The sequence below is a fragment of the Rahnella sp. JUb53 genome (assembly GCF_004346065.1).
GTDB lineage: Bacteria > Pseudomonadota > Gammaproteobacteria > Enterobacterales > Enterobacteriaceae > Rahnella > Rahnella variigena.
In genome coordinates this window covers 57,672-173,014 of record NZ_SLYT01000005.1, presented here as the reverse complement: position 1 = coordinate 173,014, position 115,343 = coordinate 57,672, and the positions used below count along the sequence as shown (strand labels likewise).

The window sequence follows — 115,343 nt, the reverse complement described above, 5'->3', positions numbered from 1 at the left end:
CCTTCGACGGAAAAAGCCGGTCTGCGCGTGGTGACACAAAACCGTGCGGCGCTGGGACAACTCTCGGCGAAATTACCCGACGGCGAAACGCTGCGCATGAGTTCATTGCGCCAGTTCTCCGGCACCCAGCCGCTGTACAAACTGGGCGACGATGAAAAGCAGCTGACTAACGTTGAAACCGGCACAATCTACCGCCCGAACACAAAAACCGGCTTCTATCAGGCAGTAAACGCTCAGGGCGAATGGCAGGCCGAACAACTCAGCCCGGGCTTTACCGTCGGCATCGGCTGGGGCAACTTCCTGCGCGTATTGCATGATGAAGGGATCCAGAAACCCTTCCTGTCGATTTTCGTCTGGACCGTTGTTTTTGCCCTGCTGACCGTGATCCTGACCGTCGCCGTCGGCATGGTGCTGGCCTGCGTCGTACAGTGGGAGGAACTGAAAGGCAAAGCTGCTTACCGCATCCTGCTGATCCTGCCTTATGCGGTGCCGGCCTTTATTTCGATTCTGATTTTCAAAGGGTTATTCAACCAGAGTTTCGGTGAAATCAACCTGATGCTCAGCGCGTTGTTCGGCATTAAACCGGCATGGTTCAGCGATCCGTGGACCGCCAAAAGCATGATCATTATCGTCAACACCTGGCTCGGTTATCCGTACATGATGATCTTGTGTATGGGCCTGCTGAAAGCCATTCCTGACGATCTTTATGAAGCTTCGGCAATGGACGGCGCCACGCCGATGCAGAACTTCTTCCGAATCACGCTGCCTTTGCTAATTAAACCGCTGACGCCGCTGATGATCGCCAGCTTTGCCTTTAACTTTAATAACTTCGTGCTGATCCAGTTACTGACCAACGGCGGGCCGGACATGCTCGGCACTACGACACCTGCCGGTCATACCGATTTGCTGGTCAGCTACACCTATCGCATCGCCTTCGAAGGCGGCGGCGGGCAGGACTTCGGGCTGGCGGCGGCGATTGCCACGCTGATCTTCCTGCTGGTCGGTGCGCTGGCTGTCGTGAACCTGAAAGCCTCACGCATGAAATTCGACTAAGGAGAAACAGACAATGCCCATGGTTAAACCTAAGTCGCAGAAAGTCAGATTGCTGGTCACGCACCTTTTACTGCTGTGTTTTCTGGCGCTGATCCTGTTCCCGCTGCTGATGGTATTCGCCATCTCGCTGCGTCCGGGTAACTTTGCTACCGGCAGCCTGATCCCGGATCAGGTCTCGTGGGATCACTGGAAACTGGCGCTCGGCATCGCGGTTACCAACAGCGACGGCAGCATCACACCGCCGCCATTCCCGGTGATGTTGTGGTTATGGAACTCGATCAAGATCGCCGGGATCACCGCGGTCGGCATCGTCGCCCTTTCCACCACCTGCGCCTACGCGTTTGCCCGCATGAAATTCCGCGGTAAAAGTTCGCTGCTCAAAGGGATGCTGATCTTCCAGATGTTTCCGGCGGTGCTGTCACTGGTGGCGTTATACGCCCTGTTCGACCGCCTCGGCATGTATGTGCCGTTCCTCGGCCTGAACACTCACGGCGGCGTGATCTTCGCCTATATGGGCGGCATCGCCCTGCACGTCTGGACCATCAAAGGCTATTTCGAAACCATCGACGGCTCGCTGGAAGAAGCCGCCGCACTGGATGGCGCCACCCCGTGGCAGGCTTTCCGTCTGGTGCTGCTGCCGCTGTCGGTACCGATTCTGGCCGTCGTGTTCATTCTGTCATTCATCGCAGCCATCACCGAAGTGCCGGTGGCATCTTTACTGCTGCGTGACGTGAACAGCTACACCCTGGCGGTCGGCATGCAGCAATATCTGAACCCGCAAAACTACCTGTGGGGCGATTTCGCGGCGGCGGCCATATTGTCCGCCATCCCGATTACGGCAGTATTCCTGATCGCCCAACGCTGGCTGGTCGGCGGCTTAACGGCAGGCGGTGTGAAAGGTTAAATGTAAGGCTAATGCGCTTTGTAGTACTTGATCAATTACCTGTGTCTTGGGCGGCTGAATAAGCCGCCTTTTTTTGTGTCTGTGCTTATGCAAACCGCTTTCCATTGCATTCTACTTTTCGAGACATATTCCAGGAATGATAAATAAGTATCAGGATCGGCTCTCTGGGATGGTATTGCCCAGTATTCCTCTTAACATGCCTGCGGGACAGACGGTTAAAAGGAGGTCCCCGTGAATACTTCAGGATGGGTTTATGACATTGCCGAATTGGCATTTAACGAATTACAAAACAGGCTCAACGATCACCAGATAAATGTTCAGGTAAATTTTCTGGATAAGCGTTCTGCTATTGATCTTGAACTCATGCGGACAATGCTAGACTGGCGATTATGGTTTAAAGAAGAACACTTCATTCTTGAAAACCGCTTCAGCCTGGCAATACATTCTAAAGGCAGGCCGCCCATAGTGATTGGCGCAGCGGTATATTCTTACGATGTTAAAGCTAACCAGGTTTCTATTCACATGCTGGAACATTTTAAAAATACCGTTTTAAAGTCAGCATTAGAAAAACGCATGGCTTTTTGTGCATTCTTTGCCGCGTATTTATTTGCAGATATTGCTGGTGTAATAGTTCTGAAAATAAACAGACCTGTTTCAGGGCTGGCCTCTTTTTACCAGTACTGGGGATTTATTTATGACGAGCATGGCGATATGAAAGTTAACAAATCAAATCTGTTAAATAAATTACGCCATTTGGGACAACGAGGGGGAGTACACGATTTTGAATGGCCTGAAGAAGGGCTTAACTGAACCGGTATAGGAAATGAATTATTAAAACGGTAGAGTGTTCTAATTCACACTAAAGGAATAGTTATGAGAACCATTGAAGAGATTTTAAGAACGTTACCTCCAGAAATAGTGGCTAATTATCATCGGACTAAAGATCAGCGCCGCATCGTTGGCGACATGATGTTTGCTATCCTCGATCCCGGCGAAATTCTGGTAGGTATTCTTGCTAATAACGCAGAAGCAGAAACGCATACTTCTTTTTAAGTCATTCACAAAAAAGCCCCTTACGGGGCTTAGTTTGTCTTTCTCTAAACCTCAGCTTACCGAGACTTTCCGGCGGCGTTTATCGAGGTCTTTAATCAGCTTATTCACCTGCTCGTCGGCGAACATCTCTTCGAGGGAGGTGGACAGTTTACGGCGCCAGTTCGGGTATTCGTCGCTGGTGCCGGGCACGTTGACCGGCGCGTCCATGTCGAGCCAGTCTTCCGGTTGCAGGCCGAGCAAAGCACAGGCGCTGTCAGCGACGTAGCGTTGCAGGCCACGGTTGAGCACCGGCGTCATCTCCATCAATGCCGCTTTACGTCCGGTTTTTTTAGGGATGCAGTCGTAATGGTGTAAGCCGTCAAGCAGCCCCTGACGCGCACGGGCGCGGTCGGCGTACAGCTCCTGCAACACATCTTCATCGCGGTACAGTCCCAGCGATTTACCCAGCGCCAGATCGTCACTTTGCCAGTATCCGCGCAGCGTCGGCAGGTCGTGCGTGGTGATGGTCGCCATCGCCTGAACCGGATACGACTGCGGCGCACGGAAGTTGTTTTCCTCATCACGCTCGAAATACAGCACTTTGTAGGAATACACCCCGCCTTCGCGCAGTTTACTGACGATCTCCACCGGAACCGTGCCCAGATCCTCACCAATCACCATGCAGCGGTGACGCTGACTTTCCAGCGCCAGAATAGCCAGCAGATCGTCTACCGGATATTGCACATACGCGCCTTTATCCGCCGTTTCACCGGCCGGGATCCACCATAAACGCAATAACGTCATCACGTGATCAATACGCAACGCGCCACAGCTGGTCATGTTTGAACGCAGCAGATCGATAAACGGCTGATAGCCGCGTTTCACCATCACATGCGGATCCATCGGGCGCAGATCCCAGTTCTGACCCAGCGGCCCGAGGATATCCGGCGGTGCGCCGACCGAGGCTTTCAGGCAGTACAGCTCGCCATCGCCCCAGGTTTCCGAGCCACCTTCCACCACGCCGACGGCCAGATCACGGTATAAACCGATCGGCATGTCGCCCTGCTGGCTGACCTCGTAGCATTGGGAAAATTGCGTTTCTGCCAGCCATTGCAGCCAGAGGTAAAACTCCACATCCTGCGCTTGTTGTTCGCAGAAAGCGCGTACGGCCGGTCCGCGCGCATCATGATATTGCTCCGGCCAGCGGTTCCAGCCGAGCGCAACATCCGTCTCTTTCGCCAGATGTTCGTATAACGCGTCAAATGCCGCCTGCAGATACAGACTTTCCCCGCCCTGCTTCACAAAAGCGGCCAGCGATTTCACCTGCGGATCCTGCGCTTTACGCTTCAGGAATTGCGCGTAGGCCAGGCGTAAACCTTCGAGTTTCAGCGGCATCACTTCGCCATAATCCACCCAGTCGCTGGCGCGTACGGCCTGTAACCGTTGCTGCGTCAGCGGCAGATTCCACCACTGTTGCGCGGCTTCGCTCAGCCTGAAATCGTCGACGGCACTGACGTCGATATAAATCACGTTCAGCCAGCGGCGCGACGACGGACTGTAAGGGCTGGCCGCCACCGGATTGGCCGGATACAGCGCATGAATAGGATTCAGCCCGACAAACGCACCGCCACGCTCAGCGACCTTTTTCAGCAACAACCAGAGATCGCCGAAATCGCCAATCCCCCAGTTATTTTCCGAACGCAGCGTATAAAGTTGTACGCACGCGCCCCACAGCTTTTTACCCGCCAGCAACGCATCAGGTTCATAGCAACGTTTCGGGGCGACAATCACCCGGCAATCCCACTGCTGCGCATCTTGTGTCAGCGTCAGCTGGTGATAACCGGCAGGGATTTTGCCCGGCAGCGCCAGGGTCATTTTGCCGCTGATTCGCCCTTGCTGGATTGCGCCGCTTTCCAGTTTGAGTGTCCAGGCATATTCACCTTCCCCCCCGACTGGCAATGCCAGACGGCTGCCGGAAACGAACACTTTCACCGCAGGAACCGGCGTCACTACCAGATGGCTTTCCGCCACCCAACCCATTGCGGCTAACAGTTCACGCTTAGTTTCGGGCGCAATCGCCTGCTGCTTACCGTGCGCGTTGATAAAACCAGAGGAAATACCCGCCTCCCTGGCGGCCTGCTCCAGTGCTTTGTTCTCCATGCGGGCTCCTTAACGTTTCGCCTGCCAGATCCGCTGCTGATAATCGCGGATCGAGCGGTCGGAACTGAACATCCCAACACGTGCCGTGTTGAGAATGGTTTTGCGCGTCCAGTCTTCCTGGTCGCGATACAGCACATCAACTTTTTGCTGCGCGGCGCAATAATCGGCAAAGTCAGCCAGCACCAGATAAGGATCGCCGCCACCCAGCAAACTGTCGAGCATCAGGCTGAAAGCCTGTTTGTCGCCATCGCTGAAGAAGCCGTTTTCCAGCTCTTTGAGGATCTTATCCAGGTGCTTGTCTTTTTTGCGGATCTTGAGCGGATCGTAGCCTTTCGCCTGCAACGCTTTGACCTGATCAACCGTGTTGCCAAAGATGAAGATATTGTCTTCCCCGACCTCTTCAGCAATCTCGACATTCGCGCCGTCGAGCGTGCCGACGGTCAGCGCGCCGTTCAGCGCCAGCTTCATGTTGCCGGTGCCTGAGGCTTCTTTCCCGGCGGTCGAAATCTGCTCGGAAACGTCTGCGGCCGGGATCATCAGTTCAGCGACAGAAACGCGGTAATCCGGAATAAACACCACTTTGATGCGGTCGCGCACCAGCGGATCGTTATTCACTTTTTCCGCCACTTTGTTAATAGCGTAGATGATGTTTTTCGCCAGGTAATAACCCGGTGCCGCTTTCGCGCCGAACAGGAAGACGCGTGGCACCATGTCCATTTCCGGGTTATCACGCAGCTGACGGTAAAGGGACAGAATGTGCAGCAGGTTAAGATGCTGACGTTTATATTCGTGCAGGCGTTTGATCTGCACATCGAAAATCGCGTCAGGGTTAAGCGTCAGCCCCATCACCTGTTTCACGTAGTGCGCCAGTTTTATTTTATTCTCGCGCTTAATCGTCTGATAACGCTGACGGAATTTTTTATCGTCGGCGAAACTTTCCAGCCCTTTCAGGGCATCAAGATCGTTCACCCATTCGGTTTTCAGCGTGTCGTCAATCAGCGCAGACAGTGCCGGATTACACTGTTTCAGCCAGCGACGCGGCGTAATGCCGTTGGTGACGTTATGGAATTTGTTCGGCCACAGCTGGTGATATTCCGGGAACAGATCTTTCACCACCAGTTCGGAGTGCAGCGCCGCCACGCCGTTCACCGCAAAGCCGCTGACCACGCACAGGTTCGCCATACGGACTTGTTTGTTCTGGTGAACAGACAGTTTTTCCCACACCGCTTTATCGCCCGGCCACTGCTTTTCGACCACTTTTTTGAAGCGGGCATTAATGGCTTTGATCAGCGAGAAGTGGCGCGGCAACAGGCTGCGTACCAGTTTTTCGTCCCAGCATTCCAGCGCTTCAGGCATCAGCGTGTGGTTGGTATACGCAAAGGTCTGGCTGGTGATTGCCCAGGCAGCGTCCCAGTCCAGCTGATGCTCGTCGAGCAAAATACGCAGCAGTTCAGGAATGGCAATGGTCGGGTGCGTGTCGTTGAGCTGGATAACTTCGAATTTCGGTAAATCCTCAATTTTGCGACCGAGGAAATGATGACGATGCAGGATATCGCCTACCGAACAGGCGCACTGGAAATACTGCTGCATCAGGCGCAGGCGTTTACCGGCGTCGTGGTTGTCATTCGGATACAACACTTTGGTGAGCTTCGCCGCATCAATGCCTTTTTGCTCAGCTTTGAGGAATTCACCGTCGTTGAACAAGGTCAGATCAAACGGATGCACATCAGTCGCCTGCCACAAACGCAGTGGCTGGGTGACGCCATTTTTATAGCCGACCACCGGCAAATCCCAGGCTTCACCGCGCAGGGTGAACGCCGGATGCCATTGTTCTTCACCATTCTCGTTCCTGGTCAGTTTGCCGCCAAACGCCACGTCAACAGACAGCGAGCTGTTGTGGCTGAACCACGGATAGCTTTCGCGATGCCAGTTATCCGGCGCTTCCTGCTGTTTGCCTTCGCTGAACGACTGACGGAACAGACCGTATTGATAATTCAGGCCGTAGCCGGTCGCCGGTTGTCCGACGGTCGCCATCGAATCAAGGAAACAGGCCGCCAGACGCCCTAATCCGCCATTACCCAGCGCCGGATCGGTTTCCTGCTCCAGCACATCGGCCAGCTCAACGCCCTGCTCTTTCAGCGCCTGGTTAACGGTCTCATACCAGCCGAGGTTGATCAGGTTATTCGCGGTCAGGCGCCCAATCAGAAATTCCATCGAAATATAGTTTACGTGCCGTTGCGGCTGTTTTGTCGCTTCAGGCGCAGGCTGCGCACTCAGCGGTTCGGACAGCGCGGCACTGGTGGCCTGCCACCACTGATGCGGTGTCATATCCTGTGCCTGTTGCAAACCGAATCCCTGCCACTGGCGTTTTAGCGCGGCTAAAAACTGCGTCTTATCCAAAGTCACCTGCATTACATGCCTCTTTATCCGGGAATTTGTAGGGAAGTCTGATGTTGATTATCACTATGCTGACGCTTGTGCCTGTGAGCAGCATCATCCTGCCAAAGATTAGGCAGGGAGGAGAAACGGGGCGTAGCCGGAGGAGACGGGGGATCAGGGGGAAGCTCTGAAAATTTGTATTTAGAAGTGTGATGCAGAGCAACTTAACGGCATGTAAAAACGTAACATTCTTGCAATCAATGTTTCAAAGGAGGACTTTAGAAAAAGTGATTAATTACACGCTGCGAAATAATTATTACGCCTCCTGACTACCGTCAAAAGAATCGAAAAAAATGCTGATCCCGTCGAAATTGAGCCGCCCGGTGCGGCAGCAAAATACAGTGGTTCGCGATCGTCTGCTGACGAAGCTCTCGACTGCGCCAAATTACCGTCTGACCCTGGTCGCCAGTCCGGCGGGCTATGGGAAAACGACGCTGGTCGCACATTGGGCGGCGGGCAAAAGCGATCTCGGCTGGTATTCGCTGGATGAAAGTGACAATCAGCCGGAGCGTTTTGCCAGCTATCTGATTGCGGCGGTACAACAGGCTTGCGGCGGTCATTGCGTCAAAAGTGAAGCGCTGAGTCAGAAACACCAGTACGCCAGTTTATCGGCGCTGTTTGCTCAGCTGTTTGTTGAGCTTTCCGACTGGCACCGTCCGCTGCTGCTGGTTATCGACGATTATCACCTGATTTCTAACGACGCCATCCATGAAGGGATGCGTTTTTTCCTGCGTCATCAGCCGGAAAATCTGTCGCTGGTGGTCCTTTCGCGCACCCTGCCACCGCTGGGTATCGCCAATATGCGTGTCCGCGATCAGTTGCTGGAACTTAACGCCACGCATCTGGCCTTTACGCACCCGGAAACCCAGCAATTTTTCGACAACCGGTTGAAAGACCCCATCGATCAGGCCGACAGTGGCCGTCTGTGCGACGAAGTGGCCGGCTGGGCAACGGCACTCCAGTTGATCGCGTTATCCGCACGTCAGTCCACCACGTCGTCGCAACAGTCTACGCAGCAGTCCGCCCGCAAACTGGCCGGGCTGAATGCCAGCCATCTTTCAGAATATCTGGTGGATGAAGTGCTGGATCGCGTGGATACGCCGACACGAGACTTTTTACTGCGCTGCTCGCTGCTGCGGTCAATGAACGATGCGCTGATTGTGCGCCTGACCGGCAGCGAAAACGGCCAGCAGCGCCTCGAGGAACTGGAACGTCAGGGGCTTTTCATTCACCGCATGGATGACACCGGCGAATGGTTTAACTTCCATCCCCTGTTTGCCACTTTCCTGCGCCAGCGCTGCCAGTGGGAACTGTCGACAGAACTGCCGGCCATTCACCGTGCCGCTGCTGAAGGCTGGCTGGCGCAAGGTTTTCCAGCCGAAGCTATTCATCATGCGCTGGGGGCGGAAGACATCAATATGCTGCGCGATATTCTGCTGCAACACGCCTGGGCACTGTTCAATCAGAGCGAACTCGCGTTGCTGGAAGAATGTCTGGCCGCGCTGCCGTACGACCGCCTGATCCAGAATCCTAAACTGGTGCTGTTGCAGGCGTGGCTGGCACAAAGTCAGCACCGTTATGCCGAAGTGGAAACGTTGCTGGTGCGCGCCGAAAGTGAAATGCAGCAGCGCAATATCGTCATGGAACAGGAACTCGCGGCGGAATTTGATGCCCTGCGGGCGCAGGTGGCGATTAACGATGGCCGTCAGGATGAGGCGGAAAAACTTGCCGCGGACGCCCTGAAATATCTGCCGTATGAAAGCTATTACAGCCGGATTGTGGCGACCTCGGTCACCGGCGAAATCCAGCACTGCAAAGGCGATCTGACCCGCGCCTTGCCGCTGATGCAGCAAACCGAACAGATTGCCCGCCGCTATGAAGCTTATCACTATGCGTTATGGGCATTGCTGCAACAGAGTGAAATCCTGATTGCGCAGGGCTTTTTGCAGGCTGCGTTTGAGATGCAGGATCGCGCATTTGAACTGGTGCGTGAACAGCATCTGGAACAGTTGCCGATGCACGAATTTTTACTGCGCCTGCGCTCGCAATTACTGTGGTCATGGTCGCGGCTCGATGATGCCGAAGACGCCGCCCGTCAGGGGCTTGATGTGCTGACCAACTTCCAGCCACAGCAGCAGTTGCAGTGTCTGGCAATGCTGGCGAAATGCTCCCTCGCCCGCGGTCAGCTCGATAACGCACATCACCATCTGCAACGCTGTGAAAGCCTGCTCAAAACCGGTCAGTATCACATCGACTGGCTGACCAATACCGATAAACCAAGGGTGATTTACTGGCAGATGATCGGCGACAAAGCCGCTGCCCGCCAGTGGCTGCAACAGGCGCGTAAACCCGACATGGCCGACAACCATTTCCAGCAAGGCCAGTGGCGGAATATCGCCCGTGTGCAGATTTTGCTGGAACAGTTTGATGAAGCCGAGGTGGTACTCGATGAGCTGAATCAGAATGCGCGTCAGTTGCGCCTGACCAGCGATCTCAACCGCAATCTGCTGCTCAGCAATCTGCTTTACTGGCATACCGGCCGTAAAAATGATGCGCAGCGGGTGTTGATCGAAGCGCTGGGGCTGGCGAACCGTACGGGTTTTGTCAGCCATTTCGTCATCGAAGGGGAAATGATGGCGCAGCAGTTGCGACAGTTGCTGCAACTCAATCTGCTGCCGGAACTGGAACAGCGCCGTGCGCAGCAAATTCTGCGTGAAATTAACCAGCACCATCGTCATAAGTTCGCGCACTTCGACGAAGGGTTCGTCAACAAACTGCTGACCCATCCGCAGGTGCCGGAACTGATCCGCACCAGTCCGCTGACCCAGCGCGAATGGCAGGTTCTCGGGCTGATTTACTCCGGTTACAGCAACGATCAGATCGCCGGTGAACTCGATGTCGCCTCCACCACCATCAAAACGCATATCCGCAATTTGTACCAGAAACTGGGCGTCGCACACCGTCAGGAAGCGGTGCAGCAGGCGCAGCATCTGTTACAGGTCATGGGGTACGGCGCCTGATTCACCGGGTAACTCTCAACGCCCTACCGTTATCGCACCCCACTCTTTTCATAACACATCATCAAAATAAGTTGATGTGTTATGCCTATTTCTCATTAGCGAACATATTTTGCTCAAAAATAAAATCTGGTGATATAATGTGACCGTCGTCACACTATTGTAATTCACCATTTCTTCAGAAAAGCCCGCTGCCAACCTGTTGTAACAGCCATCCGGCTGATTTTGGCTTTGTGTAAACGGCTGTAGTGAGTAAGGATTTTATCGATGGGTACTTTAACTGCCGGGATTGTCATGATGCGCTGGGAATTGCTGAGCGCCTTTTTGATGTTCTGCACCAGCCAGCTTAATATTGTTTGCCGCCAGTCCAGCCGCAACACCATGGCCTTTGTTTGCAGCGGTCTCGGCCTGACCGTAACCTGTTTCTTCGTGATGAGCCTGATGGGCATGAATTATGATGCCGCCGCCGTCGCGCAGTTCTGGGCAAACACGAAAGACGTTTTCTTTGATGTGATGAGCAAAACCCCGACCGATATGTCTTATTACTATTAATCCGATTCGCTCACAGCGTGTCGTTGAGAACAGATGAAAGAAAGGCAGAACATGATGTTCTGCCTTTTTTATTACCCTGATAATGAACATTCAGACCAGCTTGCTGATTATTTGTTCACCTGCATATCATTTAATCCTAAATTTAGAAAAATGCGTGGCGTATCTGAGGTCTTTTTGTACGTGAGTTTCTGATTACCTGTAAATTGCAGTCTGCTCCGCAATGTAAAACGATATTGTGCGCAGGGCATAAACTATTCATTGCTAATAGTTGAAGGGTCGTATTAGATTCTCACCCATACTTTTCTTAGAATGATCATTGCTTTGTTTGCTTCAGGCTGCTGAATTTTCACCGGTTTGGCACCCCTGCTTATGGCTGAAGGAATTCCGATGAATACGCATCACGTGCTTGGCGCGTTAGTGTTACTGGTAAGTTCTGCTTCTTCGCTCGCCGTTGAAACGACGGGCATTCCCCAGGATCAGGTAAAAGAGCGCAATGCATTTATTGCGGACCTGATGAAAAAAATGACCATTGATGAAAAAATCGGTCAGCTGAATCTGGTCACTGTGGGGCCGGACTACCAGAAAGAAGCCATTATGGCTGACATCCGCGCCGGTAAAGTCGGTGGCGTGTTTAATACCGTCACTAAACCTGATATTCGCCGCATGCAGGATCAGGTGAAAGAAAGCCGCCTGAAGATCCCTCCGTTTTATGCCTATGACGTGGTGCATGGTCAGCGCACTATTTTCCCTATCAGCCTTGGCCTTGCCGCCAGCTGGGATATGCAGGCCGTCAACACCAGCGCACGTATTTCCGCACTGGAAACCGCAGCAGATGGTCTGAATATGACCTTCTCGCCAATGGTCGATATTACCCGTGATCCGCGCTGGGGCCGTGTCTCCGAAGGTTTTGGCGAAGACACCTACCTGACGTCCCGCCTGGCACATGAAATGGTGACGGGTTATCAGGGTAAAGATCCTTCCGCACCCGACGCCGTGATGGCTAACGTCAAACACTACGCGCTGTACGGCGCGGTGGAAGGCGGTCGCGAATACAACACCGTGGACATGAGCCTGACCCGCATGTTTAACGATTACATGCCACCGTATAAAGCGGCGGTAGATGCCGGTGCTGGTGGCGTGATGGTTGCCCTCAACAGTGTTAACGGCGTTCCCGCGACGTCAAATACCTGGTTGCTGAAAGATATTCTGCGCGATGACTGGCAGTTCAAAGGTCTGACAGTGAGTGACCACGGCGCTATTGGCGGTCTGGTCAAACACGGCGTGGCCGAAGATGATCGTCAGGCGGCTGCGATGGCGCTGAAAGCCGGTGTCGATATGGACATGGCCGACAATATGTACGGTAAGTATCTGAAAGGATTGCTCGCCGACGGTCTGGTGAGTCAGCAGGATATTGACCGTGCCGTACGTGACGTTCTGGCCGCGAAATGGGACATGGGGTTGTTTGTCGATGAATACCGTCATTTAGGCCCGCAGTCGAGCGACCCGGCGGACACCAATGCCGAAAGCCGTCTGCACCGCACCGAAGCCCGCGAAGTCGCACGTACGTCCCTCGTGTTGCTGAAAAACACCAACGAGACGCTGCCGTTACAGAAAAAAGGCACCATTGCCGTGATTGGCCCGCTGGCTGACAGCAAACGCGATGTGATGGGCAGCTGGTCTGCCGCCGGTAAAGCCGCTCAGGCTGTGACTGTCTTGCAGGGGATGAAAGATGTCCTCGGAGACAAAGGCACTTTGTTATATGCACGCGGTGCTAACATCACCGACGATCAGGGGATGGTCGATTTCCTTAATTCCTACGACAAGCAGGTGATCAACGACCCGCGTAAACCACAGGACATGATTGACGAAGCGGTGAAAACAGCTGAGAAATCAGATGTCGTGGTGGCGGTGGTGGGTGAAGCGCAGGGTATGGCGCATGAAGCCTCCAGCCGTTCAGATATCAGCATTCCGCAAAGCCAGCGTGACCTGCTCAAGGCGCTGAAAGCCACCGGTAAACCGCTGGTGATTGTGCTGATGAATGGTCGTCCTCTGACACTGACGTGGGAAAATGACATCTCTGATGCCATGCTGGAAACCTGGTTCGCCGGCACCGAAGGCGGTCACGCGATTGCCGACGTTCTGTTTGGCGATTACAACCCGTCAGGCAAACTGCCGATGACTTTCCCGCGTTCGGTCGGGCAAATTCCTTTGTATAACAGCGTGCTGAATACCGGTCGTCCGTTCAATCCACAGCATCCGGATAAATACACGACCCGTTATTTCGATATCACCAACGGGCCGCTGTTCCCGTTCGGTTATGGCCTGAGCTACACCCGTTTCAGCGTGTCTGACGTGAACCTTTCATCCACAACCATGGATGCGAAACATCCGCTGACAGCCAGTGTCACGGTGAAAAACACCGGCAAAGTCAGTGGCGCGACGATCGTCCAGCTGTATCTGCAGGATGTCACCGCGTCGATCAGTCGTCCGGTTAAAGAGCTGAAGAACTTTGAGAAGATCACCCTGCAGCCGGGTGAAGAGAAAACCGTGACATTTGCTATCAATGAAAGAGACTTACGTTTCTACAATGACAAGCTGAAATGGGCCTCTGAACCCGGTAAGTTCAACGTATTCGTCGGGTTAGATTCTCAGGATGTGAAGAAAACCAGCTTCCTGTTGAAATAACATATCGGGTCTGAAACCAGGCCCGATATGCAGTCAGCACGTTCTCTCTCAGGCGGGATCCCGGCAACGGAACCCGCCTGTTCTGAGCAGTAATTTCTGTCCGGTGACTGGATATATAACCGACAGTTGCTAACCTTAAATTCAATGTGTTACGCCTTCCGGCTCTGTATCCGATAGTTGCGGAGCGGTGCGGGTGTGCTGAGCAGAGTAAACTCCGTCTGTGCTGACTATCGCCATGTCGCCACACTGGCGGCGTATAGCGTTCTTTTCGGAGAAACATTCATGGTCGATTCTCAAGATGCGTCCATCCTGTACCTGCATTTTGGTACGCCCCGCCCATACTGGCGAGTGGGTTCTGACAGCAATGCACTGGAGCTGTCCGCAGAGAAAGGCGTTGTTAATGTTGCTATCTCCCTGACCCAATGGCAGGCGGGAAAAATCAGGCAACTGACCGGGATCACCTCAAGTTTCACGCTGGACATCACCCTGTTCGGTTCCCCTGTACGCCTTTATCTTGTCGGCCGGAAAATTGACAGCAAAGCCTGGGCTGGCACGGCATCAGCGTATCAGGACACTGAATCCGTCGCGCACGATCTTGAAGTCGGTCTGACTTTTGCTGAACAGGTGGTTTCCGAAGCCAACTCCGTGATTGTGATCATCGATCAGGAAGGCAAAATCCATCGTTTTAACCGGCTGAGCGAAGAATATACCGGCCTGCGCGAAGAAGATGTCATTGGCCGCAGCGCCTACGATTTATTCATGACGATGGAAGAAGGTCTGGCGTCGCGCCAGAACATCAACGGTTTTTTTCAGCATCAGCAATCCTACGAAGTCGAACGCTGGATCAATACGGTTAAAGGTCAGCGGCTGTTTCTGTTTCGCAATAAATTCGTCCACAGCGGCAGCGGTAAACAGCAAAAATACCTGATCTGCTCGGGTTCTGACATTACGGACGAGCGCAAAGCGCAGGAGCGTCTGCGCGTGCTGGCCAACACCGATCTGGTCACCGGTTTCGCCAACCGCAACGCGTTACAGGAATCTCTGGCCAGAGCCCTTCTCGAGCGCGGCGAAAACAAAGTCGGGCTGATTTATCTGGATCTGGATAACTTCAAAAAGGTGAACGACGCCTACGGTCATATGTTTGGCGATCACCTGTTGCGGGCGGTATCCGACGCTATTCAGGATTGTCTTTCGCCTAACGATAAGCTCGCGCGCCTCGGCGGCGATGAATTCATCATCCTCAGTATCCATGCAGAACTGAGCGCACTGGAGGCACTGAGCCAGCGCGTGTTGCGCCGCCTGAGCCTGCCATTTCGTATCGGTCTCATTGAAGTCTATACCGGCTGTTCCGGCGGCATTGCTATCTGTCCGGAACACGGCACTGACGGCGATACGCTGCTGCAAAACGCCGATACCGCCATGTATGTGGCGAAGGAAAAAGGCAAAAATGCGCACTGCGTTTTCTCGCCGGGCATGAATGAAAAAGCCTCAGAATACATGTGGCTGGATACGCATTTACGCAAAGCGCTGGCGGAAAAAGACCAGCTGGTTTTGCACTATCAGCCGAAAGTGTCACTTTATGGCACCGTGCAAAGTGTCGAAGCGCTGCTGCGCTGGAATTCGCCGGAACGCGGTCTTATCCAGCCGCAAAGTTTTATCCCTTATGCCGAAGAATCTGGCCTGATTACACCCATCGGCAAATGGGTGATCGAAACCGCCACCCGTCAGGCGACTGAATGGCAAAAAAAGGGGCTGAATCTGCGCGTGGCCGTGAATCTTTCCGGACGCCAGCTGAATAATGGCTCGTTTATCACGACGCTGTCTGATGCCATGAAAAAAGCCGGCATGAAAGGGTGTCTGCTCGATTTTGAACTGACCGAAAGCTGTCTGGTGGAAGACGAAGGCGCAGCTGTCGCCATGATTAACCAGCTGCATAAACTCGGCGCGCAGGTGCATCTGGATGATTTCGGTACCGGTTATTCTTCCCTGTCCCAGCTGGCACGCATTCCGCTCGACTGCATTAAGCTCGACCAGAGTTTTGTCCGTGGGATCAATGACAATCCGGTTTCCCAGGCGCTGGTGCGGGCGATTGTGGCGGTGGCGAAAACCCTGCAACTGACCGTGGTGGCGGAAGGGGTGGAAACGGCTGAAGAAGAGAAGTTAATTGACGAGATTGGTGTGGACAGCAAACAGGGCTTTCTTTACGCCAGGCCAATGCCCGCAACGGAACTCGAGCACTGGCTTGAAGAAAAAATGATTGCTTCACCCAATATTTTTAAACCTAAAGCAAAACAGAAATAGCGCCAGTAACGGGCCCTTTCTGCCCGCTGCTAGCCGGTTTTACGCAGTGATGCCGTATGCCGGTTTTGCAGCATGACCAGACGCTCCATATAACTCAGGTCTTTCTCCTCCAGCGTAAACGCGGCATCCACCCAATCCTCCGTAATATCCATCAGCTCGGAACGTGAAAGTTGCAGTACGCGCTGGCGTGCGCGGATCATGGCGCGGATCCCGTTAAGTTTTGGCCGCAGCACATCCATAAACGTACGCGTGGCGTTGAACGCCTCACCCGGCTGGAATAACACATCCACCAGCCCGCGGCTTTCAAACCATTCCGCCGTATGAGACTCACCGGTGGAAATCAGTTCCTCCGCCAGCTTCATGCCCGCTTTACGCGAGACCAGCGAATAACCGCCCATTCCCGGAAAGAGGTTAAAGGCGATTTCCGGAAACCCCATCCGGGCCGTGTTTTGCGCCAGCACATAATGGTGCGCCAGCGCCGCTTCGAATCCGCCGCCGAGCGCCGTACCTTCAATCATCGACAAGCTGATCGCGCCCACATCAAACCCGCGCGCTGCAGCATGAACACAGTCCACACAGGCTCTGGCGTAGGCGCGCAAAGCCTCGCGCTTGTTATTGACGATAGAGTCGACAAAGAAACTAAGATCACCTCCCACATTGTACATATTGGGCACCAAAGAACCGGTGACCCAAAAATCAAAACGCAGCCCCGACGCCTTTGCTGCATAGGTCAGCGTCATGATGTCCTCAATAAGCTCCTGATTAAAACAGGGACGTGGATAAGACCTGAGCATCATCCACATGACATTACGGCCTTCTTCATAATAGGCTGCAATCTGGGACAAATGCCCGGCTTCGGTAAACGGGCGGCAGGCTGTATGGTCAATAAGATTCATAGTATATATCCAGGTTAGAAATGAATTTTTTAGGGTGAAGCAGCTCCAGCCTAGTCCAGCTCTAACCTGAACTGAATCGATTCGAGATTGTTTTATAAAAATAATCCTAAGCGCATAAACGTAATAAAAAAATGTTTAAAATAAACAACCTGCAACCAATCAATATTGTGTAAAAACAAAGAAATAATGTTTTTATCCGCGACTTCAGACGACCAGACTTCCGCAAAAATAATCCGCCATAATTAATGTTTGGCGATTAATAATATGCGTAATAGTTAATTAACTCTCAGGGATTTCCCCAAAGTGACGCATATCACAGTCATTGCACGCTGACTTTCCAATTGCTCTGCCACCCGCTAAATTGAATTCATCTCCTCCGACCACTTAAGAGAATTCCATGACTGAACGCGCTTCGCTGTTTTATCCGCACCTGCTGGCGCCGCTGGATTTAGGTTTTACACAACTGAAAAATCGCGTGCTGATGGGTTCGATGCACACCGGACTGGAAGAACTGGAGGACGGGCCTGAACGTCTGGCGGCCTTTTATGCCGAACGCGCCGCCGCAGGTGTCGGGCTGATTGTCACAGGCGGCATTTCCCCCAACGCGCAGGGCGTGGTGTATCAGGGTGGTTCAATCCTCGCAGAACAGGAGCACATCACGCATCACCGCGTGGTAACGGAGGCCGTTCATGCCGCCGGGGGGAAAATTGCGCTGCAAATTCTTCATGCAGGGCGTTACAGTTATCAGCCCCACCCCGTCGCGCCTTCAGCACTTCAGGCACCGATTAACCGCTTTACACCTCATGCTCTGAGCGAAGAAGAAATCGAATCAACGCTGGCGGATTTTGCCCGCTGTGCGCAACTCGCGAAGGCGTCCGGCTATGACGGTGTGGAAATCATGGGCTCCGAAGGTTATCTGATAAACCAGTTCCTCACCGCGCGCACCAATCAGCGCACGGACAGCTGGGGCGGTTCCGCCGATAACCGTATGCGGTTTGCGACAGAAGCCGTGCGCCGCGTGCGCGAAACCTGTGGCAGGGAGTTCATCATTATTTATCGCTTATCCATGCTGGATCTGGTTGAGGAAGGCTCGGACTGGCAGGAAGTCGAAACTCTGGCGCAACGCATCGAGCAGGCCGGCGCGAGCATTATTAACACCGGCATCGGCTGGCACGAAGCGCGCATTCCGACCATCGCCACTATGGTTCCCCGCGCGGCGTTCAGCTGGGTGACGCAAAAACTGATGGGCAAAGTCGGTATTCCGCTGATCACCACCAACCGCATTAACGATCCCGACGTGGCGGAGAAAATTCTCGCCGAAGGTTGCGCGGATATGGTGTCGATGGCGCGCCCGTTCCTCGCCGATCCGGCGTTTGTCGAAAAAGCCGCACAAGGGCGTGCTGATGAAATCAATACCTGCATCGGCTGTAATCAGGCCTGTCTGGATCAGATATTCGCCGGAGAAGTCACGTCCTGCCTGGTGAATCCCCGCGCCTGCCGTGAAACGCAGTTACCCATAACCCGTGCGGAAATCACCAAACGCCTGGCCGTGGTCGGCTCCGGGCCAGCCGGACTGGCATTTGCCACCACCGCCGCCAGCCGCGGGCATCACGTCACCTTATTTGATGCACACAATGAAATCGGCGGGCAGTTTAATGTCGCCAAACAGATCCCCGGCAAAGAAGAGTTTTATCAGACGCTGCGTTATTACTCGCGTCAGCTGACATTACTGGGCGTCACGCTGCGTCTGGGTGAAACCGTCACCGCCAGCCAGTTAACGGGTTATGACGAAGTGATCCTCGCCTGCGGTATTTCACCACGCCTGCCCGATATTACTGGCATTGATCACCCGAGCGTACTGACGTATCTCGACGTGCTGCGAGATAAAAAACCGGTCGGTCAGCGCGTCGCCATTATTGGCGCGGGCGGTATCGGTTTTGATACCGCCGAATATCTGGTGCATAAAGGCGTGTCATCAAGCCTGAGTACTCAGGCCTTCAGTCACGAATGGGGGATCGACCAGAGCCTGAGGCATCGCGGCGGTCTGGCACCGCAGGGACCGCAGCCCGAACCGGCGGCGCGGGAGATCGTTCTGCTGCAACGCAAAACCACCAAAGTCGGCGCAGGACTGGGGAAAACCACCGGCTGGATCCACCGCGCCAGCCTGCTGCACCGTGGCGTGAAGATGCAAAGCGGCGTCAGCTACGAACGCATCGACGACGCGGGTTTGCATCTGATCATGAACGGCGAGCCGCTGTGTCTGGAAGTAGATAACGTAATTATCTGCGCCGGACAGGAACCGCAGCGCGCCCTGTATCAGCCGTTGCAGGATGCCGGAAAAACCGTGCATCTGATCGGCGGTGCAGACGTGGCCGTCGAACTTGATGCCCGTCGGGCTATCGATCAGGGCACGCAGCTGGCGCTGAAGATATAAACATTGGATTAGAAAACTGCAGACGAAAAAAAAGCCGCGATGAGCGGCTTTTTCATGTCAGCAATTCAGCGATCAGTGATGCGAGGCCGTTTTCACCGCACGCAGGATCACAAACTTCTGGTTGGTGGCGATCGTCGTGCAGTTGCCGAACAGGCGGCGCAGTTTCTGGTAGTAATCCAGATGGCGGTTGCCGACGATGCGCAGTTCGCCGCCGGTTTGCAGGCACCGTTTGGCGTCGCAGAACATGCGCCACGCGGTGTCATCACTGACCACGGTGCCCTGGTGGAACGGCGGGTTACACAACACGGCGTGCAGGGTTTCGCGCTCGACACCAGCCAGCATATTGTTCACTTCGAAATGACAGCGGCTGACATCTTGCGGCAAATTGTTTTCGACATTAATGCGGCTCGATTCTACCGCCATATAAGATTCATCGACGAACAGCATTTCTGCATCCGGATTCAGCGCCAGAGCGGTCATGCCGATCACGCCGTTACCGCAACCCAGATCCGCCATGCGCCCTTCGATACCTTCCGGCAGATGCTGCATGAAGAAGCGTGCGCCGATATCCAGACCGCCGCGAGAGAACACGTTCGCATGGTTGGAAATACGGAATTCGCTGTCATCCAGCGCCCATTCGGAAATCACCGGCTCAGCGGTTTGCGCTGGCAGAGTCGCTTCACAATGGATCAGACGGGCTTTTTTCCATGCCAGGCTGGTTTTGGTTGGCCCGAGGATTTTCTCGAACAACTGCAACGTAGAGGTGTGGATATCACGGGCTTTCGCGCCGGCGATAATCTGCGTGTCCGGGGTCACCACTTCACGCAGCGCCAGCAGTTGTTGTTCCAGCAGCGCCAGCGTTTTTGGCACTTTGATGATGACCAGACCCGGATTGATAGGCAACGGCACCAGGCTGCTTTGCGCCGCCACGCTGTCTTCGTCAAATCCGTTAAGACGCAGGTTATGGCGCATCGCCAGCTGACTCATGAAAGAGTCATTGATGCTGGTCGGGTTGTGCAGCTGCAAAGCGCAGGCCAGCGTGCCAAAAGCATCGTTGAAAATCAGCAGCGGACGGCCGTTGAGCGCGTCGGTGTTCAGGTTTTGCAGCAGATACTCATCCGCCGCTTCCCATGCCTGTAACTGCGTTGCCGCTTCTTCCAGCGGATAACGTTCCAGACGCAGTTGCAATAACTGACCACCTGTTTCGGTTTCGAATTGGCTCATTGGCCCTCCTCTATATTCAATTTGCGCTGTTTATCCCTTAATTTGGTCTATCAGTAAAACGTTTTTTCAGTTAAAAAGGGGTTTATCTGCCGGACTGGCGCGATCGTGACGAAAACACCGCTTACCGGTATGGCATCTTTTCCCCGTCAATAAAGAGACAAAGCAAACAGTTATGCCTGAATTGACCTATCTGCAAGGCTATCCCGAGAATCTTCAGGCTCAGGTTCGCCAGTTAATTGAACAGGAACGTTTAGGTAAAGTGTTGCTGACGCGATACCCCGAGCCGCACGAGCTGACCACTGACAAATCGCTCTATCAGTATACGCTGGACCTGAAAAACCAGTTTTTACGCAGTTCATCGCCGTTAAGCAAAGTCGCTTATGACAATAAAATCCACGTGATGAAGCACGCGCTGGGGCTGCATACCGCCATATCGCGCATTCAGGGCGGCAAGCTGAAAGCCAAAGCGGAAATCCGCGTCGCGACGGTATTTAAAAGCGCACCGGAAGCGTTTCTGAAAATGATTGTGGTGCATGAACTCGCGCACCTGAAAGAAAAAGAACACAACAAAGCCTTCTACAGCCTGTGCTGTCATATGACGCCCGACTATCATCAGTTAGAATTCGACACGCGCATGTACCTGACGCATCTGGAAATATTCGGCAAGTTATACCAATAATTCTTTGTCCATTTATCTATAGGGAACACATATGATTCGCTTTGCAGTCGTCGGCACCAACTGGATCACCCAGCGTTTTATTGATGCCGCACACGAGAGCGGTAAGATGAAGTTAACCGCGATTTACTCCCGCACGCTGGAAGGCGCTAAAAAGCTCGGTGAGGATTATCCGGTTGAACATTATTTTGATTCCCTTGAAGCAATGGCCGCGTCTGACCTGATTGATGCCGTCTATATTGCCAGCCCGAATTCATTACACGCCCCACAATCGCTGTTGTTTCTCAGCCATAAAAAGCACGTGATTTGCGAAAAGCCGTTGGCGTCTAATTTGCAAGAAGCCGAAAGCCTGATTGCCTGCGCGAAAGAGAACAACGTGGTGCTGTTCGAAGCGTTTAAAACCGCCTATCTGCCGAATTTCCTGCATATGAAAGGCGCGCTGAACCGCATTGGTAAACTGCGTAAAGCCATTCTGAATTACTGCCAGTATTCATCACGTTATCCGCGCTATCTGGCGGGTGAAAACCCGAATACCTTTAACCCGGCGTTTTCCAACGGCTCAATCATGGATATTGGCTATTACTGTCTGGCCAGCGCCATTTCGCTGTTTGGTGAACCGGAATCAGTAACAGCCACGGCGACATTACTGGACAGCGGCGTCGACGGTCAGGGCACGGTGATTTTGTCTTATGCGGATAACTTCGAAGTGGTGATCAACCATTCCAAAATCAGCGACTCCCTGCTGCCAAGCGAAATTCAGGGCGAAGACGGCACCCTGCAGATGGAAAAACTGTCTGAATGCCAGACGCTCAGCCTGACGCCACGCGGCAGCCAGAAACTGGATCTGACACAACCGCAGCACATCAACACCATGCTGTATGAAGCAGAAACTTTTGCGATTCTGGTCGACAGCCAGTTTGTCGCGCACCCGGGGCTGGAAGTCTCGCGCATCACCGCCAAAGTGCTGACGGAAATCCGTCGTCAGACCGGCGTGGTGTTTCCGGCCGATAATCAGCCTTAATGTTCCGTAAGTATCGGGAGTAACAGATGATTGCACCCAGTCAGAAACCGCTGTTGATTTTACAGACCGGTCACGCGCCGGAGCCTATCCGCCGCGCACACGATAACTTCCCGCAGATGTTTATCCGCCAGGGGGATATCGACCCGCAGCAGGTCGTGATTGTCGATTTGCAGGCGGGTGAACGCCCGCTGCCGCCGGAACACTATTGCGGGGCGATCATTACCGGGTCGCGCAGCATGGTCACAGAACATCTGGCGTGGAGTGAAGACGCGGCGGACTGGGTACGTCTGGGCATGTTGCAGGAGTTACCGATGTTCGGCGCCTGCTACGGTCATCAGCTGATGGCGTATGCGCTGGGCGGCGAGGTAGATTATCACCCGCAAGGGATTGAAGTGGGCACCCATGAAGTCACGCTGACGCCTGCCGGGCATCTTGACCCGCTGGTATCTCAGCTTCCGGCGCAGTTCGCGGCGAATCTGATCCATCTGCAAACCGTTATCACGCCGCCTGCGACGGCGACGGTGCTGGCGAAAACGCTGCACGACCCGCATCAGATCCTGCGTTATGGCCCGAATGCTGTCAGCACCCAGTTCCATCCGGAATTCAGTCTGGCGGTGATGAAAACGTATCTGTCATGGCTGGGATCCCTGGCCGAAGACGATTCGGTGGACTTTACTCATCAGGCTCAGCAACTTAGCGAAACACCGCTCAGCCAGGGGCTGCTGCTGGCCTTTGTCGGCGCACTCGGTAAACGTCAGGCACTGGCGGGTTAATGCTCTATAATGTTTCTGAATGTTTGACACCGGACACATTTTGCATTAATTTGCGAACTGCAAAGGGGAGTAACTTCTTCGCCGGATAATCGTCATTACGGTGTCTGGACCCGCGCTCACGCAGCGCCGTCTCAGCCACCCGGTTACCGGGACAACCCACTAATTAATGTTTACCCGAATAATTCGGGTTGCAGGTAGGCGGCAAGCGAACGAATCCCGATGAGCTGACACAGGTCAGTGATTCGGGTGAGCGAACGCAGCCAACAACCCTGCGGCTCGAAGGATGAAGGGGAAACGGGTTGTAAGTGAGACCTTGCCGGACGGCGAGGTTTGCTCACAGCTCAAAAAATGAGCGGCTAACGTCTTCCGACGCTGGCCGTTTTTTTTTGATGTTTTTTCGAGGATACCGCAATGATGAACTCCGTAGGCAACCCGATTTTATGGGGCTCTTTTGCAGTGGTAGTGATAATTATGCTCGCGTTCGACCTGCTGTTGCAGGGTCGCAAAGGCGCGCAAACCATGAGTATGAAAAGTGCCGCGATGTGGTCGCTGGTGTGGATTGGCCTGTCGCTGCTGTTCAACTTCGGCTTCTGGTGGTATCTCAACGGCGAGTTTGGACGTGAAGTCGCCGACGCCAAAGCCACCATGTTCCTGACCGGCTATCTGCTGGAAAAAGCGCTGGCGGTCGATAACGTTTTCGTCTGGCTGATTCTGTTCAGCTACTTCTCCATTCCGGCTAACCTGCAACGCCGCGTGCTGGTCTACGGCGTGCTTGGCGCCATCGTTCTGCGTACCGGTATGATTTTCGCGGGTAGCTGGCTGGTGGGGCAATTCAGCTGGATCTTGTACGTGTTCGGCGCGTTCCTGCTGTTCACCGGTATCAAGATGGCACTGGCGAAAGATGACGACGGAGAAGTGGGCGAGAAACCGATGATCCGCTGGCTGCGCAGTAAAATGCGTATGACCGACGATTTACAGGGCGAGAAATTCTTCGTACGCCGCAACGGTATTCTGTTCGCCACGCCGCTGTTGCTGGTGCTGATTATGGTCGAGCTGAGCGACGTGATTTTCGCGGTCGACAGTATCCCGGCTATCTTTGCGGTAACCACCGACCCGTTCATTGTGCTGACGTCTAACCTGTTTGCGATCCTCGGCCTGCGTGCGATGTACTTCCTGCTGGCGGGTGTGGCAGAGCGTTTCTCGATGCTGAAATACGGTCTGGCGGTGATCCTGATTTTCATCGGTATCAAGATGCTGTTGCTCGATGTGTTCCACATTCCGGTGGGAATATCGCTGGGCGTGATCGCGTCGATTCTGATCATCACCCTGCTGATTAACACCTGGGTGAATCGTCGTAACGATCTAAACAATACGCGAAAGTCATAGCATTAATCAGGAATAATGAATGGGCGGATATCACGTCCATTCATTATTTTACCTGTTTATTTTCAATGAAGATTATCAAAGCTTATTTCCATCGGCATACCTCCACTCCGATTACGAGCCCGTCCAACTGACCGAAGATGAGCTTTGACAGGCAATGCTACCCTGTGGCCCTCTCATTCCATTTATCTTTGTGTATGATATTACCGTCGCAGTGCTTCCAGGTAATCGCCTCATAACGTAGCTGAATGTTTTCCAGATGCGTTCCCGTTGTGCCGCCAGGATGGAGCGTTGGAGTGATCGCAGTGATCTTCACGTTCTCTAACAGAATATTGAAATACTCATGTTCCATGCCTGAATCCATTATTTGATACATCTTTATTGTTGCAGATTTCAATACCAGGTTATTTGTGAGAGCGCGGTATAGCAACGGGGTGACTTTATCGAACTCTTTTTGAATGTTGATGGGCTCATGTAAGCGTGTACCCGTCAGTCTCCCGTGTGCCCGCAGCAGGGTATAGAAAGGTGGTGAGCAAACGATTTCAACTCAATGGCACCCACGCGGCCAGAAACCAACGAGCCGCCAATAATCGGAGAATTATTTTCATCTGTTAGAAATAAATAAGCTGGAATTGACATGTTATATCCTTATAAAGTTAATTATTACGTTTGTCTCTGCCTGTGATTTTATCAATCACTTTGTACAAGATGTATAGAAATATTAGCCAGGCTCCTATACCTACAAACTTCATCGGCCACGGCTCGATGTATATAATGCAAAGTATTGGCCCAAATATCATCAATGGTGCAAATGCGAACTCAAATAAATAATAAATTATAAAAGCAACTATTTTTTCGGTTGCAGTAAGAATCATCTTGATGACTTTAAAAAACACCCCGCCTTTAGGCATTTATTTTCTTCCTCACCAACTCAATTATTTTTCTGAATGTAGGTTCGCCTTGCGTTATTCTGATATGCATCGCATCTACAAAAGGTTGAACGGATGGCTCAAATAAGAAGTAAAGGAGGTCATAGTCTTTCGCACTCAATAAATTATATATTTCTGGGTTCTCAGCCTCCAACCGTTCAGAGGTTCGTATTGAGCGCTCAGTCATACCACCAATTAACAACGTTCCAGTTAATACAGCTATGGGTTTTGATTTAAATGTAGCTGAGATAAAAGAAACTCTTTCTAATACTGCAGCCGTTATCATAGCCATGATTGTATTAGCCCCCATCCTTCCCACAAATGATGTAATTACGCCTCTATAAATATTATCCTGCTCTGTTTCGGTAACGTAGATGTTAAACTTATTAAAAATTATCTTAATCGCATCTATGATATGGTCGTAATTCAAGATATCGTTTCTTATAGCGCCAGCCATTCTAATTCTAGCTGTTTCACGCCTGAACCGTGAGCCTGTATCAAACACATCATATACCATATAGCCCATATCAAGCGGCACGGTGAACGCACCGTTTATGAGGCCATTTACTGATTCGGGGGAAAGAATAATCCCAGCAATGCGCGTGGATATATCATCAATGTCAGCCATATTAGTCCCTTAGTTATGATTCATTCCCATCCTAATGGTATTGCATTATACACGTACGCACTAGATTTTTTACTTACAATGGAGTTCTGGCAAAAAAGCCCAGTTTAGTCGGGCACTAATTAATACTGAATCACTCGTTTTGATATATTAATTCATACGGCGTATACATCTACCAACGTTTTACAAAAATGCTTATGAGTGATGGCGTAGCCAAGGAACGGAAATTCATTACGCGGACTTCGGTCTGTACGCCTTACTATACTATTGCCTTCCCTCAACCCTTTTTCACCAACAAGCATTCAATCACATTACTCACTCTTTACTGACTAACCTGACATTACTTGTTCTTGATTTTTGTTATTTGAAAGTTCACTTATTGTGTAAAATACACACTTATTAGAATTTCTTTAAACGAAACATATAAAATAAATCACTTGCATTAGAGTTTGATATCCGGCCATGGCATCAGCGGTAAATCCCCGGCTGGCGCGGCAAAAGCGGAAAAGGTGAGAAACAGGGATGAAGCCAGAAGGGTACGACGGAAAGGCAATAACATCGGTGAAATTCCTCAGAGTAAAAAGCGCACCATCTTAGCCCGTTGAAGCTAAAGGAATTACTATAGTCGCTGGATAAAATAAAGGCGGTGACTGAGTTAACAATCACCGCCTGTATGATTAATACTTAACGCGAAACGATTACTGCCAGCCGTAACGGCGCACGAACCAGCCTTTCACGCACTGCGTCAGCACCATGTAGCCCGCCAGAATCGCGATCAGCCACGGGAAATAGCTCAGCGGCAGCGCCTGCAATTGCAGGAATCCGGCAACGGGCGAGTAGATCAACGCGATACCGGTGACTACCACCATCAGCGTCATGATGCACAGCGGCCAGGAGGCGCGGCTCTGAATAAACGGCACTTTGCGGGTGCGGATCATATGCACAATCAGCGTCTGCGACAGCAGCCCTTCAATGAACCAGCCGGACTGGAACAACGTCTGCGCCTCCACCGTATTGGCCTGGAACACCCACCACATCAGGCTGAAGGTCAGAATGTCGAACACGGAACTGATTGGCCCGAAGAACACCATAAAACGGCCAATGTCACCCGCATTCCAGCGCTGCGGTTTTGCCAGTTGCTCCTCATCAACGTTATCAAACGGGATCGCTACCTGTGACACATCGTAGATAAGATTCTGGATCAGCAGATGCAGCGGCAACATCGGCAGGAACGGCAGGAAGGCGCTGGCCACCAGCACGCTGAACACGTTACCGAAGTTAGAACTGGCGGTCATCTTGATGTATTTCAGCATGTTGGCGAAGGTTCTGCGCCCTTCTGTCACGCCCTGCTCCAGCACCATCAGGCTTTTTTCAAGCAGAATGATATCAGCAGCTTCTTTGGCAATATCCACCGCCGAATCCACGGAAATACCAATGTCGGCCGCGCGCAGCGCCGGTGCATCGTTAATGCCGTCGCCCATAAAGCCGACCACATGCCCTTCACCGCGCAGCACGCGCACAATGCGTTCTTTGTGCATCGGCGTCAGTTTGGCAAACACCGTGGTTTCGCGGGCGACGTTCAGCAGTTGCACATCGTCAAGTACATCGATATCGCTGCCGATCAGTACCGTTTCTGCATGTAATCCGACATCTTTGCAGACCTTACGCGCCACCAGCGGGTTATCGCCGGTGAGAATTTTCACGGTGACGCCTTTGCGCTGCAACGCTTCCAGCGCCGGTGCGGTGCTTTCTTTTGGCGGATCGAGGAACGCGATATACCCGGCCAGGATCAGGCTGGATTCATCGGTCACGCCGTACCCCTGCGTGCGTGATGGCATCACTTTATGTGCCACCGCCACCACGCGCAGCCCCTGCTGATTCAGGTCATCAGTAATGCGGCGGATGCGCCCGAGCAACACATCGGTCAGCGGCACAATCTCACCGTTGAGCTGCACCAGCGTACAAATCGACAGCATTTCTTCCAGCGCGCCTTTGCAAATCAGGCGGTGATTCTGATCGTTTTCGGCGACCACCACGGACATGCGGCGGCGGTCGAAATCAAAGGGAATCTCATCGACTTTCAGCGAGTTATGCACCGGACCGGCATCGCCCGCTTCCAGCACCGCGACGTCAAGCAGGTTTTTCAGGCCGGTCTGGTAATGGCTGTTCAGCCACGCCAGATGCAGCACGTCGTCGCTGGTCACACCGAGGACGTCAGTGTGGCGCTCAAGGACAATTTTATCCTGCGTCAGTGTGCCGGTTTTATCGGTGCAGAGGATGTCCATCGCGCCAAAGTTCTGGATAGCGTCCAGACGTTTGACGATCACTTTCTGGCGGGAGAGTTTCACCGCGCCTTTCGCCAGCGTCGAGGTGACAATCATCGGCAGCATTTCAGGCGTCAGCCCGACCGCCACGGAGAGCGCAAACAGCGCCGCTTCCCACCAGTCGCCTTTGGTGTAGCCGTTGATCACCAGCACCACCGGCGTCATCACCATCATAAAGCGGATCAGCAGCCAGCTGACTTTGCTGATACCGGCCTGGAACGCATTTGGCTGGGTATCTTCCTGCACCACGCGTTCGGCCAGCTGACCGAACCAGGTTTTGCCGCCGGTGGCGATCACCATCGCAATCGCCGTACCACTGACCACGTTGGTGCCCATAAAGCACAGCGTGTTCAGTTCGAGCGGATCCGCCGCAACCGGTTTTTTCTCGCAGGCATGTTTTTCCACCGGCAGCGATTCACCGGTCAGCGCCGCCTGGCTGATAAACAAGTCTTTGGCGGAGAGAATACGTAAATCTGCCGGGATCATATCCCCCGCAGAAAGCTTGATCAGGTCACCCGGCACCAGCTGGCTGATGGGGATTTCCACCGTTTCGCTGCGTCCGGTTTGCGTGTCACTGCGCAGCACCGTGGCGGTGTTGCTGACCATGGCTTTTAGCGCATCGGCAGCTTTGTTGGAGCGCGCTTCCTGAATGAAATGCATAAAGGTGGAAATAAACACCATCGCGCCAATCACCAGCGCCGCCGTTAAATCATCGGTGGCGTAAGACACCAGCCCAAGCACAGTCAGCAGCAGGTTGAACGGATTGCGGTAGCAGTGCCACAGGTGGAGCCACCACGGTGCAGGCTGCTGATCGCCGGTCTGATTGAGGCCGAAAACTTCACGGATAGCGTCGGCTTCCTGCGCGGTCAGCCCTTCCGGATGGCTGGCAAATTGCAGGTAAAGCTGGTCTTCGGTGGCGCGGGCACAGGCCTGACAATGTGCGGCCATCGCCGCAGGAACTGCCTGCGCAGTGCGGCCTGGCACGTTTTCGAGCATCGGATCGCGACGGACTAAACGGCGCGGTAAGTTGCGGCTGAGCGCGCTGAGCAGCCGGGAGGTGAAATCTTTGAACATCATTCGCACCTTATTGCGCCCACGGGAAAATGACCGCAGACGGGCAAAAGGGTTATAACAAAACAGGGGCGAACGAACAGACGTGCACCACCGCTTACCTGATAACGTTTAATGTCACGGTAAGCAGCAGCAAAGCGGGTGCTTACCGGATCACAACGGACCTACAGAATTGGGGTCGGGTTCCATGGGTTTTCACCTCCGGTAAGGAACGGTCTGGAAATTCATACGCATCGGGTATAAAAATCCGTTAGGGTAGAGCTGTTAACTACGCCTAAGGCGTATTTTCCGCGGATTATAAACCTGTTTACTGCAACCGAACTTAAACCTGATCTAACTTAACCATACAAAATAACTATGCAAAATCGCCTGACCATAAATGACATTGCGCGCCTGAGCGGCGTCGGTAAATCCACGGTTTCCCGCGTTCTGAATAACGAAGGCAATGTCAGCCCGCAAACCCGCGAACGCGTATTACAGGTGATTGAGCAGGAACATTTCAGCCCGTCGAAATCAGCGCGAGCAATGCGCGGGTTCAGCGATAAAATCGTGGCGATCATTGTTTCCCGCCTCGACTCTCCGTCAGAAAATCAGGCCGTCCGCGCCATGCTGCCACTGTTTTATCAGCAAGGTTACGATCCGATTGTGCTGGAAAGTCAGTTCAGCGCCGAACGTGTTAAAGAGCATTTACAGGTGCTGAAACAGCGCAATATCGACGGCGTGGTGTTGTTTGGTTTTACCGGTTTATCGGCACAAATGCTGACGCCGTGGCAGGACAAAATGGTGATGCTGGCACGTGATATGCCGGGGCTGTCGTCCGTGTGTTACGACGATGCGGGGGCGGTGCAGTTGCTGATGCAAAAGCTGATGGCACATAACCTGCGCAACATTGGCTTTATTGGCGTTTCCCCGCAGGACACCACGACGGGCCAGCGCCGCAGCGAAGCCTACCAGGCATTTTGTCAGGAGAACGGCCTGACACCGCACACTGCGCTGGGTGAACTCACCTATCAGAGCGGTTTTGATCTGATCCCGCAATTGCTGAAAAGCAATGTCCAGGCGGTAATTTGTGCCTCCGATACCATCGCTATCGGCGCACAGAAATACCTGCAACAGCAGCAAATCCGCGATATTCAGGTATGCGGTATCGGTAACAACCCGTTGCTGCATTTCCTCTTCCCGGAATCGTATTCCGTAGAACTCGGTTATGGCGCGGGTGGCGAAGCGGCGGCGAAACAACTGCTGGCACAGCTCAGCGGTTCTGCGGCCGTGCAGCAACTGATCATCCCCGGAAAGCTTGCTTTCTGAATCCCCCGATTTTCTGACCTTAGCCTTTCCCAAAAGCAGAAACTTTGTGATCGTTCCGGCAAAACCGGGAACGTTCCCGGACAAGTTCCCATCACCTTCGCTATGCTTGAACCGTACCCTACACACTTACGCAAAATCACAGGTCATTCCCTATGAGCAAAGTTAAGCAACAGGATGTTGATCAGCTGATCGCCCTCGTTGGCGGCAGCGACAATATCGCGATGGTGACTCACTGCATTACGCGTCTTCGTTTTGTCCTCAATGACCCGTCCAAAGCCGACCCGAAAGGTCTCGAAGCCCTGCCGATGGTCAAAGGCTGCTTTACCAATGCCGGTCAGTTCCAGGTCGTTATCGGGCCGGAAGTGGATGATTACTATAAAGTCCTGATCGCCAGCACCGGTAAAAGTGCAGCCGGAAAAGAACAGGCAAAAGTCGCCGCCCGCCAGAATATGAGCTGGTTTGAGCGCAGCATTTCTCACTTCGCGGAAATTTTCTTCCCGCTGTTACCGGCACTGATCAGCGGCGGTTTGATTCTCGGTTTCCGTAACGTTATCGGTGAAATCCCGATGAGCGACGGTCAGACGCTGGCGCAGATGCACCCGCTGTGGCAGTCAATTTACGATTTCCTGTGGCTGCTCGGCGAAGCCGTGTTTATGTTCCTGCCGGTGGCGGTCTGCTGGTCAACGGTCAGAAAAATGGGCGGTACCGAAATCCTCGGTATCGTGCTCGGTATCACGCTGGTGTCGCCGCAGTTAATGAACTCCTACAACCTCGGGCAGCAAATCCCTGAAGTGTGGAATTTCGGCTGGTTCACCATCGAAAAAGTGGGTTATCAGGCGCAGGTCATTCCTTCCGTTCTGGCGGGTATGGCGCTGGCAGTCATCGAAAATGGCCTGAAACGCATTATCCCTAATTACCTGTATCTGGTGATTGTGCCGGTCAGCTCACTGATTATTGCCGTGTTCCTGGCGCACACGCTGATCGGGCCGTTTGGCCGCATGATTGGCGACGGGGTGGCTTTCGCAGTGAAATTCATCATGACCGGCAGCCTCGCGCCGATCGGTGCCGCGCTGTTTGGTTTCCTCTATGCGCCGCTGGTCATTACCGGCGTGCATCAGACCACACTCGCCATCGATATGCAGATGGTGCAAAGCACTGGCGGAACGCCGGTCTGGCCGCTGATCGCCCTCTCAAACATCGCGCAGGCAGCCGCAGTCGTCGGCGTGATTATCGTCAGCCGTAAACACAACGAACGTGAGATTTCCGTGCCCGCCGCCATCTCAGCCTTCCTCGGCGTAACGGAACCGGCGATGTACGGCATCAACCTGAAATACCGCTTCCCGATGCTGTGCGCGATGATCGGCTCGGCGTTTGCCGGCCTGATTTGCGGCCTGTTCCACGTCACGGCTAACGGCATCGGCGTCGGCGGATTACCGGGCATTCTGTCCATCAAACCGCAGTTCTGGAGCATCTACGCACTGGCCATGCTGGTGGCGATTGTGGTGCCAATTATCCTGACCGTGCTGGTTTATCAGCGCAAAGCCCGCCGTGGCGAACTGGCAGTGGTGTAAGAAATTTAAGAAGGAAAATGGAATGAACAGCGAATTGCCGTGGTGGAAAAACGGCGTGATTTACCAGATTTACCCAAAGAGTTTTCAGGACACTACGGGCAGCGGCACCGGTGATATCAACGGTATCACGCAGCGTCTGGATTACCTGAAAACACTGGGCGTCGATGCCCTGTGGCTGACACCGATGTACCTGTCGCCGCAGATTGATAACGGCTATGACGTGGCGGATTACTGCGAGATTGACCCGGCTTACGGCACGCTGGAAGACTTCGAGCGGCTGACCGCGGAGGCGCATCAGCGCGGGATGCGCATCGTAATGGATATGGTGTTTAACCATACTTCGACGCACCACGAATGGTTCCGCCAGTCGCAGGATGCGGGCAGTCCGTTCCGCCCGTTTTATATCTGGCGTGACAGCGCGACCGAAGGCGGCCCGCCGAATAACTGGCGTTCTAAATTCGGTGGCGGCGCCTGGCAGTGGCATGAAACCAGCGGGCAGTATTATCTGCATCTGTTCGCCACCGAGCAGGCGGATCTCAACTGGGAATACCCGCCGGTGCGCGAGGCGCTGAAAAAAGTCTGCCAGTTCTGGGCGGATAAAGGCGTCGACGGACTGCGTCTGGACGTGATTAATCTGGTATCAAAACAGCAGGATTTTCCCTCTGATGATGCCGGTGATGGCCGCCGTTTTTATACCGACGGCCCGCGCATTCATGAGTTCCTGCAGGAATTCAGCCGCGATGTGTTCAAACCGCTCGGGCTGATGACGGTCGGCGAGATGTCTTCAACGAAGCTTGAGCATTGCCGCCGCTACGCCGCTAACGACGGCAGCGAACTGTCGATGACCTTTAACTTTCATCATCTGAAAGTGGATTATCCGAACGGCGAAAAATGGACAGATGCGCCGCCGGACTTCGTCCAGCTCAAGCAGATTTTCCGCGAATGGCAGCAGGGAATGCACGGGCATGCGTGGAACGCGCTGTTCTGGTGTAACCACGATCAGCCGCGCATTGTGTCGCGCTTTGGTGATGACGGCGCACTGCGCACGACGTCGGCCAAAATGCTGGCGATGGTGCTGCACGGTTTGCAGGGCACGCCGTATATCTATCAGGGCGAAGAAATCGGCATGACCAATCCTGGCTTTAAACATCTCGAACAATATCGCGATGTGGAAAGTCTGAATATGTTTGCCGAACTGAAATCCGACGGGCGCAGCAACGAAGAGCTGTTACGCATTCTGGCGAAGAAATCACGGGATAATTCGCGCACGCCGATGCAATGGAACGCCGGAGAACAGGCCGGATTTACCACCGGCACACCGTGGATTTCCGTCAGCCACAACGCGCAGGACATCAATACCGAACAGGCACTGGCGGATAAAGACTCGGTCTTTTATCTCTATCAGCAACTGATCCGACTGCGAAAAACACTGCCGGTACTGACCGGGGGCGATTATCAGGATTTGCTGCCAGAGCATCCGCAACTCTGGTGCTATACCCGCACGGCAGACGGCAAAACCCTGCGGGTGATGGCAAACCTGAGCGCACAGGATCAGACCTTCACATTGTCGGAATTCCCCGGCAGCACGCTGCTGAGTAATTACGCATCCCCTGCGGTTTCCGGAATGCTTCGTCCGTACGAATGCCTCTGGCAACTCACCGAATAATCTGAAATTTCTGTTCTGCCGGGTCAGTCACACTCGTGTCTGGCCCGTTTGTTTTTTATGCATCTCCTTATAAAACAACACGCAAAATTCAGGCCAGAACTTACAGTTGGTCATCAATTCTTCCGCCAAAAAAATTCTTTGTTTCAGGTCAATAAAAAGAGAATTATCACTCGCGTGAATGCTACATGCAGTGTGTATAGTACACACCCAACCCAATATATAGCGATTTCCGCAAAAGCCACACAACCGGCCTGTAAGCCTTGTGGGGCGCGGGATCCGCCCAATAGGAGTGTCATTGTGAAGGCAGACAGACTGGAAACCGTACCCGCAAAATCCACAACAATGCAGCCCATCGTGATCAAGCGGGATGGTTGTCAGGTCCCTTTCGATGAAGTTCTGATTAAACAAGCCGTGCAACGCGCGGCGGCTGCTGCCGGTATCGACAGCGTGGATTATTGCGCTCAGGTTGCCCGCGTGGTGGCGGAAAGTCTGCAAGACCAGGCTCGTGTAGATATCCACGATATTCAGGATGCGGTCGAAAATCAGCTGATGGCAGGTCCGCATAAAAAGCTGGCACGCGCATATATCGAATACCGCCATGACCGCGATGTGAAACGTGAAATGCGTGGCCGTCTGAATCAGGAAATCCGCGGTCTGGTTGAACAAAGCAATATGGCGCTGCTCAACGAGAATGCCAACAAAGACAGCAAAGTGATCCCGACCCAGCGTGACCTGCTGGCGGGTATTGTCGCCAAGCATTACGCCAAACAGCATATTTTACCGCGTGATGTCGTGCTGGCGCATGAGCGTGGCGAAATCCATTATCATGACCTCGATTATTCCCCGTTCTTCCCGATGTTTAACTGCATGCTGATCGACCTTAAAGGCATGTTGAATCACGGTTTCAAAATGGGTAATGCGGAAATTGACACGCCAAAGTCTATTTCCACCGCAACGGCCGTCACCGCGCAGATTATCGCGCAGGTCGCCAGCCATATTTACGGCGGCACGACCATTAACCGCATCGACGAAGTACTGGCGCCGTTCGTCACCGCCAGCTTCAATAAACATCGTCAGACTGCCGAAGAGTGGCAGATTGCAGATGCGGATGGCTTTGCTCACAGCCGTACCGAAAAAGAGTGTTATGACGCCTTCCAGTCGCTGGAATATGAGGTTAATACGCTGCACACCGCCAACGGCCAGACGCCGTTTGTCACCTTCGGTTTTGGCCTCGGCACATCCTGGGAATCGCGCCTGATCCAGCAATCAATTCTGCGTAACCGCATTGCCGGACTGGGCAAAAATCGCAAAACCGCTGTATTCCCGAAACTGGTGTTTGCCATCCGTGACGGCCTGAATCATAAAGCCGGTGACGCCAACTACGACATCAAGCAACTGGCACTGGAATGCGCCAGCAAGCGTATGTACCCGGACATCCTCAATTATGATCAGGTGGTGAAAGTCACCGGTTCGTTCAAAACGCCGATGGGCTGCCGCAGTTTCCTGGGCGTGTATGAAGAAAATGGCGAGATGATCCACGAGGGCCGCAATAATATCGGCGTGATCAGCCTGAATCTGCCGCGTATTGCGCTGGAAGCGAACCGCGACGAAGCGGCGTTCTGGACACTGCTCGACGAGCGTTTGCTGCTGGCGAAGAAAGCGCTGATGACCCGTATTGCGCGCCTCGAAGGCATCAAAGCCCGCGTTGCGCCGATTCTGTATATGGAAGGGGCGTGCGGTGTGCGCCTGAAAGCTGACGACGATATTTCCGGCATCTTCAAAAATGGTCGTGCCTCGATTTCGCTCGGATACATTGGCGTGCATGAAACCATTAACGCGCTGTTCGGCAACCAGACCCACGTGTTCGACGCCAGCCAGTTACGCGAAAAAGCCGAGGCGATTGTGGCCCGTCTGAAAGCGGCAACCGAAAGCTGGAAAGACGAAACGGGCTACGGTTTCAGCCTGTACAGCACGCCGAGCGAAAACCTGTGCGACCGCTTCTGTCGTCTGGATAAAGCCGAATTCGGGCTGGTGGCCGGTGTGACTGATAAAGGTTACTACACCAACAGCTTCCATCTGGACGTCGAGAAGAAGGTAAATCCGTATGAAAAACTCGACTTCGAAGCGCCGTATCCGCCACTCAGCAACGGCGGTTTCATCTGCTATGGCGAATACCCTAACCTGCAACACAATCTGAAAGCGCTGGAAGACGTGTGGGATTACAGTTATACCCGCGTGCCGTATTACGGCACCAACACGCCAATCGATGAATGCTACGACTGCGGCTATACCGGCGAATTCGAATGCACCAGCAAAGGATTTACCTGTCCGAAATGCGGCAATCACGAACCTTCCCGCGTGTCAGTCACCCGTCGCGTGTGTGGTTATCTCGGCAGCCCGGATGCCCGTCCGTTTAACGCCGGTAAGCAGGAAGAAGTGAAGCGCCGGATTAAACATCTGGGTAACGGTCAGCTGGGTTAATACTTTGAACTTCCACCAGTATTACCCGATTGATGTGGTGAACGGGCCGGGAACACGCTGCGTGCTGTTCGTTTCCGGCTGCGTCCACGAATGCCGCGGGTGCTATAACAAAAGCACCTGGCGGCTGGATTCCGGCAAACCTTTTACGCAGGAAGACGAAGACCGCATTATCGCCGATCTGCAAAACACGGTGATCCCGCGTCAGGGTTTAACGCTGTCCGGCGGTGATCCGCTGCATCCGCAAAATCTTTCTGCGGTGCGCCAGCTGTTATTACGCGTGCAGGCGGAGTGTCCGGGCAAAGATGTGTGGATGTGGACCGGTTATACGCTCGGGGAACTGAACGCTGAACAGCGGGAAGTCGTGGCGTTAATCAACGTGCTGGTCGACGGGAAATTTGTGCAGGAACTGAAAGATCCTGCACTTATCTGGCGCGGCAGCGGTAATCAGGTGATCCATTATTTGCGTTAATGCTTTCAGAGGGGAAATTATTCCCCTCACATCCGGTTCAAATTCCATTCAGTAAAAAATCAAACGCATTTTTCACTTCATAGATTTCCCCGTCGAGCTGCCTGATCTGATCGCCAATTTCTTGTGACTTAACGCCCCCCAGCATATGCGTCATTGCCACATACTGCTCTTGCTCAATCTTAAGCAAAGGACAAAGTTTTTTTGGCGGAAAGTCTATTAATTCGAGCAGTGGCACCAACGGAATCATTACCGTATTACCGAACCCACTCGCAGCCGAATGATGGATATTCAGCAAAAAAGGATACGCTACCTTTCCGTCTCCTTTGTTTTCATAAACAGCATATTGCTCCATCAAAATGCACGCTGATAATCAGAAAACGAACCATGTTCTTCGACGTATTTATTTATCGCCTCAATTCCTTTTTGATTTTCACGCCTCCATTTCTGCGCAGGTGTTTCGGGTATTAACGTAACAGGTAAATCATTGAATTCACGATTGCGTGCTTCTGACATACAAAGTCCTTTTGTAATTAATGTTTAAAAATACATCCGACAACCAGAGTGTAATTTGTACTGTTCATCCCGTAAATCCCCCTCTTTCATTCCTGCGGGACGCATTCCAACTCTTCATTTTCCTGCAATCTGACCTTCACCCAATTGTCATTTAGCACGCCCAAGATGATGCCAACGCCACACTGAGGTTTGCATCATGACCCTTTCAGAACGCTTTCAACTTTTCTCTGCCACTGCCCGTTTGTCCCGTGCGAGGTATTCATTGTGATGAACTTATCTAGACATCCGACCAGTCACACCACGGTGTATCAGCAAATCGCTGCCGAACTGGAACAGGAACTGCGTAACGGTTACCGCTGCGGCGATTATCTGCCGCCGGAACAACAGCTTGCCGAACGTTTTCAGGTGAACCGCCATACGCTGCGCCGTGCGGTGGATGAGCTGGTCGATCGCGGCTGGCTGCAACGCCGTCAGGGTATTGGCACGCTGGTGCTGATGCGTCCTTACGATTATCCGCTACATTCGCAGGCACGTTTCAGTCAGAACCTGCTGGATCAGGGCAGCCATCCGACCAGCGAACGTCTGCTGGCGGTGCTGCGTCCGGCCACCGATCACGTCGCGGCGGCGCTGTCGCGTCAGGAAGGCGACACCGTTATTCATCTGCGTACCCTGCGCCGCGTGAACGGCGTGCCGGTCTGCGTGATTGATCACTATCTGCCCGATCTCGACTGGTGGCCTGCATTGCAAAACTTCCATAACGGCTCGCTGCACGATTTTATCCGCGAAGAGATTAAGCAAAAACTCAGCCGCCGTACCACCCGCATTAATGCCCGCCGCGCGCTGGCAAAAGAGAGCAAATTACTCGAAATCGTCCCGCAGGCACCGCTGCTGTGTGTCCGCACCCTGAACATTTGTGAAGGCAGCGATTCGGTGGCGGAATATTCCGTCAGCCTGACGCGTGCCGACATGATCGAACTGACCATGGAGCACTGAATGGATCACCTGCAAACCCGCCAGCGCTGGATGTCGGTGCTGGCTCACAGCCGTCCCGATGAGCTGCTCGCCCACTGGCAACCGCTGAATTTATCTCCGCAATTTGAACGACTCCGCGCTGCTGAAACCGGTCTGACCCAGCTTCAGGGGCGCATGGGCGGCACAGGCAAACGTTTTGTGATGGGCGATATGACCGTCACCCGCGCCGTCATTCAGTTAGACGGCGGTGTCTACGGCTACAGCTACGTCAGCGGGCGCAATAAGTCCCACGCCGAACTGTGCGCGGTCATTGACGCCTTGCTGCAAATGCAGGGCATGGACGAACTGCTGCACAAACGTGTGATAGCGCCGCTGGCTGCTCTGCAACAGGAACGCCGCCAGCAACGCGCCCGTGAAGTGGCTTCCAGCCGCGTCGATTTCTTTACCCTGGTTCGCGGAGAATAACTCATGTCACTTGTTGCCAGTTTTCAACATCCGGTTGCGGATGCGCAGTACAGTTTTCGTCGTATTCTCAAAGCGTTAAGCGAACCCGGCGTCAGCGTGCAGTTGCCAGCCATGCCCGGCTTCGGGGCGTTAGGTTCTGCCAGCGCCTGCGTGCTGCTGACGCTTATCGATAACGATACGCCGCTGTGGCTGAGCGCCTCGCTCAATGATGAAATTCTGCGTAAAAACCTGCGTTTTCATACCGGTGCGGTGCTCACCGATGACCCTTCTGCCGTCAGTTTTGCGCTTGCCGATCCGGCGCTCGACAGCGCCACGCTGCTGGCTTTCCCGTGCGGTGATGAGATGTCGCCGGAGCTGGCGACCAGCGTAATTGTGCAGCTGGAAAGTCTGACCGGCGGCACGCCGCTGCGTCTGCGCGGGCCGGGCATCGAGAGCAGCCGCATGATTTCCCCGCAGTTGCCTGATTCTGTTCGTGATTATCTGCTTAACCGCCCTCACCGTTTCCCGCTGGGTCTGGACTTTATGTTCACCTGCGGCGAAGAACTGATTGCCGTACCGCGCACCACGCGCGTGGAGGTGTGCTGATGTACGTCGCCGTTAAAGGGGGTGAGAAGGCGATTGCCGCCGCCCATCAGCTGCTGGCGCATGAGCGCCGCGGCAATACTGATGTGAATGAACTTGGCTGCGAACAGATTGAACAACAGCTGGGTTTAGCCGTTGACCGGGTGATGAGCGAAGGCGGAATTTACGACCGTGAGCTGGCCGCACTGGCGATCAAGCAATCCGGTGGCGATCTGGTCGAAGCGATTTTCCTGCTGCGCGCTTACCGCACTACGCTGCCACGTCTGGCGACCAGCGAGCCGCTGAATACCCAGGCGATGCGCCTCGAGCGCCGTATCTCCGCTATTTATAAAGACTTACCTGGCGGGCAGGTGCTCGGCCCGACTTACGATTACACCCACCGCCTACTGGATTTCGCGCTGCTGGCCGAAGGCGAAGCGCCGTTCACCCCGATAGCCGATGAACCACAGCCGGAAGATTGCGGCCATGTGTTTGATTTGCTGACGCAACAACAACTGGCGGTACAGGAAGAAGACGACGGTACCGAGCCGGAAGACATCACCCGAACGCCACCGGTATTTCCAGCGTCCCGTGCAGCACGTCTGCAACAGCTGGTGCGTGGCGACGAAGGTTTTCTGCTGTCACTGAGTTATTCCACCCAGCGCGGCTATGGCCGCACCCATCCGTTTGCCGGTGAAATCCGCACCGGCTGGCTCACCGTCGAGATCGTGCCGGAAGAGCTGGGTTTTGCCATCGATATCGGCGAGATCCTGCTGACTGAATGCGAAATGGTGAACGGTTTTGTTGCCCCTGAAGACAAGCCGCCGCACTTTACCCGTGGCTACGGGCTGGTGTTTGGCCGCGCCGAACGCAAGGCGATGTCGATGTCGCTGGTGGATCGCGCACTGCAAACCCGTGAATACAACGAGCAAATTAGCAGCCCGGCGCAGGACGAAGAATTTGTCTTGTCCCACGCCGATAACGTCGAAGCTGCCGGTTTTGTCTCGCATCTTAAATTGCCGCATTACGTCGATTTCCAGGCGGAGCTGGAGTTGTTAAAACGTCTGCGCGCTGCGAAAGAACAGGACTCAGCCAATGAACAATAATGCCGCCCAAACAATGACCGGCTACAACCACGGTTATCTCGACGAGCAGACTAAACGCATGATCCGCCGAGGGATCCTCAAAGCCGTGGCAATCCCCGGTTATCAGGTGCCGTTCGCCGGTCGCGAAATGCCGATGCCATACGGCTGGGGCACCGGCGGGATCCAGCTGACCGCCAGCGTGATCGGCACAACAGATGTGCTGAAAGTGATCGACCAGGGCGCGGATGACACCACCAATGCCGTGTCGATCCGTAAATTCTTCCAGAGTGTCGCCGGGGTGAAAACCACCGAAAAAACTGTGGAAGCCAGCCTGATCCAGACCCGTCACCGCATTCCGGAAACGCCGTTGCAGGAAGATCAGATCCTGATTTTCCAGGTGCCGATCCCTGAACCGCTGCGCTTTATCGAACCGCGAGAAACCGAAACCCGCAAAATGCACGCGCTGGAAGAATACGGCGTGATGCAGGTAAAGCTGTATGAAGACATCGCGCGCTTCGGCCATATCGCCACCACTTATGCGTACCCGGTGAAAGTGAATGACCGCTACGTGATGGATCCGTCGCCGATCCCGAAATTTGATAACCCGAAAATGAACATGATGCCCGCATTGCAGTTGTTCGGTGCCGGCCGCGAAAAACGCATTTATGCCCTGCCACCATTCACCAAAGTTGAGAGTCTGGATTTCGACGATCATCCGTTCACCGTTCAGCAATGGGATGAGCCGTGTGCGATTTGCGGATCGCACCACAGCTATCTCGATGAAGTGGTGCTCGACGATCAGGGCAACCGCATGTTCGTGTGCTCCGACACCGATTTTTGTGCTCAGCAGGTTGAGCAACAGGCTTCCAACGAGGTTAACCGCTGATGACCACTCCCTTAAATCTTGCCGCCGAACCGCTGCTGTCGGTGAATAACCTGACTCATCTTTATGCGCCGGGCAAAGGCTTTAGCGATGTGTCGTTCAATCTGTATCCGGGAGAAGTGCTGGGTATTGTCGGCGAATCCGGCTCGGGTAAAACCACCCTGTTGCAGTCGATTTCTGCCCGGCTCGCGCCCCAGGCAGGACAGGTCATCTACAACAATGGCCAGGCCGCCGCGCAGTCGCTTTACGACATGGCGGAAAGCGATCGCCGCCGTCTGTTGCGCACCGACTGGGGCGTGGTGCATCAGCATCCGATGGACGGTTTGCGCCGTCAGGTTTCTGCCGGCGGCAACATCGGCGAGCGCCTGATGGCAGTCGGAGAACGTCATTATGGCGATATACGCAAGAAGGCCGGTCAGTGGCTGGAAGATGTCGAAATTCCGGTTTCCCGTATCGATGACCTGCCGACTACATTTTCCGGCGGGATGCAGCAACGTCTGCAAATAGCCCGCAATCTGGTAACGCATCCGCGTCTGGTGTTTATGGATGAACCGACCGGCGGACTCGACGTTTCGGTTCAGGCACGTCTGCTGGATCTGCTGCGCACGCTGGTGGTGGAAATGCAGCTGGCGGTGGTGATTGTCACCCACGATTTGGGCGTCGCCCGCCTGCTGGCGCACCGTCTGCTGGTCATGAAACAGGGTCAGGTAGTGGAAAGTGGCTTAACCGACCGCGTGCTCGACGATCCGCATCATCCGTATACGCAACTGCTCGTTTCTTCCGTGCTTTCCTAACCTAATTTCAGAGAAAGAGTGACCAAAATGACGACGAAGCTCAGGGTCGAAAATCTCAGTAAAACTTTCGTTCTGCATAACCAGAACAGCGCCAGATTGCCGGTTTTCAGCAATGCCAGCCTGACCGTGAATGCCGGGGAATGCGTGGTGCTGCACGGCCATTCCGGCAGCGGAAAATCCACCCTTCTGCGTTCTTTATACGGCAACTATCTGCCGGACAGCGGCAAAATCTGGGTCGAGCATCAGGGCCAGCAGATTGATATGGTCAGCGCCGAAGCACGGGACATTCTGGCCGTTCGCCGCCATACGGTCGGCTGGGTCAGCCAGTTCCTGCGCGTCATTCCACGCATCAGCGCACTGAATCTGGTGATGCAGCCGCTGCTGGAACTGGGTGTGGATAAAGCACAAAGCGAAGCCCGCGCCAGTGCGTTGCTGCGCCATCTGAATGTTCCGGAACGTCTGTGGCATCTCGCGCCCTCGACGTTTTCCGGCGGCGAACAGCAGCGCGTGAATATCGCCCGCGGTTTTGTGGTCGATTATCCGGTGCTGTTGCTTGATGAACCGACCGCCTCGCTGGACGCTACCAACCGTGCCGCCGTCGTGACGCTGATTGAGCAGGCCAAAGCGCGCGGTGCGGCGGTGGTCGGGATTTTCCATGATGAAGATGTGCGCGAACGCGTTGCCGATCGCTTGTATGAAATGAGCCCGGAAACGGCGCCGGAGATGTCCGCATGATCATAAATAACGTCAAACTGGTGCTCGACGATCAGGTGGTTGAAGGTTCGCTTGAGATGCAAAACGGCGTGATCACCGCCTTTGCTGACAGCCGCAGTCAGCTGCCGCAGGCGCTGGATGCTCAGGGCGGCTGGCTGCTGCCGGGCTTTATCGAACTGCACACGGATAATCTGGATAAGTTTTTCACGCCGCGACCAAAAGTAGACTGGCCAGCGCATTCTGCCATGAGCAGCCACGATGCGCTGATGGTCGCCAGCGGGATCACTACCGTGCTGGACGCCGTCGCCGTCGGTGACGTACGCGACGGCGGACATCGTCTGGATAATCTGCAAAAGATGATCGACGCCATCGTCAACAGTCAGAACGCCGGGCTGAACCGCGCCGAGCACCGTCTGCATCTGCGCTGCGAACTGCCGCACGAAACCACGTTGCCGCTGTTTGAGAAGCTGATGGATACCTCGGTGCTGTCACTGGTTTCGCTGATGGACCATTCGCCGGGCCAGCGCCAGTTCGCTACGCCGCAGAAATACCGTGAGTATTATCAGGGCAAATACCACATGAACGACGAGCAAATGGACGATTTTCAGGAAGAGCAAATCGCCCTCTCCCGGCGCTGGGCGCAGCCAAACCGTGAAGCGATTGCTGCCCACTGCCGCGAGCGCCATATTTCGCTGGCCAGCCATGACGATGCCACCGCCGCCCACGTTGAAGAATCACGGGCGCTCGGCAGCGTGATTGCAGAGTTCCCGACCACCGAAGAGGCAGCACGCGCCTCGCACAACAGCGGTTTGCAGGTGCTGATGGGTGCACCGAATATCGTGCGCGGCGGTTCGCATTCCGGCAACGTGGCGGCGCACCATCTGGCTTCACTCGGCCTGCTGGATATTCTCTCTTCCGATTACTATCCCGCCAGCCTGCTCGACGCGGTTTTCCGGATTGCCAACGATGAGAGCAATGCGTTCAGTCTGCCGCAGGCGGTGAAACTGGTGACCCGCAATCCGGCTAACGCGCTGGGTCTGAAAGATCGCGGAGAAATCGCCGAAGGCAAACGCGCGGATCTGGTGCTGGCACGCGCACATAGCGATCACTACTTTGTGCAGAACGTCTGGCGTCAGGGCATTCAGGTGTTCTGAGGGGAGAAAGGATGAGTCGTTTACTCTATCTGATGGGTGCTTCGGGTTCTGGTAAAGACAGTCTGCTGGACGCGCTGCGTCAGCATTTACCCACCGATGTCGCCGTCGCGCATCGTTACATTACGCGCCCGGCGGATGCGGGTTCGGAAAACCATATTGCGCTGAGCGAAGCCGAATTTATTCAGCGTCGCCAGCACGGTTTATTCGCCATGGACTGGCATGCGCATCAGTGCCGGTACGCCGTGGGCATTGAGATAGACACCTGGATGCAGCTCGGTTGTCACGTAGTGGTCAACGGCTCGCGCGCGCATCTGGAAAAAGCCCGCCAGCGTTATGGTCAGCGGCTGGTACCGGTCTGTTTACAGGTTTCTGAAACCGTACTGAATGAACGCCTGACGCGTCGCGGACGTGAAGATACGGCGCAAATCGCCGGTCGTCTTCAACGTGCCAGAGAGTACGAAAACGCCCAGCCCGCCGGCTGCCACCGGCTGAATAATGACGGCGCGTTGCACGAAACTTTACAGCATCTGCTGGCCATTGTTGCCTTGCCGGTCAGCGCGTTTATTTATCCCGTCACTTCATCATGAGCGATTTTATGACAGATACCATTCATCCGTTTTCGCTGGCTGACGAGCAGGATTATTCGCGGCCAAAAATCGGTCAGCAGGTCGAGCTGAACCGTTCAACGCTGGGTCAGTATGTGCATATTGCGGACAACGCGATCATCGAAGAAACGCAGATCGGCGATTACTCGTATACCGCCGGCAACAATCAGATCTTCTGCGCGACGATCGGAAAATTTGTTTCGATCGCCACTTACGTGCGGATCAATCCCGGCAATCATCCGACCTATCAGCGCGTTGCCCAGCATCATTTCACCTATCGCAGTTCTGTTTACGGACTCGGTGAGGACGATCAGGAATTTTTCGACTGGCGGCGCGAGCATCATGTCACCGTGGGTAACGATGTGTGGATCGGCCATAATGCGGTGCTGATGCCCGGCGTTAAAGTCGGCAATGGCGCGGTGATCGGTACTTCTGCGGTGGTGACGAAAGATGTTGAGCCCTATTCGATCGTCGCGGGCGTGGCAGCGAAAAAGATCGGCATGCGCTTTGATGACAAGATGATCGGGCGGATCGAAGCCAGTCGCTGGTGGGACTGGGATCATGAAACGCTGAAAAAAAGGATGCCGGACTTCAGGGATCTGCACGTTTTTGCAGAAAAATATCTGTAGGGATCTGGCGTGATATTGAGTTGAAAGCAGTATGAGGAAAATTCGCGTTTTTTGCCTGATACCATATCACAAGGATCCGGCTCAGCGGATCACGCGAATTAAAGATCTTCGATACTGGCGGCGATCTCATCGGATTCCAGCACGGTGATGCCGCCTAATCCGGCATTAAATGCCTGCTCCTGCAACGCTTTCGCCACCACATCAGAATCAATCGCTTTCCATTTCCCCGGCAGCATTTTAAACAGCGGCGCACTGAGTTGCTCAAGAAGACGCGGCGGATGGCGCTTTCCGACTAATAACGAAGGCCTGACTAATGTCAGCAACGGCCATCCCTGCTGCATCAGCGCCAGCTCCATTTCGCCTTTGGTGCGGTTATAGAGAAAACGCGAACGGGCATCGGCGCCGTTAGCACTCACAGCCAGACAATGGCGTGCGCCCAGTTCGCGTGCCGCTTTGGCGCAATCCACCACCAGATCGTAATCCACCGCCCGGAATGCCTGCGCACTGCCCGCCTGTTTTCGCGTGGTGCCCAGACAGCAGAAAAGTAAATCAATCGGCTCATCGAGTGCGACCACCAGTGACGTGAGATTGTCGCCGAGCGGATTAAACAGCTTATTCCCTGGCAGCAGCGGACGACGGCTGGGTGCCACGATGCGGCTGACTCGTGGATCAAGTTGCAACAGACGTAAGAGCTCACGCCCGATCAGGCCACTTCCGCCCAGCAGAAGAACTTTTGCCATATCACTTCCTTTTAAAAAACGGCTTTCGCGCTGCGATTTTGAAACATGGATTCTGAAACACGGGTTCTGAAACATGAAAGCATGAACAGATATTTGAAGTGTTACCTGAATGTAAATATCACGCTATAAGACAGTTCCTGTTACTTTCGCAGACTCGGACGAATCCAGTTTGATCAGCCCGCCGCTGGCTTGTAGGCTTAGTAGTGTATGACGAAAACACATTCTCAGCAGGAGGAACCATGAGCAAGAAGATAGCGGTACTCATCACTGATGAATTTGAGGATTCAGAATTCACTTCACCCGCCGAGGCCTATAAAAAAGCTGGCCATCAGGTTATTACCATCGAAAACAAAGCGGGCAACGTGATCAAAGGCAAACAGGGCAAGGCGAAAGTCACCATTGATAAATCGATTGATGATGTCAACGTGGCTGACTTCGATGCGCTGTTGCTACCTGGCGGACATTCGCCGGATACCTTGCGCGGTGACGACAGATTTGTCGATTTCACCCGTGATTTTGCGAAAAGCGGCAAACCCATTTTCGCCATCTGCCACGGCCCGCAGTTACTGATCAGCGCCGATGTTATACGTGGCCGAAAACTCACAACGGTTAAACCGGTAGTCGTCGACGTTAAAAACGCCGGTGCAGAGTTTTACGATAAAGAAGTCGTGGTTGACGATAACACGCTGGTCACCAGCCGGACGCCGGACGATCTGCCCGCCTTTAACCGTGAATCACTGAAAATTCTGGCGGCATAAGCCTTGCGCCCCTTCTGCGGAAGGGGCGATTTCCCTTCAAACTTCCCTGTCCCACAGCAGTTTCTTGCCAAATCCCAGCGCGTTATCGGTCATTTTGATGTGATTCAGTTTCAGTCCCCAGACCGGCGCTTTCATGGCGATGGCGACCGGGAAATGCCTGCAATAAAGATGTCGCGCATGCGCTTCTTCTTCACCGCTAAGCACCGTGGCTTCGCCGCGATACTGAATGCCTTTAATCAGGGCAATGGTTTTCGGATGCGGAGCAATCGTGCCGACTATATGCGGTGATTTAGCCATCAGCGTACCGTGCAAAGTTTTCATTTCGGTCATGAAATACAACGTCATGCTTTCTGTATCCGTGACGTAAAAACAGTTCGCGCTCCACATCTCGCCGTCGGCAACGGCACACAGCGCCAGCACATGCTGTTTATTTAGAAACTTCAGAATATGTTTTAGGTCATCAGGGTTATTCATCACACGCGCCTTATTTTGGTTTATGTCAGTTTACCGCCCCATGTTGATGTTTTGCCTCACTCTGTTGTGCCTTTCAGATAAATAGTGTGCCTTTCAGGTAAACTGACACAAAATTTCCTGACACGCAGAGCTTATGTCCGCCCCATCCAACTGGTTTTTATACATGCTGAGAACCCCGACCGGGATGCTTTACACCGGCATAACGACCGACGTGACACGGCGTTTAGGCCAGCATCAGTGCGGAAAAGGGGCGAAATCGTTGCGTGGAAAAGGCGAGCTGACGCTGGCATTTCATTGTCCGGCTGGCGACCGTTCACTGGCATCGAAGCTGGAAATTAAAGTCAAAAAACTGAGCAAAGCGCAGAAAGAGTTGCTGGTGAGAAATGCACCGGAATGTCTGGAAAACTATCTGGGATTAACCGAAAGCGGAAAATAATAAAGGCCGGATATCCGGCCTTTATAGTATCTGAAAAGATTCAGAAACGATTGAACGCCGACGGGAAAACCACCTCTCCGCTGGCATCTTTCAGTGCGTCGTCTGATAAGGTGAACAGCTGGAAAGCCGTTTCCGTTTCCGGCCAGCGGCAATGCAGGTCATGAGCAGCAGCCGGTTTAAATCCAAAGCGCTGGTAATACGCCGGATCACCCAACACCACTACCGCGGCATAGCTGAACTCATTCAGGGAATCTAACCCTTCATAAACCAGTTTTTCACCCAGTCCCTGACCACGCAGAGATTCGTCGACTGCCAGCGGCGCGAGCCCGACCCAGTTGCGGTCTTCGCCCCGGATATCCACCGGGCAGAAAGCAACGTAACCGACTACGCCGCCTTCATCGTCGGTCGCTACAACGCCCAGCGTCAGCAGACCATCTTCGCGCAGTTCCTGCACCAGATCCGCTTCTGCACCCGTCGGGAATGAGGCGCGTAACAAACGGTCAATGCCCGCAGCATCTACCGGAATTTCAGTACGAATTAACATGGCTCAGCTACCGGAGCTTGCGGCTCACGGCCCTCTTGCAGACCCGCTTCGACAAAATCGGCCAGGCGCAGCAGGCCATTTTTCAGCAGCAGCGGCATAGTATCGAGATCGATAGAATCCATCAGATTCTTCACGTACAAGCCCAGTTCGGTATCACCCTCAATACGAAGACGGCGCTGGAAGAACAGCGTGTCCGGATCTTCTTTGCGGGCAGCGATCAGGATCAGATCGTTTGCATTACCGCTGAAGCTGACATCGGCTTCGCCACGTTCAGCGATCACCAGTTTGCTCTCCTGCACTGACATCAGCCAGGTCAGGCTGAGATCGCTGACCTCAATTTTCAACCAGCGGCCTTCAAGGAAATCCAGCTCTCCGTCGGCCAGCGCCTGACGAAGCTGCCAGCTCAGTACCTGTTGCAAAACCTGCCGTTGCAACGCAAAAGGCGTGAATTTCAAAGGCAGACTTAACAGGGATGGTCCCTGACGGACCACACGTGCACGTAGTTTTTGCAACACTGGCACTACTCCTTTCGGTAACTTTTCGGCAAGTTTTAAGGCAGTTATACCGCCTATTTTGACACATCGCCGGGAACGTTCAGCGGTCTACATCAATAAATACTGCAACAGAAAAACATCACGTACAACCTCCCCGGGCGTTGTATGCCTTCCAAAGCCGCAGAAACTGCCTCAAATCAAAATATTGCATCCATTGCTTCTCTAAAATAGTTCGCCAATCAAAGCCCTGACTGATGAATGAATGACGTCGGCAACTGGCTTTTCATCACCCACCAACCTCAGCTCTGGCTGGCCGGTTGCAGTAAGGAACGAGAATGGAGCTACTTTGCCCGGCAGGGAATTTACCTGCATTGAAAGCGGCGATCGATAATGGCGCAGACGCGGTGTATATCGGCCTGAAAGATGACACCAATGCACGCCATTTCGCCGGTCTGAATTTCACGGATAAAAAATTGCAGGAAGCCGCGGATTACGTTCACCGTCACCGCCGTAAACTGCATATCGCCATCAATACGTTTGCGCATCCTGATGGCTATCAGCGCTGGGAACGCGCAGTGGATATGGCCGCACAGCTCGGCGCAGATGCACTAATCCTGGCCGATATCGCCATGCTCGATTACGCCGCGAATAAATATCCTCACGTTGAGCGCCATGTGTCGGTGCAGGCATCGGCCACCAACGACGAAGCCATCCGCTTTTATAAACGTAACTTTGATGTCGCCCGCGTTGTTTTGCCGCGCGTGCTTTCGATGCATCAGGTGCGTCAGCTTTCCCGTACCACTGTCGTGCCGCTGGAAGTCTTCGCCTTTGGCAGCTTGTGCATCATGGCCGAAGGCCGCTGCTATCTTTCTTCCTATCTGACCGGTGAATCGCCAAATACCGTGGGTGCCTGTTCACCGGCGCGGTTCGTGCGCTGGCAACAAACGGCTCAGGGCATGGAATCGCGTCTGAACGATGTGCTGATCGACCGTTATGACGAAGGTGAAAACGCCGGTTATCCGACTCTGTGCAAAGGGCGTTATCTGGTGGATGGCGCGAAATATCATGCGCTGGAAGAACCAACCAGTCTGAATACGCTGGAGTTATTGCCGGAGTTGTTCGCCGCCAATATTGCCTCCGTGAAAATTGAAGGACGTCAGCGCAGCCCGGCGTATGTCAGTCAGGTAGCCCGCGTATGGCGTGCGGCAATCGACCGCTGTATGGCGGATCCGCAAAACTTCAAAACCGATGACGCCTGGATGAAAACGCTGGGCTCCATGTCTGAAGGTACACAAACCACGCTCGGTGCTTATCACCGCAAGTGGCAGTAATCGAAGAGACGATGATGAAATATTCTTTAGGGGCCATTCTTTACTACTGGCCGAAAACGCAGGTTGAAGCGTTTTATCAGGCCGCAGCGGACAGCAGTGCAGATATCATTTATCTCGGTGAAAATGTCTGTACCAAACGCCGTGAGATGAAAGTGAATGACTGGATGGAGGTCGCGCGTCAGCTGGCCGCATCCGGTAAACAGGTGGTGATTTCCACGCTGGCCTTATTGCAGGCACCGTCCGAACTGAATGAACTGAAACGCTATGTAGAAAACGGCGAGTTTCTGCTGGAAGCTAACGATTTCGGCGCGGTGAACATGGCAGCCGAACGCAATCTGCCGTTTGTCGTCGGTCATGCGCTGAACTGCTACAACGCCGTCACGCTTAAAATCCTGCAAAAACAGGGCATGATGCGCTGGTGTATGCCGGTCGAGCTTTCACGCGACTGGCTGGTTAATCTGCTGAACCAGTGTGATGACCTGGGTATCCGCGATAAGTTTGAAGTGGAAGTGCTGTCGTACGGACATTTACCGCTGGCCTATTCGGCGCGCTGTTTCACGGCTCGTTCTGAAAACCGTGCGAAAGATGAATGCGAAACCTGCTGCATCAGTTATCCGCAGGGGCGCAAAATGCTGTCGCAGGAAAATCAGCAGGTGTTCGTGCTCAACGGCATTCAGACGCAGAGCGGTTACTGCTATAACCTCGGCAATGAACTGGTGTCGATGCAGGGATTAGTCGATATCGTGCGCCTGTCACCGGAAACCAAAGATACCCTCGCTACGCTGGAAGCGTTCCGTAACAATGAAAGCGGTTTGCTGCCACTGACACTCACCGATAACGCCGACTGTAACGGCTACTGGCAGCGCGTCGCCGGGCTGGAACTGCGCCCCTGACAGCGCCTGTTCAGTGAAAAGGGAGAAGACCTGGCGGTCATCTCCCTTTTTTTATCTCGAATTTCTGTGCTTCGGCCGGAACATCGCTCTGAGCCGGACGCCATCACGCAGCATCCCCACGGCAATGCCGATAAAGGTGTAAAACAGGCACAAGATCAGCAGCATCAGAATATCGCCGCCCACATCTTTAAACGGCAGCCCCATCTGATTGACGCCGGCAATGGCTTTGGTAGCCCAGGTTGAAGGCAGCATAGACGATACCCCCCTGACCCACGCAGGCATCGCCTGCAACGGCCAGATAGTGCCGGAAATATAAAAAACCGGTGTGGTAATAAAGGCCAGCGTCAGGTAAATCAGTTCGACGCTGCGCAGGCATTCCGTCACCAGTTTCCCGAGCCCCAGCACTGCCAGCAGGAACGGGAAGGTCAGCAGCAAAATTTCAGGAATGCTGGCCGTTTGCCGGTAACCCAGGATCCATGGCCACAGCACAAACAAGACGATCGACAGAAACAGCCAGACCGGGATCAGCGCCGAAATGCCGCCCAGAAACGCCGGTATCGCCGGTTTTCCGGAAGGTCCGCTGTTAAGCACAATGCTCACGCGCACGCTGGCGATCAATAATGAGTGCTGCAATAACATCACCAGCAGGCCGGGGAAAATAATTGCCGCAAAACTGATGCCGGGGTTAAACACATCCAGCGTCTGCCCGACAATCGGCGAAAGCACCACGCTGGCCTGCCGCTCACTGAAGCCGCTGCTCAGCAACAAATCCGTGTTGTATTGCGTGAGAATTGCCTGATACGCCGCCAGCACATCCTGTTGGATCTGCCCGTTCGCCAGCCGGTTAGTCGCATCGCCGTAAACCGGGATCACAATGTTCTGCCCTGCGAGGATCTTCTTCTCAAGATCGACCGGCATGATGATCACCGCGAAGAGCTTACGCAGCGCCAGATCGTGTTCGGCCTGCGCCAGGCTGTCGTAAGCCACCGTCGCGACTTTGGAAGTGGCGTCCAGCTGACGGGTCAGCATCCGGCTGGCGGTGCTGTGATCCTGATCGACCACCGCCACCGGCAAATCCCACACCGTGCGGTTCGCATAGACCAGGCTCATCACGCACAATGACAGCAGCAACATCATCCACATTGGCTTGTCGAGCAAACCGGTGAGCACTTTACGGAATGTCGTCCACCAGGTTTTAAACCATTCACGACGGGTCACTGGCCTGCCTCCTGTCGTTTAAGCCGCATGTAGAGGCGTCTGCGCACCAGCAGGCCGGTCAGCAGCGGATAAATGAGCAGGATGCAGCACACCATCAGAATACCGCGCACCGAGACTTCCCGCAGGAAAACGTCAAACATCGCGGCCAGTGCATAGCTGAGCGGCTCAATGCCGGAAATAATGCGCGCTGGCAGCGGCATCGACAGCACCGGTACCGCCATTCCGGAGAAAGTCAGCGCGATACTGACGAAAATCCCCATCATGGTGTAAGCGGTAATGGTGGTTTTGGTGAAGGTGAAAAGTAACAGCCCGAGGCTTTGCGCAGCGATCACATAGAAGAAGCCAATCACCACCATATACAAAGGATTGCCGCTGACGCGGGCGTCAAAGAATCCAACCAGCATCGCGATTTCCACCATCAGTAACGTGGTGAAACACAGCGTATACGGAGCAAGTTTGCCGAGCAGCGCCAGCGTAAATGACGGCGCACTGAGCAACGCCTGGCTGCGCGCCATCACGTAGATCATGCAGGTCACGGTAAACAGTTGCAGCAGGTGAATCGTCGCGGCGAATTGCTGGTAATAGATGTAACTGCCGCTGGCGTTAAACAGGCTGCCGTAGGATAAATCGACACTGGCCAGCGATGGCAGCGTTTTGCCGATTTCAGTCGCAATAATTGAACGGTAACTGGTATTCAGCTCGGTGATCAGCCCGCTGAAATCCTGCGTGGAATACAGACCGGCACCGTAAAACAACGCATTGTAATACAGCACCACGCTCGGCTGTTTTCCAGCCAGTACGTCGGCTTCAAAATCATTGGGAATATACAACAGCGCATAATCCTGCGCGGTACGCAGACGGTATTCCGCTTCCGGTAAACCGCCTTCGAACGCCTGCACATGCGCGTGTGAACCGGCGTCCAGTTTGCGGGTAAGCGTTTTGGATAATGAGCTGTGATCGTTATCGACCACAGACACCGGTAAATCCAGCAATGTGCCTTCGGAAAAGTTGCTGCTGATAAGACCAAACAGAAGCAAAGGGAAAATCCAGCACAGCCAGTGGATCACCGGTTTGCGAAAGGCGTGATTCACTTCACGGGTAAAAGAGCGGCTGAAACAGCGCCATGCGGCTTTTACCCTTTCACTGCGTGGCGCTTTGACCGGCTTCACTTCGCTTTCCATTGCCACAATGCACTCATGCCCTGACGCAGTCCGGGCACCGGTTTCGCAGGGTAAAGACGCACTTCAAAGGTTTTTAAATCGAAGTCACCCGTCGCGCGCGTGGCGCGTTTGGTCGCATAGTCTCCGAGCGGCGCGATATAGCGAACTTCGGCTTCGATCAACTGGTTATTCAGCGCGGGAACGCGCATCTGCACTTTGTCGCCTTTGCGCACGCCAGCCAGAATATCTTCACGCAGGTTAAAGACGAAATAGGCGTCTGGCAGACGGACCAATGTCAACAACGGACTGTTGGCACTCTCCAGTTCGCCGACTTCTACCGGGATCGGCCCCACTTCACCATCGACCGGCGCTTTAACCTGTAAGTCATCGGTCTGCGCTTTTACTTCCAGCAAGTCTTCTTCCGCCTGACGCAGCTGCGCGGCATAGCTTTCGCGCTGTTCCACGCGGTCGCCGTTTACGCCTTCATCAAGATTGGCTTTAGCGACCAGAACTTGTGCATATGCGCTGTCGCGGGCGCGGCGGGAATCTTCTAAATCAGAAGCTGAAATAAACCCTTTAGCCGCCACTTTGACATTGCGGTTGTAGAGATCGCGGGCGTTCACATATTCTGCCTGAGACTGCGCCAGGGTGGCTTTGAGGTTGCGGATACTTTCTTCACGGGTACCGTTAACCGAGAGATCGAGCTGCGCTTTTGCCTGATCGCGGGCAGCTTCGGCAGCGCGCAATTGCGCCATCATTTCCGGGCTGTCGAGAGTTATCAGCAATTGCCCGGCTTTTACATCGTCACCGCGTTCTACATGACGTTCAATCACGCGGCCTTTCGATTTCGACGCCACAATCACTTCCGGCGCATCGACTTCTCCCTGTAACAGTAAATCCTGATTGTGCGCACGAAACAGCACCGCCAGAGAAACCGCCGCCGCAACCAGCAACAGGGTCAATAATATTCGTTTACTCATCGGTGCTTCATCCTTTTTGTTTGCCTGTGTTTATCATCGGCTTTTGGTTCTCCATTCCATGATTGTCCTTTCCCGCCAACGCCCGTTCTTAAAGGCGCGTGTGCGCTTGTGTCAAATCATAGCGGGATGAACAAAGACTGTTTAACACAAAACAACATATTCATAGAAACTATAATTTAAGTTACTCAAATCGATTTTAAGGATGTTTTAACGGCAATTAAGGGCACAAATGCCGTATTCAATCAGTAGTTATTGGGTAATACTCGTTCTAATTATGAGCGGAGTGAATGCTTTCTCCGCACTTTCCTTTGATGAGTGAGCCGTGATTATGTCTGATAAAAACACCGTTCCCCTTTCCGTGCTCGATCTGGCGCCGGTTCCGCAAGGAGCCGATCCGGCCCGCGCGTTCCAGTGTTCCCTTGAACTGGCACAGCACGCTGAGAAGTGGGGCTACCAGCGTTACTGGATGGCAGAACATCACAACATGACCGGTATCGCCAGTGCCGCGACCTCCGTGCTGCTGGGTTATATCGCGGGCGGAACGAAAACGATCCGTGTGGGTTCCGGCGGTGTGATGCTGCCAAACCACTCCCCGCTGGTGATTGCTGAACAGTTCGGCACGCTCGCCACGCTGTATCCAAATCGTGTAGATCTGGGACTCGGCCGCGCGCCTGGAACAGACCAGCGCACCATGATTGCACTGCGCCGTCATCTTTCTGGTGAAATCGATAACTTCCCGCAGGATGTACAGGAATTGCAGATGTATTTCGGTGACGTTCAGCCGCAGCAGGCCGTACAGGCCGTGCCGGGACAAGGTTTGCATGTGCCACTCTGGTTACTCGGCTCCAGCCTTTACAGCGCGCAACTGGCGGCGGCTCTTGGCCTGCCATTTGCCTTCGCCTCACATTTTGCACCGGACATGCTGTATCAGGCACTGGCGATTTATCGCAGCAAATTCCAGGCTTCCGCTCAGCTTGAGAAGCCACACGCGATGGTGTGCATCAACGCGATTGCTGCGGATACTGATGAAGAAGCGCGGCGGATGTTTACCTCCAATCAGCAACAGTTCATCAATCTGCGACGCGGGATGCCGGGTAAACTCCCTGCGCCGGTCGATAACATCGAAAGCCTGTGGTCAGCTCAGGAGCGCTTTGGCGTGGATAATGCGCTGCGCATGTCAGTGGTCGGTAACAAAGAAACAGTGCGTCAGGGTCTGCAAAATATCCTGCGTGAAACCGAAGCCGATGAGCTGATGATCAACGGTCAGATTTTTGATCACCAGGCTCGTCTGCATTCGTTCGAAATTGTGTCTCAGTTGCAGGGCGGTCTGGTTAAAGAGCAGCGCATCAGCTGACCCTGATCCTCTTAGTAAATTGCAGACGAAAAAAAACCAGCCCGATGAAGGCTGGTTTTTTATTTTCTGACGTTAAGTCATCTGAAACTCAGCGAACTGGATTCAGATTATGCGTCAGTAGTACGACGTGGTGCGCGGCTTGGCGGACGACGGTCACCAGCTGCTGAAGAACCTTCACGACGATCACCGCTGAAAGAACGTGGAGCACCGTTACCACGGCCACCTTCACGACGTTCACCGTTGAAAGGACGCGGAGCACCGTTACCACGACGCTCACCGCCAGCACCGGCCGGGCGATCACGACGTGGAGCCTGTGGCACCGCATCACCGATCAGCTGCATGTTCATCGGTTTGTTCAGGATACGCGTACGGGTGAAGTGAGACAGGATCTCGCCCGGCATACCTTTAGGCAGTTCGATAGTTGAGTGCGTACCGAACAGCTTGATGTTACCGATGTAACGGCTGCTGATGTCGCCTTCGTTAGCGATAGCGCCAACGATGTGACGAACTTCAACACCATCATCACGACCCACTTCGATGCGATACAGTTCCATTTCGCCAGCGTCACGACGCTCACGACGTGGGCTGTCGCCATCACGTGCAGGACGGTCGTTGCTGCGAGCCGGACGGTCACGACGATCGCCACGATCACCGCGGTCGCCACGATCTTCGAATTCACGACGTGGTGGACGGCTTTTGAAGACCGGATCAGCTGCAACGATCAGAGGACGTTCGCCCTGTGCCATTTTCAGCAGTGCCGCAGCCAGTGTTTCGATGTCCAACTCTTCTGCAGGTTGCAGTTTAGCCAGCAGACCACGGTACTGATCCAGATCGCTGCTTTCCAGTTGCTGCTGAACTTTCGCTGCGAATTTAGCCAGACGACGTTCGCCCAGAACTTCTGCAGTTGGGATTTCAACTTCTGGAATGGTCAGCTTCATGGTGCGTTCAATGTTACGCAGCAGACGACGCTCACGGTTCTCAACGAACAGTAATGCGCGACCCGCACGGCCAGCACGACCGGTACGACCGATACGGTGAACGTAAGATTCTGAGTCCATCGGGATGTCGTAGTTAACCACCAGGCTGATACGTTCTACGTCGAGACCACGTGCTGCCACGTCGGTTGCGATCAGAATGTCCAGACGGCCATCTTTCAGACGTTCCAGAGTCTGCTCACGCAGCGCCTGGTTCATGTCACCGTTCAGTGCAGCGCTGCTGTAGCCGCTACGTTCCAGCGCTTCAGCCACTTCCAGTGTCGCGTTTTTGGTACGAACGAAGATAATCGCCGCATCAAAATCTTCTGCTTCAAGGAAACGCACCAGCGCTTCGTTTTTACGCAGACCGTAGACAGACCAGTAGCTCTGGCTGATGTCTGGACGGGTAGTCACGCTTGACTGGATACGTACTTCCTGAGGCTCTTTCATGAAGCGACGGGTAATACGACGGATAGCTTCTGGCATGGTTGCAGAGAACAACGCGGTCTGATGTTCAGCCGGGATCTGCGCCATGATAGTTTCGACGTCTTCGATGAAGCCCATACGCAGCATTTCATCAGCTTCGTCCAGCACCAGGCCGCTCAGGTTTGAGAGGTTCAGGGTACCGCGTTTCAGGTGGTCCAGCAGACGGCCCGGGGTACCCACAACAACTTGTGGTCCCTGACGCAGTGCGCGCAGCTGAACGTCATAGCGCTGGCCGCCGTAAAGGGCAACCACATTCACGCCATGCATGTGTTTAGAGAAATCAGTCATTGCTTCAGCAACCTGAACCGCCAGTTCGCGGGTCGGTGCCAGAACAAGAATTTGTGGTGCTTTCAGTGAAGCATCAATGTTATGCAACAGCGGTAAGGAGAATGCAGCTGTTTTACCGGAACCTGTCTGAGCCATGCCCAGAACGTCGCGGCCATTTAACAGGTGAGGAATACACTCAGCCTGGATTGGTGAAGGTTTTTCATAGCCCAAATCAGTCAGGGCAGAAATGATCGGAGCAGACAGCCCCAGGTCAGCAAAAGAGGTTTCAAGCTCAGTAGTCATGTACACGTGCCTCATTAATAATGGCAGCCAGTCTACATAACTCGTCGAGAAAATTTTCAGTCATTTTCATTGAAAAGTGTGAACCGGCTCAAATTAGATTATAAAACGAACAAAGCAACCCTCGCCCGTTAAGGCGCTTAAAAATGGTAAATACCATGATTAAAAAGGCTGATTGGTGTCGTCAGCTATTGCTGGTCCGATTCTGATAGGTCGTCTTGCTCATGGCCCAAAAGCGCCAATTCCAACAATGCATAGCGGTGCTCAACGAAGTTATGGACGTTGTTAGCTACCGTCAGTTTGAACAGTGCCGCGGCGCTGTTCTTGTCCCCCAGACTTAGGTAATGCTTACCTAAATAGAAGTCAGTTTCACTGAGATGCTCAGCGAGCGAAGTGTTATCCGTTGCTTCTGCCTTGAGGCGTTCCATCAGCGTAGATTCGCTGATTTTGCCCAAGTAGAATTCGACGATATTCCATCCCCATTGCCCTCTGTCCGCTTTGTCATAACGCTCCTGGAGCGCTACTTCGGCATTCTTCGGATTGATTTCTCGCTCCGCAAGATAAAGCCATAACGAACGGAAGGGATCATTTGGATCGTCTCGATAAAACGCCTGCAGATCATCCTGCGCTAACGAGAATCGGCCACCGTAATACAGGGCGATACCTCGGTTCAAACGCGCGTAGTTGTAAGTTGGATCAAGCTCTAGTACAGAATCAAACGCTTCATAGGCAGCATCGAAATTGCCTGCCTGCGTTAGGTAAATCCCCAGGTAGTTAAAAACTTCTGGCATATCAGGACGAATAGACAGCGCTTGTGAAAAATCATTTCGCGCCAGTGCTCTTAGCCCGAGACTATCATACAGCACACCGCGCTCATATAATAGCTGTGCTCTCTCATCATCGGTTAATGACCGGCTGGCAAGTATTTGTTCCATGCGTGCCAGGATGACTTCCTGCTGCAACGTCGGCTGCAACGGAATCGCCAGAACTTCGTTTTTACGCCAATCATGGTTGCTGCATCCTGCCAACATAAGTGCTGTCGCAACATAACACCAGCGCAAGAAAGGCTTCATTTCTACTCCCGGAGACAAACATTGGATGAACATCCTGTCATCCGCTTGCTTAACACAAACGCGTCCTGCGTCCGTGAGACGAACAGCTCCTCCCCATGTGGAAAGGAGCTGTAAAACTTCTGTTACAGATTATTCTGCTGCAGGTTGCTCAGTTGTTTCGTCCTGAGTAGGTGCGGTAGCTTCTTTGATGCTCAGACGCACACGACCTTGACGGTCAACTTCGAGAACTTTAACCGGAACTTCCTGGCCCATCTGCAGGTAATCAGTCACTTTCTCTACACGCTTGTCAGCGATTTGAGAGATGTGTACCAGACCTTCTTTACCGCCGCCGATGGCAACAAACGCACCAAAGTCTACGATACGGGTCACTTTACCCTGATAGATACGGCCAACTTCGATTTCAGCAGTGATCTCTTCGATACGACGGATAGCATATTTAGCTTTCTCGCCATCGGTAGCTGCGATTTTCACAGTACCGTCATCTTCGATTTCGATAGTGGTGCCGGTTTCTTCAGTCAGAGCACGGATCACAGAACCACCTTTACCGATCACGTCCTTGATTTTGTCCGGACTGATCTTGATGGTGTGAATACGTGGAGCAAACTGAGAGATATCGCCACGTGGTGTGCTGATAGCCTGTTCCATCACGCCCAGAATGTGCAGACGCGCACCCTTAGCCTGGTTCAGAGCCACCTGCATGATTTCGCGGGTGATACCTTCGATTTTAATGTCCATCTGCAGCGCGGTGATACCGTCGCGGCTACCGGCCACTTTAAAGTCCATGTCGCCCAGGTGATCTTCGTCACCCAGAATGTCGGACAGAACGATAAAGCTTTCGCCTTCTTTAACCAGACCCATTGCGATACCCGCAACAGCGGCTTTAATCGGCACGCCTGCATCCATCAGGGCCAGAGATGCGCCACAAACGGAAGCCATTGAAGATGAACCGTTAGATTCAGTGATTTCAGATACCACACGTACGGTGTACGGGAAGTCTTCTGGTTTTGGCATCATCGCCAGTACGCCACGTTTAGCAAGACGGCCATGACCAATCTCACGACGTTTTGGCGAACCTACCATACCGGTCTCACCAACAGAGTACGGAGGGAAGTTGTAGTGGAACAGGAAGCTGTCAGTCTTCTCGCCCATCAGCTCATCCAGGTTCTGTGCATCACGGGCAGTACCCAGTGTTGCAGTAACCAGTGCCTGAGTTTCACCACGGGTGAACAGCGCTGAACCGTGAGTACGTGGCAGAACACCAGTACGCACATCCAGACCACGGATCATGTCTTTTTCGCGGCCATCGATACGTGGCTCGCCACGCAGAACACGGCTACGAACCACGTTCTTCTCGATGCTGCCCAGAATGTCAGAGATTTCGCCAGCGTCCAGAGTTTCGTCTTCAGCTTGCAGAGCCTGAACAACGTCAGATTTGATGACGTTAATCTGGTTGTAACGCTCTTGTTTCTCGGTGATCAGGTACGCATCACCCAGACGGGATTCAGAAAGTGCAGCCACGCGAGCGTGCAGCTCAGCGTTAACCACTTCAGGCTGCCAGTCCCATTTTGGCTTACCGGCTTCAGCAACCAGTGAGTTGATGTTGTCGATAACGATTTGTTGTTGTTCGTGGCCGAATACGACCGCGCCCAGCATCTGATCTTCGCTCAGCACTTCAGCTTCAGATTCAACCATCAGAACCGCGCCCTGAGTACCGGCAACAACCAAGTCCAGACGGCTTGTTTTCAGCTCATCTGCGGTTGGGTTCAGAACGTACTGGTCGTTGATGTAACCAACGCGTGCAGCACCGATTGGGCCGTTGAATGGAATACCAGACAGGCTCAGGGCAGCAGACGCACCGATCATCGCAACGATGTCAGGGTTAACTTGTGGGTTCAGGGAAACCACAGTCGCGATAACCTGAACTTCATTCAGGAAGGAGTCCGGGAACAGAGGACGAATCGGACGGTCAATCAGACGTGAAGTCAGAGTTTCGCCTTCGCTTGGACGGCCTTCACGACGGAAGAAGCTACCCGGAATACGACCAGCAGCGTAAGTACGCTCCTGATAGTTAACAGTCAGCGGGAAGAAGCTCTGACCTGGTTTAGCTTTTTTCTGGCCAACAACGGTAACGAATACCGCAGTGTCGTCCATGCTAACCATAACAGCGGCAGTTGCCTGACGAGCCATCATGCCGGTTTCCAGCGTAACGGTGTGCTGGCCGTATTGGAATTTACGAATAGTCGGATTAAGCAATGTAATGTCCTTTTGTATGACGCGCAGCTGTTATGACAGCAGTTCACGCCGATCAATATCCGAGCTTCTCACTACATTCTCGCGACTAATGACAATCCTTATATACCTGGCAATGTGGTAATAAAGTCTCTCATTAGCCGCGCGAAAACATCTGTAACGGAAGTTCATGTACTTAGAATAACAACAGAAACAGCAGCCATACAGTACCCTGATTTGGCGTTGCTTCCTAGAATAAAGGGGCCTATTGGCCCCTTTACACTGAAACTCGCTTGATTAGCGACGCAGACCCAGACGTTCGATCAGGCTGGTGTAACGTGCTACATCTTTACGCTTCAGGTAGTCCAGCAGTTTACGACGCTGAGAAACCATACGCAGCAGACCACGACGGCTGTGGTGATCTTTTTTGTGCTCTGCAAAGTGACCTTGCAGATGGTTAATTTGAGCAGTCAGCAGAGCAACCTGAACTTCGGTAGAACCACTGTCGTTAGTGCCACGACCGAAGTCGGAAACGATTTGAGCTTTAGCTTCAACGCTTAGAGACATAATCTTACTCCAAAATATTATAGATAATTAAACGGGTGCCGATCTCTAATTCAGCAACCCAATGCATAAGCTGCGCTATTCTACCCTTTGCTATATGTGATCGCAAGGTGAGCAGAAAGCGCTTAATCCGTGTATTCGACGACCAGACGACGCGGCGCAATGCGGCCGTCATCATCAATTTCGCCCACACCGATAAACTTACGTTCTTCGCCTTCAGTGATGCGAACCATGCCACTGACCGGTGCGCCAGATGCCTGAACAGGTTGGCCCTGTTTAACATATCCGGCGACGACAGGGAGCAGGTTCACTTCCGGGAAGTCTTCACACGCGCTGTCCATAGGCAACAACAAAGGATCCAGCAGTAAGCGTGGCTCTATGCCCTGCTCTTCTGCCTGAGCGATCAGTTCATGGAGTTTTTCCATGGTGACCATACGCTCTGAAGGATAGGTTGCGACCTGCAAACGACGCAAATAAGTCACGTGCGCACCACAGCCCAATTTTTCGCCCAGATCATCCACAATCGTGCGGATATAAGTGCCTTTGGAACAGTGGATTTCTAATTCAACCTCGAAGCCTTCCCAGCGGATGAACTTGAGCTCATACACGGTAATGCTACGGGATTCTCGCGGAACTTCGATGCCCTGACGTGCGTACTCGTACAGTTTTTTCCCTTCATATTTCAATGCAGAATACATGGAAGGGATTTGCCGGGTTTCCCCGCGAAAACTGTCGAGAGCGTCGTCCAGTTGCTGCTGAGTGAAGGCCATTTCACGTTCAGAAATGATGGCACCTTCAGCATCTGACGTATCCGTGCGTTGTCCCATACGGGCAATCACGCGATAACGTTTGTCAGAATCGAGCAGGAAACGGGAAAACTTGGTCGCTTCGCCTAAGCACAGCGGCAACATGCCAGTGGCTAAAGGATCGAGCGCGCCGGTATGTCCTGCCCGGTTAGCGTTATAAAGGCGTTTAACCTTTTGCAGGGCATCGTTAGAAGACAAGCCTAAAGATTTGTCCAGTAGCAGAACACCGTGTATATCACGGCCGCGGCGACGTGGGCGACTCATTATGCTTCCTCGTCATCGCCTGCAGCTGAACGGCGTTCAGCATCGTTCTTCACGACGTTGGTCACCAGATTGGACATACGCATACCTTCAACCAAAGAGTTGTCGTAAGCGAAAGTCAGTTCTGGTACGACACGCAAACGCATCGCTTTACCGATCAGCGTACGGATGAAACCTGACGCGTCCTGCAAAGCTTTGATGCCATTCTTCACACGATCAGGATCGTGATTGTCAGTCGTCAGCACGTCCAGGAAGGTCACGAACACTTTGGCATAGGCCAGGTCACGTGAAACTTCAACGCCTGAAACGGTCGCCATGCCTACGCGCGGGTCTTTGACTTCACGCTGTAAGATGATGGCGATTTCTTTTTGCATCTCCTGAGAGACGCGCTGAGTACGGCTAAATTCTTTTGCCATGATGCTTTTCTCCTCACTTGCTCCAGACAAATAAGGGGGCGCAAGGCCCCCCATCTGGATATCAGCTACTTCGCAAACGTTAAGCGATAGTACGTTTGATCTCGATGATTTCGAAGACTTCGATCACATCGCCAGTACGCACATCGTTGTAGTTCTTAACGCCGATACCACATTCCATGCCGTTACGAACTTCAGCAACGTCATCTTTGAAGCGACGCAGGGATTCCAGTTCGCCTTCGTAGATCACTACGTTTTCACGCAGTACACGGATTGGGTTGTTACGCTTGATCATACCCTCAGTCACCATACAACCTGCAATAGCGCCGAATTTCGGTGACTTGAACACGTCACGAACTTCAGCCAGGCCGATGATTTGCTGTTTGTATTCTGGCGCCAACATACCGCTCATCGCCTGTTTAACTTCGTCAATCAGGTTATAGATAACGGAATAGTAACGCAGATCCAAGCTTTCGCTTTCTACGACACGGCGGGCAGAAGCATCTGCACGGACGTTGAAGCCCAGGATGATCGCGTTGGAAGCAGCGGCCAGTGTTGCGTCAGTCTCGGTGATACCACCGACACCCATACCGACGATTTTAACTTTAACTTCGTCAGTAGACAGATTCTGCAATGCATCGGAAATCGCTTCGCAAGAGCCCTGAACGTCAGATTTCAGAACGATGTTCAGTTCAGAAACTTCGCCTTCAGTCATGTTCGCGAACATGTTTTCCAGTTTAGATTTCTGCTGACGAGCCAGTTTCACTTCGCGGAATTTACCCTGACGATACAGAGCAACTTCACGCGCTTTCTTCTCGTCACGAACAACAGTCACTTCATCACCCGCAGCCGGAACGCTGGACAGACCCAGAACTTCGACAGGAATAGAAGGACCCGCAGACGTAATGTCACGACCCATTTCGTCACGCATCGCACGGACACGGCCGTATTCGAAGCCACAAAGAATGATGTCGCCTTTGTTCAGAGTACCTTCCTGAACCAGAACGGTTGCAACCGGGCCACGACCTTTGTCCAGGAAGGACTCGATCACAACGCCGCTTGCCATGCCGGTGCGAACTGCTTTCAGTTCCAGAACTTCAGCTTGCAGCAAGATAGCTTGCAGCAAATCGTCGATACCGGTACCCACTTTCGCAGACACATGGATGAACTGAGATTCACCGCCCCACTCTTCTGGCATAACGCCATACTGAGAGAGTTCGGTACGAACGCGGTCCGGATCAGAGTCTGGCTTATCAATTTTGTTCACTGCAACCACGATTGGCACGCCAGCAGCTTTCGCATGCTGTACGGCTTCGATGGTTTGTGGCATTACGCCATCATCTGCAGAAACAACCAGTACAACGATATCCGTTGCCTGAGCACCACGAGCACGCATTGAAGTAAACGCGGCGTGTCCCGGAGTATCCAGGAAGGTGATCATGCCGTTTTCGGTTTCTACGTGGTAAGCACCGATATGCTGGGTAATACCACCGGCCTCGCCTGCTGCCACTTTCGTTGAACGAATGTAGTCAAGCAATGAGGTTTTACCGTGGTCAACGTGGCCCATGATGGTCACAACCGGAGCACGTGGCTCAGCGGCAGCAGAAGAAGCTGTATCACGATCGCTCATCAGCGCTTCTTCCAGCTCGTTCTCACGACGCAGGATAACTTTGTGGCCCATTTCTTCCGCAACCAGCTGAGCAGTTTCCTGATCAATAACCTGGTTGATAGTGGCCATGGCGCCCAGTTTCATCATGGTTTTGATGACCTGAGAACCTTTAACTGCCATTTTGTTTGCCAGCTCAGCAACAGTAATGGTTTCACCCACTACAACATCACGGTTAACGGCAACAACAGGCTTGTTAAAGCTCTGCTGTAAGGTACTTGGCTTACGCTTACCTTTACCGTTACGGCCAACAGCACGGGCTTCTTCGCGATCCGCTTTAGATTCGGACAGCTTGTTGCCTTTTTTCTGTTTGGTCGCTTTGCCACCGCGAGTACGGCTACGACGTTCGCCTTCAACTTTGGCGTCATTTTCGTCTTCAGCAGCACGAGCATGGGTAGAAGTGGTGACATGGTAGTCAGCAGATTCTGATTCGCTTGGTGCGGTAGCTTCAGTCCAGACACCAGAGTCAGCCATTTTACGGGCTTCTTCTGCGATGCGCTTGGCGTTTTCTTCAATCTTACGCTGGGCTTCTTCTTCCGTTTTGCGTTTCAGCTCTGCGGCTTCAGCTTCACGGCGTGCTTTCTCTGCCTGAGCTGGTTTAGTTACTTCATCGGTATTTTGGTTGGTCACTTTATCTTTTTCCGCTGCATCACGCTTAGCTTTATCAGCGGCCTCACGTTTAGCTTGCTCTTCGGCGGCGCGTTTGGCTTTTTCCTGAGCTTCGCGCTGGGCTTGCTCCGCTGCTGCACGCTGTGCCTGTTCTTCCGCGTCACGCTTCGCCTGCTCTTCCGCTTCGGCCTGGGCAACTTCTGCCTCGGTCATATCACGTTTAACATAAGTGCGTTTCTTGCGGACCTCGATTTGCACCGATTTACTCTTCCCGCCGGTGCTCGGAATATTCAGTGTACTACGCGTTTTGCGTTGTAACGTCAGTTTGTTTGTCGCACCGGCATTTCCGCCATTCAGGTGCGCCAATAAAGTCTCTTTTTCTTGCTGGGTCACAGAGTCAGTTTCGGACTTTGAGATCCCTGCATCAGCAAATTGCTGTACCAGGCGATCTACCGGAGTCTGAATCTCTGCCGCCAGCGCTTTTACAGTTACATCTGTCATGCTGTTCCTTCCTGCTACAGTTTATTACGCGTTGTCGCCAAACCAGCAGATATTGCGCGCGGCCATGATAAGTTCACCAGCCTGCTCGTCACTAAGACCTTCAATATCAGCCAGATCGTCGACACCCTGCTCGGCAAGATCTTCCAGCGTACAAACCCCTTGTGCAGCCAGTTTAAATGCCATGCTACGTTCCAGACCCGCCAGGTTAAGCAGATCGTCAGCAGGCTTTTTGTCACCGAGACTTTCTTCCTGAGCTAAAGCCAGTGTGGTCAGCGCTTCTTTTGCACGTTCGCGCAGCGCATCCACGGTGTCTTCATCCAGGCCGTCGATTTCAAGCAGCTCGTTGACTGGCACATAAGCCAGTTCTTCAAGCGTTGAGAAACCTTCTTCTACCAGAACCGTGGCGAAATCTTCATCGATGGCCAGGTATTTGGTGAAGGTATCAATCGCAGCGTGTGCCTCAGCCTGATGTTTGGCTTGCAGGTCGTCTGCTGTCATCACGTTCAGTTCCCACTTGTCATCACCACGATGCTGTTTCAACAATTGGGAGGCCAAACGCACGTTCTGGCCATTACGGCCAATCGCCTGTGCCAGATTGCTGGCTTCAACGGCGATATCCATGGTGCATTTATCTTCATCAACCACAATGGAAGCGACATCTGCCGGTGCCATTGCGTTGATAACGAATTGCGCAGGATTATCATCCCAAAGGATGATATCGATACGTTCACCGCCCAGTTCACTGGAAACAGCCTGAACGCGTGCACCACGCATGCCGACACAAGCACCGACCGGGTCGATACGTTTGTCGTTGGTTTTTACTGCAATTTTCGCACGGGAGCCAGGATCACGGGCTGCCGCTTTAATCTCAATCAGCTCTTCGCCAATTTCCGGCACTTCGATGCGGAACAGCTCAATCAGCATCTCGTTACGTGAACGGCTGACAAACAGCTGGGCACCGCGTGCTTCAGGGCGCACATCATACAGTACGCCACGAATACGGTCGCCGGAGCGGAAGTTTTCACGCGGAAGCATGTCTTCACGCAGAATAACGGCTTCAGCGTTGCTGCCTAAATCCAGAGCGATGCTGTCACGGTTAACTTTTTTAACCACGCCGGTGACGATCTCACCTTGCTGCTCACGGAATTGATCAACCACCATCGCGCGCTCTGCTTCACGTACTTTCTGTACGATAACTTGCTTGGCAGTTTGCGTGGTGATGCGGTCAAAAGTGACCGACTCGATTTGATCTTCAATATATCCGCCGAGGTCGATGGACGGATCTTCGTATTGTGCAGCTTCGAGGGTGATTTCGCGGGTCGGCTGAGTCACTTCGTTGACTGCCACCCAGCGACGGAAGGTATCGAAGTCACCTGTTTTGCGGTCAATGCTGACGCGGACTTCGATTTCCTGCTCGTATTTTTTCTTGGTCGCCGTTGATAATGCAATTTCCAGCGCTTCAAAAATCTTCTCGCGCGGGAGGGATTTTTCATTAGAAACTGCTTCTACAACAGCCAGAATCTCTTTGTTCATCCTAGTTGCCTCTTCCAAACTCTTTAAAAGTGGGGTACCAGGTTCGCTTTCTGGATGTTGCTCAGTGCGAACACTTCATCTTTCCCTTCCACTGTCACCGTGATCATTTCGCCTTCGACAGCCTTAATAATGCCCTGCCATTTGCGACGATTCTGCACTGCCATACGCAGAACAATGCTGACTTCGTCACCCAGGAAACGTTGATAATGTTCAGCGGTGAACATAGGACGATCAAGGCCTGGAGAGGAAACTTCCAGGTTGTAGGCGACGGTGACTGGATCTTCAACGTCCAGCACAGCGCTCACCTGGTGGCTGACATCAGCACAATCATCAACATTGATCCCGGCGTCACTATCAATATAGATGCGCAACGTCGATTGGCGAGCCCGAACGAACTCGATGCCCACCAGCTCAAAGCCAAGTGCCTCGACTGGTGCTGTAATCAGCTCTGTTAATTTTTGTTCTAATGTGGACAAGCCCACCCCCAAGACATAAAAAAAGGGCTAAATAGCCCAGTGATTCTGTTGCCAAATAACAAAAAACCCCGATAAATCGGGGCTTTATGCAACTGGACCCTATTCGCCGCATAGCGGCTTCGGTACAACTTTCGCGAAGTGTTATTTCAAATAGAAACTTTCAAATTGGAACTGCAGAACATCACAGGAAGACACTGAAAGTCTATTTGAAATAAACACTTAGGGAAAGTGGTTGCGGGGGCCGGATTTGAACCGACGACCTTCGGGTTATGAGCCCGACGAGCTACCAGGCTGCTCCACCCCGCGTCCGAAAACGTGGCAAATACTACGCCGATAATCGCTAAAAAGCAAATTATCACAAAGATTGGTACCGAGGACGGGACTTGAACCCGTAAGCCCATTCGGGCACTACCACCTCAAGGTAGCGTGTCTACCAATTCCACCACCTCGGCACTCTTTTTTTTCACAATCGCTTATACTGTCCAAGTACAAGCCACTGTTTAAAACTTTTCACTTCTTGCGATAAGAAGGTTACTGCTTAGTGAGGAACGTCACTGTTAGGCGCTGCTGGAGCTGCCGGCGCAGTAGTCTGCTCAGTTTTCGCTGGCTGACTCAGGTTTTCCCACTCACTACCTTTTTGGCTTTTATTGGTGCTCATGTTCCCGAGAATCAAACTAATGATAAAGAACAGTGCTGCCAAAATGCCGGTCATACGGGTCATGAAGTTACCGGAACCACTCGAACCGAACAATGTGCCAGAAGCACCTGCTCCGAAAGAGGCTCCCATATCAGCGCCTTTGCCTTGTTGCAGCATAACCAGAGCAACAAGCCCGATTGCTACGATAAGGAAAATCACCAGAAGAGCGTCGTACATAGTAGTACCTGTATCCTCGCGGGTTCACCGCATGCCAATTGCTTCTCACCATTTAGCAGGTCATTCAAGGACCCACTGAAGCGGGTGTGAATACTAACCAAAGCCGTATTGCCGTGCAAGGGCAATCTTCATCAAAATGTTCGTTTGCGGAAAAAAACGGCAAATTTGAAGCAAAGTGGCTGACAGGACGCTGTTCAGCCACGCATATCACGAAAATTCACCGTTTTTTATCAGGTTACGCTTTGACTGCTTTTACCGCATCGGCAATACGGTTAGCCAATTTTTCCACCAGTTCCGCGTCTTCGCCTTCTACCATCACACGCAGCAAAGGCTCGGTACCTGATTTACGTAACAGTACCCGGCCACGACCCGCTAACTGTTTTTCAACATCTGCAGTGACCTGCTTAACTTCGTCGGATTCCAGCGGATCATGTTCGCCAGCAAAACGGACGTTAATCAGGATTTGTGGCAGCAATTTCATACCGCTGCACAAATCATGCAGGCTCATGTGATTGCGAACCATGGCGGTAAGCACTTGCAAACCAGCCACGATACCGTCACCGGTGGTGGTTTTGTCCAGCAAGATAATGTGGCCGGAGTTCTCAGCACCAATACGCCAGCCTTTTTCCTGCATTTTTTCCAGCACGTAACGGTCGCCAACTTTCGCACGGGTAAATGGAATACCGAGCTGTTTTAATGCCAGTTCCAGGCCCATATTACTCATCAGGGTGCCGACGGCGCCGCCTTTCAGCTGGCCCTGACGCAAGCCTTCACGAGCAATGATGTAAAGGATCTGGTCACCATCGACTTTATTACCTTCATGGTCGACCATAATCAGACGATCGCCGTCGCCGTCAAAAGCCAGCCCGACATGGGCTTTTTCTGCCAGAACGCGTTGCTGTAACTGACGGACGTCGGTCGCACCGCACTCTTCGTTAATGTTCATCCCATCCGGGTCGCAGCCGATAGTAATCACTTTAGCGCCCAGTTCCCGCAGAACGCTTGGCGCAATGTGGTAAGTCGCGCCATTGGCACAATCCACAACGATTTTCAGTCCGTTCAGGCTCAGTTCGCTCGGGAACGTCCCTTTGCAGAATTCGATATAGCGGCCGGCAGCATCCACAATACGGCTGGCTTTACCCAACGCAGCGGATTCCACGCAAGTAAGAGGTTTTTCCAGCTCTGCTTCGATGGCTTCTTCCACTTCGTCCGGCAGCTTTGTGCCGTCAATAGTGAAGAATTTTATGCCGTTATCGTAGAACGGGTTATGCGATGCAGAAATCACAATCCCGGCTTCAGCACGGAATGTACGGGTCAGATACGCAACCGCGGGTGTTGGCATCGGGCCGGTAAAGGAAGCCGACAGCCCCGCAGCAGCCAGACCGGCTTCAAGTGCAGATTCCAGCATATAGCCGGAAATGCGGGTATCTTTGCCGATAATCACTTTACCCGAACCATGACGCGCTAATACTTTGCCTGCAGCCCAGCCCAGTTTGAGAACGAAATCAGGGGTGATCGGGCTGTCGCCTACTTTTCCACGTATGCCATCAGTACCAAAGTATTTACGGTTGCTCATAATTAATTTTTATCCCTTGCAGAAAGTGTCGCTTCCACGATACGCATCGCTTCGACTGTTTCTTTAACATCATGTACGCGAACTATCTGAGCTCCCTGCATGGCAGCAATCACAGCGCAGGCAACGCTGCCCGTCACGCGTTTCTCCGGTGACACATGCAGTAGCTGCCCTACCATAGATTTCCTCGACATCCCCACAAGAAGTGGTAACCCGAAGTGATGGAACTCAGCCAGTCTGGCGAGTAACTGGTAGTTATGCTCTAAATTTTTACCGAAACCGAAGCCCGGGTCGAGCAACAATTTGCTTTTCGGAATGCCGGCATTCACACAACGTGCAATTTGCTCTACAAAATACTGGTCTACCTGCGCAACGACGTTGTCGTAATGCGGGGCATGTTGCATCGTTTTCGGGTCACCTTGCATGTGCATCAGACAAACGGGCAAACCCGTTTCTGCCGCAGCCTGCAATGCCCCTGGCTCCTGAAGCGAGCGAATATCGTTAATCAGATGCATACCGGCATTTGACGCTTCACGGATAACAGAAGCCTTCGAAGTATCCACCGAGATCCAGACATCAAAACGTCGGGCGATGGCTTCTACGACCGGCACCACACGGGCCAGTTCTTCCTCTTCGCTGACTTCAGCAGCGCCCGGACGCGTTGATTCTCCACCGATATCAAGGATTGTCGCGCCGGCATCGACCATCGCCTGAGCGTGGCGAAGCGCAAGATCAAGCGTGTTGTGTCGTCCGCCATCAGAAAAGGAATCCGGGGTAACATTCAGGATCCCCATCACCTGGGGAAAAGTGAGATCCAGTATCGAGTCTCTGGCTGTGAGGTGCATAAATCATGTCCCTTCTGGTCATTCGTTGAGGCAGTTTCAAATTCCGACACAAAGAATGCACGCATAAAAAACCCCGGGCAAGCCCGGGGTTGAGTGTTATCTGCGTTATTTTCCAACCAGCTGCTTATTTGCCGCTGAATTGCTCAAACATCGTGTTGCCAGGATTTGGCGTGCGAGGTTCGTCAACTGGCGTTGGCGCTTTTGGAGCACCGCCGTCGTTAGAATTATTGTTGCCGTTTTTACCGTTAGCATCATCCCAGCCAGCAGGCGGGCGAACTTCCGTACGGTTCATCAGGTCATCAATTTGCGGCGCATCGATGGTTTCGTATTTCATCAGGGCATCTTTCATTGAATGAAGGATATCCATGTTTTCCATCAGCAACGTACGCGCACGAATATAGTTACGTTCAACCAGAGACTTCACTTCCTGATCGATGATGCGGGCAGTTTCATCAGACATATGTTTAGCTTTCGCAACTGAACGACCGAGGAAGACTTCGCCTTCTTCTTCCGCATACAGTAACGGACCTAATTTCTCTGAGAAGCCCCACTGCGTAACCATGTTACGGGCAATAGAGGTGGCAACCTTGATGTCGTTCGACGCACCGGTAGACACTTTTTCCACGCCGTAAATGATCTCTTCAGCAAGACGACCACCGTACAAGGTAGAAATCTGGCTTTCCAGTTTCTGACGGCTTGCACTGATCGCATCACCTTCAGGCAGGAAGAAGGTCACACCTAATGCACGGCCACGAGGAATAATGGTCACTTTATGCACCGGGTCATGTTCAGGAACCAGACGACCAATGATGGCGTGGCCTGCTTCATGATATGCAGTGGACTCTTTCTGCGATTCAGTCATCACCATGGAACGACGCTCAGCACCCATCATGATTTTGTCTTTGGCTTTTTCGAACTCAACCATCGACACCACACGTTTGTTACCACGTGCAGAGAACAGCGCAGCTTCGTTCACCAGGTTAGCCAGGTCAGCACCGGAGAAACCAGGGGTACCACGGGCAATCACAGACGCATCAACATCAGTTGCCAGCGGAACGCGACGCATGTGAACTTTCAGGATCTGTTCACGACCACGTACGTCTGGCAAGCCTACGACAACCTGACGGTCGAAACGACCCGGACGCAGCAATGCCGGGTCAAGAACGTCAGGACGGTTAGTTGCTGCAATTACGATGATACCTTCGTTACCTTCGAAGCCATCCATCTCAACCAACATCTGGTTCAGTGTCTGTTCACGTTCATCGTGACCGCCACCTAAACCTGCACCACGCTGACGGCCAACGGCGTCGATCTCATCGATAAAGATGATACATGGAGCGGCTTTCTTCGCCTGTTCGAACATGTCACGCACACGAGATGCACCGACACCCACGAACATTTCTACGAAATCAGAACCGGAAATCGTAAAGAATGGCACTTTGGCTTCGCCGGCAATGGCTTTCGCCAGCAAGGTTTTACCGGTACCCGGAGGACCAACCATCAGAACGCCTTTAGGAATCTTACCGCCCAGTTTCTGGAAACGGCTTGGCTCGCGCAGGTAATCTACCAGCTCGCTCACCTCTTCCTTCGCTTCGTCACAACCTGCAACGTCAGCAAACGTCGTTTTGATTTGGTCTTCCGTCAGCATGCGGGCTTTGCTTTTACCAAAGGACATTGCGCCTTTGCCACCGCCACCCTGCATCTGTCGCATAAAGAATATCCAGACGCCAATCAGAAGCAGCATCGGGAACCATGAAATGAAGATAGTCGCCAGGAAACTCTGCTGTTCAGGCGGTTCACCAACAACTTTCACGTTTTTGCTCAGCAGCGTATCCAGTAATTTAGGATCATTAACCGGAATATAGGTTGTGTATTTGCTGCTGTCTTTTTTGATAACGTCAATCGCACGTCCATTGATACGTACTTCACGGACCTGGTCTTGGGCCACTTCGGTTGTAAAGGTAGTGTAATCTACCTTACTGCCATTAGATTCGCTGGGACCAAAACTCTGAAATACAGACATCAATACAACTGCGATGACTAACCAGAGGATCAGGTTCTTCGCCATGTCACTCAAGGGATTAACCTCATATTACAACTGTGTTAACAAACAGCGTTAGGGAACTACAGTTTCCGCCCTGTCGCTACGATGTACACTTCTCGCGAACGTGCTCGGGAAGCGTCTGGCTTACGAATCTTCACCTTCGTAAACAGGGAGCGAATTTCCCGCAGGTATTCATCAAAGCCATCTCCCTGAAACACCTTCACCAGGAAACTTCCGCCTGGTGCTAATACATCCCGACACATATCCAATGCTAATTCAACCAGATACATCGATTTTGGAATATCGACTGCCGGAGTACCGCTCATATTAGGCGCCATGTCAGACATGACCACCTGAACTTTGCTTTCTCCCACGCGTTCGAGCAGCGCTTTGAGAACTAATTCATCACGAAAATCCCCCTGAAGGAAGTCGACTCCAACAATAGGATCCATAGGTAAAAGATCAAGAGCAATAATTCGCCCTTTGTTACCGATCTGCGAAGCCACATACTGTGACCAACCGCCAGGCGCTGCACCTAAGTCAACCACCGTCATACCTTGTTTAAACAGCTTATCGCTTTGCTGTATTTCATCAAGTTTAAACCAGGCACGGGAGCGCAGCCCTTTTTTCTGTGCTTGTAGCACATATTTATCGCTAAAGTGTTCCTGCAACCAGCGACTGGAACTTGCAGAACGCTTTTTATTAGACATTATTTAGTAACCATATAGTTTTCCAACCACCCTGAGTTAGAGCCTTTGGAACAAGCCGTTAGCATCATGGCGTCTATGGCTAAGTCAGTATAATTGGCCTCCCGAAGCAGTCCGGGTTGGTCATATACATGAGATGGCGGTAGAATGACCCGTTTTCAATCCCAACTTAAGCAAAAAAGACGATGAATCTTAACAATAAACAAAAACAGTACCTGAAAGGTCTGGCACATCCACTGAAACCGGTTGTTATGCTGGGCAACAACGGCCTGACAGAAGGTGTGTTAGCCGAAATCGAACAGGCACTGCAGCATCACGAACTGATCAAGGTAAAAGTCGCGGCAGAAGAACGTGAGACGAAGACCTTGATCGTAGACGCGATTGTGCGTGAAACCAAGGCGTGTAATGTGCAAGTCATCGGCAATATGCTGGTACTTTATCGCCCTTCCACCGAAGACCGCAAAATTATCTTACCGCGTTAATCCATTAAGGTTTAACGAAAAGCGCTGTAGATTTTCGGAAAGGTGCCACGAAATCACGTTCAGGGGAAGGTCTCAGCGGGCCTTTTTACTTTAGTTTTCAATTTACTGTGAAGCAATTCACTGCATGAATGTGAGAATTACAGGGCGAAACATCACGTTTCGCCCTTTTTAATGCAGATTTTAGAGGTATTCGACCTTCAATACTTCAAACTCAACATCACCGCCAGGTGTCTTGATGACAACGACATCATCCTGTTCTTTGCCGATTAAACCACGTGCAATCGGTGAGTTAACAGAAATGAGGTTCTGTTTAAAATCAGCTTCGTCATCGCCGACAATGCGGTATTTTTGCTCTTCCTCAGTATCCAGATTCAGCACGGTCACTGTGGCGCCAAAAATCACGCGGCCAGTAGCAGGCATTTTGGTCACATCGATAACCTGAGCATTCGACAGCTTGGCTTCGATTTCCTGGATACGGCCTTCACAAAAACCTTGCTGCTCACGCGCAGCATGGTATTCAGCATTCTCTTTCAAATCGCCGTGTTCACGTGCGGTCGCGATATCAGCAATGATTTTCGGGCGACGGACACCTTTCAGATGGTCCAGTTCTTCACGTAATCTTTCTGCGCCACGCAATGTCATCGGAATCGGTTTCATATATTTATTACCTCTAACTTGGTCCTTTCGGTAAACACCGTCCTGATTGAATCAGGTAAGAAATTAAGCCAGCGCTTCTGACCGACTCTCTGGCGAAAAACAAAAAAAACCTCACCCGGAGTTGCCACCAGGCCAGGATTCATTTTGCATTTTGATTCGTATTTTAACGTAGAGTTCCTTGAGGATCATCGTTTACTTTCAGCCACGTTGCGCCTTGGTTCGTAGCATCGTAGTATGGCACCACATTATCCCGCCGTTACCCAGAGCCTTTACTCAAAATAATGCGTTTTTTACGAATTGTCAGTGGATTAGCATGCGCGTTTGTACTGAATACAAATGCGGCTCAGATCGAAAATTACACAGAATATCTGCCTGACGGCACGAATCTGGCTGTGCTGGTACAGAAAATTGGCGCGCCTGCGCCGGCTATAGACTATCACGGTACTCAAATGGCGCTACCCGCCAGTACCATGAAGATTCTGACCGCGCTGGCGGCTTTGCTGCAGCTTGGGCCTGATTTTCGTTTCACCACCACACTTGAAACACCAGGTTCGGTTTCTGATGGCGTATTAAAAGGTGATTTGGTCGCTCGTTTTTCCGGCGATCCGACATTAAAACGTCAGAATATTCGGAATATGGTCGCTGTGTTGAAAAAACAGGGCGTCAAAGAAATTACCGGCGATGTGGTGATCAACACTTCAGTTTTTGCCAGCCATGATAAAGCGCCCGGATGGCCGTGGAACGACATCACCCAATGCTTTAGCGCACCACCGGCAGCCGCTATTGTCGACAGAAACTGTTTCTCAGTCTCACTGTACAGTGCCCCGAAACCTGACGAAAACGCGTTTATCCGCGTAGCATCTTACTATCCTGTGCATATGTTCAGCGAAGTGCGCACTCTGGCGAAAGGGTCTCCGGATGCACAATATTGTGAGCTGGACGTCGTGCCTGGTGAATTCAACCGCTACACCCTCACCGGCTGTCTGACCCAACGCAGCGAGCCTTTGCCGCTGGCGTTCGCTATTCAGGATGGCGCGAGCTATGCCGGTGCGATTTTAAAAGATGAGCTGTTGCAGGCTGATATTCAGATTGATGGCACGCTGAAGCGTCAGACTCAACCAACACCAGCGGGCACCGTTCTGGCACAAACCCAGTCGGCGCCGTTGCATGATCTGTTGCATCAGATGCTCAAGAAATCAGACAACATGATCGCCGATACGGTATTTCGGACAATTGGCCATCAGCGTTTTGGCGTGCCGGGAACGTGGCGTGCCGGTTCAGATGCTGTCCGTCAGATTTTGCGTCAGAAAGCAGGCGTAGATTTAGGTAACTCTATTCAGGTTGATGGTTCCGGTCTTTCCCGCCATGACTTGTTGTCACCGGCCACTATGATGCAGGTACTGCAATACATCGCGCAGCATGATAAAGAGTTAGACTTTATCTCAATGCTGCCATTGGCGGGTCATGACGGAACCTTGCAATATCGCGGCGGTCTGCATGAAGCAGGCGTTGACGGCAAAGTGTCGGCGAAAACCGGCTCACTGTCTGGTGTGTACAACCTTGCAGGCTTTATTACGACAGCCAGCGGACAGCGCATGGCCTTCGTCCAGTTCCTTTCAGGGTATGCGGTTCCGCCTGAAGATCAACGCACGCGACGGGCTCCGCTGGTGCGCTTTGAAAGCCGTCTCTACAAGGATATCTACCAAAATAATTAACCACGGAGAAGTGCCAGAAGATGAAACTACTGATCGTTGAAGATGATGAACTCTTACGGCAGGGGTTGATGCTGGCACTTACCAGTGAAAATTATGCCTGCGATTGCGCTTCAACGGCGGCCGAGGCGCACAGCCTGATTCAAACCAGCCAGTACAGTCTGGTGATCCTGGATTTAGGCTTGCCAGACAAAGACGGGGCAACGTTGCTGCGCGAGTGGCGACGCCAGAATATCGCTCTCCCCGTTCTTATCCTTACCGCCCGGGATGCGTTAGAAGACCGCGTCGATGGTCTTGATGCCGGCGCTGATGATTACCTGATCAAACCTTTTGCACTGGTCGAATTACAGGCCCGCGTGAGGGCGCTTATCCGCCGTTATCAGGGACAAAGCGACAATCAAATTTCAGTGGGTAATCTGAAAATCAATTTGTCCTCGCAACAGGCTTATCTCGACAACAATCCGGTGGAAGTCACTCCCAAAGAGTTCGCGATTTTGTCGCGCCTGATGATGCGTGCGGGGCAAACCGTGAACAGGGAATTACTTCAGCAGGATCTCTACACCTGGCAGGATGATCTGGGTTCCAACACGCTCGAAGTCCATGTTCATAATCTGCGTCGTAAGCTCGGTAAAGAAGTCATCCGCACCGTACGTGGCATTGGCTACCGGCTGGAAATCCTGCAATGACCAGTATGCGTCGCCGCCTGCTGGTTATGCTGGCATTGATTTTATTCGTCACTCAGCTCACCAGTGTTTTCTGGCTCTGGCATGAAAGTCAGGAACAGATTAATTTACTGGTTAATGACACGCTTTCTGCAAAAGTACGGAACGCGCATGTTGAGAGGGAAATCGCAGAAGCGATTGCTTCGCTCATTGCGCCTTCGCTGCTGATGATGAGTATTACACTGGTTCTGTCCTTTTGGGCGATCAGCTGGATTATCCGCCCCCTCAATCAGTTGCAGAAACGTCTTGAAACCCGCTCTGCTGATAACCTTTCGCCCCTGCCCCTTAACAGCGAAATCAGGGAAGTTGTTGCCGTCACCAATGCGCTGAACCAGCTATTTTCCCGTCTCTCCAGCACTATTCAGCAGGAACGATTATTCACTGCCGATGCGGCGCATGAGCTACGCACCCCTCTTGCTGGCGTACGCTTGCACCTGGAAATCATGCAGAAAAATGGCGTGGAAGGCAGTGATACGTTGATAAGTCGTATCGACCTGCTGATGCACACCATAGAGCAATTGCTCATGCTGGCCCGCGCCGGGCAAAATTTCGCCAAAGGCGAATACCAGCAAGTTGATCTGATCAGTAACGTCATGATGCCACTCGAAGAAGAGTTACGCGAAATGCTTGATGAACGCGGACAGAAGCTGAAAATACACTTACCGCCGCTTGCTGAAATTCAGGGAGATGCCGTGCTGCTGCGGTTGATGGTGAGGAATCTGGTCGAGAACGCCTACCGTTACAGTCCGGAAAATAGCGACATCACAATTACGATTGCGCCAAAAGATAACGGCTTCCTGATACAGATAGATGATGCGGGCCCGGGCATTGATGAGACCAAAGCCAGCGAGCTGACACAGGCGTTTAAACGCAGCGATCAGCGGTATGGCGGCAGCGGCCTGGGATTAAATATTGTGGTGCGAATAGCGCACCTGCATGCCGGTACGCTGACATTGCTAAACCGCACTGGCAACACTGGCCTCAGCGCACAATGCTGGTTACCGGATGTCGCATTACAAAGTTCTCTGACACTTTCACCAGACGCCCGCTAATACGCGCTCTGATTAACACGCGATTAAAAAGAAAGGCTGCCAATGGCAGCCTTTCTTTCAGAGATATGTCGCTAATACACGGGAATTAACGTTCGTAAATGATTTCTACGCCTTCGTCGTCATCTTCATCCCAGTCATCATCCCAGTCGTCGTCAGCTTCAGCTTCCACTTCAGCCAGTTGTTCACGATGATAGTCGTCCCACATGAACTCAACTTTCTCTGGCGCAGCTTCTTCGATTGCCATGTGCTTAGGATTTTCATTGATGAATTTCATCACGTCCCAGCACAACGCATTCACGCCTTCGCGGTTTGCGGCGGAAATCAGATAGTAATTACCTTCCCAACCCAAAGCATCGGCGATTACTTTTGCACGTGCTTCCGCTTCTTCTTTTTCGATCAGGTCAACTTTGTTGAATACTAACCAGCGCGGCTTTTCAGCCAGCTTGGCATTGTATTGCTTCAACTCATTGATGATGACTTTCGCATTTTCGATCGGATCAGATTCATCAATCGGCGCGATGTCGATCAGATGCAAAAGAACACGGCAACGCTCGAGGTGCTTCAGGAAGCGAATACCCAGACCTGCGCCTTCAGATGCCCCTTCAATCAGACCCGGGATATCTGCAACCACAAAGCTCTGCTCATGATCCATACGGACAACGCCCAGGCTCGGAACCAGCGTGGTAAACGGATAATCAGCAACTTTAGGTTTCGCCGCAGACACTGAACGGATAAATGTAGATTTACCCGCATTTGGCAGACCCAGCATACCAACATCAGCCAGAAGCATCAGTTCGAGTGCGATATCGCGCTCTTCACCTTTAGTGCCCATGGTTTTCTGACGCGGTGAACGGTTCACGGAAGATTTAAAGCGGGTGTTACCCAGCCCGTGGAAACCGCCTTTCGCGACCATATTAATCTGACCATTTTTGGTCATGTCGGCCAGGACTTCACCCGTGCTTTGGTCGAGAACGCGCGTTCCGACAGGCACTTTAATGGTGATATCTTTACCGCGCTTACCGGTACAGTCGCTGCTCTGACCGTTAGTACCGCGCTCAGCACGATAAGATTTCACAAAGCGGAAATCGATCAGCGTATTGAGGTTCTCATCAGCAACCAGGTAAACATCGCCGCCATCACCACCGTCGCCGCCGTCAGGGCCGCCACGTGGAATGTATTTTTCGCGGCGGAAGCTGACGCACCCGTTACCGCCATCACCGGCCACAACCAGAATCGTGGCTTCATCAACAAACTTCATTTGTACCGTCTCCGTAAATCATTCGCCGGGCAGCTAAAGTTTAGCTACCAGGTTTTGCTCTGTCCGACGTGGCCACCAACGATGGCCAATTGCGGAAAACATTGCACCCGCCACCACCACAAATGCCCCAAGATAACCAATGAAATTAAGCACTGGTGCAGCAAAAAAGTCAGGCCAGGCAAGTGCCAATAAATCTGAAAATAGCAGGGTAAACAGCGGGGTCAGTGTCACAAGAGCACTGACCTGAGCTGCCTGCCATCTCGCCATCGCTTCCGCTAAGGCGCCATATCCTACTAAGGTATTCGCGCCGCAAAACAACAGACAGGCAAACTGCCAGCCGCTGAGCTGTGAAAGCACCGCCGGGCTGGCCAGCGGGAGCAATGCGATAGAACATAAAGTGTACAGCAAAAACAGAATTTGCGGTGAAGCCAGTTGACGCAGCAATACCTTTTGCGCCACGCCGTATATCACCCAAACCATTGCTGCCCCGACGCCAAAAATTACACCCAGGGTGTAATCCGTCAGACGGGTAAAAATCTCAATCAGGCTGGTATTAAAAAATAATATCAGCCCGAAGATTAACATACTGGCGCCAATGACCTGCGTAACACGCATCCTTTCTTTCAGGATGATCACGCTGGCCACCATCATACCGACAGGAGAAAGCTGACCGATTACCTGCGAGGCCGTCGGGCTGAGAAATTGCAGGGACGAACTAAAAAGGACAAAGTTCCCCAGCAATCCGCAGGTGGCAATCAGGACTAAAACCAGCCAGCGTGGCCGGCTAAAAATCGCTTTCGGCGGCAATCTGCGTCTGGCAGCAAGAATACAACCCAACACAATGGCAGCCATCGAAAACCGATACCAGACTACTGTGAAGGGATCCATCACCACTAAAACCTGCTTCAGAGCGATGGGCAAAGATCCCCAACTCATAGCAGTGATCAGCGCCAACATAATCCCAACAGGAGCCTGCGATTTCGTGTCCATATCCCGCCAGAATGGGCTAACCAGAATGTAAAAAGCCCCGCAACGAATTGCGGGGCTTACATCTATTTACTAAGACGCGAAAAACTTATTCAGCTTCGATGCTGATGTACTTACGGTTTTTCGGGCCTTTAACTTCGAACTTGACTTTACCGTCAGCCAAAGCAAACAGAGTGTGGTCCTTGCCGCAACCCACGTTGATACCAGCGTGGAATTTGGTGCCGCGCTGACGAACGATGATGCTGCCTGCCAGTACTGCTTCGCCGCCAAAGCGTTTTACGCCCAGACGTTTAGCTTCTGAATCGCGACCGTTACGTGTGGAGCCGCCAGCCTTTTTGTGTGCCATTGTTCCGCTCTCCTAATCTTAAGCGCTGATGCCGGTGATTTTAACGTCAGTGAACCACTGACGGTGGCCCTGCTGCTTACGATAGTGTTTACGACGACGAAACTTAACGATTTTGACCTTTTCGCCACGACCGTGAGCAACGACTTCAGCTTTAATTACACCGCCAGCAACTAAAGGCAGGCCGATGTTGATTTCTTCACCGTTTGCAATCATCAGAACCTGATCGAATTCGATAGCTTCGCCAGTTGCAACGTCCAGCTTCTCCAGACGAATAGTCTGGCCTTCGCTGACACGGTGTTGTTTACCACCACTTTGGAAAACCGCGTACATATAAAACTCCGCTTTCCGCGCACTCAACTTTGTATAGTCCAGAGGGCGCTATAAATATTCACAATAGGGCGCGAATTCTACGCAAAAAATCAGCATAAGACAAGAGCACAATGCCTACAAAAGAAGAAAAAAAGCGCAGTTCTTTCGATAGCATTTATCTACACTGTTTTTCAAGTACAATCCCCTTTACAGTTAGCGCCATGTGCCAATGTGAGCCAGATCTCATTGCGGTGAAGAGAACAACAGCCGAAAAAACACAATGAACCTAGAACAGATTATTGATCTTACCCAGGACGACATGGCTGCAGTCAACGCATCCATCCTTGAACAGTTGAATTCAGAGGTTTCTCTCATCAATCAACTGGGATATTACATCATCAGTGGCGGCGGCAAACGTATCCGCCCGATGATAGCAGTACTGGCAGCCAAAGCACTATCCTATGAGGGCGACAAACACGTAAAAGTCGCCGCTCTGATTGAGTTTATCCACACAGCCACGCTGTTGCATGACGACGTCGTTGATGAGTCTGATATGCGTCGAGGTAAAGCGACGGCTAATGCCGCATTTGGTAACGCAGCCAGCGTGCTTGTCGGTGATTTTATCTACACCCGGGCATTTCAAATGATGACTGATCTGGAATCGCTCCCTGTTCTTGCGCTGATGGCAAAAGCCGTGAATGTGATTGCAGAAGGTGAAGTTCAGCAATTGATCAACTGCAATGATCCCGACATCACTGAAGAAAGCTATATGCAGGTTATCTACAGCAAAACTGCGCGCCTGTTTGAAGCGGCATCTCAATCCTCTGCCATGCTGGCTGGCGGGAATGATGAGCAGATTAAAGCGTTGCAGGATTACGGCCGTTATCTCGGTACTGCATTCCAGCTGATTGACGATTTGCTCGATTATGATGCTGACGGTGAAACACTGGGCAAAAACACCGGTGATGATCTCGATGAAGGGAAACCGACGTTGCCGCTTCTGCATGCCATGAAGCACGGCAATGCGGAACAATCGGCCATGATTCGAAAAGCTATCGAAGAAGGCAACGGACGTCATTTACTGGAACCTGTTCTTGCCGCGATGCATCAATGGGGCTCACTGACGTATACCCGTCAGCGTGCTGAAGAAGAAGCCGATAAAGCCATTCAGGCACTGCAGGTTCTTCCTGAGTCTGAATATCGGGCCGCGCTCGAAGGTCTGGCTCATATGTCTGTAAAACGCGATTTCTGAACATACTCCGTCGTACCCGCCAGCAGGCAGGTACGACGGTCTTGTGCGATTAAGCCTCTCCCGGTTTGCGCAACCTGTTAAGCATTTCCGCCACACCTTCCCGCACGATAAAAGAAATCATCGTTTCGCGTTCCGGCTCCCTGAGTTGTTTATAACTTTCTATCCAAATCGCCAGAGGGTCCTGATGAGATGTATACACATATTCCGCAGAGTGTTCGTTCATGGCGAGACTCGCCACCGCACTGCCCGGTAAACTGTCGATGTGATATTCCACCGCCCGCCCCTGTACGCCTCGCCTGCGACGCTTTACCCAGCCTAATCTGCGGGCCATTCCATGCACACCCTGTGTGGATGTGGGAAGGCCTTCTTTTCCGGTCAATTCCTTTGCAGCAAACCACTCTTTTTTCATAACATTCCTTGTATTTCTTATATAAGAATAAGAAAGGTCGTTGTTATACATTCATGACAGGCAATTAATCATGATGTCCTTCCTGGCTGGTGAGCGTTTTTTTTAAAGATGGTATTAACACGTGTCATTTAGGAATACAGGTATTTAAAGAAAAGAAGATATTCAATTTTTCAGAATGCGTCTACTGCTGCTTTAAAAAGTTTCCATGAATTATATTCATCAAGAGTTGTGCAACCCTATAAAAAGGACTTTTTCAGAAAGTTATGAAAGCAATCTCTTTCAGAAACGCAACCACCATCACAAACCCCATGAATAACATAAGGTTAAAGAAAAAATCATTTATAGCCTGATACTAACCCTCCGTCATCAATCACTTTCTTCCTAAAAAATTTATTCACACATTACTAATATCGATGTAATTGCTAAAAATAACAACATTCCAATAACGCTTCCTAATAAAATGTATTCAACAAATTCACTAAAAATCGAGACAAATCACAAAAAGCAAATTTAAATTACTTGTTTGTTTTAATGATAATAAGAATGTATTTTCGGAATAAGAGAATAACTTATTATTCGGAAACATTGATGAGACTAAATAAAATTACAACAAGCACTCGAGGAATGTATATTTTTGGCAATAGCCTCTTATAGCTTCTTATAATCTGTTTAACCCATAAGGAAAGATCATGACGGCAAATAATAAAGACTGGCACCAGGCGGATATCATTGCAGCGCTTCGTAAAAAAGGAACAACTCTGGCTGCGGTTTCGCGTTCTGCAGGGCTGAGTTCTTCCACGCTTTCAAACGCGTTATCAAGACCGTGGCCAAAGGGGGAATTGCTGATTGCCAGTGCGCTGGGCATTCATCCGTCGCTCATCTGGCCCAGCCGTTACTTTGATGCGAATACATTAAAGATCATTGAACGTCGTTGCCGGCCAACTCCTGATACGCGCGTATAAAATCAAATATTCAGAAAAAACCGCCAGATTTCTCTGGCGGCTCTTTGACTCAATGGCCTGCTTGTTGACGCCTTAATCAATGAGGACTTACTTATTAATGAACTGCTCGCCTAATTCGATATCTTTACGCAGGATATCTAACATTGAGTCCAGGGATTGTTGTTCAAAATGGCTGAGCTCACCGATGCTGATAAGCTCAGATACCCCTTCTTTACCCAGAAGAACAGGCTGCGCGAAGAAACGGGCATGTTCGCCTTTCCCTTCAACATAAGCACATTCAACCACATTGCTTTCACCTTGTAAGGCCCGGACCAGAGAAAGCCCGAAGCGTGCAGCAGCCTGTCCCATGGAAAGCGTGGCAGAACCCCCCCCCGCTTTAGCTTCTACAACTTCCGTACCGGCATTCTGAATACGCTTCGTCAGCGCTTCAACTTCGCTGTCACTGAACGTGATTTCAGAAAGCTGAGATAATAAAGGAAGGATAGTCACCCCTGAGTGCCCGCCAATGACCGGCACTTCAATGTCTTCTGGCTGCTTACCTTTGAGTTCAGCAACGAAAGTGTTAGAGCGAATAGCATCGAGCGTTGTCACACCAAACAGTTTGTTTTTGTCGTATACACCGGCGTTTTTCAACACTTCAGCCGCAATCGCAACGGTCGTGTTAACAGGGTTGGTGATGATACCGATGCAGGCTTTCGGGCATGTACTGGCCACTTGCTGGATTAGATTGCGAACAATGCCCGCGTTCACGTTGAACAAATCAGACCGATCCATACCGGGTTTACGGGCGACACCGGCAGAGATCAGGACGATGTCCGCGCCAACCAGAGCTGGCTTCGCATCTTCACCGCAAAAACCTTTGATTTTAACTGCTGTGGGGATATGACTGAGATCGACAGCGACACCCGGAGTAACCGGAGCGATATCATATAATGAGAGTTCGGAACCGGAAGGTAGCTGGGTCTTGAGCAGAAGCGCGAGGGCTTGACCGATACCACCCGCAGCACCGAGAACTGCAACTTTCATCCTATACTCCTTTTTTATCATTAACTTATAAGTGTCGTGGAATTATTTTAGTGTGACCTTAATCACTTACGCTGTTAAAAACAATTGCTCACCTGCAGAGAAACTGAGGTTGGTCGTTTAGAAAGTAAAAAAAACCCTTTGCAACGACCTTTTCCGGTCTTTTATGACTTTTTATCGGAAAGCGACATTATTAAAAGTAGCAGCACAAAACACACCAGGTTAATAAATGGTTAAATTCGCTCCAATGTTGAGAGCTGAATCGTGATCATCAGATAAAGGAGGGATTGAAGGTGTGGTCTCAACGTAATGCACATTTTTGGCATATCCATTACCTCTCCTTTTTCCCCATAACGCCTGTGTTCCTTGCCGGATGCATAATTCGGGATCTGCATCTCTTCGCACAGTTGCATAAAAATGCAATTATCTGCATAATCAACACAACTATGATACAGAGACCAGGGTGCAAAATGCGTAATCCTGCTAAACAGGAAGATTTAATCAAAGCCTTCAAAGCATTGTTGAAGGAAGAGAAATTCAGTTCTCAGGGCGAAATTGTTGCCGCACTTCAGGATGACGGTTTCGAAAATATCAATCAGTCAAAAGTCTCACGGATGCTGACCAAGTTTGGTGCTGTCAGAACCCGTAATGCGAAGATGGAAATGGTGTACTGCCTGCCTGCTGAGATTGGGGTGCCAACCACCACCAGCCCGCTGAAAAATCTGGTATTGGATATAGACCATAATGACGCGGTTGTCGTGATCCGCACCAGTCCGGGCGCGGCACAACTGATCGCCCGCTTGCTCGACTCACTGGGTAAATCAGAAGGGATCCTCGGCACGATTGCCGGCGATGATACCATCTTCACGACACCGGCCCGCGGCTTTAGCGTTAAGCAACTCCATGACGCGATACTCAGTCTGTTCGAGCAGGAACTGTAAATCCGCCTCATTTTGAACCTGCTGTAGCACCTTTTCTGTGCCAGAGGTCAGAAGAACACGCTTTCTGGCCTCCTCTTAGCTACCTCCTTTCTAAATCACTGTTCCCTTTCAAGAGCATCCCGCAGTCATTCCTGTTAAATCCCTTAACAAGCACCACAACCACGTCACAGAAAGATTTCAACGATGTGATTCACTGCAAAAATAAGCACAAATAGCCACATTCACCCAATTTATTGATTTTACGAAAAATTAACACAAAAAGTCTAATTTTCACGCGTTTTTTATTCTTTTTAGTTATTAAAAATACACATAGGATGCACATAGACACCTAAATAACTATTAGCAAACTATTAATATTTACAGTTATTAGATGTATACTCATTTCCGTGGTGTGAAGCACCGGATATTGAAAACATAATAAAATCGACGAGGTCAAAATCATGAAAGTTAAAACTACAATCGCAACATTAAGCATTCTATCTGCCCTGTCATTTGGCGTTTTTGCAGCACAACCTGTAACACAGGAACAAGCGTCAAATCTGCAATCAACTGGCATGATCAGCGTGAGCGGTGTTGCCGGCGCACCTTCTGATATCCGTCAGGCATTGTCAGACAAAGCCGATGCCAAAGGCGCTAAAGCATTCCGTGTTATCGAAGTTCGTGAAGAAGGTAACTACCACGCGACCGCTGAAATTTACCAATAAGTTCGGGTAAACGTAGCGAAGGGGCCTGAATGAATCGGGCCCGCGCAATGCGCATCTAGACGGATTTGTCACTGCATCATCTGCGTTCCCGTAGGCTTTACGCACTCCTGAACCCGATATCACAGTTCTGATGAATCCAGACATCAATCGACGTTGATCTCGAAATAATCTAACAACGTCAGTGAATTCAGGAAATTATCATGAAAATCATTACTACTATTGCCGCCCTAAGCCTGTTATCTGCTGTTTCTTTCGGTGCATCCGCCGCTCAGCTGGTGACTAATCAGCAAGCAGAAAATTTACAGCCTATGGGCACAATCAGCGTCAGCGGCGTCGATGGTGTTCCGACCGATATCCGCCAGCAACTGTCTGATAAAGCCGACAGCAAAGGCGCTAAATCTTTCCGCGTGATAGAAGCCCATAACGACGGCGCTTATCATGCAACCGCAGAAATCTATCAGTAAGATCCCTGAGTAAGTCCCTGATACAAAGCCACTGTTTGAGTATTTTGAATTAGCGTTACCGGGTTTCAACAGCCACTGTTCGAAGAAATACAGCGAAAATACACTGCGCTGTTGAGGCTGGAAGGAGAGCTGACACTGCCACTGCCTTGCTCTCCGGCTAACGATACCCTCGTCGTCCTGTCCGACGACACCCTTTGGCCCTCAATTTTTGAGGGCTTTTTTTTTGTCAAAATTTTTGCCTCAAAGAGTCCTGTCCGTCGGTAAAAGGCAAAAAAAAGCACAGCCGGAGCTGTGCCTGGTTCCATCAATTTACGTTTTACAGCTCTTGCACAGCCTGCGCCTTGGTTGCCAGTGCCGCCAGCAGTTTGCCGTGAATGCCGCCGAAGCCGCCGTTGCTCATCACCAGAATATGGTCGCCCGGCTGGGAAGCCTTGATCACCATATCAACCAGCGAATCGACATCTGCGCTCCAGTGCGCTGGCTGAATACAATGTTCAGCCACTTCAGCCACCTGCCATGGAATATGCTGCGGTTGTAACAGGAAGACTTCGTCAGCACGACCCAGGGACGGTGCCAGTTCATTCTTACTCATCCCCATTTTCATGGTATTAGAGCGAGGTTCGAGAACCGCAAGAATGCGCGCAGTCCCGCCAACTTTGCTGCGCAACGCAGAAAGCGTGGCCAAAATGGCTGTCGGATGGTGAGCGAAATCGTCGTACACGCTGACACCGTTTTCCACACCGCGAAGCTCCAGACGGCGGCGGGCATTGATAAATTCTCCCAGCGCTTTGCAGGCATCTTCCGGCTTAACGCCAACATGACGGGCAGCGGCGATCGCCATCAGTCCGTTATGCATGTTGTGTTCGCCGACCAGATTCCAGTTAACCTGACCGACCACTTCGCCGTGCAGATAGACTTCAAAAGTGCTGGCGTCTGGCGTCAGTTTTTTCGCATCCCATGCACAATTTTCAGCTTCACCGGCAAATTCCTGCTCACTCCAGCATCCCATCGCCATGACCTGTTTCAGTGGTGTGTCGTGCTCTGGCAAAATAATTTTGCCTTTGCCCGGCACCAGACGCACCAGATGGTGGAACTGTTTCTGAATGGCCTTGAGATCGTCGAAAATATCAGCGTGGTCGAACTCGAGGTTATTGAGCACCAGTGTACGCGGACTGTAATGAACGAACTTGGATCGTTTATCAAAGAACGCGCAGTCGTATTCGTCGGCTTCCAGCACCATAAACGGACTGTTGCCAAGACGCGCAGAGACCTCAAAATTGCCCGGCACGCCGCCAATGACATAACCCGGCTCATAGCCGCAGGCCTCGAGGATCCACGTGACCATTCCCGCCGTCGTCGTTTTGCCGTGCGTACCCGCCACCGCAATAACCCAGCGTCCCGGAAGGACGTGGTCATGCAACCATTGTGGCCCTGAAACATAAGGGATCCCCTGCTCCAGTACGGCCTCGACGCAAGGATTACCGCGCGTCATCGCGTTGCCGATAATCACCAGGTCAGGGTGCGGATTGAGCTGTGCAGGATCGTAGCCCTGGATCAGGTTGATCCCCTGATTTTCCAGAAGCGTACTCATCGGTGGATAAACGTTGTCGTCCGAACCGGTGACCTGATGCCCCTGAGCACGAGCCAGCATCGCCAGCCCGCCCATAAACGTGCCGCAAATCCCAAGAATATGAATGCGCATATATTTTCCATTGATGCCTTTAAGTCAGCCGCTATTCTACCGCTCAGATTCCTCCAGAAGAAATGGATTTGCCTATGATTCGTCCATATATTTGGGCTAAACTGCCTTCGCTCTTGTGAAATTTTTATTAACGTACCGTTATCTATCCTCGATTCAGGGAAAGTGTCATGAAAACGTTAGGCGAATTTATTGTTGAAAAGCAGCAGGATTTTCCACATGCAACCGGTGAACTGACAGCGTTGCTTTCAGCGATAAAACTCGGCGCCAAAATCATTCACCGCGACATCAACAAAGCGGGTCTGGTTGATATTCTGGGCACCAGTGGTGCTGAGAATGTGCAGGGTGAAGTGCAGATGAAACTCGATCTGTACGCAAATGAAAAACTAAAAGCAGCCATGAAGGCGCGCGGTGAAATTGCCGGTATCGCGTCTGAAGAAGAAGATGAAATCGTCATTTTCGAGGGCGAACGCGCTGAAAATGCAAAATACGTCATTTTGATGGATCCGCTGGATGGCTCCTCCAACATCGACGTAAACGTCTCCGTCGGCACGATCTTCTCCATTTACCGTCGTACCACCCCGCTGGGCCAGCCGGTTACTGAAGCTGATTTCCTGCAACCGGGGAATCGTCAGGTTGCCGCAGGTTACGTCGTGTATGGTTCTTCAACCATGCTGGTGTACACCACTGGTGCTGGCGTTCATGCCTTTACTTACGATCCTTCTCTCGGTGTGTTCTGCCTTTCTCACGAAAAAGTCTGTTTCCCTAAAAAGGGCAACATGTACTCGATCAACGAAGGTAATTACATCAAGTTCCCTCTTGGCGTTAAAAAATACATCAAGTATTGCCAGGAGCAGGATGAAGCCACGCAGCGTCCTTACACTTCACGTTATATCGGCTCGCTGGTCGCAGACTTCCATCGTAACCTGCTGAAAGGCGGCATTTATATTTACCCAAGCACCGCCAGTCATCCGAACGGAAAACTGCGTTTGCTGTATGAATGCAACCCGATGGCTTTCCTTGCGGAGCAGGCCGGTGGTAAAGCCAGTGACGGTAAAAATCGTATTCTGGATATCGTTCCGCAAAAACTGCATGAACGTGCGCCGTTCTTTGTCGGTAACAGTTCAATGGTCGAAGATGCAGAACGCTTTATCGCGCAGTTCCCGGATGAATAATCAAACTTGCCTCAATAAAATCATCAAAGAATGAACGTGATACCTCTGTAACTTAGTAATACTCCAGAACGTAAAAAGGTGGCTTTTCAGCCACCTTTTCTTTATTCAGCCCGACGGCCAGAAATCAGAACTGATCTGCCCGGTTCAGCTTAAATACCGCCATGCTTTCAGCCAGCAACTGCGCCTGTTCTTCCAGAGAACGCGTGGCCGCTGTCGCCTGCTCTACCAGTGCCGCATTCTGCTGCGCCACCTGATCCATTTGGGTAATCGCCACGTTCACCTGTTCGATGCCATGAGTCTGCTCGGTGGTTGCGATAGATATTTCGCGCATCAGACTAGTCACGCGGGTCACTTCGCTGGAAATTTCCAGCATCGTATCGGCGGCTGATTTCACCATATCCGAACCCTCAGAAACGCGACTTTCAGAGTCAACAATCAGCTCTTTAATTTCTTTGGCAGATTGCGCACTGCGTTGCGCCAGGCTGCGCACTTCACCGGCTACCACGGCAAAACCACGCCCCTGTTCACCCGCACGCGCCGCTTCGACCGCGGCATTCAGCGCCAGAATATTGGTCTGGAATGCGATGCCGTCAATAACAGTAATAATATCGCCAATGCGTTTCGAGCTGTCGGTAATGCCCTGCATTTTATCCATGACCTTATGCACGACTTCGCTGCCCTTACCGGCAATAACCGAAACGCTTTGCGCCAGCTGATTCGCCTGTTCGGAATTCGCGGCATTCATACGCACGGTAGATGTCAGCTGTTCCATACTTGCTGCGGTTTCCTCCAGCGACGCAGCGGATTCTTCCGTGCGCTGCGCCAGATGCACGTTACCGGCAGCCAGTTCGCGGGAACCGACATCAATCTGATTTCCGGCATCGCGCACGCGACCGACCGACTCAACCAGAGAGTCCTGCATTTGTTTCATCGCTTTCAGCAAACGCCCCATCTCATTATTGCGGGAATCATCAATCTCATGAGTCAGGTCGCCTTTGGCGATAAATTCCAGCTGAGCGATAGAGAAATTCAGCGGATGCATGATGATTTTCTGCAAGGCAAACCACGCCAGCACCGCGATCGTTAGCGCAATGACGAAAGCCGCAACGATCACCGTCAGCTGGATACGTGCATTGGCACGAGCCTGTTCGATGCGCTTGCTGGTGTTATCGACCGCATAAGCACGAAAATCTGCCAGCGCTTTGTCGTAAGCATTGCTGTAAGGCGTGATTTTATTTTCCAGCACATCGTAATAACCGTCTGCGCTTTGCGCCTGAAGCGCGGCCAGAATCGGGACTAAACCGTTAGCTTTATACGCGTCGTAGGTTTTCTTCACGGCGTCGGATAAATCTCTGCCCTGCTGAGTTTCATCCTGAATGCTGACAAATTTTGCCAGATCGGTATCAGCCTGTTTGATATAACCGGCAATGCGATCGGCAGTCGTTTTGGCATCATCCATCATGCCGATTTCCAGCTGGCGTACGGCCACACCGCTGGCGACGCGCGTGCGCAGTGAGAAACTGTAGCTGTCGGCCAGTGAACCAAGTTCATCACCCTGAAGCTGATTAATCTTTTGCAGGGAAGTCGCACTCTGCCTGATAGCATTGGCACCCAGCACGCTAACCAGCAGTAAAATCAACGTCATAAATACCAGCAAACCGATCAGACCGGCTTTTACGCTCAACTTATTCAACATACGATGTTATCCAGCCATTCAGGTGAAAAGAGATACTTCCGGTGAGGTAGGGATCAGGTGATTCCTGATTTTTTGTTTGAATATTGTTATCGGCAACGGACTGAATTTCTTGATAAGAAAAGTAAAAACAGGCAGTTACACGGTAAAGCGTCGGATGAGTAAATTTTACTGCCACCGCTGAGGATTTTGACGACCTTCAGCAGCAGGTCGTGCCGGAAAAAGCGCTAAGAGGTTCTGACGAAAAGGGCGGGAAATCGCGGGAGAGTTGGCTATAATGTGCGGCACTCTATTCCTGGTTCAACGAAGGAAACCAACAATGAGCTTACTGAATGTCCCGGCGGGCAAAGAACTGCCAGAAGATATCTATGTCGTTATCGAAATCCCTGCAAACGCAGATCCAATCAAGTACGAAGTGGATAAAGATACCGGCGCGCTGTTTGTAGACCGTTTCATGTCAACTGCGATGTTCTATCCGTGCAACTACGGTTACATCAACCACACTCTGTCTCTGGATGGCGACCCGGTTGACGTTCTGGTTCCAACGCCATACCCGCTGCAACCAGGTTCTGTGATCCGCTGCCGCCCTGTCGGTATGCTGAAAATGACCGACGAAGCTGGTGAAGATGCGAAACTGGTTGCTGTTCCACACACCAAACTGAGCAAAGAATACGATCACATCAAAGATGTGAACGACCTGCCAGAACTGCTGCGCGGCCAGATCACCCACTTCTTCGAGCAATACAAAGCGCTGGAAAAAGGCAAATGGGTAAAAGTTGACGGTTGGGCTGACGCTGCTGCAGCAAAAGCTGAAATCGTGACTTCTTTCGAACGCGCTAAAAACAAATAAGCTTTCAGCTGTTTGAATAACTGCCGTTTAAAAGAAAAAAACACCGCCAGATGGCGGTGTTTTTTTATGTAGTAAACGTTGTCAGACAACGATTATTTTTTAAACGACCTTGCTCAGATCATTCACTGACCGCTTCGTTACGCTTCACCCAGTCTCCACCTGCTATTCTCGGCACACCATCCAGTGAGCGAATGTAGAGGTAAATCCAGGCGCTGCCATACGGTGTCGAGATCAGCTCACGACGGTAATCCTTGGTGTTACTTTTAAGCTCATCCAACTCCGCCAGTATTGACGAGGTAATGCGGTAAACTTCGCAATAGACTTTGCCTTCCCCTGGTATAACAGCAGGATAGTGGCCCAGATTATACAGGGCATACCCTTCCAGCTCATGGTCACCCAACCATTGAGCATTCGTCATCCAATGACTGTTGCCTTGCTTGCGTCGCAGACTACCGTAAACAATTATTCGCATGTTTATATTCGTATAGTAAAAGTCACATGAATTAAAACTCAAACTGATAGAGCAAATCCAATGCCTGATCGATGCCTGATACAGCCTGCAGGTAAAGCTTTGGCATCAACCGGTAGCGCAGAGTCAGAGTCGCCAGTGAGTCGAATATTCCAACACCATATTTCACCTGTAATCCTGGTAAAACATAACCACTGACCACGACCTGAGAACTGTCTCCTACGCCCTGAGTATCCAGCGCCAGATTGCTCACACCGAATGCCTCGCCGATTTTACCCACAAGTTTACCACTTTGCGCAACCCCTAACCCGATAAGAGCGGAGGTCATTGCGCCACTGTCACCGCCAGAATTGTCTAATCCCTGCCCGCGAAGCAGGTAGGACAAGGCTTCCTGCTGCGACATCGCCGGATCTGAGAATATTTCAAGTTTAGGCGCATCAGCCTCACCTGTAACCCTCAACCCCGCCACCACGTCGTTCTCTGTCGCTTCCGGGTTACGGATCGCCTCCAGATTCAGCAACGGTTGATCCGCCGGTCCGGAGAACAGCATCTGGCCTTTACGCACAATCAAGTCTTGCCCGTAAGCGTGGAAGCGCCCGGACGGAATATTAATTTGTCCGTTCAGCCCCAGACCGCGACTGTCCTGCGCCACTTTAAGTGCGCCTTCAAGACGCGCTTTCAGACCGAATGCATCGAGGCGAACATCTTTCCCAATGTTCACCATCAGGTTGCTGTTGATCGGAATAGACGCTGACTTTGGCGCAATCGGCTGACGCTGATCGTTAAGCATCACTTCATCCGATGAAACCCCGACCGCGCTTTCCGGCAATTCCTGCACCGTAATGCGCGCCCACGGAATATCAACGGTTCCGTTAAGCGAGAACAGCTGCGGTGTGGCATCAAACACTAAATCCGGTGAAACGTCCAGACGCACCATCGGCGGCACCGAAACACGTACTTTGTTGCCCCGCGCCGCAATACGCGCCCGCCAGGCATTAAGCTCACTCCAGTCGGCGTTACCGTTCAGTTCCAGCTGGCCCTGCGCGGTTTTAATCACCCCTTCCATGATGGATGACATGCCGTTGAAATTAATGCCGATATTGGCGTCAGTGATATCAAACGGCATAAACTGCGCGTCGAAATCGACACCGGTCAGCGCCAGCTTGCCGAACACCAGCGGTTTCTGTGCATTCCCGCCGAGCCGCAGATTGGCATTCAGAATACCCGACGCTTTTTCGCCGTCCATCAGCGCCGGTTGCAGTAAGGCCATGGAAATGCGGGCGATATTCACATTGCCGCTAAGATTACGTTTACCCTGCGGATCGGCAATCTGAATGCTGCCATCCAGCTGACCGTTATTGGTTATCCTGATTAACCAGTCGAGATTCGCACGGCCATTATTCAGCCCGGCACTCAGGTTCAGCGTGTCGAAGGCGACAGGCAGCGGACTGCCCTGCACCAGTTGCTGAACCTTCACGCCTTTACCCACCAGTGAGACGCTGGCCTGTGGCAGACCGCCCTCGGCTTTCCAGCTCACATCCGCTTTACCGCTGAACACACCGTTCAGCTGCGTATCATCGGTGAGGAAAGGTTTGACCATCGCCAGATCAAAGCGGTTGAGCACAACGCTCGCCTGCCCGCTGGCACCGGCATCAATGGTTTTCGGCACACACAAATCCGCATTCGGGTTTTGCCAGCAATGAGGGCCGACAGTGATGCGTTGTTCTTTGTTGAAGTAATCCAGCGCAATAGAACGGTTGAGGCGCCACTGCCCGACCGGCGTATCAAATAACGTATTGGTGATACTGCCTTTCCACTCTTCGGTTGCACGGTCAAAACTGCCGCTTAACGCCAGGCGACCGGACACCGGTTTACCGTCGACTTTCAGCGTCAGCTGATGCTGTTTCTCGTTACCTTTGGCATCGAGATTAATATCGGTGATATCCAGCGCATCCTGTTTAAGTTGCTGAACGCGAACGGCAAGATTGCCCTGGATCTGATCGGTTGAGCTGACGTCGCCTTTGATATCAACGCGACGCACCGTCAGTGCCTGCCACTTCAGGCCGGTGGCGGTCAGATCCGCCAGCAGCTTCGGCGCTTTAAGATCACCGCGCAGCTGCAACATCCCTTTCACCACGCCGCCCAGTCCCGGCAGTGCGCCGTCAAGATGTGGCGCATCCACTTTGGCGTCGAGGTTCCAGGTGTCGCCGAGCGTGCCCTTCACATCCAGATTATTGCGCCCCAGTTCAAGGTGCAGTTGCGGAATATCCCACTGCCCGTAGCTGTTTCCGCGCACGTTACCTTGCGCCTTCACGGCGTTTTGCTTGACGTTCCCGGTCAGATCCAGCACCGGCACCTGTATCTGCCACGTGCCGCCATACAGACTGCCGCGTGTGGTGATCTTGCCCTGCAACTTCGCAGGCCAGTCCGGATACTGTTTCGCGGTATTGATGCCGGTCAGCTTCAGTTCACTGTTCCAGCTGATGGCTTTACTCCAGTCCACCACACCGGTCAGATCGGTATTCCCTTCCAGCGCCGCAAGGCGCAGCAGCGTCAGTTTGAACTGCTCCACATTGCCTTTACCATCAAGTGTCAGTGTGGCGGGTGGGATCTGATCACCTTTGAAATCTGAACGCAGCGAAAGCGCATAATCGGTCGCTTTACCGCTGAAATTAAGTTTGAAGCCTTTAACCTGATACTGAGGTGTGCCGGTCAGCGGCCATTGCAGCGCGTCGCTGGTGAGTTTCAGATCCAGTGGCAGACCGGCTTCTGCCAGTTGCGTTTCCAGCGCCAGCTGCGCACGCACCGGGCCGGAAAGATTCAGGCCGACATCCAGTTTGTCGCGTAATCCGCCACCCACTTTCAGTTTGATCTTCTCACCCTTCAGCGGGTCGATATTCACTGCGGTGTTAATCGTCAGATCCACCGGCCAGTTTTGATTAAGCGTCGCCTGCCCCGTGCCATCGACAGAACCCTGAGCAGAGCGCACCATCAGTTTATCCAGCTTAACCTGCTGATCCTGCGTGCTGGCCTTCAGTTCAAAACGGGTGATCAGCACATCGGTATCACCGGTCAGCCGCAAGTTTTCACCGAGGATTTGCTGAATATCCAGATCGACCGGCAAACGGAAATCGGGTAAATCAGGCAGCAGCGGTTTGGCAAACATCTCCTGCAATGTTTCACCCAGCGGTTTCTCCGGCACCACCACCGGCGGCTCAGCCGGTTTGCCCGTCGCTTTCTCCACGGCTTTGTCCTGCGCGGCCTGCACCACTTCCGGCAGCGGATTGACCGGCGTTTTTGGCAACGCAATCAGTAATCCGCCGATACGTGTTGGCATCAGCTGAATGGCACGGCCTTCCCAGTGCGCGCCGGTGCGGAATGACGCCAGCGAAATCGCCCGATCATCCAGCGTGATATTAATATTATCCAGCGTCAGCAGACGGAGAGTGATGGGATACGGCGTGCTGAGATTGGTCAGTGGCTCGCTGGTTTCCGGCTCCGGTTGAGCCGCAGCTGGCGTCATCTCTTTGGTGTTCACCACCACGTTGACGTCTTTTACCCGCAACGCATTGACGCACAGCGCACTGTTTTTGAGACACGAGAAATCGAGGGAAAGGTGGAACTCTCCGGCTTTCACATCCACGCCCGGCATTTCGTAATGCACGCCTTTGAGCGTCAGATCACGCCAGCCGCCTTCCGTGCTGGCGATGTTCAGCCCTGGCACAAAGCGGTTCGCGCCGTTGATCATCAGATGCAGACCGGTTTGCGTCCCGACAAGGAAAGCCACCAGGCTGATTAACAGCACCAGGAAGATCAGGAAACCCAGACAGATTTTCTTAAATAAACTCATAATTCCGGACCCAAGCCGATGTAAAACTGCAATCCATGCTCATCTTTGTCGCCGACAGGTGCGGCAACATCTAATTTCACCGGGCCTATCGGTGAAGCCCAGCGCACACCCACACCCGCCCCGGTTTTGAAATCGTTTTGTGTGATGTCGTTAACCGCTTCGCCGGAATCGACAAACACCGCGCCCCACCATTTTCCGGTCACGTTGTATTGGTATTCCACCGAACCGGTACCCAGATAGGACGCACCGGTCAGCTTGCCTTCATCATCACGCGGGGAAATGGATTTGTATTTGTAGCCGCGAATACTGCGGTCACCCCCGGCGAAGAAACGCAGGGATGGCGGCACGCGCTCGAAGTCATTGGTTTCAATCCAGCCGAGATTGCCGCGGAACACAAAGCGGTGTTTATCCGCCAGTGTGCGGATCCAAACGTTTTGCGCCTGAATCACGGCGAAATCGACGTCAGATCCCCACGTGGTATCAGACACATCGAGAGAATAACGCTGAGAATCGCCCCAGGTCGGCATCAGGCCGCCGCGCTGACGCGTACGGTTGAGGCTCACACCCGGATAAATCAGCATGGTGGTGTTGGTCACGCTACCCTGCGTAAAGTGGTCGAGGCTCCAGCGCAGGTTCACTGCATGCTGCCAGCCGCTTGAGAGATCCCAATAACGCGCCACATTCACCGTAGTAGAATCCGAGTTGGTATCGTTGAGATCTTCGCGTTTGAAGCCGCCCTGCACCAGGTAATATTGCTCCAGCGGCGATTTAAGCAGCGGAATTTTATAACTGAGATCTAAAGACTGCTCAGGACCAGACAGCGTGGTCGAGGTTTCAAAACTCTGACCCCGATCGTTCACCCATGGCTTTTTCCAGTTGGCCGTTACGCGCGGGCCAATATCCGTGGAGTAACCGACACCGGTTTCAATGGTATTTTCGGTACGCGGCGACACCACCGCGTTGAGCGGCAAGGTTTTTGTGGCTTTGGCATCAGTAAAATCTGGAGACACGACCACAGAGTTAAACCAGCCAGTTGCGGACAGGCGGCGGTTAAGCTCAGCCAGTTGCGCCGTGGTGTAATAATCACCCTTATGGAATGGCACCAGATTTTGCAGATACTCGTCGCGGATCTGTGATCCCTGATAATGGACGTCGCCGAAGTGGTAACGCTCGCCGCTGTCGAACTGAATATCCCAGAACGCTTTATGTTCATCTTCAATCACGCCCAGCTGGCTCTTGCGCATGTTGGCATCAAAATAGCCTTTACGCAGCGCAATCCCGGTCAGCGAGCTTTTAAAATTGTCGTAAGTCCCGTGGTTTAAAATCGTCCCGACCGCAGGCACATCACGCTTTTTAAGCTGTTCGAATTCATTATCTTTATCCGCCTGCCCTTCAATCACCACGCTGGTACCGGCGATTTTCACCGGTGTTCCCGGCGTGACTTTGGCAATCAGAACCGGACGCCCCGGCGGGGGTGTCTCGCGATAATCAAAATCGATCGTCGGGGAATAATAGCCCAGCGGCCGTAATCCCTGCTGGATCGCCGCACTGACACGCGCGCGAAACCGGCCATTAGCGCCGACTTCATCGCTTTGAATCGAAGATAAACGAACGCGGACGTTCTTTTCCAAATCGCCATCCAGGCCTTCCAGCTGCAAACGCACCTTCGCTGCCATGGAAAGTGAGGGGGCCAGCAGTACTAATAACAAACCCAGTTCACGATATCGTGGCACACGCACTCCTGCTAATTTTACTGTCCTGTTAAAATATCAGATGCCCGCCGGAGAATATCTGCTCGTCTTTGGCAGATTCATCTTCAGAAGCTCAGATGAAAGCAGTTTAGTGCTAATCCCCTGAAAATGTTCAACGACGAAGCAACGTTCCCCGTATTGTGTGCAAAGACGCAATCAGATACAACTAACACTGGCCTGTTGGTCATGGTTATTCTTAAGGCCGCTTTGTTACAAACCTTGTTCATTTAAGCAACAACTGGAGTTTTCCGTGGTGCAACTTTCCGATAAAACGCAGCCTGTCACGCAGGCAGACGCGTTACCTGGCCGTACAACCCCGATGCCAGTGGCAACTATTCATGCAGTAAATGAACATTCAATGACGCATGTTCCTGACAACATGGAAGTCGCGATTTTTGCGATGGGCTGCTTCTGGGGCGTAGAGCGTTTGTTCTGGCAACAGGAAGGGGTTTACAGCACAGCAGCCGGTTACAGCGGCGGTTTCACCCCTAATCCGACCTACCGCGAAGTCTGTACCGGCCAGACCGGTCATGCGGAAGTGGTGCGCGTGGTGTTTGATCCGGCGGTGATCAGTTATGCGAAGCTGTTGCAGATTTTTTGGGAAAACCACGATCCGGCTCAGGGCATGCGCCAGGGCGGGGATATCGGCACGCAATATCGCTCAGGGTTGTACGTACTGAGCGCAGAGCAGCAAGATCAGGCGCTGGCCAGTCTGGCGAGTTTCCAGCAGGCGATGGACGAAGCGAACGATAAGCGCACCATCACCACGGAAATCACCGAAGCCCTGCCGTTCTATTATGCTGAAGACGAACATCAGCAATACCTGTTTAAAAACCCGGAAGGTTACTGCGGTTTAGGCGGGATTGGCGTGTGTCTGCCACCTCAATAATGCGGGATTTTTAAGCGCTGGCGGCAGTCTCAGTGCTGCTGCTATACTATGCGGGTCACAAATGTGGCCCTTTAAAACTATTTTCTGGCAATTATCTTTGTTTTTCATCCTTACGCTTTTTTCTTCTGAACAGCTTTTTAGTCGTTCTAATAAAATGATGTTCATTTAAGCAACAAAAATAATGAGTGCCTTTCCCTGCCGGTTCAGCCCGGTGTTAAACGGATAGATTATGTTAAACAGTATTTTACTGATTCTTCTACTTATCGCGATCAGTGCCTTTTTCTCGCTATCTGAGATATCGCTGGCCGCTTCCCGCAAAATAAAGCTTAAACAGTTGGCAGACGAAGGAAACGTCAATGCCTCCCGCGTAATGAAATTACAGGAAACGCCTGGCCTGTTCTTTACCGTGGTGCAGATTGGCCTGAATGCCGTCGCCATCCTCGGGGGTATCGTAGGTGATGCTGCATTCTCCCCTGCGTTCCAGACGTTCTTTATTCGCTTTATGTCGCCTGAAATGGCGGATCAAGTCAGCTTTATCTGTTCCTTCGTTCTGGTCACCAGTCTGTTCATTCTGTTTGCTGACCTCACACCGAAGCGCATCGGTATGATTTCACCTGAGACGGTTGCCGTTCGTATAGTCAACCCGATGCGTTTCTGCCTGATGATTTGCCGCCCGATGGTGTGGTTCTTCAACGGTATGGCGAACATGATTTTCCGCCTGTTCAAACTGCCGATGGTACGTAATGACGACATTACGTCTGACGACATCTACGCCGTGTTTGAAGCCGGCGCGCTGGCGGGCGTACTGCGTAAGCAGGAACATGAACTGATTGAAAACGTATTCGAACTCGAATCGCGTACCGTCCCTTCTTCCATGACCTCGCGTGAAAGTGTGATTTATTTTGATCTGCGGGAAAGCGAAGAAAGCATCAAAGAGAAAATCGCCACCCATCCGCATTCGAAATTCCTGGTGTGTGACGGTCATATTGACCAGGTGGTCGGGTATGTCGATTCCAAAGACTTACTGAACCGCGTGCTGGGCAATCAGAGTTTAATGCTGAGCAGCGGCGTGCAAATCCGCAACGCGCTGATCGTGCCGGATACGCTGACGCTTTCTGAAGCGCTGGAAAGCTTCAAAGCCGCGGGCGAAGACTTTGCCGTTATCCTGAACGAATATGCGCTGGTGGTCGGTATTATCACGCTCAATGACGTGATGACGACGCTGATGGGCGACCTGGTCGGTCAGGGTATGGAAGAACAGATTGTGGCACGTGACGAGCATTCATGGCTGATTGAAGGCGGTACGCCAATCGAAGACGTGATGCGCGTGTTGCATATCGAAGAATTCCCGCAGTCCGGCAACTACGAAACCATCGGCGGCTTCATGATGTTTATGTTGCGTAAAATCCCGAAACGTACGGACTTCGTGAAATTCTCCGGCTACAAATTTGAAGTGGTGGATATCGACAGCTATAAGATTGATCAGCTACTGGTCACGCGAATTGTCGATCAGCCTGCAACACCGTTGCTGCCGAAAACGCCGCAAGAAATTAAAGATGAGCAGAAGGCTCAGGCTCAGTAAACGGGTTCCTCGGTAAGCGGCTCTTCAGTACACAGATCTTGTAAACAGATCTTCAGTAAAAAGTCCCGGATTCTGAAAACACTAACGGCCCCTTCGGGGCCGTTTTTTTTGCGCAAGCTGCAAAGTGGCAGCGACAACGCGCAGGGCGTTTAACCCATTTCTGCCTGTAAATGCGTAACCTGCCGGTTAACTTCAGACATCACGCTAAAGTGGCGCTTATCGCGTACCTTTGGCAACAGGATCTTGCCTTGGTCGAATTCAAATGCGCCGACGTCCTTGATATACAAACGTCCACGAAACAGTGTCTTAACGTACTTTGCGACTTTCATCGGATTGTAACGCTGGAAGATTCTCATTTTTCTCTTTTACTCCGTTAAATCACTGCATGTACCGGCCACGTCGCAAGGCGACAGATACCGGGACCAAAAAGTGTAGTGCAGTGAAGAGACTTATAACATAGCAGGGCAGTCAGGTATTGCCAGTGGATTTAACTGCTTTTACATTGCTTTTCAGTATTGTCTTAAGTCTTGACGTTCTGTAGCAGTATAACCCTGCTTTATGTGGCAATTTTGTAACCAGCAACACAATTTTAACATCTCAACAGGACAGACCACTTCAGCGATCCTATGATTGGCTGAACCGTTCATTTGTGCCCCGGAGAATCTATGCTTTTAAGAAGTCTTTTTGTGATCACTTTTGTGACATTTTCGTTTTTCGCTTCCGCCCACAATTTTACCGTCGGCCAGCGCCTGGCTCCGGTTGGCGTAGACGACAAAGGCGAACTGAATGACGTTAATGACACCTTCAGTTACAACAAATGGAACAGCGCGAAGCTGCCGGGAAAAGTGCGTATCGTGCAGCACATGGCGGGCAGAAGCAGCGCCAAGGCGTTGAATGAACCGCTGATCACCGCCATCAGAGCCGCAAATTTGCCGCATGATAGTTATCAGACGACCACCATCATTAATACCGACGACGCCATTATCGGCACCGGCATGTTTGTGCGTAAAAGCATTGAAAGCGGCAAACGTGAATTCCCGTGGTCGCAGATAATTGTCGACAGCAACGGCACGGTAAAAAAGGCCTGGGAACTGCAACCGGAAAGTTCAGCGGTGGTGGTGCTGGATAAAAACGGGGTAATTAAATTCGCCAAAGATGGCCAGTTGTCACCGCAGGAAGTTCAGCAGGTGATTACGCTGGTAGATAAGCTGGTCAAAGAATAAAACGCGAAATCCCCGGTCGCAAAACCGGGGATGACATCAGAATAAAGAGACGCGGAAGCCCGGATTGAGGAAGGATTCACGCGGGGTGTAGGTCAGCGTCTGACCTTTCCAGTCATGCACCTGTGCGCCAGCGGCCAGCGCAACCGCGTGCCCTGCTCCGGTATCCCAGATGTTAGTTGGCCCGAAGCGCGGATAAAGTTGCGCCGCGCCTTCTGCGACCAGACAGAATTTCAGCGATGAACCAATCGCTACCGTCTGATGCTCGCCCAGCTGTGCGAGGTAATCCTGCAATTCAGGGTCATTGCTGAAATGCGAACGGCTGACCACTACCAGCGGCGGATGCGCTTCTTTCACTTCAATCTGCTGACGCGCGCCCTGCTCTTCCTTCCAGGCTTTGCCTTCTGCCGCGCTGTACATCACTTTGGTCACCGGCACGTACACCACACCCAGCACCGGAATACCGTCTTCAATCAGCGCGATATTTACCGTGAATTCACCATTACGCTTGAGGAATTCTTTGGTGCCATCCAGCGGATCGACCAGCCAGTAGCGCGTCCAGTTTTGGCGTTCGCTCCAGCTTTGCGGATCTTCTTCCGACAGCATCGGCGTTTGTGGATCCAGTACTTTCAGACCTGCTTTAATCACATTGTGTGCTGCGATATCGGCGGCGGTCACCGGCGAGTCATCCTGTTTATGACGCGCATCGAGCGGCTGTTCGCCATCGTATACAGCCATGATCGCATCGCCTGCGTCGCGCGCTAACTGACAAATTTGCTCTAACATCTTTTACCTCAGTGCTTTGATTCTCATTCCTCAAGCCTAGTTTTTTTTGCCGCGAATAGCCATCCCGTCATGTTAACGCGTCATAAAGCCGTTACATCTCACATTTATTTATGACAACTGATTACATTCTCAGCAAATTTTGAGATACATATCCGGTTTTTCTTTTCCGGGCATCATCCCTTTCTCTGGAGGCAAGGCAATGAATAAGCGTCATCTGACGTTATCCCTGCTGGCGACACTGACGGCGGCATCCGTTCAGGCGTCACAGGTGGATCTGCGCATCATGGAAACCACGGATCTTCACAGCAACATGATGGACTTCGACTACTACAAAGATAAACCGACCGATAAATTCGGTCTGGTTCGCACCGCCAGCCTGATCCACGCGGCGCGTAACGAAGTCACCAACTCAGTGTTAGTCGATAACGGCGACATCATTCAGGGCAGCCCGCTGGGCGATTACATGGCGGCGAAAGGCCTGAAACAGGGCGACGTTCATCCGGTGTATTTGGCGATGAATACGCTGAATTACGCGGTCGGTAACCTGGGCAATCACGAATTTAACTATGGCCTGGATTACCTGAAAAAAGCACTGGCCGGGGCGAAATTCCCTTACGTGAACGCCAACGTGATTGATGATAAAACCGGGAAACCGCTGTTCACGCCGTTCCTGATCACCGATAACGCAGTCAAAGACCGCGACGGTAAAACCCATAATCTGCGCATCGGCTATATCGGTTTTGTGCCGCCGCAAATCATGGTCTGGGACAAAGCCAATTTGCAGGGCAAAGTGACCGTCGCGGATATCACCGAGACGGCTAAAAAGTGGATACCGGAAATGCGCAAACAAGGTGCCGACATTATTGTCGCCATTCCGCACTCCGGCCTGTCGGGCGATCCGTACAAAACCATGGCGGAAAACTCGGTCTATTACCTGAGCCAGGTAAAAGGCATCGACGCCATTATGTTTGGCCATGCGCACGCCGTTTTCCCGAGTGAGGAATTCGCCAGTATCAAAGGCGCGGACATCAAACAAGGTACGCTGAATGGCGTTCCTGCCGTGATGCCGGGCATGTGGGGCGACCATCTGGGCGTCGTGGATATGGTGCTCAGTAACGACGGTGGTAACTGGAAAGTCGAGACAGCCAAAGCCGAAGCGCGCCCGATTTACGACAAAGAGCAGAAGAAATCACTGGCGGTGGAAGATCAGGATTTAGTTAAAGTTCTGGCGCCGTCACATGACGCCACTCGCGAGTTTGTCAGCAAGCCGATCGGTAAATCTAACGACAACATGTACAGCTATCTGGCGCTGGTTCAGGATGATCCGACGGTGCAAATCGTCAATAACGCGCAAAAAGCCTATACCGAGCATTTCATTCAGGGCGATCCGGATTTAGCCGATTTGCCTGTGCTTTCTGCGGCAGCGCCGTTTAAAGTCGGCGGTCGTAAAAACGATCCGGCCAGCTTCGTGGAAGTGGAGAAAGGCGAACTGACTTTCCGTAATGCGGCCGATTTGTATCTGTATCCGAATACGCTGGTGGTGATGAAAGTCACCGGTCAGGAAGTCAAAGACTGGCTGGAATGCTCCGCCGGCCAGTTTAATCAGATTGACGTCAACAGCACCAAACCGCAGTCACTGATTAACTGGGATGGTTTCCGTACCTATAATTTCGACGTCATCGATGGCGTGAATTATCAGATTGATGTCAGCCAGCCTGCAAAATTCGACGGTGAATGTACGCTGATTAATAAAGACGTGGAACGCATCAAAAACCTGACCTACAACGGTAAGCCGATTGACCTGAAAGCGACCTTCCTGGTCGCCACGAATAACTACCGCGCGTACGGTGGAAAATTCGCGGGCACCGGCGATAAGCACATCGCCTTTGCTTCACCGGATGAAAACCGCTCCGTGGTCGCGGCCTATATCAGTGCCGAAACGAAAAAAGCGGGCGCAGTCACGCCAACCGCTGATAACAACTGGAAGCTGGCACCGATTAAAGCATCGCAGCCTCTGGACATTCGTTTCGAAACATCGCCTGGCGATAAAGCGGCAAACTTCATCAAAACCCACGCCCAGTATCCGATGACGGCTAAAGGTCCGGATGCCATCGGTTTCGAAATTTATCAGGTCGATTTACAAAAATAATCTGAGATTCAGACGTAAAAAAGGGCGCATATGCGCCCTTTCTTGTTTCTGTATTCTGAAAAGAATTACAGAATTTCCAGCAGCTCAACTTCAAAGATAAGCGCGCTGTATGGAGGGATGGAAGCACCCGCACCACGTTCGCCGTAAGCCAGGTTATGAGGGATGTACAACTCCCATTTAGAACCGACTGGCATCAGGGTCAGTGCTTCGATCCAGCCTGCGATCACGCCGTTAACCGGGAATTCAGCCGGTTCGCCACGTTGTACGGAGCTGTCGAACACGGTGCCGTCGATCAGTTTACCGGTGTAGTGAACGCGTACACGGTCCTGACGGCCCGGGATGGTGCCTTCGCCCTGAGTGATAACAGAGAATTGCAGACCGGACTCGGTGCTGCTCACGCCTTCGCGCTGTGCATTTGCAGCCAGGAATTCCTGACCCTGAACAGCCAGAGCTTCCTGACGTTCACGACGGACAGCATCAGCACGTTCGTGGACTTCACGCAGTGCGCGGTGAACCACATCAACAGGAACGGCTGGCGTATTCCCTTCCAGCGCGTCGCGTAAGCCTGCCAGCAGTGCGTCAGGCTCTAAGCCCTGCAAACCTGATTCCTGCAACTGTTGACCGACCTGCAGGCCGATACCGTAACTTGCCTGCGCTTCTACGCTGTCAAATGAAGGGGTAGTCATGAAATTTCCTTAGCTCTTAAAAATGTCGAAGGCGCAGCATAGCAGCGCAAGGCTTTTGGGTAAAATCCTCTGTGAGGCAACATGACGGCAGGCGCAGTTCCTTCCTCTTTTCGGGAAATTTTTCGCATTTGACGCCATTTAGCACATCGTTTGGGTGATATTTGTGCTTTGTCCCTTTCCGCATCAAGCAGTTAAACAGCTATACTAGGCAGCAACAGCCAGTAGAAATTGCGACAGTTAACAAGAGAGGTCGTCATGGGCAGAATCCCGCCCAGGAGAAGGAAAGCCATCCGTATTTATCAACCCATGTTGAGATCCTGGATTGCCATTATGAAAAGGCCATTGCGAGACACGTCAGCAAAGAGCGAAAGTGAAAGCGAAATTCAGGACGGCGTCACCGCTGAAACTGAAAAGCCGGCGGTCAGCCGGGGCAAAACACTGCTCAATAAAATCTGGCATCTGAGCGACGATTTCCAGTGGATGTCGCCACTGCCTTATGCGCATCGCCGCGGCATTATTCTTGCGGTACTGGTGATCCTTCTGGCACTGCTGTGGCCTTACACGCCTGAAAATACCTATGCCCCTGCGCAGCCGCAACAACCGACCAGCATCCCGATGCAGGCCGATTTGCGTAACGATCAGGGTCGCACCACGCAGATGGCACAGCCGGATCCTGTTTCGCCGCAAAGTAATGACAACAGCGGCGCATGGCGCAGTTATCAGGTGCAATCCGGTCAGACGCTGGCGCAGTTATTCCGCGATAACAATATGGCGGTCAATGATGTGTTTTCGATGGCAAGGGTTGAAGGCGCAGAAAAACCGCTGAGTACCCTGAAGACCGGGCAGGAAGTGAAAATTCAACGTGATGCACAGGGCGTGGTCACTGCTTTGCAGGTGACAACCGATCAAAACGTTACGGTGACATTTACCCGCCAGCCGGACGGTAGTTTCCAGCGCAGTAACTGATCCCGATTTTCAGGCGATACCTTTCCTTTCCGCTTTCCCAAACGCAGAAAAGCAAAACGCCGGCACATGGCCGGCGTTTCACAGGTTTACTTCAGCGCTATTACGCTTCAGCAACCACAACTACGTTCAGTTTAGCGAATACGTCGCTGTGTACCTGGAACTCAACTTCGTGTTCACCAGTGGTACGCAGAACGCCATTCGGCAAACGAACTTCGCTTTTAGCAACTTCAACGCCAGCAGCAGTTACTGCATCAGCGATATCGCGAGTACCGATAGAGCCGAACAGTTTGCCTTCGTCGCCTGATTTAGACGCGATGGTTACTGAACCCAGTTCGTTGATTTTAGTTGCGCGAGCTTCAGCAGCGTTCAGAACGTCAGCCAGTTTGGCTTCCAGTTCTGCACGACGCGCTTCGAAGAACTCAACGTTTTTCTTGGTAGCAGGAACAGCTTTGCCCTGTGGTACCAGGAAGTTACGAGCGTAGCCCGCTTTAACGTTAACTTGATCACCCAGGCTGCCCAGGTTTGCTACTTTATCAAGCAGAATAACTTGCATTACTTTATCCTCTCAAAGTCGTTAATAGACAGTGGCCGATTACTGATGACGATCAGTGTATGGCAACAATGAAAGGTAGCGAGCGCGCTTGATGCAACGAGCGAGCTGACGCTGGTATTTTGCACGAGTACCGGTAATACGGCTCGGGACAATTTTACCGCTTTCGGTAATGTAGTTTTTCAGTGTAGCGATGTCTTTGTAATCAATCTCTACAACGCCTTCCGCGGTGAAACGGCAGAACTTGCGACGACGGAAATAACGTGCCATTAGGCTAGTCTCCAGTATCTATCAAATCAATCTGCTCGGCATGTAACACCACTTTATTCAGTCCATTGCGCCCTTGATGGCAGCTAATGAATCCGGTAACAGTGAGTTGCGTGCCGACCGTTAAACTGTGAGTTAATGCTTGTGACGCTTGTCCACTGACAACCACGGGCATTCTGCACCATGCTTGTCGGTTAAATCCGGCTTCCTGCTGCGAGGATTTGTGTTCTAGCACAAACTGGCAGTGTGGAATGCCCGAAGGACTGACTTTACGAATGGGGGTCTTGCACACTGTGCCGGACAACACCAGACGATTCGCCGTCACGGCAATTACTCTTCAGAATCCCCAGCTTCAGCATCATCGTTAGCTTCAGCAAAATCTTCGCGGCGATCACGGCGCTCGTCTTTAGCTTTAACCATTGGAGATGCTTCAGTTACCGCGTGTTTAGTACGCATAACCATGCTACGGATAACGGCGTCGTTGAAGCGGAAGTTAGTTTCCAGCTCATCGATCGCTTCCTGCGGAGCTTCAACGTTCAGCAGAACGTAGTGAGCTTTGTGCAGTTTGTTGATCGGGTAAGCCAGTTGACGGCGGCCCCAGTCTTCCAGACGGTGAATCTGACCAGCAGCGTTAGTGATTACTGCACTGTAACGCTCGATCATGCCCGGAACCTGTTCGCTTTGGTCAGGGTGAACCATAAAAACGATTTCGTAATGACGCATCGAATTGCTCCTTACGGATTATTCAGCCTCCTGTCAGGGTCAACCGCGGCCCATGGAAGCAAGGAACGTGTTTGTGTGCGGTCGAAAAAATGACGCGCAATTATATGTACAGCCTGTGGGAAACTCAAGGAGAAAGGCAGATTAATTTCTCTACAGCTTCGCTGCGAAGAATGTCGTAGCTTCTGCCAGCGCATGAACCGAGACTTTATGCTTCGCGCCCGCTTCAGAAATAAAGGTCAGATTGGCATCCGCGCCGCTTTCTGCCAGTTCCTGCCGCAACCGCTGGCTTTCAGCAAAGGGGACGACATCATCTTCTTCGCCATGCCAGACAAACAACGGAACATCGGCGATTAACGCTGCTTTTCCGCCGATATCCAGACTGAGTAAAGGGGCGACTTCGCGTTCGAACACATCACGCGATACGATGTCCCCGGCGTTGTAAGCAGGGAAAAGGTGGTGCGATAGACGGGTGAAATAACCTGAGCCCATCAGGTTCGCTGCCACTTTCACCCACGGGAATTTCACCAGCGCCGCCATGGTGGTCATTCCGCCCATCGAGACACCGCCGACGCCTAAACGCTGCGGGTCTGCCAGACCACGTCCGACAAACACCTCTTTAAGTATTGCCAGCTCATCGATGTTATTTTGCAAAATGCTCCAGAAATTCGCCACGGTTCTGGCCTCATTTTTTTCTGCGCGGGCACCGTGCATTAATGCATCAGGCAAGATCACGCGAAAACCCGCTTTTGCCAGCGTGTAACCGAAATAGGAATAAATTTCTTTGGATGACAGAAAACCGTGATAGAAAAAAATCGTCGGGAGCTGTTGCTGATACTGCCCGGCGGGTACTGCGTGGATCACCTGGATCCCCTCAACAGTTTCTTCGTGCATCTCTACCATCGTGAATTCCCCTGCGCATTTAGAAAAATATATGGCGTTACTGTGTTCTGACATTCTACGGGTCTGCAAACCGGCGACCACTCCCTTTTTCGTATAATTTATAACCCGTTATGCTCAATTCTGATTTTCAGTACCACTGGCTTTAATTAAAATTCATATATTCACCATTATTTCATTGATTCAGATCAATTTTTATTGAAATAACCAGTTACATTTGATCATTAATCCTTTCCTGTTTTTCGCCGTTAGTGCGCTATCAGAAGCTAACGGAAAAATCCCATGAAAACGTCATCAAAACGCGCCTTTCGCCGCTGGAGCATTGGCGCAAAACTGGCCAGCATCGCCTCTTTACTGGTCGGCTCGTTATTTATTATTTTCACTTTGTCACTGACTCACTCCGCCGGAAGGCAGGTGAATACACTTGCCGTCAACGCCATTTCAGAGCAGGTCACCGGTGTGGTAGACATGATTGAAATGTACAACGCCAGTCTGAATGCCGAAGTGGACAGCTACACGCGGTTGTTCAGCCATTTCCTGCCGTCAGATTTCGAGCTGGATACCACCAGTCCGGTAATGGTCGGTGAACAATCTGCACCGGTCATTAAAGCCGGCGGGTTGCCGCTAAATCTCGACAGCAAAATTCCCGATGACTTTCTGGCGCGCACCGGCGCAATTTCCACCGTATTTGCACGCCGCGGCGATGACTTTATCCGCGTGACGACTTCGCTGAAAAAACAAGACGGCAACCGCGCTATCGGCACCCTGCTCGACAATACCAGCCCCGCTTATGCGCAAATTATGGCAGGGCAATCTTTCAGCGGGCTGACCACGCTGTTTGGCAAAAAATACATCACCAAATATCAGCCGGTGCGCGATGCGCAGGGCAGCGTCATTGGGATTTTGTTCGTGGGTGTGGATATCACGCAGGAATATGCCGACATGCGTCAGAAAATCCTCTCCAAACGCATTGGCGAGAAAGGCTATTTCTTTGTGCTCAACAGCGCACCCGGTAAAGATCTCGGTAAATATCTGGTGCATTCCACTGATGAAGGAAAAACGCCAGCGTGGCCTGAAGGCGAACTGCAACAGGTGATGGCGCAGCCGAAAGGCCAGCGCGAGTACACAGACACGGCCACTCATCACCAGCAATTTATGGTCTACGCGAATGTTCCCGCGTGGCACTGGGTCGTGGTCGGCAGCACGGATAAAGACAGCCTGATGGAGCAGGTGAACAGTACGCGTAATCACTTCCTGCTGATCAGCCTGCTGGCGCTGGCCTGTTTCGCCGCGCTGTTCATCTGGCTGACGCGCAAGCTGGTCAGCCGCCCGCTCAGCGACGTCGTGAGTATCGCGCAGCAATATGCCAGTGGTGACCTGCGCGCACGGGCACAAACGCAGCGCGTAGATGAAATTGGTGCGCTGATGCATGCGATAGACGGTATTGGTCACGGGCTGGAAAAAATTGTCGGCGAGGTACGGCAGGTTTCGTCTGAAATCATGCTCAACACGCAAGGACTGGCGCACGACAGCGAGCAGATCAATCAGCAGATCGGCACGCAGGCCAGCAGCCTGGAAGAAACGTCCGCCAGCATGGAGCAGATCACCGCTACTGTGCAGAATACGGCGGATAACGCCACGCAGGCGACTCAGCTGGTGCAGCAGACCGACAAAGCCGCCACCGTTGGCGCTGATGCGGTGAATCAGTCGGTTGAAAGCATGGAGGCCATTAAGCACGCCTCAACGCGCATCGCGGATATCACCACAGTTATCGAAGGCATCGCCTTCCAGACCAATATTCTGGCGCTGAACGCCGCCGTAGAAGCCGCCAGAGCCGGTGAACATGGTCGTGGCTTTGCGGTGGTCGCCTCGGAAGTCCGGGCACTGGCGCAGCGCAGTTCTAATGCGGTTAAAGAGATTGAAAATCTGGTCGCCGATTCCCTGAGCAAAGTCGAAGACGGGCATCAGAGTGCTGCTAAAACGCAGGCGAATATGAGCAACATATTGCAGGGGATCCGTCAGGTGAAAGTGCTGATGAGCGATATCGATGTGGCGTCGCACGAACAATCCTCCGGCATTTCGCAGGTGAATATCGCCATTATGCAGATTGGCAAAGCTACACAGGAGAACGCCACTCTGGTCGAAAACTCACAGCAGACTGCCGCGGCGCTCAGCGAACAAGGGCGACACCTCTCAAAACTGGTCAGCGTCTTCAAAATTTCAGAACGTTAAGCCGTGAATTGCGCGGCAATAAACACCGCGCGGACTCGCCAGCAGACCGGTGAAAGGGCTACACTTCAGGGTATCGCCCTTTTACCGGATATCACGATGAAATCCCTCCGAATCTCCGCTGTGTTACTGTTACTCGTTGCGTTAAGCGGTTGCAGTAATCTGATGCACACCACGCCGGTTCCTCCGCCCGCCGTGACAGCCAAAGCGCAGGAAATAACCCGTGCGCAGACGTCCACACTCACCAAAATTGGCAGCATCACGGTCGATGTGATTGGCAGCCCGATGGATGCAGAAGCAGAAGTTCAGCGCCGCGCCGATGCTGCGGGTGCGCATTACTACGTGATCATGTTTAACAGCGAAACCATTATTCCCGGCCGCTGGTATTCACAGGCCACACTCTACCGCTGATTATTCAGCGCCGATCGCGCGGTTAAGCAACAGCTGGCACAAACGTTCCGGCAACTGCGTTTCGCCGCGCGGATCGAGCACCATTCTGCACCAGGCGTCCGCCACCGGTGGCGAAGCAAATTCCAGCATCTGTGTTGCCGTCATCAGGTTGAACAGCTGACCGGTCAGCCAGCGCCCGTGCGCTTCTTCCGCTGTACGCAGACGTTGTAAAAACTGACGGGAGGCGCGGTCAAATATACGGTTTTGGCCGCGAGCCTGATACAAGACCTGTTGCAGCATTTCTCCGCTGGCGGGCAGTTTTTTGAACGTGCGCAGCACATCCAGACACATCACATTCCCCGAGCCTTCCCAGATGCTGTTGACCGGCATTTCACGATACAAACGCGGCAACTCGCTGTCTTCGCAATATCCAATCCCGCCCAGCACTTCCATCGCCTCAGCCACAAACGGCATTCCCTGACGGCACACTTCAAATTTGGCGGCAGGTGTCAGCAACCGGCACAGCAGCTGTTCTGCCGGATTATCGTGCGCGCCAGACGCCGCAGCCAGACGCATCAGCAACATCGTCTGCCCTTCCAGCAACAGCGCCATGCGGCTCAGCGTCTGACGCATCAGCGGTTGTTCAATAAGAGGTTTACCAAAAACCTGCCGCTGGAAGGCGTGGTAAAGCGCTACCGACAACGCCCGGCGCATCATGGCGTGGCTGCCCAGCGCGCAGTCAAAGCGCGTATGACCGCCCATTTTCAGGATATGGCGGATGCCCTCGCCCTCTTCGCCCAGCAGCCAGCCGGTGGCATTCTGAAACTCCACTTCGCTGCTGGCGTTCGAACGGTTACCCAGTTTGTCTTTCAGCCGCTCAATGCGGATCGCATTGCGTGTTCCGTCTGGCAAAACTCTCGGCATAAAGAAACAGGAAAGTCCGCCATCAGTCTGCGCCAGTACCAGATGCGCGTCGCTTTGCGGCACAGAGAAAAACCATTTATGGCCGAGCAGATGATAAGGCTTTCCGCTGCCACGCCCCTCGAGCGCCATCGCCCGCGTGGTGTTGCTGAGGACATCGGACCCGCCCTGCTTCTCGGTCATGCCCATGCCGATCAGCACGCCTTTCTTCTGGTCGCCGGATTGCAGATGCGGATCATAACGATCGGATAACAGCGGTTTCAGCCAGCCTCTGAATTCCGGCGGCAGCGTTTTTTGCAGCAACGGGATCGCGCCGAATGTCATGGTCACCGGGCATAACGTTCCCGCTTCAACCTGACCGTGAAGAATAAATCGCGCTGCACGGGCTACTGCCGAACCGATACGCGCATCTTCCTGCCACGGCAAATTATGCACACGGTTGGCGATCAGCCCCTGCATCAGCAGATGCCAGGCGGGATGAAAACGAACGTCGTCCAGACGCTCACCGCAGGAGTCATAACGTAAAAGCTCCGGTGGATTGGTATTCGCCAGCCTGCCCAGCTCCAGCGATTCCGCAGAGCCTAACTGCTGCCCGAGCGACGCCAGCACATCAGCATCCCATCCCGCCTGCTGACGGGAAACCGCTTCGCGCAGCGGAGTATCGGAAAGGAATAAGTTACTGTTACTCAGTGGCTTGGGCTGATTAAAAACCCGATGTGTTTCCCAGTTCATCGCCTGCTCCCCGTTAAAAGGATATGGCCTAAGTATGGTAAAAATCGGGGAATTAACAGACGGGCAGATCACAAAGGCAGAAATGCAAACGGGAGCCCTGAGGCTCCCGTTTAATCAACAGCTGAGAAAGCAGAAATCAGCTTTTCTTCAGACCACGCTGGCGTACCGCTTCGAACAGGCAAACGCCGGTCGCGACAGAAACGTTCAGGGAAGACACGCTGCCCGCCATCGGGATGCTGATCAGCTCGTCGCAATGTTCGCGGGTCAGACGGCGCATACCTTCGCCCTCTGCGCCCATCACCAACGCCATCGGGCCGGTCATTTTGCTCTGGAACAGATCGTGATCGGCTTCACCGGCGGTACCGACGATCCAGACATTGTGTTCCTGCAACACGCGCAAAGTACGCGCCAGATTGGTCACGTTGATCAACGGCACGTTTTCAGCTGCGCCGCTGGCGACTTTTTTGGCGGTCGCATTCAGTTTGGCAGAACGGTCGCGCGGGACGATCACCGCGTGAACACCGGCTGCATCCGCAGTACGCAGACAAGCGCCCAGGTTATGCGGATCGGTGACGCCATCCAGAACCAGCAGGAACGGACAATCGAGGCTTTCCAGTAATGCAGGCAGGTCGTTTTCCTGATACTGACGACCTTCACGCACGCGCGCAATGATGCCCTGATGCACGGCGCCTTCGGATTTATCATCCAGCCACTGACGGCTCGCCACCTGGATCACAATACCGCTGGCTTCCAGCTCGTCGATCAGCGGTTTCAGGCGTTTATCATCGCGGCCTTTCAGGATGAAGACTTCCAGAAAGCGTTGCGGATCGTTATCGAGTAAGGCTTTAACGGAATGGATACCGTAGATAATTTCGCTCATGATGCTCTTTAAAATAGACTTGCGGACAGCAAGCTGTCCGCAAGTTAACAGGGATTGCGGGCGATTCTATCATACCCTTCATCATTCATGCTGCAGATGCGTTGGCGGCACTCAGTCACCCGAATCACTTACCTGAGTAAGCTCATCGGGATTCCTTCGTTTGCCGCCTTCCTGCAACCTGAATGCTTTCGGGTAGAATACCAGCCCGTCTGGCTTAGCTTTCTGCTGACTTTTTCTTCGCGCGTTTGGCTCTGGTTGCCGCAGCAATTTTTGCTGTTTTATCAGAAGGCTTTTTAGCTTTCTTCGGCTTGCCGTCTTTACCGACCGCGCTTACCGCTTTCTCTTTCTTCGGCTTGGCGGGTTTCGCGTCATCTTTGCGGAAGGCGCTGTCCGGCTCAAAGTTCACGTTTTTCTTACCGGTGCGACGACGGCCGGCGTTGGCCGGTGCTGCGGAACGCATAGAACGCTCGCCGCCTTTTTTAGCGCGATCACGTGCGGTTTTACCTTCACCACGCGCTTTGCGGGTGCTGGAAACCAGCGCGAAATCGATTTTACGCTCGTCCATATGCACGGCTTCAACACGGATTTCGACGGTATCGCCGAGGCGGTAAACGGCACCGGAAGACTCGCCGACCAGACGCTGGCCGATGTTATCGTAGCGGTAGTAATCGTTGTCGAGCGAGGACACATGCACCAGCCCGTCGATGAACAGATCGTTGAGGCGCACGAAGAAGCCGAAGCCGGTCACGCTGGCGAT

Annotated in this window: 103 protein-coding genes, 2 tRNA genes and 1 pseudogene (2 of these 106 cut by a window edge); 51 read left to right on the top strand and 55 right to left on the bottom strand. The window is 52.4% G+C overall.

Annotation, left to right across the window (positions count from 1 at the left end):
- The 4 genes from malF to EC840_RS13870 all read left to right on the top strand — a co-directional run.
- Positions 1 to 1,053, top strand: the 3' portion of a protein-coding gene (gene malF / locus EC840_RS13885; RefSeq protein ID WP_120162360.1) for a maltose ABC transporter permease MalF. 507 nt of this gene lie to the left of the window's left edge; 1,053 of the gene's 1,560 nt are visible here — the last part of the coding sequence; the start codon falls outside the window, past its left edge; the stop codon is at positions 1,051 to 1,053.
- A gap of 13 nt (positions 1,054 to 1,066) precedes the next feature.
- Complete coding sequence (malG, locus tag EC840_RS13880) at positions 1,067 to 1,957, top strand: maltose ABC transporter permease MalG (RefSeq protein WP_112286742.1); 891 nt, start codon at positions 1,067 to 1,069, stop codon at positions 1,955 to 1,957.
- Between the two features lie 231 nt (positions 1,958 to 2,188).
- Positions 2,189 to 2,767, top strand: coding sequence for a hypothetical protein (locus EC840_RS13875; RefSeq protein ID WP_132965766.1), 579 nt, complete (start codon positions 2,189 to 2,191; stop codon positions 2,765 to 2,767).
- Positions 2,768 to 2,830: 63 nt separating this feature from the next.
- Positions 2,831 to 3,010 (top strand): hypothetical protein, encoded by a 180-nt coding sequence (locus EC840_RS13870; protein WP_132965764.1) that lies wholly within the window; start codon positions 2,831 to 2,833, stop codon positions 3,008 to 3,010.
- Between the two features lie 51 nt (positions 3,011 to 3,061).
- On the opposite strand, the gene malQ is transcribed toward EC840_RS13870, so the two are convergent.
- Positions 3,062 to 5,149 (bottom strand): 4-alpha-glucanotransferase, encoded by a 2,088-nt coding sequence (gene malQ, locus EC840_RS13865; RefSeq protein ID WP_132965762.1) that lies wholly within the window; start codon positions 5,147 to 5,149, stop codon positions 3,062 to 3,064.
- A 9-nt stretch (positions 5,150 to 5,158) separates the two neighbouring features.
- Positions 5,159 to 7,561 (bottom strand): maltodextrin phosphorylase, encoded by a 2,403-nt coding sequence (malP, locus tag EC840_RS13860; protein ID WP_132965760.1) that lies wholly within the window; start codon positions 7,559 to 7,561, stop codon positions 5,159 to 5,161.
- A 320-nt stretch (positions 7,562 to 7,881) separates the two neighbouring features.
- On the opposite strand from malP, the gene malT reads away from it, so the two are divergent.
- The 4 genes from malT (at position 7,882) to pdeR (ending at position 16,143) form a co-directional block, all read left to right on the top strand.
- Positions 7,882 to 10,608: an HTH-type transcriptional regulator MalT gene (gene malT / locus EC840_RS13855; RefSeq protein WP_132965758.1), complete on the top strand. Its 2,727-nt coding sequence runs from the start codon at positions 7,882 to 7,884 to the stop codon at positions 10,606 to 10,608.
- Between the two features lie 264 nt (positions 10,609 to 10,872).
- On the top strand, positions 10,873 to 11,157 hold the full coding sequence (locus EC840_RS13850) for a YjcB family protein (protein WP_112286748.1): 285 nt from the start codon (positions 10,873 to 10,875) through the stop codon (positions 11,155 to 11,157).
- A 387-nt stretch (positions 11,158 to 11,544) separates the two neighbouring features.
- Complete coding sequence (gene bglX, locus EC840_RS13845) at positions 11,545 to 13,842, top strand: beta-glucosidase BglX (RefSeq protein WP_113877144.1); 2,298 nt, start codon at positions 11,545 to 11,547, stop codon at positions 13,840 to 13,842.
- 282 nt (positions 13,843 to 14,124) lie between these two features.
- Complete coding sequence (pdeR, locus tag EC840_RS13840) at positions 14,125 to 16,143, top strand: cyclic di-GMP phosphodiesterase (protein ID WP_132965756.1); 2,019 nt, start codon at positions 14,125 to 14,127, stop codon at positions 16,141 to 16,143.
- Between the two features lie 29 nt (positions 16,144 to 16,172).
- On the opposite strand, the gene EC840_RS13835 is transcribed toward pdeR, so the two are convergent.
- Entirely contained in the window at positions 16,173 to 17,039 is an 867-nt protein-coding gene (locus EC840_RS13835) for a crotonase/enoyl-CoA hydratase family protein (protein WP_113877142.1), read from the bottom strand.
- Positions 17,040 to 17,436: 397 nt separating this feature from the next.
- On the opposite strand from EC840_RS13835, the gene EC840_RS13830 reads away from it, so the two are divergent.
- A complete protein-coding gene (locus EC840_RS13830; protein WP_132965754.1) occupies positions 17,437 to 19,473 on the top strand; it encodes an NADPH-dependent 2,4-dienoyl-CoA reductase in 2,037 nt (678 codons plus the stop codon).
- Between the two features lie 72 nt (positions 19,474 to 19,545).
- On the opposite strand, the gene rlmG is transcribed toward EC840_RS13830, so the two are convergent.
- On the bottom strand, positions 19,546 to 20,697 hold the full coding sequence (gene rlmG, locus EC840_RS13825; RefSeq protein WP_132965752.1) for a 23S rRNA (guanine(1835)-N(2))-methyltransferase RlmG: 1,152 nt from the start codon (positions 20,695 to 20,697) through the stop codon (positions 19,546 to 19,548).
- A gap of 172 nt (positions 20,698 to 20,869) precedes the next feature.
- Here rlmG and EC840_RS13820 point away from each other — a divergent pair, with 172 nt between their 5' ends.
- The 4 genes from EC840_RS13820 to EC840_RS13805 all read left to right on the top strand — a co-directional run bounded on the left by EC840_RS13820 (position 20,870) and on the right by EC840_RS13805 (position 24,553).
- Positions 20,870 to 21,376, top strand: a complete 507-nt coding sequence (locus tag EC840_RS13820) for a M48 family metallopeptidase (RefSeq protein WP_112286754.1) — start codon at positions 20,870 to 20,872, stop codon at positions 21,374 to 21,376.
- Positions 21,377 to 21,407: 31 nt separating this feature from the next.
- Complete coding sequence (locus tag EC840_RS13815) at positions 21,408 to 22,394, top strand: Gfo/Idh/MocA family oxidoreductase (protein WP_112286755.1); 987 nt, start codon at positions 21,408 to 21,410, stop codon at positions 22,392 to 22,394.
- A gap of 26 nt (positions 22,395 to 22,420) precedes the next feature.
- Positions 22,421 to 23,167: a glutamine amidotransferase gene (locus EC840_RS13810; protein ID WP_132965750.1), complete on the top strand. Its 747-nt coding sequence runs from the start codon at positions 22,421 to 22,423 to the stop codon at positions 23,165 to 23,167.
- Positions 23,168 to 23,581: 414 nt separating this feature from the next.
- The gene (locus tag EC840_RS13805; RefSeq protein ID WP_112286838.1) at positions 23,582 to 24,553 is read left to right on the top strand and encodes a TerC family protein; all 972 of its coding nucleotides are present in this window, start codon (positions 23,582 to 23,584) and stop codon (positions 24,551 to 24,553) included.
- A 157-nt stretch (positions 24,554 to 24,710) separates the two neighbouring features.
- Here the strand turns inward: EC840_RS13805 and tssD are convergent.
- From tssD to mgtA, 3 genes and pseudogenes are all read right to left on the bottom strand, one after another.
- Positions 24,711 to 25,189: pseudogene (gene tssD / locus EC840_RS13800) on the bottom strand (type VI secretion system tube protein TssD).
- A 264-nt stretch (positions 25,190 to 25,453) separates the two neighbouring features.
- Positions 25,454 to 26,107, bottom strand: a complete 654-nt coding sequence (locus tag EC840_RS13790) for a hypothetical protein (protein WP_132965748.1) — start codon at positions 26,105 to 26,107, stop codon at positions 25,454 to 25,456.
- A 695-nt stretch (positions 26,108 to 26,802) separates the two neighbouring features.
- Entirely contained in the window at positions 26,803 to 29,505 is a 2,703-nt protein-coding gene (gene mgtA, locus EC840_RS13785; protein ID WP_132965746.1) for a magnesium-translocating P-type ATPase, read from the bottom strand.
- A 351-nt stretch (positions 29,506 to 29,856) separates the two neighbouring features.
- Here mgtA and treR point away from each other — a divergent pair, with 351 nt between their 5' ends.
- The 5 genes from treR (at position 29,857) to nrdG (ending at position 36,994) form a co-directional block, all read left to right on the top strand.
- On the top strand, positions 29,857 to 30,807 hold the full coding sequence (gene treR / locus EC840_RS13780) for a trehalose operon repressor TreR (RefSeq protein WP_165929034.1): 951 nt from the start codon (positions 29,857 to 29,859) through the stop codon (positions 30,805 to 30,807).
- A 152-nt stretch (positions 30,808 to 30,959) separates the two neighbouring features.
- Positions 30,960 to 32,378 (top strand): PTS trehalose transporter subunit IIBC, encoded by a 1,419-nt coding sequence (gene treB / locus EC840_RS13775; protein ID WP_112286761.1) that lies wholly within the window; start codon positions 30,960 to 30,962, stop codon positions 32,376 to 32,378.
- A 22-nt stretch (positions 32,379 to 32,400) separates the two neighbouring features.
- A complete protein-coding gene (gene treC / locus EC840_RS13770) occupies positions 32,401 to 34,044 on the top strand; it encodes an alpha,alpha-phosphotrehalase (RefSeq protein WP_132965741.1) in 1,644 nt (547 codons plus the stop codon).
- 342 nt (positions 34,045 to 34,386) lie between these two features.
- Positions 34,387 to 36,525, top strand: coding sequence for an anaerobic ribonucleoside-triphosphate reductase (gene nrdD / locus EC840_RS13765; RefSeq protein ID WP_132965909.1), 2,139 nt, complete (start codon positions 34,387 to 34,389; stop codon positions 36,523 to 36,525).
- 4 nt (positions 36,526 to 36,529) lie between these two features.
- Complete coding sequence (gene nrdG, locus EC840_RS13760) at positions 36,530 to 36,994, top strand: anaerobic ribonucleoside-triphosphate reductase-activating protein (RefSeq protein WP_113877135.1); 465 nt, start codon at positions 36,530 to 36,532, stop codon at positions 36,992 to 36,994.
- Between the two features lie 37 nt (positions 36,995 to 37,031).
- Here the strand turns inward: nrdG and EC840_RS13755 are convergent, their stop codons facing one another.
- Positions 37,032 to 37,346: a CcdB family protein gene (locus EC840_RS13755; protein WP_132965739.1), complete on the bottom strand. Its 315-nt coding sequence runs from the start codon at positions 37,344 to 37,346 to the stop codon at positions 37,032 to 37,034.
- Entirely contained in the window at positions 37,346 to 37,507 is a 162-nt protein-coding gene (locus EC840_RS13750; protein WP_129639315.1) for a type II toxin-antitoxin system CcdA family antitoxin, read from the bottom strand. Before EC840_RS13750 ends, EC840_RS13755 begins: the two co-directional genes overlap by 1 nt.
- A gap of 267 nt (positions 37,508 to 37,774) precedes the next feature.
- Here EC840_RS13750 and phnF point away from each other — a divergent pair, with 267 nt between their 5' ends.
- The 10 genes from phnF to EC840_RS13700 are packed head-to-tail and all read left to right on the top strand — an operon-like array spanning position 37,775 to position 45,369.
- Complete coding sequence (gene phnF / locus EC840_RS13745; RefSeq protein WP_120162382.1) at positions 37,775 to 38,500, top strand: phosphonate metabolism transcriptional regulator PhnF; 726 nt, start codon at positions 37,775 to 37,777, stop codon at positions 38,498 to 38,500.
- Complete coding sequence (gene phnG / locus EC840_RS13740) at positions 38,501 to 38,944, top strand: phosphonate C-P lyase system protein PhnG (protein WP_120162383.1); 444 nt, start codon at positions 38,501 to 38,503, stop codon at positions 38,942 to 38,944.
- A 3-nt stretch (positions 38,945 to 38,947) separates the two neighbouring features.
- The gene (phnH, locus tag EC840_RS13735) at positions 38,948 to 39,529 is read left to right on the top strand and encodes a phosphonate C-P lyase system protein PhnH (RefSeq protein WP_132965737.1); all 582 of its coding nucleotides are present in this window, start codon (positions 38,948 to 38,950) and stop codon (positions 39,527 to 39,529) included.
- A complete protein-coding gene (locus EC840_RS13730) occupies positions 39,529 to 40,611 on the top strand; it encodes a carbon-phosphorus lyase complex subunit PhnI (RefSeq protein WP_132965735.1) in 1,083 nt (360 codons plus the stop codon). Before phnH ends, EC840_RS13730 begins: the two co-directional genes overlap by 1 nt.
- Positions 40,601 to 41,476 carry an alpha-D-ribose 1-methylphosphonate 5-phosphate C-P-lyase PhnJ gene (locus EC840_RS13725; protein WP_112286771.1) on the top strand — a complete coding sequence of 292 codons (876 nt, stop codon included), beginning with the start codon at positions 40,601 to 40,603 and terminating at the stop codon, positions 41,474 to 41,476. Before EC840_RS13730 ends, EC840_RS13725 begins: the two co-directional genes overlap by 11 nt.
- A complete protein-coding gene (gene phnK, locus EC840_RS13720) occupies positions 41,476 to 42,267 on the top strand; it encodes a phosphonate C-P lyase system protein PhnK (RefSeq protein ID WP_132965733.1) in 792 nt (263 codons plus the stop codon). Before EC840_RS13725 ends, phnK begins: the two co-directional genes overlap by 1 nt.
- A 27-nt stretch (positions 42,268 to 42,294) precedes the next feature.
- The gene (phnL, locus tag EC840_RS13715; RefSeq protein ID WP_112286773.1) at positions 42,295 to 43,002 is read left to right on the top strand and encodes a phosphonate C-P lyase system protein PhnL; all 708 of its coding nucleotides are present in this window, start codon (positions 42,295 to 42,297) and stop codon (positions 43,000 to 43,002) included.
- A complete protein-coding gene (phnM, locus tag EC840_RS13710) occupies positions 42,999 to 44,135 on the top strand; it encodes an alpha-D-ribose 1-methylphosphonate 5-triphosphate diphosphatase (protein ID WP_129639319.1) in 1,137 nt (378 codons plus the stop codon). Before phnL ends, phnM begins: the two co-directional genes overlap by 4 nt.
- 11 nt (positions 44,136 to 44,146) lie before the next feature.
- On the top strand, positions 44,147 to 44,722 hold the full coding sequence (gene phnN, locus EC840_RS13705) for a ribose 1,5-bisphosphokinase (protein ID WP_132965731.1): 576 nt from the start codon (positions 44,147 to 44,149) through the stop codon (positions 44,720 to 44,722).
- Positions 44,723 to 44,730: 8 nt separating this feature from the next.
- Positions 44,731 to 45,369, top strand: coding sequence for an acetyltransferase (locus EC840_RS13700; RefSeq protein WP_129639321.1), 639 nt, complete (start codon positions 44,731 to 44,733; stop codon positions 45,367 to 45,369).
- 98 nt (positions 45,370 to 45,467) lie between these two features.
- Here the strand turns inward: EC840_RS13700 and EC840_RS13695 are convergent, their stop codons facing one another.
- Positions 45,468 to 46,109 (bottom strand): hypothetical protein, encoded by a 642-nt coding sequence (locus tag EC840_RS13695; RefSeq protein WP_129639322.1) that lies wholly within the window; start codon positions 46,107 to 46,109, stop codon positions 45,468 to 45,470.
- 239 nt (positions 46,110 to 46,348) lie between these two features.
- Here EC840_RS13695 and EC840_RS13690 point away from each other — a divergent pair, with 239 nt between their 5' ends.
- Positions 46,349 to 46,867: a type 1 glutamine amidotransferase domain-containing protein gene (locus EC840_RS13690; RefSeq protein WP_112286776.1), complete on the top strand. Its 519-nt coding sequence runs from the start codon at positions 46,349 to 46,351 to the stop codon at positions 46,865 to 46,867.
- Positions 46,868 to 46,903: 36 nt separating this feature from the next.
- Here the strand turns inward: EC840_RS13690 and EC840_RS13685 are convergent, their stop codons facing one another.
- Positions 46,904 to 47,341, bottom strand: a complete 438-nt coding sequence (locus EC840_RS13685; RefSeq protein WP_112286777.1) for a YhbP family protein — start codon at positions 47,339 to 47,341, stop codon at positions 46,904 to 46,906.
- A gap of 133 nt (positions 47,342 to 47,474) precedes the next feature.
- Between EC840_RS13685 and EC840_RS13680 the strand changes: the two genes are divergently transcribed.
- Positions 47,475 to 47,777 (top strand): GIY-YIG nuclease family protein, encoded by a 303-nt coding sequence (locus tag EC840_RS13680; protein ID WP_113877119.1) that lies wholly within the window; start codon positions 47,475 to 47,477, stop codon positions 47,775 to 47,777.
- A 40-nt stretch (positions 47,778 to 47,817) separates the two neighbouring features.
- On the opposite strand, the gene EC840_RS13675 is transcribed toward EC840_RS13680, so the two are convergent.
- Both EC840_RS13675 and EC840_RS13670 read right to left on the bottom strand, forming a co-directional pair.
- Positions 47,818 to 48,321: an N-acetyltransferase gene (locus EC840_RS13675; protein WP_113877118.1), complete on the bottom strand. Its 504-nt coding sequence runs from the start codon at positions 48,319 to 48,321 to the stop codon at positions 47,818 to 47,820.
- On the bottom strand, positions 48,315 to 48,836 hold the full coding sequence (locus tag EC840_RS13670; protein WP_112286780.1) for an SCP2 domain-containing protein: 522 nt from the start codon (positions 48,834 to 48,836) through the stop codon (positions 48,315 to 48,317). Before EC840_RS13670 ends, EC840_RS13675 begins: the two co-directional genes overlap by 7 nt.
- Before the next feature lie 314 nt (positions 48,837 to 49,150).
- Between EC840_RS13670 and EC840_RS13665 the strand changes: the two genes are divergently transcribed.
- Both EC840_RS13665 and EC840_RS13660 read left to right on the top strand, forming a co-directional pair.
- A complete protein-coding gene (locus tag EC840_RS13665; RefSeq protein ID WP_112286781.1) occupies positions 49,151 to 50,146 on the top strand; it encodes a peptidase U32 family protein in 996 nt (331 codons plus the stop codon).
- Between the two features lie 14 nt (positions 50,147 to 50,160).
- Positions 50,161 to 51,039 (top strand): U32 family peptidase, encoded by an 879-nt coding sequence (locus tag EC840_RS13660; protein WP_132965729.1) that lies wholly within the window; start codon positions 50,161 to 50,163, stop codon positions 51,037 to 51,039.
- 51 nt (positions 51,040 to 51,090) lie between these two features.
- Here EC840_RS13660 and EC840_RS13655 read toward each other — a convergent pair whose 3' ends face one another.
- The 3 genes from EC840_RS13655 to EC840_RS13645 all read right to left on the bottom strand — a co-directional run bounded on the left by EC840_RS13655 (position 51,091) and on the right by EC840_RS13645 (position 54,397).
- Positions 51,091 to 52,182, bottom strand: a complete 1,092-nt coding sequence (locus tag EC840_RS13655) for an ABC transporter permease (RefSeq protein ID WP_181955576.1) — start codon at positions 52,180 to 52,182, stop codon at positions 51,091 to 51,093.
- 71 nt (positions 52,183 to 52,253) lie between these two features.
- Positions 52,254 to 53,438 (bottom strand): ABC transporter permease, encoded by a 1,185-nt coding sequence (locus EC840_RS13650; RefSeq protein ID WP_181955577.1) that lies wholly within the window; start codon positions 53,436 to 53,438, stop codon positions 52,254 to 52,256.
- Positions 53,423 to 54,397, bottom strand: coding sequence for an efflux RND transporter periplasmic adaptor subunit (locus tag EC840_RS13645; RefSeq protein ID WP_112286783.1), 975 nt, complete (start codon positions 54,395 to 54,397; stop codon positions 53,423 to 53,425). Before EC840_RS13645 ends, EC840_RS13650 begins: the two co-directional genes overlap by 16 nt.
- A 328-nt stretch (positions 54,398 to 54,725) precedes the next feature.
- Here EC840_RS13645 and EC840_RS13640 point away from each other — a divergent pair, with 328 nt between their 5' ends.
- Positions 54,726 to 55,751 carry a luciferase-like monooxygenase gene (locus tag EC840_RS13640; protein ID WP_132965726.1) on the top strand — a complete coding sequence of 342 codons (1,026 nt, stop codon included), beginning with the start codon at positions 54,726 to 54,728 and terminating at the stop codon, positions 55,749 to 55,751.
- Between the two features lie 107 nt (positions 55,752 to 55,858).
- Here the strand turns inward: EC840_RS13640 and EC840_RS13635 are convergent, their stop codons facing one another.
- From EC840_RS13635 to rlmE, 16 genes are all read right to left on the bottom strand, one after another.
- Positions 55,859 to 57,781, bottom strand: a complete 1,923-nt coding sequence (locus EC840_RS13635; protein WP_113877113.1) for a DEAD/DEAH family ATP-dependent RNA helicase — start codon at positions 57,779 to 57,781, stop codon at positions 55,859 to 55,861.
- A 185-nt stretch (positions 57,782 to 57,966) separates the two neighbouring features.
- Positions 57,967 to 58,851 carry a lipoprotein NlpI gene (gene nlpI / locus EC840_RS13625; protein WP_112286786.1) on the bottom strand — a complete coding sequence of 295 codons (885 nt, stop codon included), beginning with the start codon at positions 58,849 to 58,851 and terminating at the stop codon, positions 57,967 to 57,969.
- Between the two features lie 129 nt (positions 58,852 to 58,980).
- Positions 58,981 to 61,104 (bottom strand): polyribonucleotide nucleotidyltransferase, encoded by a 2,124-nt coding sequence (pnp, locus tag EC840_RS13620; protein WP_113877112.1) that lies wholly within the window; start codon positions 61,102 to 61,104, stop codon positions 58,981 to 58,983.
- 273 nt (positions 61,105 to 61,377) lie between these two features.
- A complete protein-coding gene (gene rpsO / locus EC840_RS13615) occupies positions 61,378 to 61,647 on the bottom strand; it encodes a 30S ribosomal protein S15 (protein ID WP_014333706.1) in 270 nt (89 codons plus the stop codon).
- Between the two features lie 122 nt (positions 61,648 to 61,769).
- The gene (gene truB / locus EC840_RS13610; RefSeq protein ID WP_132965724.1) at positions 61,770 to 62,714 is read right to left on the bottom strand and encodes a tRNA pseudouridine(55) synthase TruB; all 945 of its coding nucleotides are present in this window, start codon (positions 62,712 to 62,714) and stop codon (positions 61,770 to 61,772) included.
- The gene (gene rbfA / locus EC840_RS13605) at positions 62,714 to 63,127 is read right to left on the bottom strand and encodes a 30S ribosome-binding factor RbfA (RefSeq protein ID WP_014333704.1); all 414 of its coding nucleotides are present in this window, start codon (positions 63,125 to 63,127) and stop codon (positions 62,714 to 62,716) included. Before rbfA ends, truB begins: the two co-directional genes overlap by 1 nt.
- Before the next feature lie 79 nt (positions 63,128 to 63,206).
- Complete coding sequence (infB, locus tag EC840_RS13600; protein WP_112286789.1) at positions 63,207 to 65,900, bottom strand: translation initiation factor IF-2; 2,694 nt, start codon at positions 65,898 to 65,900, stop codon at positions 63,207 to 63,209.
- Between the two features lie 24 nt (positions 65,901 to 65,924).
- Entirely contained in the window at positions 65,925 to 67,433 is a 1,509-nt protein-coding gene (gene nusA / locus EC840_RS13595) for a transcription termination factor NusA (RefSeq protein ID WP_112286790.1), read from the bottom strand.
- 23 nt (positions 67,434 to 67,456) lie between these two features.
- Complete coding sequence (rimP, locus tag EC840_RS13590) at positions 67,457 to 67,909, bottom strand: ribosome maturation factor RimP (RefSeq protein WP_147243271.1); 453 nt, start codon at positions 67,907 to 67,909, stop codon at positions 67,457 to 67,459.
- Positions 67,910 to 68,138: 229 nt separating this feature from the next.
- Positions 68,139 to 68,215: transfer RNA gene (locus EC840_RS13585), tRNA-Met, on the bottom strand.
- Positions 68,216 to 68,274: 59 nt separating this feature from the next.
- Positions 68,275 to 68,361 (bottom strand) — tRNA-Leu (locus EC840_RS13580).
- 86 nt (positions 68,362 to 68,447) lie between these two features.
- Positions 68,448 to 68,783 carry a preprotein translocase subunit SecG gene (secG, locus tag EC840_RS13575; protein ID WP_113877110.1) on the bottom strand — a complete coding sequence of 112 codons (336 nt, stop codon included), beginning with the start codon at positions 68,781 to 68,783 and terminating at the stop codon, positions 68,448 to 68,450.
- 235 nt (positions 68,784 to 69,018) lie between these two features.
- Entirely contained in the window at positions 69,019 to 70,359 is a 1,341-nt protein-coding gene (gene glmM / locus EC840_RS13570) for a phosphoglucosamine mutase (RefSeq protein ID WP_112286793.1), read from the bottom strand.
- A gap of 2 nt (positions 70,360 to 70,361) precedes the next feature.
- Complete coding sequence (folP, locus tag EC840_RS13565; RefSeq protein ID WP_112286794.1) at positions 70,362 to 71,201, bottom strand: dihydropteroate synthase; 840 nt, start codon at positions 71,199 to 71,201, stop codon at positions 70,362 to 70,364.
- A 124-nt stretch (positions 71,202 to 71,325) separates the two neighbouring features.
- A complete protein-coding gene (gene ftsH / locus EC840_RS13560) occupies positions 71,326 to 73,269 on the bottom strand; it encodes an ATP-dependent zinc metalloprotease FtsH (RefSeq protein WP_112286795.1) in 1,944 nt (647 codons plus the stop codon).
- Positions 73,270 to 73,325: 56 nt separating this feature from the next.
- Positions 73,326 to 73,955 (bottom strand): 23S rRNA (uridine(2552)-2'-O)-methyltransferase RlmE, encoded by a 630-nt coding sequence (gene rlmE, locus EC840_RS13555; protein ID WP_112286796.1) that lies wholly within the window; start codon positions 73,953 to 73,955, stop codon positions 73,326 to 73,328.
- Positions 73,956 to 74,137: 182 nt separating this feature from the next.
- Between rlmE and yhbY the strand changes: the two genes are divergently transcribed.
- Positions 74,138 to 74,434, top strand: a complete 297-nt coding sequence (yhbY, locus tag EC840_RS13550) for a ribosome assembly RNA-binding protein YhbY (protein WP_095923662.1) — start codon at positions 74,138 to 74,140, stop codon at positions 74,432 to 74,434.
- A gap of 180 nt (positions 74,435 to 74,614) precedes the next feature.
- Here yhbY and greA read toward each other — a convergent pair whose 3' ends face one another.
- On the bottom strand, positions 74,615 to 75,091 hold the full coding sequence (gene greA, locus EC840_RS13545) for a transcription elongation factor GreA (protein ID WP_112286797.1): 477 nt from the start codon (positions 75,089 to 75,091) through the stop codon (positions 74,615 to 74,617).
- Positions 75,092 to 75,372: 281 nt separating this feature from the next.
- Here greA and dacB point away from each other — a divergent pair, with 281 nt between their 5' ends.
- The 3 genes from dacB to pmrB are packed head-to-tail and all read left to right on the top strand — an operon-like array spanning position 75,373 to position 78,577.
- Entirely contained in the window at positions 75,373 to 76,806 is a 1,434-nt protein-coding gene (gene dacB / locus EC840_RS13540; protein ID WP_113877108.1) for a serine-type D-Ala-D-Ala carboxypeptidase, read from the top strand.
- A 20-nt stretch (positions 76,807 to 76,826) separates the two neighbouring features.
- Complete coding sequence (pmrA, locus tag EC840_RS13535) at positions 76,827 to 77,489, top strand: two-component system response regulator PmrA (RefSeq protein ID WP_113877107.1); 663 nt, start codon at positions 76,827 to 76,829, stop codon at positions 77,487 to 77,489.
- Positions 77,486 to 78,577 (top strand): two-component system sensor histidine kinase PmrB, encoded by a 1,092-nt coding sequence (gene pmrB, locus EC840_RS13530; RefSeq protein WP_132965722.1) that lies wholly within the window; start codon positions 77,486 to 77,488, stop codon positions 78,575 to 78,577. The genes pmrA and pmrB overlap by 4 nt, the downstream gene beginning before the upstream one ends.
- 85 nt (positions 78,578 to 78,662) lie before the next feature.
- Here the strand turns inward: pmrB and cgtA are convergent, their stop codons facing one another.
- The 4 genes from cgtA to rplU form a co-directional block, all read right to left on the bottom strand.
- The gene (gene cgtA, locus EC840_RS13525) at positions 78,663 to 79,835 is read right to left on the bottom strand and encodes an Obg family GTPase CgtA (protein WP_129639330.1); all 1,173 of its coding nucleotides are present in this window, start codon (positions 79,833 to 79,835) and stop codon (positions 78,663 to 78,665) included.
- A 33-nt stretch (positions 79,836 to 79,868) separates the two neighbouring features.
- A complete protein-coding gene (locus tag EC840_RS13520) occupies positions 79,869 to 80,825 on the bottom strand; it encodes a DMT family transporter (protein WP_132965720.1) in 957 nt (318 codons plus the stop codon).
- An 85-nt stretch (positions 80,826 to 80,910) separates the two neighbouring features.
- Positions 80,911 to 81,168 carry a 50S ribosomal protein L27 gene (rpmA, locus tag EC840_RS13515; RefSeq protein WP_013573805.1) on the bottom strand — a complete coding sequence of 86 codons (258 nt, stop codon included), beginning with the start codon at positions 81,166 to 81,168 and terminating at the stop codon, positions 80,911 to 80,913.
- Positions 81,169 to 81,186: 18 nt separating this feature from the next.
- Positions 81,187 to 81,498 carry a 50S ribosomal protein L21 gene (rplU, locus tag EC840_RS13510; protein WP_013573804.1) on the bottom strand — a complete coding sequence of 104 codons (312 nt, stop codon included), beginning with the start codon at positions 81,496 to 81,498 and terminating at the stop codon, positions 81,187 to 81,189.
- A gap of 259 nt (positions 81,499 to 81,757) precedes the next feature.
- On the opposite strand from rplU, the gene ispB reads away from it, so the two are divergent.
- Positions 81,758 to 82,729, top strand: a complete 972-nt coding sequence (ispB, locus tag EC840_RS13505) for an octaprenyl diphosphate synthase (protein WP_112286803.1) — start codon at positions 81,758 to 81,760, stop codon at positions 82,727 to 82,729.
- Positions 82,730 to 82,778: 49 nt separating this feature from the next.
- On the opposite strand, the gene EC840_RS13500 is transcribed toward ispB, so the two are convergent.
- Positions 82,779 to 83,138, bottom strand: coding sequence for a DNA-binding protein (locus tag EC840_RS13500; RefSeq protein WP_112286804.1), 360 nt, complete (start codon positions 83,136 to 83,138; stop codon positions 82,779 to 82,781).
- Positions 83,139 to 83,827: 689 nt separating this feature from the next.
- Here EC840_RS13500 and EC840_RS13495 point away from each other — a divergent pair.
- A complete protein-coding gene (locus EC840_RS13495) occupies positions 83,828 to 84,100 on the top strand; it encodes a helix-turn-helix transcriptional regulator (protein WP_113877104.1) in 273 nt (90 codons plus the stop codon).
- An 87-nt stretch (positions 84,101 to 84,187) separates the two neighbouring features.
- Here the strand turns inward: EC840_RS13495 and mdh are convergent, their stop codons facing one another.
- Positions 84,188 to 85,126 (bottom strand): malate dehydrogenase, encoded by a 939-nt coding sequence (gene mdh, locus EC840_RS13490; protein WP_113877103.1) that lies wholly within the window; start codon positions 85,124 to 85,126, stop codon positions 84,188 to 84,190.
- Between the two features lie 467 nt (positions 85,127 to 85,593).
- Here mdh and argR point away from each other — a divergent pair, with 467 nt between their 5' ends.
- The 3 genes from argR to yhcN (EC840_RS13475) all read left to right on the top strand — a co-directional run bounded on the left by argR (position 85,594) and on the right by yhcN (EC840_RS13475) (position 87,232).
- On the top strand, positions 85,594 to 86,064 hold the full coding sequence (argR, locus tag EC840_RS13485; protein WP_112286807.1) for a transcriptional regulator ArgR: 471 nt from the start codon (positions 85,594 to 85,596) through the stop codon (positions 86,062 to 86,064).
- Positions 86,065 to 86,504: 440 nt separating this feature from the next.
- Complete coding sequence (gene yhcN / locus EC840_RS13480) at positions 86,505 to 86,768, top strand: peroxide/acid stress response protein YhcN (RefSeq protein ID WP_112286808.1); 264 nt, start codon at positions 86,505 to 86,507, stop codon at positions 86,766 to 86,768.
- Between the two features lie 200 nt (positions 86,769 to 86,968).
- On the top strand, positions 86,969 to 87,232 hold the full coding sequence (gene yhcN / locus EC840_RS13475; RefSeq protein WP_112286809.1) for a peroxide/acid stress response protein YhcN: 264 nt from the start codon (positions 86,969 to 86,971) through the stop codon (positions 87,230 to 87,232).
- A 316-nt stretch (positions 87,233 to 87,548) separates the two neighbouring features.
- On the opposite strand, the gene mpl is transcribed toward yhcN (EC840_RS13475), so the two are convergent.
- On the bottom strand, positions 87,549 to 88,934 hold the full coding sequence (gene mpl / locus EC840_RS13470; protein ID WP_132965718.1) for a UDP-N-acetylmuramate:L-alanyl-gamma-D-glutamyl-meso-diaminopimelate ligase: 1,386 nt from the start codon (positions 88,932 to 88,934) through the stop codon (positions 87,549 to 87,551).
- A 167-nt stretch (positions 88,935 to 89,101) separates the two neighbouring features.
- Between mpl and fbp the strand changes: the two genes are divergently transcribed.
- Complete coding sequence (gene fbp, locus EC840_RS13465) at positions 89,102 to 90,106, top strand: class 1 fructose-bisphosphatase (RefSeq protein WP_112286811.1); 1,005 nt, start codon at positions 89,102 to 89,104, stop codon at positions 90,104 to 90,106.
- Between the two features lie 124 nt (positions 90,107 to 90,230).
- Here the strand turns inward: fbp and EC840_RS13460 are convergent, their stop codons facing one another.
- Positions 90,231 to 91,802 (bottom strand): methyl-accepting chemotaxis protein, encoded by a 1,572-nt coding sequence (locus EC840_RS13460; protein ID WP_132965716.1) that lies wholly within the window; start codon positions 91,800 to 91,802, stop codon positions 90,231 to 90,233.
- Positions 91,803 to 92,118: 316 nt separating this feature from the next.
- Between EC840_RS13460 and ppa the strand changes: the two genes are divergently transcribed.
- Complete coding sequence (gene ppa, locus EC840_RS13455) at positions 92,119 to 92,649, top strand: inorganic diphosphatase (protein WP_013573791.1); 531 nt, start codon at positions 92,119 to 92,121, stop codon at positions 92,647 to 92,649.
- A 118-nt stretch (positions 92,650 to 92,767) separates the two neighbouring features.
- Here ppa and EC840_RS13450 read toward each other — a convergent pair whose 3' ends face one another.
- From EC840_RS13450 to EC840_RS13440, 3 genes are read right to left on the bottom strand one after another with little or no spacing between them, the layout of a single operon-like run.
- Positions 92,768 to 93,121 carry a gamma-glutamylcyclotransferase gene (locus EC840_RS13450; RefSeq protein ID WP_112286813.1) on the bottom strand — a complete coding sequence of 118 codons (354 nt, stop codon included), beginning with the start codon at positions 93,119 to 93,121 and terminating at the stop codon, positions 92,768 to 92,770.
- 31 nt (positions 93,122 to 93,152) lie between these two features.
- Entirely contained in the window at positions 93,153 to 96,968 is a 3,816-nt protein-coding gene (locus EC840_RS13445; RefSeq protein WP_132965714.1) for a translocation/assembly module TamB domain-containing protein, read from the bottom strand.
- Entirely contained in the window at positions 96,965 to 98,701 is a 1,737-nt protein-coding gene (locus tag EC840_RS13440) for an autotransporter assembly complex family protein (RefSeq protein ID WP_112286815.1), read from the bottom strand. The genes EC840_RS13445 and EC840_RS13440 overlap by 4 nt, the downstream gene beginning before the upstream one ends.
- Positions 98,702 to 98,972: 271 nt before the next feature.
- On the opposite strand from EC840_RS13440, the gene msrA reads away from it, so the two are divergent.
- Entirely contained in the window at positions 98,973 to 99,608 is a 636-nt protein-coding gene (msrA, locus tag EC840_RS13435) for a peptide-methionine (S)-S-oxide reductase MsrA (RefSeq protein ID WP_153062839.1), read from the top strand.
- A gap of 229 nt (positions 99,609 to 99,837) precedes the next feature.
- Entirely contained in the window at positions 99,838 to 101,190 is a 1,353-nt protein-coding gene (locus tag EC840_RS13430; RefSeq protein WP_112286816.1) for a hemolysin family protein, read from the top strand.
- 149 nt (positions 101,191 to 101,339) lie between these two features.
- On the opposite strand, the gene EC840_RS13425 is transcribed toward EC840_RS13430, so the two are convergent.
- Positions 101,340 to 101,546, bottom strand: a complete 207-nt coding sequence (locus EC840_RS13425) for a DUF1107 domain-containing protein (protein WP_013573785.1) — start codon at positions 101,544 to 101,546, stop codon at positions 101,340 to 101,342.
- Positions 101,547 to 101,855: 309 nt separating this feature from the next.
- Here EC840_RS13425 and EC840_RS13420 point away from each other — a divergent pair, with 309 nt between their 5' ends.
- On the top strand, positions 101,856 to 102,413 hold the full coding sequence (locus EC840_RS13420) for a YtfJ family protein (protein ID WP_112286817.1): 558 nt from the start codon (positions 101,856 to 101,858) through the stop codon (positions 102,411 to 102,413).
- A gap of 36 nt (positions 102,414 to 102,449) precedes the next feature.
- Here the strand turns inward: EC840_RS13420 and cysQ are convergent, their stop codons facing one another.
- Positions 102,450 to 103,196, bottom strand: a complete 747-nt coding sequence (cysQ, locus tag EC840_RS13415; RefSeq protein WP_132965712.1) for a 3'(2'),5'-bisphosphate nucleotidase CysQ — start codon at positions 103,194 to 103,196, stop codon at positions 102,450 to 102,452.
- Between the two features lie 199 nt (positions 103,197 to 103,395).
- Between cysQ and EC840_RS13410 the strand changes: the two genes are divergently transcribed.
- Positions 103,396 to 105,345, top strand: a complete 1,950-nt coding sequence (locus tag EC840_RS13410) for a bifunctional 2',3'-cyclic-nucleotide 2'-phosphodiesterase/3'-nucleotidase (RefSeq protein ID WP_132965710.1) — start codon at positions 103,396 to 103,398, stop codon at positions 105,343 to 105,345.
- Positions 105,346 to 105,410: 65 nt separating this feature from the next.
- On the opposite strand, the gene fklB is transcribed toward EC840_RS13410, so the two are convergent.
- Positions 105,411 to 106,031, bottom strand: a complete 621-nt coding sequence (fklB, locus tag EC840_RS13405; RefSeq protein WP_037034256.1) for an FKBP-type peptidyl-prolyl cis-trans isomerase — start codon at positions 106,029 to 106,031, stop codon at positions 105,411 to 105,413.
- Positions 106,032 to 106,286: 255 nt separating this feature from the next.
- On the opposite strand from fklB, the gene EC840_RS13400 reads away from it, so the two are divergent.
- Complete coding sequence (locus EC840_RS13400) at positions 106,287 to 106,997, top strand: LysM-like peptidoglycan-binding domain-containing protein (protein ID WP_113877093.1); 711 nt, start codon at positions 106,287 to 106,289, stop codon at positions 106,995 to 106,997.
- Positions 106,998 to 107,097: 100 nt separating this feature from the next.
- On the opposite strand, the gene rplI is transcribed toward EC840_RS13400, so the two are convergent.
- From rplI to yjfP, 5 genes are all read right to left on the bottom strand, one after another.
- Positions 107,098 to 107,550: a 50S ribosomal protein L9 gene (gene rplI, locus EC840_RS13395; RefSeq protein ID WP_013573778.1), complete on the bottom strand. Its 453-nt coding sequence runs from the start codon at positions 107,548 to 107,550 to the stop codon at positions 107,098 to 107,100.
- A gap of 39 nt (positions 107,551 to 107,589) precedes the next feature.
- On the bottom strand, positions 107,590 to 107,817 hold the full coding sequence (gene rpsR, locus EC840_RS13390; protein ID WP_002210155.1) for a 30S ribosomal protein S18: 228 nt from the start codon (positions 107,815 to 107,817) through the stop codon (positions 107,590 to 107,592).
- A gap of 4 nt (positions 107,818 to 107,821) precedes the next feature.
- Complete coding sequence (gene priB, locus EC840_RS13385; protein WP_095923688.1) at positions 107,822 to 108,139, bottom strand: primosomal replication protein N; 318 nt, start codon at positions 108,137 to 108,139, stop codon at positions 107,822 to 107,824.
- Positions 108,140 to 108,144: 5 nt separating this feature from the next.
- Positions 108,145 to 108,537 carry a 30S ribosomal protein S6 gene (gene rpsF / locus EC840_RS13380; protein ID WP_013573776.1) on the bottom strand — a complete coding sequence of 131 codons (393 nt, stop codon included), beginning with the start codon at positions 108,535 to 108,537 and terminating at the stop codon, positions 108,145 to 108,147.
- A 150-nt stretch (positions 108,538 to 108,687) separates the two neighbouring features.
- Entirely contained in the window at positions 108,688 to 109,437 is a 750-nt protein-coding gene (yjfP, locus tag EC840_RS13375; protein ID WP_132965708.1) for an esterase, read from the bottom strand.
- Between the two features lie 279 nt (positions 109,438 to 109,716).
- Between yjfP and EC840_RS13370 the strand changes: the two genes are divergently transcribed.
- Positions 109,717 to 111,666 (top strand): methyl-accepting chemotaxis protein, encoded by a 1,950-nt coding sequence (locus EC840_RS13370; protein ID WP_132965706.1) that lies wholly within the window; start codon positions 109,717 to 109,719, stop codon positions 111,664 to 111,666.
- A 96-nt stretch (positions 111,667 to 111,762) separates the two neighbouring features.
- The gene (bsmA, locus tag EC840_RS13365) at positions 111,763 to 112,074 is read left to right on the top strand and encodes a biofilm peroxide resistance protein BsmA (RefSeq protein WP_132965704.1); all 312 of its coding nucleotides are present in this window, start codon (positions 111,763 to 111,765) and stop codon (positions 112,072 to 112,074) included.
- Here bsmA and EC840_RS13360 read toward each other — a convergent pair whose 3' ends face one another.
- From EC840_RS13360 to rnr, 3 genes are all read right to left on the bottom strand, one after another.
- Positions 112,075 to 113,706, bottom strand: a complete 1,632-nt coding sequence (locus EC840_RS13360; protein ID WP_132965702.1) for an isovaleryl-CoA dehydrogenase — start codon at positions 113,704 to 113,706, stop codon at positions 112,075 to 112,077. It abuts the gene before it with no gap.
- A 136-nt stretch (positions 113,707 to 113,842) separates the two neighbouring features.
- On the bottom strand, positions 113,843 to 114,586 hold the full coding sequence (gene rlmB, locus EC840_RS13355) for a 23S rRNA (guanosine(2251)-2'-O)-methyltransferase RlmB (RefSeq protein WP_095923693.1): 744 nt from the start codon (positions 114,584 to 114,586) through the stop codon (positions 113,843 to 113,845).
- Positions 114,587 to 114,800: 214 nt separating this feature from the next.
- Positions 114,801 to 115,343, bottom strand: partial view of a ribonuclease R gene (rnr, locus tag EC840_RS13350; RefSeq protein ID WP_129639340.1) — the end only. 1,956 nt of this gene lie beyond the right edge of the window; 543 of the gene's 2,499 nt are visible here — the last part of the coding sequence; the start codon falls outside the window, past its right edge — the gene reads right to left on this strand; it ends in the stop codon at positions 114,801 to 114,803.

Bases quoted from the DNA above. Each gene is read 5' to 3' on its own strand.
- malG (WP_112286742.1), top strand. From the start codon at position 1,067: ATGCCCATGGTTAAACCTAAGTCGCAGAAAGTCAGATTGCTGGTCACG.
- EC840_RS13870 (WP_132965764.1), top strand. From the start codon at position 2,831: ATGAGAACCATTGAAGAGATTTTAAGAACGTTACCTCCAGAAATAGTG.
- malQ (WP_132965762.1), bottom strand. From the start codon at position 5,149: ATGGAGAACAAAGCACTGGAGCAGGCCGCCAGGGAGGCGGGTATTTCC.
- malP (WP_132965760.1), bottom strand. From the start codon at position 7,561: ATGCAGGTGACTTTGGATAAGACGCAGTTTTTAGCCGCGCTAAAACGC.
- malT (WP_132965758.1), top strand. From the start codon at position 7,882: ATGCTGATCCCGTCGAAATTGAGCCGCCCGGTGCGGCAGCAAAATACA.
- EC840_RS13850 (WP_112286748.1), top strand. From the start codon at position 10,873: ATGGGTACTTTAACTGCCGGGATTGTCATGATGCGCTGGGAATTGCTG.
- bglX (WP_113877144.1), top strand. From the start codon at position 11,545: ATGAATACGCATCACGTGCTTGGCGCGTTAGTGTTACTGGTAAGTTCT.
- pdeR (WP_132965756.1), top strand. From the start codon at position 14,125: ATGGTCGATTCTCAAGATGCGTCCATCCTGTACCTGCATTTTGGTACG.
- EC840_RS13835 (WP_113877142.1), bottom strand. From the start codon at position 17,039: ATGAATCTTATTGACCATACAGCCTGCCGCCCGTTTACCGAAGCCGGG.
- EC840_RS13830 (WP_132965754.1), top strand. From the start codon at position 17,437: ATGACTGAACGCGCTTCGCTGTTTTATCCGCACCTGCTGGCGCCGCTG.
- rlmG (WP_132965752.1), bottom strand. From the start codon at position 20,697: ATGAGCCAATTCGAAACCGAAACAGGTGGTCAGTTATTGCAACTGCGT.
- EC840_RS13820 (WP_112286754.1), top strand. From the start codon at position 20,870: ATGCCTGAATTGACCTATCTGCAAGGCTATCCCGAGAATCTTCAGGCT.
- EC840_RS13815 (WP_112286755.1), top strand. From the start codon at position 21,408: ATGATTCGCTTTGCAGTCGTCGGCACCAACTGGATCACCCAGCGTTTT.
- EC840_RS13810 (WP_132965750.1), top strand. From the start codon at position 22,421: ATGATTGCACCCAGTCAGAAACCGCTGTTGATTTTACAGACCGGTCAC.
- EC840_RS13805 (WP_112286838.1), top strand. From the start codon at position 23,582: ATGAACTCCGTAGGCAACCCGATTTTATGGGGCTCTTTTGCAGTGGTA.
- EC840_RS13790 (WP_132965748.1), bottom strand. From the start codon at position 26,107: ATGGCTGACATTGATGATATATCCACGCGCATTGCTGGGATTATTCTT.
- mgtA (WP_132965746.1), bottom strand. From the start codon at position 29,505: ATGATGTTCAAAGATTTCACCTCCCGGCTGCTCAGCGCGCTCAGCCGC.
- treR (WP_165929034.1), top strand. From the start codon at position 29,857: ATGCAAAATCGCCTGACCATAAATGACATTGCGCGCCTGAGCGGCGTC.
- treB (WP_112286761.1), top strand. From the start codon at position 30,960: ATGAGCAAAGTTAAGCAACAGGATGTTGATCAGCTGATCGCCCTCGTT.
- treC (WP_132965741.1), top strand. From the start codon at position 32,401: ATGAACAGCGAATTGCCGTGGTGGAAAAACGGCGTGATTTACCAGATT.
- nrdD (WP_132965909.1), top strand. From the start codon at position 34,387: ATGCAGCCCATCGTGATCAAGCGGGATGGTTGTCAGGTCCCTTTCGAT.
- EC840_RS13755 (WP_132965739.1), bottom strand. From the start codon at position 37,346: ATGGAGCAATATGCTGTTTATGAAAACAAAGGAGACGGAAAGGTAGCG.
- EC840_RS13750 (WP_129639315.1), bottom strand. From the start codon at position 37,507: ATGTCAGAAGCACGCAATCGTGAATTCAATGATTTACCTGTTACGTTA.
- phnF (WP_120162382.1), top strand. From the start codon at position 37,775: ATGAACTTATCTAGACATCCGACCAGTCACACCACGGTGTATCAGCAA.
- phnG (WP_120162383.1), top strand. From the start codon at position 38,501: ATGGATCACCTGCAAACCCGCCAGCGCTGGATGTCGGTGCTGGCTCAC.
- phnH (WP_132965737.1), top strand. From the start codon at position 38,948: ATGTCACTTGTTGCCAGTTTTCAACATCCGGTTGCGGATGCGCAGTAC.
- EC840_RS13730 (WP_132965735.1), top strand. From the start codon at position 39,529: ATGTACGTCGCCGTTAAAGGGGGTGAGAAGGCGATTGCCGCCGCCCAT.
- EC840_RS13725 (WP_112286771.1), top strand. From the start codon at position 40,601: ATGAACAATAATGCCGCCCAAACAATGACCGGCTACAACCACGGTTAT.
- phnK (WP_132965733.1), top strand. From the start codon at position 41,476: ATGACCACTCCCTTAAATCTTGCCGCCGAACCGCTGCTGTCGGTGAAT.
- phnL (WP_112286773.1), top strand. From the start codon at position 42,295: ATGACGACGAAGCTCAGGGTCGAAAATCTCAGTAAAACTTTCGTTCTG.
- phnM (WP_129639319.1), top strand. From the start codon at position 42,999: ATGATCATAAATAACGTCAAACTGGTGCTCGACGATCAGGTGGTTGAA.
- phnN (WP_132965731.1), top strand. From the start codon at position 44,147: ATGAGTCGTTTACTCTATCTGATGGGTGCTTCGGGTTCTGGTAAAGAC.
- EC840_RS13700 (WP_129639321.1), top strand. From the start codon at position 44,731: ATGACAGATACCATTCATCCGTTTTCGCTGGCTGACGAGCAGGATTAT.
- EC840_RS13695 (WP_129639322.1), bottom strand. From the start codon at position 46,109: ATGGCAAAAGTTCTTCTGCTGGGCGGAAGTGGCCTGATCGGGCGTGAG.
- EC840_RS13690 (WP_112286776.1), top strand. From the start codon at position 46,349: ATGAGCAAGAAGATAGCGGTACTCATCACTGATGAATTTGAGGATTCA.
- EC840_RS13685 (WP_112286777.1), bottom strand. From the start codon at position 47,341: ATGAATAACCCTGATGACCTAAAACATATTCTGAAGTTTCTAAATAAA.
- EC840_RS13680 (WP_113877119.1), top strand. From the start codon at position 47,475: ATGTCCGCCCCATCCAACTGGTTTTTATACATGCTGAGAACCCCGACC.
- EC840_RS13675 (WP_113877118.1), bottom strand. From the start codon at position 48,321: ATGTTAATTCGTACTGAAATTCCGGTAGATGCTGCGGGCATTGACCGT.
- EC840_RS13665 (WP_112286781.1), top strand. From the start codon at position 49,151: ATGGAGCTACTTTGCCCGGCAGGGAATTTACCTGCATTGAAAGCGGCG.
- EC840_RS13660 (WP_132965729.1), top strand. From the start codon at position 50,161: ATGAAATATTCTTTAGGGGCCATTCTTTACTACTGGCCGAAAACGCAG.
- EC840_RS13655 (WP_181955576.1), bottom strand. From the start codon at position 52,182: ATGTGGATGATGTTGCTGCTGTCATTGTGCGTGATGAGCCTGGTCTAT.
- EC840_RS13650 (WP_181955577.1), bottom strand. From the start codon at position 53,438: ATGGAAAGCGAAGTGAAGCCGGTCAAAGCGCCACGCAGTGAAAGGGTA.
- EC840_RS13645 (WP_112286783.1), bottom strand. From the start codon at position 54,397: ATGAGTAAACGAATATTATTGACCCTGTTGCTGGTTGCGGCGGCGGTT.
- EC840_RS13640 (WP_132965726.1), top strand. From the start codon at position 54,726: ATGTCTGATAAAAACACCGTTCCCCTTTCCGTGCTCGATCTGGCGCCG.
- EC840_RS13635 (WP_113877113.1), bottom strand. From the start codon at position 57,781: ATGACTACTGAGCTTGAAACCTCTTTTGCTGACCTGGGGCTGTCTGCT.
- nlpI (WP_112286786.1), bottom strand. From the start codon at position 58,851: ATGAAGCCTTTCTTGCGCTGGTGTTATGTTGCGACAGCACTTATGTTG.
- rpsO (WP_014333706.1), bottom strand. From the start codon at position 61,647: ATGTCTCTAAGCGTTGAAGCTAAAGCTCAAATCGTTTCCGACTTCGGT.
- truB (WP_132965724.1), bottom strand. From the start codon at position 62,714: ATGAGTCGCCCACGTCGCCGCGGCCGTGATATACACGGTGTTCTGCTA.
- rbfA (WP_014333704.1), bottom strand. From the start codon at position 63,127: ATGGCAAAAGAATTTAGCCGTACTCAGCGCGTCTCTCAGGAGATGCAA.
- infB (WP_112286789.1), bottom strand. From the start codon at position 65,900: ATGACAGATGTAACTGTAAAAGCGCTGGCGGCAGAGATTCAGACTCCG.
- nusA (WP_112286790.1), bottom strand. From the start codon at position 67,433: ATGAACAAAGAGATTCTGGCTGTTGTAGAAGCAGTTTCTAATGAAAAA.
- secG (WP_113877110.1), bottom strand. From the start codon at position 68,783: ATGTACGACGCTCTTCTGGTGATTTTCCTTATCGTAGCAATCGGGCTT.
- glmM (WP_112286793.1), bottom strand. From the start codon at position 70,359: ATGAGCAACCGTAAATACTTTGGTACTGATGGCATACGTGGAAAAGTA.
- folP (WP_112286794.1), bottom strand. From the start codon at position 71,201: ATGCACCTCACAGCCAGAGACTCGATACTGGATCTCACTTTTCCCCAG.
- ftsH (WP_112286795.1), bottom strand. From the start codon at position 73,269: ATGGCGAAGAACCTGATCCTCTGGTTAGTCATCGCAGTTGTATTGATG.
- rlmE (WP_112286796.1), bottom strand. From the start codon at position 73,955: ATGTCTAATAAAAAGCGTTCTGCAAGTTCCAGTCGCTGGTTGCAGGAA.
- yhbY (WP_095923662.1), top strand. From the start codon at position 74,138: ATGAATCTTAACAATAAACAAAAACAGTACCTGAAAGGTCTGGCACAT.
- greA (WP_112286797.1), bottom strand. From the start codon at position 75,091: ATGAAACCGATTCCGATGACATTGCGTGGCGCAGAAAGATTACGTGAA.
- dacB (WP_113877108.1), top strand. From the start codon at position 75,373: ATGCGTTTTTTACGAATTGTCAGTGGATTAGCATGCGCGTTTGTACTG.
- pmrA (WP_113877107.1), top strand. From the start codon at position 76,827: ATGAAACTACTGATCGTTGAAGATGATGAACTCTTACGGCAGGGGTTG.
- pmrB (WP_132965722.1), top strand. From the start codon at position 77,486: ATGACCAGTATGCGTCGCCGCCTGCTGGTTATGCTGGCATTGATTTTA.
- cgtA (WP_129639330.1), bottom strand. From the start codon at position 79,835: ATGAAGTTTGTTGATGAAGCCACGATTCTGGTTGTGGCCGGTGATGGC.
- EC840_RS13520 (WP_132965720.1), bottom strand. From the start codon at position 80,825: ATGGACACGAAATCGCAGGCTCCTGTTGGGATTATGTTGGCGCTGATC.
- rpmA (WP_013573805.1), bottom strand. From the start codon at position 81,168: ATGGCACACAAAAAGGCTGGCGGCTCCACACGTAACGGTCGCGATTCA.
- rplU (WP_013573804.1), bottom strand. From the start codon at position 81,498: ATGTACGCGGTTTTCCAAAGTGGTGGTAAACAACACCGTGTCAGCGAA.
- ispB (WP_112286803.1), top strand. From the start codon at position 81,758: ATGAACCTAGAACAGATTATTGATCTTACCCAGGACGACATGGCTGCA.
- EC840_RS13500 (WP_112286804.1), bottom strand. From the start codon at position 83,138: ATGAAAAAAGAGTGGTTTGCTGCAAAGGAATTGACCGGAAAAGAAGGC.
- EC840_RS13495 (WP_113877104.1), top strand. From the start codon at position 83,828: ATGACGGCAAATAATAAAGACTGGCACCAGGCGGATATCATTGCAGCG.
- mdh (WP_113877103.1), bottom strand. From the start codon at position 85,126: ATGAAAGTTGCAGTTCTCGGTGCTGCGGGTGGTATCGGTCAAGCCCTC.
- argR (WP_112286807.1), top strand. From the start codon at position 85,594: ATGCGTAATCCTGCTAAACAGGAAGATTTAATCAAAGCCTTCAAAGCA.
- yhcN (WP_112286808.1), top strand. From the start codon at position 86,505: ATGAAAGTTAAAACTACAATCGCAACATTAAGCATTCTATCTGCCCTG.
- yhcN (WP_112286809.1), top strand. From the start codon at position 86,969: ATGAAAATCATTACTACTATTGCCGCCCTAAGCCTGTTATCTGCTGTT.
- mpl (WP_132965718.1), bottom strand. From the start codon at position 88,934: ATGCGCATTCATATTCTTGGGATTTGCGGCACGTTTATGGGCGGGCTG.
- fbp (WP_112286811.1), top strand. From the start codon at position 89,102: ATGAAAACGTTAGGCGAATTTATTGTTGAAAAGCAGCAGGATTTTCCA.
- EC840_RS13460 (WP_132965716.1), bottom strand. From the start codon at position 91,802: ATGTTGAATAAGTTGAGCGTAAAAGCCGGTCTGATCGGTTTGCTGGTA.
- ppa (WP_013573791.1), top strand. From the start codon at position 92,119: ATGAGCTTACTGAATGTCCCGGCGGGCAAAGAACTGCCAGAAGATATC.
- EC840_RS13450 (WP_112286813.1), bottom strand. From the start codon at position 93,121: ATGCGAATAATTGTTTACGGTAGTCTGCGACGCAAGCAAGGCAACAGT.
- EC840_RS13445 (WP_132965714.1), bottom strand. From the start codon at position 96,968: ATGAGTTTATTTAAGAAAATCTGTCTGGGTTTCCTGATCTTCCTGGTG.
- EC840_RS13430 (WP_112286816.1), top strand. From the start codon at position 99,838: ATGTTAAACAGTATTTTACTGATTCTTCTACTTATCGCGATCAGTGCC.
- EC840_RS13425 (WP_013573785.1), bottom strand. From the start codon at position 101,546: ATGAGAATCTTCCAGCGTTACAATCCGATGAAAGTCGCAAAGTACGTT.
- EC840_RS13420 (WP_112286817.1), top strand. From the start codon at position 101,856: ATGCTTTTAAGAAGTCTTTTTGTGATCACTTTTGTGACATTTTCGTTT.
- cysQ (WP_132965712.1), bottom strand. From the start codon at position 103,196: ATGTTAGAGCAAATTTGTCAGTTAGCGCGCGACGCAGGCGATGCGATC.
- EC840_RS13410 (WP_132965710.1), top strand. From the start codon at position 103,396: ATGAATAAGCGTCATCTGACGTTATCCCTGCTGGCGACACTGACGGCG.
- fklB (WP_037034256.1), bottom strand. From the start codon at position 106,031: ATGACTACCCCTTCATTTGACAGCGTAGAAGCGCAGGCAAGTTACGGT.
- EC840_RS13400 (WP_113877093.1), top strand. From the start codon at position 106,287: ATGGGCAGAATCCCGCCCAGGAGAAGGAAAGCCATCCGTATTTATCAA.
- rplI (WP_013573778.1), bottom strand. From the start codon at position 107,550: ATGCAAGTTATTCTGCTTGATAAAGTAGCAAACCTGGGCAGCCTGGGT.
- rpsR (WP_002210155.1), bottom strand. From the start codon at position 107,817: ATGGCACGTTATTTCCGTCGTCGCAAGTTCTGCCGTTTCACCGCGGAA.
- rpsF (WP_013573776.1), bottom strand. From the start codon at position 108,537: ATGCGTCATTACGAAATCGTTTTTATGGTTCACCCTGACCAAAGCGAA.
- yjfP (WP_132965708.1), bottom strand. From the start codon at position 109,437: ATGGTAGAGATGCACGAAGAAACTGTTGAGGGGATCCAGGTGATCCAC.
- EC840_RS13370 (WP_132965706.1), top strand. From the start codon at position 109,717: ATGAAAACGTCATCAAAACGCGCCTTTCGCCGCTGGAGCATTGGCGCA.
- bsmA (WP_132965704.1), top strand. From the start codon at position 111,763: ATGAAATCCCTCCGAATCTCCGCTGTGTTACTGTTACTCGTTGCGTTA.
- EC840_RS13360 (WP_132965702.1), bottom strand. From the start codon at position 113,706: ATGAACTGGGAAACACATCGGGTTTTTAATCAGCCCAAGCCACTGAGT.
- rlmB (WP_095923693.1), bottom strand. From the start codon at position 114,586: ATGAGCGAAATTATCTACGGTATCCATTCCGTTAAAGCCTTACTCGAT.